Below are 112,094 nucleotides of genomic sequence, written 5' to 3' on the forward strand. Positions count from 1 at the left end.
CAAGAGCGGTCTGGGTCGGGCCGGGTTTCTTCAGCATACCCGAATGAATCAAAAACCCCCGGCTCGCGCCAGGGGTTTGTCAGCGGTCTGAGGCCGGGCCATCGCCCGGCCTTTTGCTTTTCCGGCTCCGGCATCAATTTGGGGCGAGACCTGCGGGCAGCAGGGCTCAGGGGCCGGCGAAGCGGCGGAATTCGCGGATCACGCGCTCGTAGATCGGCCGCTTGAACGGCACGACGAGGTCCGCCGTGCGGTCGAGCTGCTCCCAGCGCCAGGCGACGAACTCCGCCTTGTGCTTGCCGCCGCCGGGTTTGACGATGTCGATCTCGCTGTCCGACCCGGTGAAGGCGAAGGCGAACCAGCGCTGGGTCTGGCCGCGATATTTGCCGCGCCACGCTTCGCCGGCGATCCGCCCGGGCAGATCGTAGGACAGCCAATCGTCGATCTCGCCGATGAGCTTGACCGAGCGGATCGAGGTCTCCTCGTAGAGTTCGCGCAAAGCGGCATCGCGCGGGTCCTCGCCTTTGTCGATGCCGCCCTGCGGCATCTGCCAGGAATGCGTCATGTCGACATGTTCCGGCCCGCCGGACCGTTCGCCCATGAAGACGCGGCCGGCGGAATTGAACACGGCCATGCCCGCGCAGGGCCGGTAGGGGAGATCGTCCAGGTGGCGTGCCATCCAACACCTCATGGTGGGATCCGGCGGCTCGGCCGGATCCCGCAGGTTCACATGTGATGCGCGATTCGCGCCCGGTGCGGGCGGCGAAGGCGCGCGCGCCGCATCAGTTGGCGCGGCGCAGCGGCAAAGCGGTCGTGCCCCAGGCTCGGAGCGAGGCCCAGGTGCCCTTTTCGAGCTGGAAGCGGTCGACCGGCACCGAGGCGCCGATGGCGCGCACCCGCGTCAGGCCGGCGCCGCACCATTGGAAGCCGCATTTCTCCAGCACCCGGCGCGAGGCCGGATTGGCCACCCGGGCGGCGCCCATCAGGCGGTCGATCTCGGTGTCCGAGAAGGCATAGTCGATCACGGCGCGGGCGGCCTCGGTGGCGAGGCCGCGGCCCCAGAAGGCTTCGCCGAACCAATAGCCGAGCTCGGGCACGCTCTCGCCCGGCTTGCAGCCATAACCGCACATGCCGGCGAAGACCGGGCCTTCCGGCCGGTTCAGGAACACCGCGAACTGCGCGCCGTCCGGGCGCGTGGTGGCGTGTTCCACGAAGTTGCGGCCGTCGGCGGGGTGGTAGGGATAGGGCAGGTTCGCGGTCATTTCCGCGACTTTGCGATTGTTGGCATGCTCCGCGATGGCACCGGCGTCCTCGAATCGCGGGGCGCGGAGCAGCAGCCGCTTGGTCTCGAGGACGGGAATACAGCTGTCGGTGCGCGGGGCTCCGGTCGGCGGCTCGACGAGGGTCATGGCGGGCTCCAACGAATGTGGTGGGACGAACCACCTGGCGGACAAAGAAAAACCGGGGAGACGCTCGTCTCCCCGGCTGGTCCGGGAGCCCGGATATTCCGGATCAGGCTCCCACCGGGTCGACGAGACCGGCGGGATCCTGCATGTCAGGTCCTGCCGCTTATTCGGCCGCCTCGGCGGCGGCGGGGACGACCGATACATAGGTGCGGTCGTTGGCTTTGGAGCGGAACTCGACTTTGCCTTCGGTGAGGGCGAACAGGGTATGATCCTTGCCCATGCCGACATTAAGGCCGGGATGCCATTTGGTACCGCGTTGGCGGACAATGATGTTGCCGGCAATGACGTCCTGGCCGCCGAAGCGCTTCACGCCGAGGCGTCGGCCGTCGGAATCGCGGCCGTTGCGGGACGAGCCGCCTGCTTTTTTGTGAGCCATCTGTGCTCTCCGTTCCTATCAGGCGCCGGCGGCGATGCTGGTGATGCGCACGACCGTCAGGTCGGCGCGAAAACCGCGCTTGCGGCGCGAATTCTGGCGGCGGCGCTTCTTGAAGGCGATGACCTTGTCGCCGGGCGCCTGTTCCACGACTTCACCGGTGACGCTGGCACCCTCGACGAGGGGCGCGCCCACCGTGATGGTCTCGCCGCCGAGCATGAGGACGGGGAACGACACGCTCGCGCCGGCTTCGGCCTCGATGCGGTCCACTGTGATGACGTCGTCGGCGGCGACGCGGTACTGCTTGCCGCCTGCTTTGATGACCGCGAACATTCTTGTCTCGCTTTGTTCCGCCGCGCCTCGAAGGGCCGGCTTCTTTCGGTCGGGGGGAGATGCGGACGCAAGGCGTCCACGCGAAGCGGTCCCTTTACCCGCAACAGGGGCAAAATGTCAATCGCGGTGCGGTTCGGAGCGGGCTGCGGCCGGCTTCCGGCGCCCTTCCGAAACGCGGGTGCGGCTTGGTAAGCTCGTCCCGGAGCGCAGGGCCGGCCGGCGCGGCCGCCGCCGGCGCTCCGAGGAGGGGAAGGATGCACGACAAGAAGGCCGTGATGCCCGACGAGGCGCCCGCGATCCGCACCATCGCGATGCCGGCCGACACCAATCCCAATGGCGACATTTTCGGCGGCTGGCTGATGTCGCAGATGGATCTCGCCGCCGGAAACGTCGCGGCGCGGCGGGCCCGCGGACGCGCGGCGACGGTGGCGGTCGAGGCGATCACCTTTCTCAGCCCGGTCGCGGTCGGCGACGAGGTCAGCCTGTTCGCGCGGGTGCTCTCCGTGGGCCGCACCTCGATGCGGATCGAGGTCGAGGCGTGGCGGCGGGCGCGGGCGGGCGAGGAGACCCGCAAGGTGACGGAGGCGATCTTCACCTTCGTCGCGATCGACGAATCGGGCCGGTCGCGGCCCATCCCGCCCGAGCGGGAGCCGGCGATCGCGCCGGCGGTTGCGGTTTCCGAATAAGCGCGCCTCCCGCCGTCGGCGGGCGGGGGAGGGGAAGGCACGGGCCGGTTCCAGCACCTCCAGCCCCGCCGGTTTCCCGGCGGGGGGGAGGAATGCGGGAGCGGTCGGCACGCCGGCAAGGCATGCCTTGGGAACACAAGTGACGTCGGAGCCTGCGCTCCGTCCGCTCCCGCGCGGGGATTTATGGCGTGTCGGCTGCGCCGCGTGGGTGATCGGTTCTCCCATCGGGACCGGACGAACCACTCCCGGATCGGTGCGCAGTCCCCTTCGGCCTCCTTTCTAACTGAACGGGGTGCGTTGTCCCCGTCCCGTCGGACACCCGCTGCCCCGCACCACCCGTCAGGCCGCTCCGGACGCGCCCCTCCTTGGTGCGAGGTGAGCCCACCATAGCAGGATCGGGAGAGGAAAGGAATATAGTCTGTAGGATTTTTTTCATGGACTCCGTCGGAAGGCCGCCGGGTGGCCGGCCGATGCCGATTTTTCTCCGCCGGGGCCGAAGCCGTGCGCGACGGTCTTGCGGCCGGCGGGGCTCTCCGCTAGAAGCGCTCGACCATGCAACGGGCGCCCGCGCCCGGCCCCGGAGGAGAGGTGGCAGAGTGGTCGAATGCACCGCACTCGAAATGCGGCATACGGGCAACCGTATCGGGGGTTCAAATCCCTCCCTCTCCGCCAAAAGCCGCCGATTGCCCTCCATGGTGCGATATTGCCGATCACCGCACACCACTACGTGGTTCTGAGAACCGCTGACTCTACGCTACAGCCCGATATATCTTGAAGATCAGCGACGGCGGTAAACGACCCCATCTCAGAACTTCAATGGCCAACGTAAATTTCCGAAAGCTGCTGTTCGTGCGGTGGCTGCATGCGACGAGATAGAAGTCGGTTGGGACTAGCCGCTTGGAGCTAGCCGGACCCGCAATCCGTATCTTAAGAACCTTGACGGTGGCACATGCCCTGTCAAAGTCGAATGCACCTTTCGAATCTCGGCAAATATTTCCATCAGTGTCCGGCGATGGGCGAAGAACGAGCATCACTGAAGCCGACACGGCCGCGATTGAACCTTGCGCGCGGCCGGTACGAGTCATTCCTCGCCCGCTCTGCCGACGAACATGCGCTGCAAGCCATCTGGGCCGTCCATGCTATCCAGTCCGGCCGCGCTGATTCAGCCAAGCCGTTCCTCACTTTCCCGAACGATGCTGCCGTTGCCAGCATGGATGAACCCAAGGCCATCTATAAGTGGGAGTTGGAGACTTTCATCACGTCACTCCTGACGACAGCCAAGGACAAGCCGCGCGAAGGCCGTTACCACATCACGAACCTTTCCAAGTTCGACTCCATCCTCCAGCTGACACGGTTCCTGCGCGACATCGAGGAGTGCGAGTACGCCTTGATGTCCCGCCCCGAGGACATCCTTGAGGAGATGTACCGGATCGGGCAGCGGCAGTTTTCTTGGCAGCGTGGCACCAACCGCGAGCAGATATTCCGGTATGCCTACGTTTACGGGCAGGGCGACTGCGCAAAGTACTTTCAGGAGAGTCGCGGGCTGTCCGTGCAGGACTTCATGCTCATGGGCTTGATGATCTGCGGCCTGCTGTTCGACCAAGCTTGGACGAGAATGCCCGACCTAACCAAGTCCAACTTCAGCCAGGACCAGCTCAACAAGACCCTGTCCATACTCAGCGTAGACGTGGCGCAGGCGCGGTCACTAGCCACCGAACTTAACCGCGAGATGGCGCTGCGTATCAGGCGCCCCTTGAGAACCGCCTACATGCCGAGCCTGATGCGGCGGTTTCCCCTTTTCAGCCGCACCGACTCCCGCGAGACCGGCTATATCGCACCGCTGCCGCCTCTTGTGTTGGCTCGCGTCACCGCTGGCCTGTATTACGACTTCATGGCGGGCTCTCAGCAGATGTTGGAGCAGGCCAATCGCCGGTTCGAGGAATATATCCGCAAGCTACTGGTCGCTTATCACGGGCGCGTGCAGGCGTTCAGCGGCGAGCCCTACGGGCCGAAGGGTTTGAAGGTCGACCCACCTGACTGCCTCGTGATGGACGGCAAGGAGATCAATATTGCCGTAGAATGTAAGGCGACCAAGCTAACGTTTGAGGCCCAGTTCGCCGAAGACCCCATGAGTACTGCCAAGCAGGGGTTCGAGCAGATGGCTAAGGCAGTGTTCCAGCTTTGGCGCTTCTTCTCGCATGTCCGCCACGGCGTTTACACCGATCAAGCGGTGTCAGGGACAGCTATCGGGGTAGTCCTGACCATGGACGCTTGGATGCAGATGGCGGGCAAACTTCGTGACGCCGTCGTGCAGCGCGCGCGGGAGATGGCACAGGAAAATCCTGACATCACGGATGAGGATAGGCGCGACGTTGTGTTCTGCTCGGTGCAGGAATTGAACGACGTGTGCGCTGAGGTCGAGTTCGACGAGCTGATGGAGGTCATGAAGCACGCCGTCACCACGAAGTATCACGGCTGGAGCATGGTGGAGGTGATGAGGGATTGCGGCGTGAAGCGTACCAAGAAGGGGTTCCCCATGAAGGCCGGCGAATTGGTGCCGTGGTTGGACGCGATAGCAGACCCTACCGACCGTCCCTTCATGTAGAAACAGAAACATGGCTCATTCGAACCCGAGCGTGGGGTCGTCCGGGTCAGGACCATAGACGGGTCTCAGTAATTCGCGCAGCAAGTCCGATTGTCGAAATCGGGGGCGCGTTGAGGTCGAACGCAGCAGCCGCATGAATGGCTGTTTTTCCAACTCTGGTACCCAGAAGCGGTCGAACAGGAATCCACCCCAATTGTCGCCGTTAGCTCGTACCTCAATTTTTGGAGGGCTATAGCGTAGACGTAGTTCTCAGTTTCATCGTTCCCGCTCACCAGCCTCTGCACTCCCGACGATCGTCAGGCCCGCCGTTGGCCGCATTCGTAATGTTTAACTGAATTGTTCGCTGTTTTTGCTGAACCGGCGCACGAGGCCCCGCGAAGCGGCCCTGCGCACTTTCTCCCTTCCATCCCTCTTCCCTCACGCTCCGGTGAACCTTGCGCCTCGGAGGGAACGCTCTCGGCTTGGAGGCATTCTGAACTGAGGGCGGGCGGAGGAGCGGGCGGACGGCGGCCGGGTGCGGCCGGGCCGCCCGGTGGAGCAGAGCATGCAAGGTCCGAACGATGTCACGCGCCGCGACGTGCTGGCCGCCGGCGCGGCCACGGTCGCCGGGACCCTGGCGCCGACCGGCGCGCAGGCCCAGAGCGGCCAAGGGGCGCCCCCCGCCGCGCCGTCCGCCTCCGGGGCCGGGGCGTCCCCTCAGCCGGCCCGCGCCGCGGTCTCCCTGAAGGTCAATGGGACGGTGCGCGACCTCGATCTCGACACCCGCACCACCTTGCTCGACGCGCTGCGCGAGCATCTGCACCTGACCGGCACCAAGAAGGGCTGCGATCACGGCCAATGCGGCGCCTGCACGGTGATCGTCGAGGGGCGGCGGATCAATTCCTGCCTCAGCCTCGCGGTGATGCATGACGGCGACAGCGTCACCACGATCGAGGGCCTGGGCACGCCGGAGGCGCTGCATCCCATGCAGGCCGCCTTCGTGGCGCATGACGGCTATCAGTGCGGCTATTGCACGCCGGGGCAGATCTGTTCGGCGGTGGCGGTGCTGGACGAGATCAAGGCCGGCATTCCGAGCCATGTCAGCGCCGATCTCACCGCCGCGCCCGAGCCGAGCGCCGACGAGGTGCGCGAGCGGATGAGCGGTAATATCTGCCGCTGCGGCGCCTATTCCAACATTGTCGAGGCGATCACCGAGATCGCCGGGAGGCCGGCATGAAATCCTTCACCTATGAGAAGGCGGCCTCGCCCGCCGCCGCGGCGGACGCCGCCGCCCGCACCGAGGGGGCCAAATTCATCGCCGGCGGCACCAATCTGCTCGATCTGATGAAGCTGGAGATCGAGGCGCCGACCCATCTCGTCGACGTCAACGGCCTCGCGCTCGACACGATCGAAGAGACCCCCGCGGGCGGCCTGCGGATCGGCGCCTTGGTGCGCAACACCGATCTCGCGGCGGACAACCGGGTGCGGCGCGATTACGCCGTCCTGTCCCGCGCCCTGCTTTCGGGCGCCTCGGGGCAACTGCGCAACAAGGCGACGACCGCCGGCAATCTGCTCCAGCGCACGCGCTGCCCGTATTTCTACGACACCGACCAGCCGTGCAACAAACGCCGGCCCGGCAGCGGCTGCGGCGCGCTCGACGGTTACAGCCGCCAGCACGCGGTGGTCGGCGCCAGCGCGGCCTGCATCGCCACCCATCCCAGTGACATGGCGGTGGCGATGCGCCTGCTCGACGCGACCGTCGAGACGGTCCGCCCGGACGGCGAAACGCGCAGCCTGCCGGTCGCCGACCTCCACCGCCTGCCCGGCGACACGCCGGAGATCGAGACCGCCCTCGCGCCGGGCGAGCTGATCACGGCGGTGACGCTGCCGGCGCCGCTCGGCGGCACCCACTTCTATCGCAAGGTGCGGGACCGGGCGTCCTACGCCTTCGCTTTGGTGTCGGTCGCGGCGGTGGTGCAGGCGGACGGCACGGGCCGGGTCGCGCTGGGCGGCGTCGCCCATAAGCCGTGGCGGATCGCGGCGGCCGAGGCCGAGTTGCCGCGCGGCGCCAAGCCGGTCGCCGACGCTTTGCTCGCGCAGGCGCGGCCGACCAAAGACAATGACTTCAAGCTGCCGCTGGTCCAGCGCACGCTGGCTGCCGTGCTCGCCGAAGCGAGGGGCTGACGCCATGAAGTTCGACACCCCCGCAACCACCAATCCGATCGACGCGCTGCGCGTCGTCGGACAGCCCGTCTCCCGCATCGAAGGTCCGCTCAAGACCACCGGCACCGCGCCCTATGCCTATGAACGGCACGACATCGCCCCCGACGCCGCCTATGGGCACGTGATCGGTTCGGCGATCGCCAAGGGCCGGATCGCCGCGATCGATACGTCCGCCGCCGCGCGGGCGCCCGGCGTGCGCGCCATCGTCACGGCGCGGACCGCCGGGCCGCTCGGCAAGGCCAGCCGCAACACCGCCAAACTGCTCGCCGGCCCGGAGATCGCGCATTACCATCAGGCCGTCGCCCTGGTGGTCGCGGACACGTTCGAGCAGGCCCAGGCCGCGGCCCGTCTGGTGCGGATCGATTATGTCGCGGAGGCGGGGGCGTTCGACCTCGCCGCAGCGCGCGACGGCGCGGTGACGCCGGAGGACGAGCCGGACAGCACAATCGGCGATTTCCCGGGCGCCTTCGCCGCCGCCCCGGTCCAGCTCGACGCGACCTACACCACCCCCGATCAGGCGCATGCGATGATGGAGCCCCATGCCTCCATCGCGGTCTGGCGGGGTGACATGCTGACCCTCTGGACGTCGAACCAGATGATCGCCTGGGGCGCGGGCGATCTCGCCAAAACCCTGGGCATCCCGCGCGACAAGGTCCGTCTGGTGTCGCCTTATATCGGCGGCGGGTTCGGCGGCAAGCTGTTCATCCGCGCCGATGCGGTCCTGGCCGCCTTGGGGGCCAAAGCGGCGGGGCAGCCGGTGAAGGTCGCGTTGACGCGGCCTTTGATGTTCAACAACACGCCGCACCGACCCGCCACGATCCAGCGCATCCGCATCGGCGCCGAGCGGGACGGGACGATCACCGCGATCGGCCATGAGAGCTGGTCGGGGGACCTGCCGGACGGCAAGCCCGAGACGGCGGTGCAGCAGACCCGGCTGCTCTATGCCGGCGCCAATCGCTTGACCGCGCTGCGGCTCGCCACGCTCGACCTTCCCGAGGGCAACGCCATGCGCGCGCCGGGCGAGGCGTCCGGCCTGATGGCGCTCGAGATCGCGATGGACGAGATGGCGGAGAAATTGGGGCTCGACCCGGTGGAATTCCGCATCCGCAACGACACGCAGGAGGACCCCGAGACACCGGGCCGCCGGTTCTCGCAGCGCCCGTTCGTCCAGTGCCTGCGCACCGGGGCGGAGCGGTTCGGCTGGGCAAAGCGTGCGGCGCGCCCGGCGCAGGTCCGGGACGGGGTTTGGCTCATCGGCCTCGGCATGGCCTCCGCCTTCCGCAACAATCTGCTGACCAAGTCCGCGGCGCGGGTGCGGCTGGATGCGAAGGGCGTGGTGACGGTCGAGACCGACATGACGGATATCGGCACCGGCAGCTACACCATCATCGCCCAGACCGCGGCCGAGATGATGGGCGTGCCGCTCGACAAAGTGGGCGTGCGGCTCGGCGATTCGGATTTCCCCGTCTCCGCCGGATCGGGCGGACAATGGGGCGGCAACAATTCCACCGCCGGCGTCTATGCCGCCTGCACCAAGCTGCGCGCGGCCGTGGCCCGGAAGCTCGGCTTCAATTCGACCGATCTCGTCTTCGCCGATGGCGCGGTCCGCTCCGGCGACCGCAGCGTCCCGCTCGCGGCGGCGGCGGGCGCCGACGGGCTCGTCGCCGAAGACCGGATCGAATATGGCGATCTCGCTGAAAAATATCAGCAATCCACCTTCGGCGGGCATTTCGTCGAGGCGGCGGTTCATGCCCATACCGGCGAAATCCGCGTGCGGCGCATGCTGGCGGTGTGCGCCGCGGGCCGGATCCTCAACCCGAAATCGGCGCGCAGCCAGGTGATCGGGGCGATGACGATGGGCGTCGGCGCGGCGCTGATGGAGCATCTGGCGGTCGATACCGGGCGCGGCTTCTTCGTCAACCACGATCTGGCGGGCTACGAGGTGCCGGTCCATGCCGACATCCCGCACCAGGAGGTGGTCTTCCTCGACGAGACCGATCCCATGTCCTCGCCGATGAAGGCGAAAGGGGTCGGCGAATTGGGGATTTGCGGGGTCGCGGCGGCGGTCGCGAACGCCGTCTACAATGCCACCGGGGTGCGGGTGCGCGATTATCCGGTGACGCTCGACAAGCTTTTGGCCGGACTTCCGGAGGCGTGACGGCGGGGCGGGTCCGGCGCGGCCGTCCGTGGACCGCGGCGCACGTCGGCCGGCCCCCTCGTCGACGCCCGATCCGGGAGCTGCGTCGCCGGGAACCGACTGCGGACTGGCGGCGGCGCCGCGGACGCGCTAAAGATGCAACCTGACCTTGGGGGCCTACAACCCAATGGCAGGGGAGGCGAGCCATCGTGCGGATCATGCGTCAAGGCGACTGGCTCAGCGCCAGGATCGACAATGAACTGGTGATGATGAGCCCGGAACACGGCCGCTATCTCAACCTGTCGGAGGTCGGCGCCGAGATCTGGGAAATCCTCGCGGAGCCGCGGACGCTCGACGGTCTGGTCGAAGAGCTGGTCGGACGCTTCGAGGTCGACGAAGAGGTCTGCCGCGCCGAGACGCTGGCCTTTCTCAGCGAACTCGCGCGGGTCGACGCCGTGAGCCTCGATCCGCCGCCCGAGAGGTAAGGGGTCGGCCTTACATCGCGGCGAGCCCGGCATAGAGCGCCATCGAGAGCGCGTAGAGCGCGGCGATCAAAGCGAGGCCCAGCGCTTCGCGCCGCGGGCCGGGATCCGGCGCCAGCCACCAGTCGAAGACCCGGAAGATGGCCGGCACGGCCCACCAGCCGAGGATCTGCGTCGACGCCAGATTGGCGACGAACAGGCCGAGCCAAAACGGGACGTGGGCGGCATCAAACAGCGGCCCGACATACAGGCCCCAGAGATAGACGATGGGATAGAGGACCAGAAGGACCAGAAGATTGTTCTTCAGGATCGCCCAGCCGCTCGCCGCCGGCGCGTCCTTCTTTTGGAACCAGAAGTCGAATCCATAGCTGGCGCGGCTGACGCGGGATTCGACGTTCAGCCGTCCGCCGTCCGCGAGCAGTTTCTGGCGCTCCGGCGAGTCCAGCCACCGCGTCAGATTGGCGTCGCTGTCGAAGGTGAGGACGATGATCCATTGGTCCCGCATCCCCGGCACCGGGCGCTCGATCTTGTGGCGCAGAAAGCCCGGGTGCCGGGTCTCCTCGGCATAGATCACCTTCTGCCATTTCAGGAAGGCGTCCTGCTCCTCTGGCGGCACGTCATAGGCGATGAAGGCGGAGACGCCGGCCTGGGGCGCCGGGCCGGCATCTTCCAGGAGGTGGATGCTTTCCTCTTTCAGGAAAAGCGGCTGGATGTCCGCCACCGCTCGTTCGCGCTCCGGCCCGGCGAGCCAGTCCTGCGCCGCTGCGGCGGTCTCGAACCGCATGATCGTGACCCAATGGATCTGGCCCGGCGGGGCGGGAGGAATGACCTCGTGGGCGATGAAGCCGGGGCGTGTGCGCAGGTCCTCGACCAGGCGCGCGAGCCAGTGGATGTAGGCGGCATAGCCCGTCTCGGCGACCAGATGCTGCGCCACCAGCGCGACCTGGACCGCTTCCGGCTTTTGACCTGCGGTCATGACGGGCCTCAGCCTTTTTTGTAGAGCCGCTTGCCCATGACCCAGGTCTCGTCGACGGCGCGGTCGTCGCCGACCATCATGATGCCGAAAAGCAGATCGGCCGCCTCCTCGACGGTCTCCGGGCCCGCGCCCCGATACGAGAGGCTCTGGTGCCACGGCAGCGCCGCCGGGCCGCCGTTCCAATCCAGCGCGACGAAATCGGCCTCCTTGCCGGGCTCGAAATTGCCCAGCATGTCGTCGATATAGAGCCCCTCGGCGCCGCCGAGGGTGACCGACCAGAAGGCGCGGTAGGGCGAGAGCTTGTTGCGCTCGGCCTCGGCCGCGTCTTTGAGGCTCGGATTGACGCTGCCGTCGAGCAGGGTGTTGTTGCACATGCCGACCTTGTAGGCGTCGTCGAGCACATTGATCATCGAGAAGCGGTTGCCGCCGCCCATGTCGGTGCCGAACGACATGCGCACCCGCATGTCGGGATCGGTCGCCCGGCCGATCCGGAACAGGCCGGAGCCGAGGAACAGGTTGGAGCAGGGGCAGAACACCACGGCGGCGCCGCTCTGCGACATGCGGCGGAACTCGTCGTTCGAGAGCCACACGCCATGGCCGCCGGAGAATTTCGGGCCGACGAGGCCGTATTTCTCATACACGCCGAGATAGTCCGCGCAGTCCGGGTGCAGGTCGAGAAGCGCGCGGATTTCCGCCGGGTTCTCGGAAATATGGGTGTTGATCCAGCAGTCCGGGAAATCCTGTTTCAACTGCTCGCAGTGCCGCATCATGGCGTCCGAGGCGCCCATCGCGAAGCGCGGCGTGATCGCATAGAGGTTGCGGCCGTGGCGGTGATAGCGCTCGATCAGGGCGACGCTGTCGCGGTAGAAATTCTCGGCGGTGTCGACGTAATAGTCGGGCGCGTTGCGGTCGATCCCGGTCAGGCCGCCGATCACCCGCATATTGCGGCGCGACGCCTCCTCGAAGAATTCCTCCGTGGCGACGGGCGCGGTGGTGGTGAAGGCCTGGCAGGTGGTGGTGCCCGACGCGAGCAGGGCATCGAAGAAGCGGCGCGTGCCCTCGCGGGCATAATCGCGATCCTTGTACTTCACCTCTTCGGGGAAAACCCATTTCTGCAGCCAGGGCAGCAATTGCTCGCCATAGGCCCCGACCACCCGGGTCTGCGGCACATGGATGTGCCCGTCGATGAAGCCGGGCACGATCAGCCGGTTCTCGATATGGGTGATTTCCAAGCCGGCATGGCGCCCGGCGAGCGCGGCATAGGGGCCGCATTCGGCGATGATGCCGTCCTCGATGACCATCAGACCGTCGGCCACGAAACGGGCCGCCGCGCTCTCCTGGCCGAGATGCTTCCAGGGATCGTCGATGAAGTCGAAGAACGTGCCGCGGATGCCGACGATGCTCATGAGCCCCCCTGACCGGACGCGGGCGCCGGTTGATCGGCGTCCCTGCGCGACAGGCTTGCATTAAGTGGGAAATCCCCACGCGCGTTCCCGCGCACCGACCGCCGGCCGACGTTAGGCCGATTGCTCAACCGCCACAATGACCGCGCGGTGCGCCGGCGCGCGGCTGGCCCGAACGCGCCATCTGTGCCAAAAGCACGCGGCGCGCGGGACCGGTTCGCCGCGCCAGAGGTCCGGTTTTCTGCAAGTGGGGATGCCGCGATGGATATCGCTTCGTACAACGTCAAGATCTACGCCGATGGCGCCGACCTCGAAGGCATGATCGGGACGTATCGGAAATATCCGTTCGTGAAGGGCTTCACGACCAACCCGACGCTCATGCACAAAGCCGGCGTGACGGACTATGAGAGCTTCGCGCGCAAGGTGCTCGAGGCGATCCCGGACCGCCCGATCTCGTTCGAGGTGTTTTCCGACGATTTCGACGAGATGGAGCACCAGGCGCGGCATATCGCGACCTGGGGCGAACACGTTTATGTGAAAATGCCGGTGACCAATACGGCCGGCGAGAGCGCGGCGCCCTTGATCCGGCGGCTCGCCGATGCCGGGGTGAAGCAGAACGTCACCGCCATCATGACGGTGAAGCAGGTCTATGTGGTCGCCGAGGCGCTGGCCGGCGGGCCGCCCTCGAACATCTCGATCTTCGCCGGGCGCGTCGCCGATATCGGCATCGATCCGGTGCCCATGATGCATGCCGCCGCGGCGATCGTGGCGCCGGAACCGCAGATCGAGCTGATCTGGGCGAGCGCGCGCGAAGCCCTCAACATCGTGCACGCCCACCAGGTCGGCTGCCACATCATCACCGCGACCCCCGACCAGATCGCGAAGGCCGCCGCCTTCGGCAGGAAGACGCCGGAGGATCTGTCGCTCGAGGCGGTGCGCATCTTCCGCACCGATTCCCTCGCCGCGGGTTTCACCCTGAAGCTTTGAGCCGGCAGCGATCCTCCGACGAAGGGTGCACTTGCTTGCCGGTTGCACTTCCGTATGGTGCCGGCTCAATGGCACCCCAGCAAGGACGGTGCCGGCCTGGGAATGACCCGATCGAGGGGATCGTGATGAATGTGCTGATCGCGCTCAGCCGCGCCATCGACGCCGTGAACGCGCGCGTCGGGAAATCGGTCTCTTGGTTGATTGTCGTCGCGGTGCTGGTGTCGGCCATCAATGCGGTGGTGCGCAAGGTGTTCGACGCCTCGTCGAACTCCTGGCTCGAACTGCAATGGGTGCTGTTCGCCGTCGTGTTCCTGTGCTGTGCGCCCTGGACGCTGATCGACAACGAGCACATCCGCATCGACATCGTCAGTTCCCGGCTCTCCCGGCGGGTTCGCAATTCGATCGATCTCCTCGGCGGCGTGTTCTTCCTGCTGCCCTTCACCATCGTCATGCTGGTGACGTCCTGGCCGTTCGCGCTCAATTCCTACTCGATCAACGAGCAATCGCTGAATGCCGGCGGCCTCCCGCAATGGCCGGCGAAAATGCTGGTGCCGATCGGGTTCTTTCTTCTGTTCGTGCAGGCGATCTCGGAAATCATCAAGCGCGTCGCGATCATGACGGGTCGCATGGAGGACCCGCACGAGGGGGCAGGCGGGCATGCCGTCCTGGCTGCGGAGGTGGATCGGCTGCTGGCCGACGCGCCGCGCATCGATTCCGAACCCGGCCCCTCCCGCTGAGCGCCGCATCATGATCCGCACCGGCCTTCCGAAGGCGCTCGCCGCCGCCATCCTCGCCACCCTGATGCTCGTCGGGCTGCCCGACCTCGCCGTCGCCGCGCCGGCGGGGTTCGAGGCCTGGTTCATCCACAATATGGCGCCGATCATGTTCGCGGCGCTGGTCGTGTTCCTGCTGCTCGGCTACCCGGTCGCCTTCGCGCTCGCCGCGAACGGCCTGATCTTCGGCCTGATCGGCATCGAACTCGGCCTGTTCCGGGTCGATTTCCTCCAGGCGCTGCCCGAGCGCGTCTATGGCACCATGAACAACGAGGTGCTGCTGGCGGTCCCGTTCTTCACCTTCATGGGGCTGATCCTGGAGCGCTCCGGCATGGCGGAGGACCTGCTCGACACGATCGGGCAGGTGTTCGGCTCGATCCGCGGCGGACTGGCTTATGCGGTGATCTTCGTCGGCGCGCTGCTCGCCGCGACCACCGGCGTCGTCGCCGCCTCGGTGATCTCGATGGGTCTCATCTCGCTGCCCATCATGCTGCGCTACGGCTATGACCGGCGCGTCGCGACCGGCGTGATCGCCGCCTCCGGCACTCTGGCCCAGATCATCCCGCCCTCGCTGGTGCTGATCGTCATGGCCGACCAGCTCAACCGCTCGGTGGGTGACATGTATACCGGGGCCTTCCTTCCCGGCCTCATCCTGTCCTGCCTCTACGCTTCCTATATCTTCCTGGTCTCGACCTTCTTTCCGACCGCGACCCCGGGCCTGCCTCTGGACGCCCAGACGCTGCGCGATCCCAACGAGCGGGCGGCGCCGAGCCGCATCCTCGGCGCGATCGCCGCGGCCGGCCTCGCTTTCCTCATCGCCACCGGCAATATCGCCGCGACCACCGCCGACCTGCTTCCGGGCGCCGCCAATATGGCGGCGTGGGGGCTGGCCTCCTTCGTGCTGCTCTATTTCGTGCTCTCGGGGGCGGCGCGGCTGCTGACGCCCTCGCTGTTCATCGTGCTCGCGATCGCCATCGCCGCCTCGATCCTGCTGATGGCGGAGACGACGGTGAAGTTCGGCGCCGATTACGTCGTGCTCGCCATGTCGGCCACGGTCGGCCTCGCCTTCGTGGTCGCGGTGATCAACCGGGTGTTCCGCCTCGGCCTCCTCTCGCGCCTCGCCGAGCAGGTGGTGTTCGTGATGGTGCCGCCGCTGGCGCTGATCTTCCTCGTGCTCGGCACCATCTTCATCGGTGTCGCGACGCCGACCGAAGGCGGCGCGATGGGCTCGGTGGGGGCGCTGCTGCTCGCCATCGGCCGCGGGCGGCTGAAATTCGACCTGTTGCGGCAGGCGACCTATTCCACCGCCAAGCTCTCCGCCTTCGTGCTGTTCATCCTGATCGGCGCCCGCGTCTTCTCGCTGACCTTCTATGGTGTCGACGGCCATCGCTGGGTGGAGGAACTGCTCGTCTCCCTGCCGGGCGGGCAGACCGGCTTCCTCATCGCCGTCAATGCCTTGGTCTTCGTTCTGGCGTTCTTCCTCGATTATTTCGAGCTGGCCTTCATCATCATTCCGCTGCTCGGCCCGGCGGCCGACAAGCTCGGCATCGACCTGATCTGGTTCGGGGTGATCCTGGCGGTCAATATGCAGACCTCCTTCATGCATCCGCCCTTCGGCTTCGCGCTGTTCTTCCTGCGCTCGGTGGCGCCCAAGGTGCCCTATCTCGACCGTGTCACCGGGATTCGCATGGAGCCGGTCACGACCGGGCAGATCTATTGGGGGGCCGTGCCGTTCGTGTTCATCCAGTTGATCATGGTGGCGCTGGTGGTGATATTTCCCGGGCTGGTCACGCATTACAAATCGGGTGGCGTGCAGCTCGATTCCGGGGCGGTCCAGCAGCAATTCGACAATCTGTCCCCGCCGCCGAGCGATATGCCGCCGCCCGCTTTGAAGTTCTGAGGGGACGCCGCGGCTGGCCGATGCCGCGGGGTGCCGTCGCTGCTTCCGGAGGCGTGGCGCAGCGCGTCCGGCTTGCGGGCCGCCGCCTGGCGGTATGAACGTCCCGCGCAGCCGTGTTCGCATCTCCCGGAGCGGACCTGTTTCCGCCCGATGCGCGACCCCGCCATCGCTATCTGGGAACAGTTCGCATGATGCTGCACGTCTGCCTTCTGGTGACCGCGCTCGCTCTCGCTTTGGCCGGCTCCGCCGCCGCACAGGAGCGGCTGGTCTCTCTTCCTGCCCCCGAAGGCATCAGCCTGTTCGAGCGGGCGTCGGAGAAGGCGGGCTTCTGGCCCCTGATGGCGACCTTCGTGTCACAGAACACCCAGAGCTATTGCGGCATCGCCTCGAGCGTCATGGCGCTCAACGCGCTCGGGGTTTCCCCGCCACCAGCGCCGCTGTGGTATCCCTATCCCCATTGGGATCAGACCAATATCTTCACCCTCGCGGTGCTGCAGGTGAAGGCCGCCAACAGCGTCGAGGCCGAGGGCCTTACCGTTGCCGAGCTTGCGCGGGTCCTGGTCGCGAGCGGCGCCCGGGCCAAGCCGGTGTTCGCCGGTGACACCGATCTCGCCGCCTTCCGCGCGGCGGCGCGGCAGGTGCTGGCGAATCCCGCGGCAGTCCTGCTGGTGAACTATTTCCGCGCCACTCTGGGCCAGGGGGAGGGCGGCCACATTTCCCCCGCCGCCGCCTATAATGCGGAGGCCGACAGCTTCCTACTGCTCGACGTCGCGCGCTACAAATACAAGCCGACCTGGATTCCGGCCGACCTCCTGTTCGCGGCGATGAACACCGTCGACCCCTCGTCCCACAAGACGCGGGGCTATGTGGTGGTGCGCAAATAGCGTCCGGCGGATCTCGGCCTCAGGCCGCCTTCTGGGCTTCCCGGTCCACGATGGCGACGATGTCGGCCATGATGCGGTTCAGCTCGAAATTCTTCGGCGTGTAGACCGCGGCGACGCCGAACCCCTTCAATTGGACCTCGTCCTCGGGCGGGATGATGCCGCCGACCACGACCGGCACGTCGCCGAGCCCTTCCGCGCGCAGCCGGTCCATCACGTCGCGCACGAGGGGAACGTGCGAGCCGGAGAGGATGGACAGGCCGATGACATGGACGCCCTCCTCCAAAGCCGCATTGACGATCTCCGCCGGGGTGAGGCGGATGCCCTCATAGACCACCTCCATGCCGGCGTCGCGGGCGCGCACGGCGATCTGCTCGGCGCCGTTGGAATGGCCGTCGAGGCCGGGCTTGCCGACCAGGAATTTCAGCCGCCGGCCGATCCGCGCGGACACCGCCTCGACCTCGCGGCGGACCTCGTCGAGCCCCTGCGTGTCGGCGCGAGCAGAGCGGCCGACGCCTGTCGGCGCGCGATATTCGCCGAACACGCTGCGCAGGCAGGCGCCCCATTCGCCGGTCGTGACGCCGACTTTGGCGCACGCGATCGAGGGTTCCATGATGTTGCGGCCCTCTTGGGCGGCGCTGCGCAGGTCGGCCAGAGCCGCCTCGACGGCGGCGGCGTCGCGCTCGGCGCGCCAGGCCTGAAGTCGGGCGATCTGCTCGGCCTCGACATGCTCGGGCACGGTGAGGATCGAGCCTTCGCCGGTTGTGAGGGGGGAGGGCTCGGTCTCGGTCCAGCGGTTGACGCCGACGACGACCTGTTCGCCGCGCTCGATCGCCTCCAGCCGGCGCGTGTTGGACTCGACCAGCGCCTGCTTCATGTAGCTGTTCTCGACCGCCGCGACCGCGCCGCCCATGGCGCCGATGCGCTCCAGCTCGGCGCGCGCCTGCATTTTCAGTTCCTCGACCTTGCGGTCGATCTCCACCGAGCCGTCGAAAATGTCGCCATAGTCGAGCAGGTCGGTTTCATAGGCGACGACCTGCTGCATGCGCAGCGACCATTGCTGATCGAACGAGCGCGGCAGGCCCAGCGCCTCGTTCCAGGCCGGCAATTGCACGGCGCGCGCGCGCGCCTTCTTGGACAGCGTCACCGCCAGCATCTCGATCAGGATGCGGTAGACATTGTTCTCCGGCTGCTGCTCGGTCAGGCCGAGCGAATTCACCTGGACGCCGTAGCGGAAAAGCTTCTGCTTGGGATCGGTGATGCCATAGCGCTCGATGCAGATCTCGTCCCAGAGGTCGACGAACGCCCGCATCTTGCACATCTCGGTGATGAACTTCATGCCGGCATTCACGAAGAAGGAGATGCGGCCCACCACCTCGCCGAACACCGGACCCTCGGCCTCCCCGGAGGCTTTGACCGTGTCGAGGATGGCGATGGCGTTGGCGAGGGCGAAGGCGAGCTCCTGGACCGGCGTCGCGCCCGCTTCCTGCAGATGGTAGGAGCAGACATTCATCGGGTTCCAGCGCGGCAGGCTCTTGGTGGTGAACAGGATCACGTCCTTGGTGAGCCGCATCGACGGCGCCGGCGGGAAGACGTGGGTGCCGCGCGAGAGATATTCCTTGATGATGTCGTTCTGCGTCGTGCCGTTCAGCTTGGTGCGGTCGGCGCCCTGCTCGTCCGCGACCGCGATATAGAGGGCGAGCAGCCAGGCGGCGCAGGCATTGATCGTCATCGACGTGTTCATCTCGGCGAGCGGGATGGCGTCGAACAGCGTGCGCATGTCGCCGATATGGGAGATCGGCACGCCGACCTTGCCGACTTCGCCGCGCGCCAGAGGATGGTCGCTGTCATAGCCGGTCTGGGTCGGCAGATCGAAGGCGACCGAAAGGCCGGTCTGCCCCTTCGCCAGATTGCCGCGATAGAGCTTGTTGGACTCCGCGGCCGTCGAGTGCCCGGCATAGGTGCGGAACAGCCAGGGTTTGTCGCGGGTCGCCATCGTCAGCTCCTCGTCACACGCGTTCCGTGCAGTTTGCGCTGCAACCGGGCTTGCGTCGACGGGAAAATGAACGCGGGAGACACGGCCGCGCGCGTTGCCGCGTCAGGCGCCGCGGCCGCGCGACCTGCCCATAAAGAGGGGGCTCGCCAGTCGCGTTTTCTCTGCTACGCTGCAACGCGAAACCCTTGGGCAGTGCACGCGGGAGGCGGACGTCCCGCGCACATCCGGGGCGCGCGCCGAGACGATGGGCGAACGAAGATCCGCAGAGGAAGGAAGGAAAGACGCGATGGGCCAGACAGCGATTGCAACCGCGCCTGCCGGCTCCGAGCTGAAGGATCTCTACGAACTCGGCGAGATCCCCCCGCTGGGCCACGTCCCCTCGAAAATGTATGCCTGGGCGATCCGCCGCGAGCGCCATGGGCCGCCGGAAACCTCGTTCGAAGTCGAAGTGGTGCCGACCTGGCCGCTCGGCGAGACCGACGTGCTGGTCCTCGTGATGGCGGCGGGCGTCAATTATAACGGCATCTGGGCCGGCCTCGGCGAACCGATTTCGGTGTTCGACGTGCACAAGCAGCCGTTCCATGTCGCCGGTTCGGACGCCTCCGGCATCGTCTGGGCCGTCGGGCCGAAGGTGACGCGCTGGAAGGTCGGCGACGAGGTCGTGGTCCATTGCAACCAGGATGACGGCGACGACGAGGAGTGCAATGGCGGCGACCCGATGTTCTCGCCGTCCCAGCGCATCTGGGGCTACGAGACGCCGGACGGATCCTTCGCGCAATTCTGCCGCGTCCAGGCCCGTCAGCTCATGCCGCGGCCCAAGCACCTCACCTGGGAAGAGTGCGCCTGCTACACCCTCACCCTCGCGACCGCCTATCGCATGCTGTTCGGCCACCCGCCGCACGACGTGAAGCCGGGCGATTATGTGCTGGTGTGGGGCGCCTCGGGCGGGCTCGGCGTGTTCGGCGTCCAGCTCGCCGCCGCCTCCGGCGCCCATGTCATCGGCGTGATCTCGGACGAGACCAAGCGCGATTATGTGCTGGGTCTCGGCGCCCGGGGCGTGATCAACCGCAAGGATTTCAAGTGCTGGGGCCAACTGCCCAAGGTCAACTCGCCGGAATATGCCGAGTGGACCAAGGAAGCGCGGAAGTTCGGCAAGGCGATCTGGGACATTACCGGCAAGCGCGATGTCGACATCGTGTTCGAGCATCCCGGCGAGCAGACCTTCCCGGTCTCGACGCTGGTCGCCAAGCGCGGCGGCATGATCGTGTTCTGCGCCGGCACCACCGGCTTCAACCTCACCTTCGACGCGCGCTATGTCTGGATGCGCCAGAAGCGGATCCAGGGCTCGCATTTCGCCCATCTGAAGCAGGCGTCGGGTGCGAACCAATTCATCATCGACCGGCGCGTCGACCCGTGCATGTCGGAAGTCTTCCCGTGGGACCGCATCCCCCACGCCCACACCAAGATGTGGAAGAACCAGCACGCTCCCGGCAACATGGCCGTGCTGGTGAATGCGCCGCGCGCCGGCCTGCGGACCTTCGAGGACGTGCTGGAAGCCTGCGCCGGGGGCTGACCCCGGCGGGGTCCCGTCCTTCGTGACTTCGTCATGTGTCTTGGGCATACTGCACGTAAAGCGCGAGTCTATATGATGCCTCAGCCTGCCCGAGTTCCCCGGTTGGGCCTCGACGCACTGCTCGATGCGGCGAAGAGCGCGTCGATGCACGCTTATGCGCCCTATTCCCGGTTCAAAGTCGGAGCGGCGCTCCTGTCTGCGGGAGGCGGCGTCTATGTCGGCTGCAACGTCGAGAATGTCGCCTATCCCATCGGGACATGTGCCGAAGCGGCGGCGATCGCAGCCGCCCGCGTGGCCGAGGGAGAGACGCTCTCCGCCTTGGCGATCGCCATCTACGCCATCGGGAGCGACGGGCTCCAAGCGCCCTGCAGCCCCTGCGGGGCGTGCCGGCAGCGCATAATCGAATGTAACCCCGACATGACGGTTCATTTCTTCGCCGAGCGAGGGACGATGATGAGCCTCACGGCGCGGGAGCTTCTGCCTTATTCCTTCACGTTTTGAGATCGCGCGATGGAGGGGGTGAAATGTTCGGCATGATCGAGAAGCCGCGTCCGACCCTTGAAACGGATATTTTCCATTTTGAAGCGCTGAGCGCTCGAAAGGATCAGTGGGCGATAAAATACCTCTATGACAGGCTCGGTATAATAGACAGTAAAATGAGTTCTCTGCTCCGCGTTAATGGCATTATAATGGGTTTCGTGACGGTAGCGGTGTTTAAGGTCGTGGAAAAATCGGACATAATTAGCTGGCCGATTTTATTTCTGTCGGTATGCATTGCAATATTCATATTGCTCGCATGGGCTGAAATAATGGGCACCAGGATATTCTACCTCGCGTTTGATCGGATATCTCCGGATCGCCCGTTCGATGTATACCGGGACACCACTATCCAGATCACCTTGAAACGTGAACGCCAGTATCGCTTCGCGCTATGGACCTCCGCCGTGGGAATGGGCCTTTTCATTCTGCTGTTCATGGCGGTTGCGATGCTGGAGATCTATTCTCTCTCGGTCTGACGCGTCAGGACACCGGCTGGGCCAGAGCGGTCCGGTCGCGTCCGTCGCCCTTGGCGCTGTAGAGCGCGCCGTCGACGCGGCGCAGGGCCTCTTCGAGACCGCCGCTGCCGTCCCAGGTGGTCACGCCGGCACTCAGCGTGACGCCCTCCGCCGCCGCAAGCCGTCCGACCGCGCGGCGCAGCCGCTCCGCCAGCATTTGCGCTTCGCCGAGACCGGTGTTTTCGGCGAGCACCAGGAATTCGTCGCCGCCCCATCGCCCGAGCTGGTCCGCGCCGCGCAGCGTCTGGCGCAGCGCGCCGACGATCGCTTGGAGAACCTGATCGCCGTGGACATGGCCATACCGGTCGTTCACGCCCTTGAAATTGTCGAGGTCGAGCAGAATCAATGCCATGTCGTGCGCCGGCTGCGCCGCGTAGCGCTCCAGTATGCGCTCGAGGCCGCGCCGATTCGCCACCCCCGTCAGCGCATCCGAGAAGGCGACGCTCTCCAGCACCATGGCCTGCTCGCGCATGTCCTCGAACGCCTGATTGGTGAGGATGAACAGCGACAGCATGGCCAGCATCAGAAGATTGACGAGATAGGAATTCACGATCAGGGAGCCGTAGATCATGTCCCAAGTCTGCGTGCCGCCGGTTGCCACCATCCAGGCAAGGGCAAGCAAAGCGAGGGCGTAGACCGTCGCGGCTGCGGCGATCGCCTCCCATTTTCGGAAGAAGACGAATGCGGTCACATAGACCAGCGGCAGCCATTGCAGCGTATTGGCGATGGTATAGAGCCGCGCGGCGGGATCCAGCGTCCCGAACGACAGAATACCCAGGATGCAATAGAGCGCATAAGCCAGGAAGGCCAGCCATTCGGCGACACGGCGCCGCGCGGGGAGGGCGCAATGGATGCCGAGGCTCAGCACGAAAACGCCGATCAGAATGGGATAGGCATCGCGATCGTAAGTGGAAATGAGGCCGGTTCGGAATTCGAAAGCCCAGAGCCCGCCGCTGCAAACGATCCCGCTCGCCATCAAAAGCCGGGCGACCAGCCGACGCTGGGCGGATAATCTTCTATTCATTCATACACCAACCCTCGCCCCCCGGCGGCGATGGCATGGCAGAAAATCGCCGGCCGGTCCATAACGGGGCCTTACGGATCCCCGGGGACCGTCCTCTGGTCTGGACAGCGCGGGCGTGGCGGGGCATGTCGCTGGAATGGTCGAAGCGATCTCCCCTGTCTGCGTGATCGGTGCCGGGCCGGCGGGCCTCATGGCGGCCGATCGGCTGACACTGGCCGGCCTGCGCGTCACGCTGTTCGAGCGCATGCCGTCGCCCGCCCGCAAATTCTTGATGGCGGGGCGCGGCGGGCTCAATCTGACCCACAGCGAGCCGCTCGACGCGTTTCTCGCCCGCTACGGGCCGGCGGCACCGGCGCTCGCCGCCGCGGTGCGCGCCTTTCCGCCCGAGGCCTTGCGGGCGTTCGCCGCCGACCTCGGCGAGGAAACGTTCGTCGGCTCCAGCGGCCGGGTCTTCCCCAAGAGCTTCAAGGCCTCGCCTCTGTTGCGCGCCTGGCTGCGCCGGCTCGCCGCCCGCGGGGTGGATCTGCGCGTGCGCCATACGTTTCTCGGCTGGTCGCCATCCGGAGCGCTGCGTTTTGCGACGCCCGAGGGCGAGACGGAAATCGCGGCCGATGCGTGCGTGCTTGCGCTCGGCGGCGCGTCCTGGCCGCGGCTCGGCGGCGACGGGGCGTGGGCCGCGCCGCTTGCGGCACGCGGCGTGCCGGTCACCCCCCTCGCTCCCGCCAATATGGGCGTGCATATCCACTGGTCGGAGGCGTTCCGCGCGCGGTTCGCGCGCGCGCCGCTGAAGCGGCTGGCGGTCCGCGTCGGGGACAAGACGGCGCGCGGCGAGGCCGTTGTCACCGAGCAGGGCCTCGAGGGTGGCGCGATCTACGCCGTCTCCGCCGCCCTGCGCGCGGCGCTTGCGCGGGGGCCGGCGGAACTCGTCGTCGATCTGCGCCCGGATCTCTCGCGTGCGGATCTCGCCGGCCGCCTCGCATCGGTGCCGCCCAAGCACTCGCTGGCCAATCGGCTGCGCAAGGGCGGGGGATTGTCCCCGGCCGCCGCCGGCTTGCTGCGCGAAGCCTTGGATCGGCCCGGCACCGACCCCGACACCCTCGCTGGGACGATCAAGGCCGCGCGGTTCGCTGTGGCCGGCACCGGAGGACTCGAACGGGCGATCTCAAGCGCGGGAGGGCTCGCCTTCGAGGGCCTCGATGCGGATTTTCGTGTCCGCGGCTTGCCTGTGAGCTATCCCGTGACCTTCGCTTGCGGCGAGATGCTGGATTGGGAGGCGCCGACCGGCGGCTATCTCCTCCAGGCCTGTTTCGCCACCGGGCGGGCAGCCGCCGAGGGCGTCCTGCGCCGTCTCGCCGACGGATCAGCCGGCAAATCCGCCCTCTGACAGGAAGCGTGCTTCCTCGGGCGTCATGTCCCGGCCCAGGATCGGGTTGCGATGCGGGAAGCGGCCGAAGCGGGCGATGATGTCGCGGTGGATCTCGGCATATTCCAGCCCGTCCGGATCGTCGATCGCGGCATAGAGCGCGACGCAGCGCACCTGGTCCGCCAGAGCCTCCGAATGCATGAAGGGCACATAGAAGAAGCTGCGCAGATCCGGATCCGTCGCCGCGTCGAAGCCGCGGGCGAGTGCCCGATCGGCGACCTGCCGGGCGGCGGCGTCGGTCGCGAAGGCGTCGGGCGTGCCGCGGAAGACGTTGCGCGGGACCTGGTCGAGCAGCAGTACCAGAGCCAGCGCCCCCACGGCATCGCCTTCATAATCCGGCAGAGGCGCGGCGCCCGCGCCGCGCGCAACGGCGTCGCGATAGGCCGGCAGCAGCCGGTCCCGAATTGCGGCATCGAAGTCCGGGTCGGCGGTGAACCAGCGCGCGCGCCCGGCATCGCGCCAGAAGGCGAGGATCTCGGCAGGGGAGGGCAAACCCTTCATGTGCGCGCGCTCATGTTCGTTCTTTCGCCGGCGGCAGTCCCGCCGGCGCAAGGGGATTGTCGGTGAGCGCGGCGCGGTCGGGCGTGTCGATCTGGGGAATCCCCAGGAAGGCGGAAAACAGGCGGCGGACGACGGCCGGGTCGAGGTCGCGCACGATCATGACCAGGCGGCTGCGGTGATCGTCGTCGGGCCAGCCGTCCAGCCGCACCGGCGGGTGCATGAGATGCTGGACGCCGTGCAGGACGATGGGCCGCTCGGGATCCTCGGCGAGCTTCACGATTCCCTTCATGCGCAGCAGGTTGGCGCCGTAGGTGGCGCGCAGCAATTCCAGGAACATGTCGAGGGTGGAGGCGGAAATCGCGGCTTCCGTCGCCAAAGTGAAGGCCTGGATCCGGTCGTCGTGACGGTTGGGATCGTGCGCGTGCGCGGCCTGCGGGGCGGCGACCGCCTCCTCGGCCAGCCAGCGGGCGACGTCCGGGATCTTGCGGGCGGGGTCGTAGAGACCGGCGCGCAGCAGCGCTGGCGCGTCCGCCTCGCCCGCGGCGGCATCGAGGATGGGCGCGGCCGGCGCGAGCCGCTTCAACCGCGCGGTCACGGCGTCGCGTGCGGCGGCGTCGGTCAGAAGATCGGTCTTGGTGAGGACGATGCGGTCGGCGACGGCCGCCTGTTTTACGGCTTCCGGGTGGGCATCGAGGGTCGCCTGCGCATTCACGGCATCGATCACCGTCACGACGCCGTCGAGACGATAGCGCAGGACCAGGTAGGGATGGCTCATCAGGGTGAACAGGATGGGCGCGGGATCGGCGAGGCCGGTGGTCTCCACGATCACCCGGTTGAAGGGCGGCAGGCGGTTGTTGTCGCGCCCGCGCAGCAGATCTTCCAGCGCCGTCACGAGATCCCCCCGCACGGTGCAGCACAGGCAGCCGCTGGCGAGGAGGACAACGCCCTCCGTCACCTCGCGCACGAACAGATGGTCGAGACCGATCTCGCCGAATTCGTTGATGAGGACGGCGGTGTCGGCAAGCGCGGGGTCGCCGAGCAGCCGGTTGAGCAAAGTCGTCTTTCCGGCGCCGAGAAAGCCGGTCAGCACGGTGACCGGGATCGGGTCCGGCGGGCCCCGGCGCGCAGCGGGAGCGTCTGCGGCAGCGGCCATGGCGTCCGCCACCCTCAGGTGCCGGGTCGCGGCGGCGGCGGACCGAATGTGAGGGGATCGTTCTGCCCGGCCGCGCCGGACGCAGCCGCCGTCGTGTTCGCGGGCTTGGGCTTTGCGTCGGCAGCGGGCTTGGGCGAAGCCGCAGGCTTGGCCGGTTTGGCGGCTGCCGGCTTGGCGGCGGCGGGCATCGTGGTGGTGGCGACCGCCGGCTTGGCCGCCGGCTTCGGAGCGGGAATCGGCGCCGTCGAAATCGTCGCCTTGGCCGGGTCCTTCGACGCCGAGCCCGGCGTGACCGCGACGGTCTTCTGCTTGGGCTTGCCCGAATCCGGCTTGGCCGCGGATGTCTTCGCTTCGCCGAGGGCTTCGTCCTGCGTGGCGGGCGCCGTGCCCGCCGGGCCGACGAACACCCGAACCGGGGGCATGGACGGCGGCAGGTTCTGGAGCAGAGCCGCGCCTTCGCCTTTGCTGAAGCCGGCGGCGATGGCGGCAGAGACGGCGTAGGAGCTGGTCGAGGGCCCCTGATTGTAGAGGTTGTCGTCCTCATTCTCCGCGGCGGCCACGGCGCGCTTGCGGTTGCAGACGTTCATGTCGGTCGGGGTGCCGCCGACATTGACGATGCCTTCCAAGGTGGGGGAGGCGGCGCCGAAAATCGACCAGGACGGCTGGAAGCCCTTTTCGAACAGCAGGGCCGCCTGTTCCGTCCGCGCGACGGCCGAGGGCGCGCCGAGGATGACGGCGATCAGCCGCTTGTTGTCGCGCGTCGCGGTGGCGACGAGGTTGAAGCCCGAGGCGCAGATGAAGCCGGTCTTCATGCCGTCGGCGCCGGGATAGCGGTCGATCAGCCGGTTGTAATTGCGCATGACGACCTTGCCGAGCCGGATCGCCGGCAGGCGGAACAGCATTTCATGCTCGGGGAAATGGAAGATCAGCGCGCGCGCGAGAATCGCGAGGTCGCGGGCCGTCGTATATTGCTCCTTGTCGGGCAGGCCGTTCGGATTTTCGAAATGCGTGCCCGACATGCCGAGGGCTTCGGCGGTGTCGTTCATCTCCGCAATGAAATCCGGCAGATTGCCGCCGACGCCTTCGGCGATCACCACCGCCATGTCGTTGGCGGACTTGACCATCAGCATCTTCAGAGCGTTGTCGAGCGTGACCTTGGTGCCGACCCCGAAGCCCATCTTGGTGGGCGACTGGGAGGCGGCAAGCGCCGAGACCGTGAACAGGGAATCGCCGGTGACGCGGCCTTGGCGCATGGCGTTGAGCGAGACATAGACCGTCATCAGCTTGGTGACGGAGGCGGGATACCAGGGCTTGCCAGCGTCCTGCTGCTCCAGCACCTTGCCGGTATCGGCTTCGACCAGGAGCATGGGGGTGGCGCGTGCGCCGCCCAGGGCGACGCCGATGAGGACGGCCGCCAGGGCCAGTGTGTGCAACGCGCCGCATGCGCGCAGACGGGGGAGGCCCGGCAAAGCTCGCTCCGTTCAAGGAAAGGTCCGTTCCTTCCTTAACCCGTTTCGCCTCTGCGGAAAAGCCGAAAGGGCCTCACGCCGTCCGGGCGCCTGTCAGGTCTCGGCGATCGAGGCGGCGCGGGGGGGCGGCGCGATCAGGAACTGGGCCTGCGCCAAGGCGGCGAATCGTCCGCCCAGGGCGACCAGCGTGTCGAAATCGCCGGTCTCGACGATTCGCCCGTGATCGAACACCAGGATTCGGTCGGCGTTCCGGACGGTCGAGAGCCGGTGGGCGATCACGAAGGTGGTTCGGCCGGTCATCACCGCGTCCAGCGCGGCCTGGACCTTGGCCTCGGTCGTGGCGTCGAGCGCGCTGGTCGCCTCGTCGAGGATCAGGATCGGCGGGTTCTTCAGCAAAGCGCGAGCGATCGCCAGCCGCTGGCGCTCGCCGCCGGAGAGCGCGCGGCCGCGTTCTCCGACGCGCGCCTTGAGCCCGTCGGGGTGGCGCGCGACCAGGTCGAGCGCTTGCGCGCGCTGCAAGGCGAGGCGCATCTCGTCCTCCGTGGCATCCGGCTTGCCGACCCGGAGATTGTCCTCGATCGAGCGGTTGAACAGCAGCGCCTCCTGAAACACGACGCCGATCTGCCGCCGGAGCGAAGCCAGCGTGACGTCGCGAATGTCGGTGCCGTCGATTCTTATGCAGCCGGACAGCGGGTCGAAGGCGCGGTGCAGCAGAGCGAGGGCGGTGGATTTTCCCGCCCCGGTCGCGCCCACCAGCGCCACCGTCTCGCCCGGCGCGGCGTGGAACGAGACCGCGGCCAGGGCCGGGCGCCGCGCGTCATAGGAGAAGGAGACGTCCTCGAATGCGACAGCCCCCGCGGCCTGTCCGAGATCGACCGCGCCGGGGCGCTCGCGGACCTGGCCCACGGCATCCAGCACGTCGAAGAATTCCGCCAGTGTCGGCGTGCTCATGACGAGCCGGTTGACGAAGCCGACCGTGTGGTCGAGGCGGCCGATGAGCAAGGTCGCGAAAGCAACATAGGTCACGATCTCGCCGATCGAGGCGAGGCCGTCGAGGTGCAGCCAGGTGCCGACCACGAGGATGGCGAGGATGGTGAGGGTGGTTGCCGCCTTGGTCGCCATCGACACCAGCGCCCACCAGGAGAGGACCGGGATCTGCGCGGCGAGAAGCCGGCCCGCCGTGTCCCGCAGATGGGTCACCTCCGCCTCGATCCGGGCATAGCTCTGGATCAAAGCAACATTGCCGAGGGCGTCGGTGGCGTGTTCCGCGAGGCTCGATCGGTGGCCCTCGACGGCACGCTGCATCGCCTCCGTGCGCCGCAGCACATAGGCGGTGACGAAGGCGAAGACGAAGACCAGCGAGATCAGGACCAGGCCGAGCCGCCAATTGATCCAGATCCCCACCGGCACCAGCACCACCAGGGCGACGAGGGCTGCGCAATCCTCGCGGAAGAAGGACAGCCACAGGCCCCACAGCGCGTCGGTGCCCTGCAGCATGATCTTCAGAAGCCGGCCGGAATGGGTCTCGCCGTGAAAGGCGAGCGGAAGCTGAAGCACGTGCTCGAAATATTCTGTGAGAACGCCGAGGCGTCGGCGATGGGCGAGGCGGTCGGCGTGAAGCGAGACCGCGACGCCGGCCGCGATCGAGAACAGGCCGAACGCCGCCCAGGCGCCGAGCAGTGGCGCGATGTCCGCCAGCGACGGGGCCGCCGCGCCACCCGGAGGGTTCGCCAGCGCATTGACGATCCGGCCGAACAGGATCGGTTCGGCGAACTGCGCCAAAGCCAGAAGCAGATTGACGAAGGCGAGGATCGCGCCGAGCCGCGCCTGCGGTCCGAGCAGGCGCAGCGCGCGCCGGTAGACGTTGAACATTGCGGCCATGGCGCCTCACGCCACCTTGTCGGCGATCATGGCCCCGATCGGCAGAGCCGAGGTGGCGGCCGGGGAGGGGGCGTTGCAGACATGGAGCATGCGGGGGGTTTCGACGAACAGGAAATCGTGCACCAGCGTCCCATCCGGCATGACGGCCTGGGCGCGGATTCCCGCGCGGTGCGGCTTCAGGTCGTCCAATGCGAGGTCCGGGCAATATTTGCGGCACGCGGCGAGATAGCCGCGCGGGAACAGCGAGTTTCCAAGTTCTTTTACGCTCGCGCCGGGATGCCGGATCAAGGTGCGCCAGAAGCCCGGGAAGCCCAGCGTGTCGGCGAGATCGCGGACATCGAGGGAAAACTTGGCATATCCCTCCCGCGCCATCCCGAGCACCGCATTCGGGCCGACCGTGACCGAGCCGTCGATCATGCGCGTCAGATGGATGCCGAGGAATGGCAGGGTCGGGTCCGGGACCGGATAGATCAGCGTCTTCACCACATCGTTCAGATGCGGCGCGAGCCGGTAATATTCGCCGCGGAACGGGACGATGCGGTGGGCGATTTTCAGGCCGGCGAGACGCGCCAGCCGGTCCGATTGCAGTCCGGCGCAGGCCACCAGCCGGCGGGCGCGATAGGCCACCCCGCCCGCCACCACCTCGACGGCCTCCGGTCCTTCGGTGATGGCCGTGACGGTGGCGCCGAGCCGGACGGTTCCGCCCGCGCTCGCGAAGTCGTCGCCCATCGCCGCGCACACGTGGCGATAATCGACGATCCCCGTGGTGGGGGCGAACAAAGCGGCGACGCCTGAAATCCGCGGCTCGCGGCGCTTCAGCTCCGCTGCGTCGAGCCGCTCCAGCGCCACGCCGTTGGCCGTCGCCCGCTCGTAGAGCGCGTCCATGCGTGCCTGCTCGGCGGCATCGGTCGCGACGATGGTCTTGCCGCAGACCTCGAAAGGGATGCCGTGGGCCGCGCAGAAGGCTTTGGTGGCGGCCGCGCCGCGCCGGCACAGCTCGGCCTTGAAACTGCCGGGGGCGTAATAGATCCCGGCATGGATGACGCCGCTATTGTGGCCGGTCTGGTGCCGGGCGAGTCCGTCTTCCTTTTCCAGCAGGAGGATGCCGGCCCCCGGCCGGCGCTCGGCGATCTGCATCGCCGTTGCGAGGCCCACGATCCCTCCGCCGATGACGATATAATCGTACAGCATCCGCACCTCCCGCCCGCTTTTAGCGCGGCGCGCGGCGCGCGGCGAGACGCCCGTTCAGGCGATGAGGCCGCGCTTGCGGAGATCCGCCCTGATCGGCGCGATCACGAGGCGGTCGATCCAGTTCTTCTTCTTGATCCACCAGACGCCGCGCAGACCGAGATCGACATACCAGGGCGGCGCGAACGTCTTCAGCAGCTTGCGTTTGAGGAGATCGGCACGCGTCAGGACCTTGGCCTTCAGCGCCGCGAGATCGAGATCGGTCGGGTTTTCGGGCCAAGGCGGCATCTCGGTATAAGCGGGATCGCCGAGGCGGCCGAGGAGGGGAATGATGGGGAGATGGTCGACCAGGGGACCGGTTCCCCCGACCTGCTTCGCGCGCACATAGGCCGTCCGGGTCGCCGGATCGGTCCAGCCGGCGAGGAGGGGATTGACGACGCCCTTTTCCGGATCCGCCGGGAGCACGAAGATCCGCTCGAGAAAGCGCTGGCAGTTGCGGCGGCCGAGCATGAAATCGTGGTGGCGGAACGCTTCGGAGAGAAAGCCGCCGAAGCCGCCGAGCGCGCCGCTCGCAATCGCGTAACGCTCGGGCGTCTTGTCCCCCCGCCCGAGATAGCGCACCGGCAGAATGGCGAAGCGGCTCGCGACGCCGGGCTCCCGGGCAAGCGCGAGTTCCTCCGGCTTGAACCGCGCCTGGGCGATCAAAGCGGGCAGGAAGGCCTTCAGGACGCCGATGATGTCGCGATGCGCGTCCGGCTCGAAACCCGGATCGAAGGCGGCGAGATCGGGGAAGGGATCGATCAGGATGACCGCGCGATGCGCCTTCTCCGGTTCGCGCGGATTGCGGCCGCCGTCCGCGAGATGGGTGCGGGCGAGTTCCAGCGGTTCATTGTTGAACACGCCGCCGTCCACACTCACGAATCCGTAGCCGGTGGGAAACTGCGTGGCCGCGTCCAGCGGCGGCAGACGGCACGCGCCGCCGGAAGCCGTCGATGCGTCCGGCGGGGGCGTCGACGACGCGCTCGAAAAGTACCAGTCCCGGTCGACATAATCGCTGAAATCGCGCGTGATGACCCGCGCCGCCAAGCCGATGGGGAAGGCGCCGGAGGCGAGCGCGGCGTCCGCGAGGGTGGACCAATCGGCGCCGTCGCCCGGGGTCAGCGTGGTGCTGGCGGGGAGGCGAACATGGACGTCGCGGCTGTAGCAGAAGCGCAGATGGTCGGCATGCAGCGACATCTGGTGCTCGCTCGCGCCTGGCGCGCCGCTGTCGAGCGGCAGCGCATAGCGCACCCCGCGCAAATTTCCGAGACACAGGAAGATCGCCATCTTGTCGGCGAGATAGGTGCGGGTCCGGTCGGTCTGTCTGGCGTAGGCCAGCGCCTGCCTGGTGATGTCGTCGAGCACGTCGCAATTCAGCAAGGATCGCACCGGCGCCTCGCCCGCGAGGTCGGCGGGGTCGAGCAGCCTGTCGTGGGAGATCCGTCGCACCCACGCCTCGTAGAAGGGATTGCCGGTCTCGCGCAATTTATCGGCGGGCGTGGCGCTCGGTACCGGATCGAAGCGCGCGCCGAAGGCGGCGGCCGCGATCGCCGTCACCATTGCTCCGGCCGAGGCGCCAGCCATGGTTTCGATCGACACGCGGTGCGGCGGATCGAAGATCGGCTTTTCCTCCGCGCCCCCCGCCGACAGCCGCGACACGTCGCGCCCCGCCCGGACGTCGTCGATCGCGTCGAGGGCCTCGATGAGGAAATCCATCACGCCGGCGGTATAGGCGCCGGCCGAAATCGCGCCCGCCATGACGAGGCCGATCTCGAATTTCGACGGCGGCGGATCCACGCCGCGCGCCGCCGCTGGTGATGTCTCCGGCTCGTCCGGACTGCGCTCCGGCCGCGTTTCGCCTTCCATCTGCACGCCCCCCGCTGTCGCGGGAAGTGTGACTCACTTCATGGTTGTGTAAAGCGCAATTGCAGTGCGCATCAGACGTCGACGGTCGCCTTCAGCGCGTTCGCCTGGATGAATTCGCGGCGCGGCTCGACGAGATCGCCCATCAGGCGGTTGAACAGATCGTCCGCCGCGTCCAGTTCCTTGACCCGCACCTGAAGCAGAGAGCGGGCATTGACGTCGAGCGTGGTCTCCCAGAGCTGTCCGGGATTCATTTCGCCGAGGCCTTTGTAGCGCTGCAGGCTCAGCCCCTTGCGACCGGCATCGGTGACGGCGTCGAACAGATCGATCGGGCCGTAGACCCATGTCTCCTCGGCCTTGCGCTTCAGGCTGGCGCCCTGGTCGAACGCGCCGTCGAGATCGGCGGCGAGGCTGTCGAGCCGGCGCGCTTCCGGCGCGGAGAGGAAGGCCACGTCGAGCAGGGTGGTTTCCAGGACGCCGCGCACGGTGCGCGAGAAGCGCAGTCCGGTTTCGTCGGCGGTGCCGACCCAGCCGCGCTCGGTTTCCTCCGCGAGCGTGTCGAGACGCGCGGCGGTGCGCGCCGCCGCGTCCGCCGCGGTGCCGGGGTCGGACAGCAGCCCCGGCGCGAGCGCCCGGGCCAGCGCCGCCTGTTCGGCGACCGCCTTCTTGTAGCGCGGATGAAGGGCGTTCAGCGCGCCCCGGAACTGGCGGCTGACCTCGACCAAGGCCGCGAGGTCGGCCCCGGTGCGCACTTCGCCCGAGGCGAGATAGAGGCCGGCATCGTCGGTCCCGGCGGTGATGAGATAATCCTCCAGCGCCCGTTCGTCCTTGATGTAGCTCTCGGACTTGCCGCGCGCGACTTTGTAGAGCGGCGGTTGGGCGATGTAGAGGTGCCCGTGCTCGACGATCTCCGGCATCTGCCGGAAGAAGAAGGTGAGCAGCAAGGTGCGGATGTGGGAGCCGTCCACGTCCGCATCGGTCATGATGATGATCTTGTGGTAGCGCAGCTTGGCGATGTCGAAATCGTCACGGCCGATGCCGGTGCCGAGGGCGGTGATCAGCGTGCCGATCTGCTCGGAGGACAGCATCTTGTCGAAGCGGGCGCGCTCGACATTGAGGATCTTGCCGCGCAGCGGCAGCACCGCCTGAAACGCGCGGTCGCGGCCCTGCTTGGCCGAGCCGCCGGCGGAATCGCCCTCGACGATGAACAGTTCGGACTTCGCCGGATCGCGTTCCTGGCAGTCGGCGAGCTTGCCGGGCAGGGAGGCGATGTCGAGCGGGTTCTTGCGGCGCGTGAGTTCGCGGGCGCGGCGCGCGGCCTCGCGGGCGGCGGCGGCTTCCGTCACCTTGCCGATCACCGCCTTGGCCTCGGCGGGATTTTCCTCGAGCCAGGTGCTGAGCGCCTCGCCGACCAGGGATTCGACCACCGGGCGGACCTCGGAGGAAACCAGCTTGTCCTTCGTCTGCGACGAGAATTTCGGGTCCGGCACCTTCACGGACAGAACCGCGGTCAGACCTTCCCGGCAATCCTCGCCGGTGAGAGTGACCTTCTCCTTCTTGGCGATGCCGGAGGAATCCGCATAGCCCATGACCTGGCGCGTGAGGGCGGCGGCGAACCCCGTGAAATGGGTGCCGCGGTCACGCTGCGGGATGTTGTTGGTGAAGCACAGGACGTTCTCGTGATAGCCGTCGTTCCAGGACAGCGCGGCTTCCACGGTGATGCCGTCGCGCTCGGCGCGCATCACGACCGGCTTGGCCAGGACCGCCTGCTTGGAGCGGTCGAGATAGCGGACGAACGCTTCGACGCCGCCCTCATACATCAGATCCTCGACCCGGCTCTCGCCGGCCCGCGCATCGGTCAGGATGATGTGGACGCCGGAATTCAGGAAGGCCAGTTCCCGCAGCCGGTGCTCCAGCGTCGCATAGTCGAACTGGATGTGGGTGAAGGTTTCCGGGCTGGGGACGAAAGTGACCTTGGTGCCGCGCTTGCCGGGCGGGGCATCGCCCACCACGCGCAGCGGCGCCTCCGCATCGCCATGGCGGAAGCGCATGTAATGCTCTTTGCCGTCGCGCCAGATGGTGAGGTCCAGGGTGGTGGAGAGCGCATTCACCACCGAAACGCCGACGCCGTGCAGGCCGCCGGACACCTTGTAGGAATTCTGGTTGAACTTCCCGCCGGCGTGCAGCTGCGTCATGATGACTTCGGCGGCCGACACCCCTTCTTCGTGGTGGATGTCGGTGGGAATGCCGCGTCCATCGTCGGTCACCGTGACGGAGCCGTCCGCATTGAGCGTGACGGTCACTTCCTGGGCATAGCCGGCCAGGGCCTCGTCGATGGCGTTGTCCACCACCTCGTAGACCATGTGGTGCAGGCCGGAGCCGTCATCGGTGTCGCCGATATACATGCCCGGACGCTTGCGCACGGCGTCGAGGCCCTTCAGGACCTGGATCGACTGGGCGCCATAATCGTTGGGGGATGCCGCGGGCGCGGGCTCGGCCATGGTGATGTCTCGAATCGTTGGAAGCGTTGAACTCTTGTACCGCAAAGACGCGGTTATTTGGTGGCGACCGCAGCCGCCGCGCCGGCCATCGCGACGCCGCAGCTCCGGTTGAGCCAGCGCATGGCCCGCGACGAAGCGAAAAGGCGCCGCGCCCGGTCGGCGACCCGCACATAGCCGGCAAACACGACGGTGAGCACCACGGCGATGATCGCGCTCATCTCGACGAAGCCGAGCATGGTGAGGCGGGTGAGGTCGACCAAAGTGGGCAGCAGTGCGAGATAGAAGGCCATGGTCTTGGGATTGCCCATGGAGACGGCGAGGCCGGCGCCGAACAGGCCGAGCGGCCCGCGATCACGCACGGGCGCCTCCGCCCGCTGCGGGGCGGGGGGCGCCGTCCACAGGCGATAGGCGAGATACAGCAGATAAGCGGCGCCGGCGAGGCGCACGACGACGAAGAGGCTGCCCATCGTAGCGGCCAGCGCCGCGAGGCCGAGACAGGCGGCGGCCAGCCACAGAATGTCGCCGAAGGCGAGGGCGGCGATGAAGGCGCCGGACCCGGCGCGGCCGCGCGCCAGCGTGCGCGCAACGATCGCGACGACGGCCGGACCGGGGGAGGCCGCCGCGACCGTCAGAACGCCCGCGAACACGGCGAGGGTGGCGAAATCCATCCCTCACGTGTGCGCGCATGCACGCGCGCGGTCAACCCCCCGGCGCGCGCGGGTCCTCAGTCGACCTTTTCGGCCGAGGCGGAGGCGCCGTCCTGCTGGCCGATCGCCTGAAGGTGGCTGTGCAGCGAGAGGCGGTCGAGGCTCTTCAGCGGCAGCGCTGAAAAAGCGAGCAGGCGGTTCTTGAGGAAATGGAAGGCGGTCTCGAAGGCCCGCTCCTTGTCGATCGGCGAGCCGTCGATGGTCGAGGGATTCTCGATCCCCCAATGCGCCGTCGCCGGGTCACCCGGCCATTCCGGGGTTTCTTCGCCGGCCGCCTCGTCGCAGAGCGTGAAGATGAAGTCCATTTCCGGAGCATCGGGACCGAGGAATTCCTCGACCGACTTCGAGCGGAGCCCGATAATGGGATAGCCTTCCGCAACGAGGGTTTCGAGTGCGTAGGGATTGACTTCGCTCGCCGGCCTGGTCCCGGCGGAATAGGCGCGGAACCGCCCGTTGCCGTCGCGGTTCAAGATCGCCTCGGCCATGATCGAGCGGCCGCAATTGGTGTTGCACAGGAACAGCACTGTGTACGGCGCAACGTCGTCGGGAACGCTCATTCACCCCTCCATCCGGCCTCGCCCCGGCCGCCCGCCGACACTTCCCACGCGGTTCGTGAAGGTGATGTGACAAACGGGAGGAGGCGTTGCGCAGCGGCATGTCCGGGATGGCGAGGCCGGAGAGCAACGACGCGCCGCGCGCGTCCTCACATCACATAAACCCGGGTGCCGAGGGGAACGCGCTCGTAGAGATCGATGATATCCTGGTTGAGCAGCCGGATGCAGCCCGAGGAGACCTGCGTCCCGATGCTCCAGGGTTCGGTCGTGCCGTGCAGGCGGAAGAGGGTGTCGCGGTCGCCGTCATAGAGATAGAGGGCGCGCGGACCGAGTGGATTGTCCTCACCGCCGGGAAGGCCGCCGGCATAGGGGCCGTAGCGTGCCGGCTGAAGCCGGATCATGTTGGCGGTGGGGGTCCAGCTCGGCCATTTCTCCTTGCGCTTGATGGTCGCCCATCCGCGATAGGAATAGCCCTCCTTGCCGACGCCGACACCGTAGCGAACCGCCTTCCCGTCCTTCAGGACGAAATAGAGAAAGCGGTTCGACACATCCACCACGATCGTTCCGGGAGGATATTTGGCGCGATAATCGACGATGCGACGATAGAATTGCGGGTCGATCTCGCTGGTGTCCACCGCCGCCACCGGGAACGGCTCGCCGCCGACGGGCCCGTACATCGACAGGGGCGAGGTCATGCTGCCATCGGTCTGGCAGGCGGCGAGGGCGAGGGGCGCACCGAGGAGGAAGAGACGCCGGCTGATCTCGGCAGGCTTGTGTCTGTCGCTGGCCATGGGTCCCGTCTGAAAACGAATCACGTACATCTGCGTAGCATGCGGCGCGGCGGCGCGGGTTGCAGCCCCGCCACACTGCGGCAAAACCCTGGATCCAGAGCCGGCGACTCGCGCAAACGTGACGCTGGCTCACCCCTGCGCTTCCACCGTCCCGGGCTCGACGATGAAATGCTCGGCGCCGGTCAGGCCGGCAAAAGCGGTGGCGTCGGTCCCGGTCATGAAGACCTGGGCGCTCAGCCGAGCGAGCGCCTGGAACAGACCCTCCCGCCGGTCCCGGTCGAGATAGGCGACGACGTCGTCGAGCAGGACGATCGGCGCCTGGCCGTGCATCGCCGTCACCAGACGGGCATGGGAGAGGACGAGGCCGATGAGCAGCGATTTCTGTTCCCCGGTCGAGCAGCGCGCCGCAGCCACCGCCTTGGGGCCGTGGGAGACCAGGAGGTCCGACAGATGCGGGCCGTCGAGCGTGCGGCCTGCCGCGCGGTCGCGCGGCCGGGCGTCGCGCAGGTGCGCGCGGTAGCGCTCCTCGACTTCGAGCGCGGGCCGGGTGGCGAGCCAGCGTTCCACCGCGCCCTCGAGGGCCAGGTCGGCGAACGGGAAGGGGGAGGCGGCGTCGCGCGCCGCGGCGATCTCTCCGGCGAGGCGGCCGACGGTCTCGAGCCGGGCCGCCGCGACCGCGACGGCGAGCTCGGCGAGTTCGTGCTCGATCGCGTCGAGCAGGCGCGCATCGGCGCCGTCCTCCAGCGCCCGATTGCGGGTGCGCAGCGCCCGCTCCAACGCATTCACCCGCGCGCCATGCTCGCCATCCACCGCCAGAACCAGCCGATCGAGAAAGCGGCGGCGATCCGACGGCGGACCGAGAAACAGGCCGTCCATGTCGGGCGTCAGCCAGACCACCTTGACGAAAGCGAGGAAAGCGATGGGCGAGGAGACGGCCTCTCCGTCGATCCGGCACCGCCGCCCGGCCGGCGCGTCCGGGCGCGGCGGATCAATGCCCGTGCCGAGCCGCACGGTTCCACCGGCGCCGGTGATCTGCGCCGCAACGGCCCAGGAGCCGTCCCCCGCCGCATGGGCGACCTCCTCCAGCCGCGCCCGGCGCAGACCGCGCCCCGGCGACAGAAAGGAGACCGCTTCGAGGAGATTGGTCTTTCCCGCCCCGTTCGGCCCGGTGAGGATGACGGGTCCGGGGCCGAGGGTGACCTGCGCGGCGGGATAGGAGCGGAATCGCGTCAGGGTGAGGCGGGTCAGCACCGCGCGCTTCGCGGCCTCGGGCTCAGGCATGGGAGACCGTGCTCACACCCGCATGGGCATGAGCACGTACAGCGAATCCGTCTTGTTGCCGTCGCGCACCAAAGTCGGCGAACCGGGGTCGGCCAGCTTCAGCTCGGCGGTATCGCCTTCGAGTTGCGCCGCGATGTCGAGCAGATAGCGGCTGTTGAAGCCGATTTCGAGCGGCTCGGAGGCATAGTCCACCTCCAGTTCCTCGGTCGCACTGCCGGAATCGGGGTTGGTCACCGACAGAACCAGCCGGCCCTCCGACAGCGACAGCTTCACCGCGCGGCCGCGCTCGGACGAGACGGTCGAGACACGGTCCACGGCGGCGGCGAAATCGCCTTTGTCGACGCTCAGCGTCTTGTCGTTGCCGGTGGGGATCACCCGGCCATAATCCGGGAAGGTGCCGTCGATCAGCTTGGAGGTCAGCACGATGGCGCCGACACCGACGCGGATCTTGGTTGCGGACAGAGACACGGTGACGTCGGCATTGGCGTCGTCCAGGAGCTTCTGCACCTCGGCGACGGTCTTGCGTGGGACGATGACGCCCGGAAGGCCCGCCGCTCCCGCCGGCGCGGGCAATTCCGCCTGGGCGAGGCGGTGCCCGTCGGTCGCGACGGCGCGCAGCATCGTCTCGTCGCCCGCGCCGCGCGTGACGTGGAGATAGATGCCGTTGAGATAATAGCGCGTCTCTTCCGTGGAGATGGCGAACTGGGTCTTGTCGATCAGGTGGCGCAGCTGTGCGGCCTTCAGGGTGAAGGTGTGGCTGAACTCGCCGGCCGCGAGATCTGGGAAGTCCGCCTCGGGAAGGGTCTGAAGGGTGAAGCGGGCGCGCGAGGCGCGCACCGAAAGGTGGCCGCGCTCGCGGTCGACTTCGAGCAGGATCTGCGCGCCGTCGGGCAGCTTGCGCACGATGTCGTAGAGAACGTGCGCCGGCACGGTGGTCGCCCCCGGCTGCGCGACCTCGGCGGGCACCTCCTCGATCACTTCGAGATCGAGATCGGTCGCCTTCAGCGACAGACCGGTCTGGCCGGCTTTCACCAGCACGTTGGCGAGGATCGGAATGGTATTGCGGCGCTCGACGACGCGGTGAACATGGCTGAGCGACTTGAGCAGCTCGGCGCGTTCGACGGTGACCTTCATGGCCTGATCCGTGACCTTCGCTCAGGGAAACATGGCGGACCGACGGACGCCGATCCGGTCCGCGCTCGCATGCGCGAACGGCGGGGGTGCCGACATTGCCGTTGGTGCCCGCTCAAAGCAAGTGCGCGACGGCGATTTCCCCGGGTCCGCGCCGCGCTTCGCCGCACCGCGTGGGGCGTTAATTCGGCTGGGGGCGCCGTGCGCGGCCTTTGGAGCCGACCCTATTCGTTCACGAGGCGCTTCAGCACCTCGATCTCTTCCGCCAGCGCGCGGTCGGTGGCGATCAGCCCGTCGATCTTACGCACGGCGTGCAGCACCGTGGTGTGATCCCGTCCGCCGAAGCGCCGGCCGATTTCGGGCAGAGAGCGCAAGGTGAGGGTCTTGGCGAGATACATCGCGATCTGGCGCGGCTTCACCACATTGGCAGTGCGGCGCTGCGACAGGATGTCGGCGCGCGACACGTTGTAATGCTTCGCCACCACCCGCAGAATCTCGTCGACCCGCACCCGCTTGGGATCGGACGGGCGCACCAGATCGCGGATGGCGTTCTCGGCCATTTCCAGCGTGACCGGCTCGCCGGTCAGTTTGTTGAAGGCGAGCAGCTTGTTCAAGGCGCCGTCGAGGTCGCGCCCGCTCTGGCCGACATTGCGCGCGACGAGTTCGAGAACGGCGGGGGGGACGGCGAAGCCGCGATGCTGCTCCGACAAAGCCGCCGACCGCGCCTTCAGGATCTGGTGGCGCAATTCCTCCTCGAGCGGCGCGAGTTCCACCACGAGGCCGCCGGCGAGGCGCGAGCGCACCCGGTCGTCGAGCGCGTCGAGCTCGGCGGGACCGCGGTCCGCGGCCACCATCACCTGCCGTCCGGAATCCATCAAAGAATTGAGGGTGTGGCAGAATTCCTGCTGGATATTCTTGCCCGTCAGGAATTGCAGATCGTCGATCAGCAGCGTGTCGATGCTGCGCAGCGCATCCTTGAAGGCGATCGCGGCATGGCTCTTCAGCGCCGCGACGAAGCCGTACATGAAGCGCTCGGCGGTGAGATAGACGACGCGGCGGCCACGCGCCGCTCCGGCCCAGGCCACCGCCTGGAGCAGATGCGTCTTCCCGAGCCCGACCGCGGCATGAAGATAGAGCGGGTTGAAGACCGGGCCGGCGCCGGCCGCCGCCTCGGCGACCTGCCGGGCCGCCGCATGGGCGAGAGTGTTCGACTTGCCCAGGACATAGGTGTCGAAGGTGAGGCGCGGATCGAGCGGCGATCCCACCGCGACGTCGGCCGCATCGCGCGTCGGCCCGAGCGACGTGCGGGGCTCGACGGCCGGTTCTGCGACCACGACCCGCGGCTCGCGCGCCGCCTTGAGGGGCTGGCTGCGCATCACCGCCGAGCGCACGGCGACGTCGACCTTTTGGGGGCGTCCGGATTCTTCGCGCCACAGATCGGTGAGGCGCTCGGAATAATGCCCCTGGATCCAGGACTTCAAAAACCGCGTCGGAACCGAAAGACGGACGCAATCCCCCTCGACCTTGTCGAGTTCGAGGCGGGCGAACCAGGAGAGATAGGATTCTTCCCCGATCTCTGCGCGCAGCCGCGAACGGACGCGATCCCACTGCTCCGCCCCCAATTCGGCCGCAGCCCCCGCAAGCGCAGGTCCGAACTTGGCGACGTCAACGGCTTCTGGTTTCAACATCGATACGTCATCCGCGCGAGGCGGCTCCCTGGCTGGAACGCACCGGCGCCGGCGCCGGTCGGGCGCGCGCACATGTGCTTGGAAGGGTGAGGGGCCGGTTGGCCGGGGGAGGGGTCCTAGCGACCCCTGGGCGCTCGCTCGTCCTCGGACGAAGACCCGTCTGCCGCGCCATCGCAGGCGGCTGGATCGCGAAGGTGAGCGCCTGAATCCGCGCTGGTGCAAGAAGTCATAGCTGCCCCACCTGCCGCGGATCAAGTGTCCCGCGGACCGTAATTAGTAAGCTGTTGTGATTTTTGAGCGTGAAATTCTGAACGCTTACAAGTTCAAGAACAGAACACGACCCGCAACTGTCGGTTCACCGAAGTCTAGGTGACAGGTAAAATCGGAGGGGCATAGAACGAAGATAAACATACTGCGCCCTCCCTCTGCCACGAAGGTCCGTGAAATCTTCAGTCTGTTGATGAAGTCGGGGTCAGCCCCCGAGGTGAGATTGAACATACACAGGCGGTGCGGGGCGTGCAACGCCTTTCCCGGACGGGGAGGATTGCGGGGGAAACCGCGCCTCTCGGATCATCCGAAGGCGCTTTTACTTCAGCCGGCAAACCTCTGATGACGCAGTGAGAATCAAGGGGCTCTGGGCGCTTCGACAGAGCCGGGGGGATGCGGCACCATAAGGTTTTATATTACCACAGTCTATGGTGGTCTTTCGGTCGTCCTGGTGCTTGGTGCCTAACCTCTTAAAGCGGAAGCTGATTTCCTGCTCGGGTTGTAGCGGTTGAAAACCGGCATTTGCGGCGGCGTGGCCAAATTGTCGCCCTTGACCCCGCCGGGATCGCCCGTAACAGGCGGCGGCGACTCGACTTGCCGCCAGCGTTGCAAAACGGCAACATGTTGGATGCTGCAACGCAAAAGGCCCGGCGCGAGCCGGGCCTTTCCTCAAACCGCATCGGTCCGTTGGACCGGCGCGCCGCCTCAGGCGCTGAGCTTGCGCAGCTGGCTCGCGAGACGCGAGACCTTCCGGGACGCGGTGTTCTTGTGCAGCACACCCTTGGTGACGGCGCGCATGAGTTCCGGCTCCGCAGCCTTGAACGCTGCGGTCGCCGCGGCGGCATCGCCGGAGGCGAGGGCGTCGTCGAACTTGCGCAGATAGGTGCGCACCCGCGAGCGACGCGAACGGTTGATCTCCGTGCGGCGCTCGATTTTCCGCGCCGCCTTCTTGGCGGAGGGCGTATTGGCCATCGGCCGACCTCTGTTCAGTATGGCGCTCGGCGTCGTCCCGAAGGACCCCAGCCGCGCAGCAGTGAATGGCTATTGGTGCCGGCAACCTCAGCCGCCAGCGAAGTGACGGGCTTATAAGTGCGCGGCGGGTCCGCGTCAACTGTTCCCCTGCCTTGCGACGCCGTGGTCTCTGGACGGAACGGAAGGGGTTCGCGTATGTGCTGACACGCGACAGAATAGGAAACGCGCGAGCGCTCGCGCGATTCCTTATACCGAGGGAAGAGGCATGAGCGAAGTGGCGGTGGCCGACCGGCCCGTGACCGACAGCCTTGTGACCGTATTCGGCGGATCTGGCTTCCTCGGCCGATACGTGGTGCGGGCGCTGGCGAAGCGCGGCTACCGAATCCGTGTCCCGGTGCGCCGGCCCGATCTGGCAGGCTTCCTCCAGCCGCTCGGCTATGTCGGCCAGATTCAGGTGATGCAGGCGAATGTCCGCTTTCCCGCTTCGGTGCTGGCGGCGGCCGCCGGATCCGAATGCGTGATCAATCTGGTCGGCGTCCTCGCGCCGAGCGGGCGCCAGAGCTTCGATGCCGTCCATGCCTTCGGCGCCAAGGCGATTGCCATGGCGGCCACCGAGGCGGGTGCCGGCCTTGTGCACGTCTCGGCCATCGGCGCCGATGCCGAGTCCGAAGTCGCTTATGCCCGCACCAAGGGCGAGGGGGAGGCGGCGGCGCGCGCCGCCGTGCCGAACGCGACCATCGTGCGCCCCTCGATCGTATTCGGACCGGAGGATCAGTTCTTCAACCGCTTCGCCGCCCTCTCCCGCTTCACACCGGCGCTGCCGCTGATCGGCGGCGGCCATACCCGTTTCCAGCCTGTCTTCGTGGGCGACGTCGCCGCGGCGATCCAGCGTTTGGTCGAAGGCAAAGGCGTGCCGGGCGCGACCTATGAGCTCGGCGGTCCCGAAGTGCGCACCTTCCGGGAACTCATGGAACTGATGCTGCACGAGATCGGCAGCAAGCGGCTGCTGGTCGATCTGCCGTTCGGTGTGGCCGATTTTCAGGCGCGCTTCCTGGAAATGCTGCCGAAGCCGCTTCTCACCCGCGACCAGGTGGCGATGCTGCGATCGGACAATGTGGTCAGCGAGGCGGCGATCGCCGAGGGGCGCACCCTGACAGGGCTCGGCATCGCCCCCGCCTCGCTCGCGAGCGTTCTGCCGAGCTATCTGTGGCGGTTCCGCAAAGCCGGCCAATTCACCCGCGTCGAGACCTGACGCCCGGGTCGGCGGCGATGACGCCGCGCCCGCTTCGCGCCGGTCGTCTCGGCCCGTCTTCTCGCGATATGGGACGGCCGCCGCAGGCATTCTCAGGCTCGAGGCAGGGGGGTTCCGGGGCGCCGCAATCGGCCGTCAAGTCGCGCCGACACCAAGTATAGCGAGGCTGGAATATCCCGCGCCGGGGTCGATTCGCCGAGCGTGGGCGCGACGGTAATGTAATATCTGTTGATCGCATTTCGGATCCAAGGATGGAACGATGGCCTAGCTGCACCGTTTCGCAATCGGTTCTAAGACACAGGAGAAATCCGATGCGAAATCGTATTGTTGCGGCAGCCGCTGCTTTGGCCATGCTCACCCCGAGCCTCGCTTTCGCCCAGGCTTCGACCGCGACGGGCGCCGTGGGCGGCGCCGCGGTCGGGGCCGTGGTCGGCGGTCCGGTGGGCGCGGTGGTCGGCGGCGCGGTCGGCGCCACGATGGGTGCGGCGGCCGAGCCCCCGCAGGCCGTGCGGACTTATGTGGTGCAGGAGAGCCGCCCCTCGGTCCGCATGGATGGGCAGGTGGTGGTGGGAGAGCCGCTGCCGCGCACCGTGGAAGTCTATTCCGTGCCGAACTACAACCAGTATGGCTACACCGTCGTCAACGAACAGCGCGTGATCGTCGATCCGAACACGCGCCGGGTGATCCAGGTCGTTCCCTGATCCTGCGGGCGAGGCGGCCCTGCCGCCGCTGCCCGGCAGATTTCCCCGCCGCGGCGCTACGCCGCCGGCGGGGCGGTCTCGCGAAAGCCGGGGACCTGGGCGGCGAACGTGTCCAGCCAGGCGACCAGGTTGGGATGGGGGCCGCGCCAATCCGATCCCAGGCGCAGATCGACATAAGCCAGCGCACAGGCGAGGGCGATGGTTCCGGCAGTCGGGCCGGCCTCCAGCGAGGGGGGCGCAGGCTCCAGGGCGTCCAGCGCGCGGGCGATCTTCGCCTTCTGGCGCGCCACCCAGTCCGGGTGCTGCCGTTCGACGGGGCGGAAGCGCGTTTCGTAGAAACTGAGCAGCGCCGCATCCATGATGCCGTCCGCGAGCGCCTCGAGACGCAGGCAGGCAAAGCGCGCGGCGGGTTCAGCCGGGATCAGCCGTCCGCCGCCGGAAAGATGATCGAGATAGGCCAGGATGACCGGCGAATCGAACACCGGCGCCTCGCCCTCCACCAGCAGAACGGGCAGCTTGCCCAGCGGGTTTTGCTGGAGGAGCGTGTCGGTCTCGCTCAGCGTGTCCGCGAGTTCCAGGGTCAGAGGAAGGCCGAGATGGTGCGCGGCAACGCGCACCTTGCGCGCGAAGGGAGAGGTGAGGGAATAGCGCAGGCGCATGGAGGGCACTCACAAAAGGCGGGACGACAGGGGTAGAGCGGTTTTCCGCGGGACGGAAGGGCCCTTCCATGCTGCACCGCCCGCGCTCGGTCAGATCGCGCCGGGTTCTCCCACCAGCCACGCCACCCGCACGCGCCCCTTGCCGTCGCGCGCGAGCAGCGGCGCGATCGCCGTGAGAAGGGTTCGCATCTCCTCCTGCAGCGTGAAGGGCGGATTGACCACGATCAGCCCGGACCCCGACAAGGTGTCCTGCGCGCGCACTTCGGCGAAGTCGAACTCGATCTTCAAGGTTTTGGGCATGCGCAGGCGCGCCACATCGCGGCGGAACGCGTCGACCGCACGCAGATCCTTGATCGGATACCAGGCCATCGCCATGCCCTGCGCGAAGCGGGCATGAGCCTCTTCGAGGGCGCCGGTGAGGCGGGCGAACTCCCCCGGCTCCTCGAACGGCGGGTCGATGAGCACGAGGCCGCGCCGCTCGCGCGGCGGCAGGTGCGCCCGGACCGCTTGATAGCCGTCCTGGCTCAGGATCTTCGCCCGGCCGTCGGCGGCGTTGCGCTCCAGTTTGGCCTTTTCCTCGCGATTGAGTTCGCAGAACAGAAAGCGGTCCTGAGGACGCGAGAGCGCCAGAGCGAGCACCGGCGAACCGGGATAGAAGCGTGGCCCGCGCTCCGCCCGCAGCCGGCGCACCGCATCGAGATAGGGCGCGAGGAGGGCGGCGGCCGGGGCCGGCAGATCGGCGTCGAGCAGCCGCTCGATTCCGGCTTCCGCCTCCCCGGTGCGCTGCGCCGCCGCACCGCCGAGATCGTACAGGCCGGCGCCGGCATGGGTGTCCAACACCCGGAACGGCGTGTCCTTGCGGGCGAGATGCAGAAGGATGCGGGCGAGCGCCGCATGCTTCATCACGTCCGCCGCATTGCCGGCATGAAAGGCGTGGCGGTAATTCATCGAGATCCGGGCCGGCGCGGGTGTCGCAGGGGAGAGAGCTTGCGCCGTGTCTTCTCAAAATGCACTGATGCCGTCCGGTCAAGGCCCGTTGGTCCGTTCGAGGAAAACGTCCATGAAATATGCTGCTTTTATCGCCGCGCTGCTGATCGCCGCTCCCGCCGCGGCGCAGGAGATTCCGTCGCTCCTCGGCACCTGGAAGGGCGCGAGCGATGGGCTCGGAAAGCAGGACGGCTGGGTCACCGGCCCCGTGACGCTGGTGGTGACGGAGCAGCGCGGTCGCTCGTTCAAGGCCCGCATCACTTATGCCTCTCCCAAAGGCGGCGAACAGAACGAGGATCTGGTCGGCACGCTCGCGCCGGACGGCGCCTCGATCTATCTCGCCGGCGATGACGGCATCCATATCGCGGCGCTGAAGGGCGGCATCCTCGATGCCTGCTATCTGGAGCCCGGCGACAATGACGGCCTCGCCGTCTGCTCCCGGCTGCAGAAGCAGCCGTGACGGCCCGCGCCACGCAGGGGCGATGGTTCGAAGGCGCGGGGTTCAGCGGGGCGCGGGAACGCTGATTTGACGGCGGGCCGCGCAGCCGCGCCGGTCGACTTCGGGACAGGCGCGGAAGGCGAGGTCCCGGGTCAGACAGATCCGGACCTCGGACAGCCGGCCCTTGCCGCATTGCACGGCGATCATGTCGGCGCCGAGGCCGGGATTGGCGGCCCGGAAGGCGGCTTCGATGCGCTCGGGGCTGAGGGCGAGATCGGCCTGCGGGGCCTCGAGCGGCGGCGGGATCGCGATCCGGGCGCGGGCCTGCCGCAGCAGCGCAAAATATTCCACCGGGCCGAGGCCGGTACAGGTGCCGTGCTTGCGCCATTCATGGCGGATCAGGCCGGGGCTCGGCATCAGATCGAGCGTCCCGTCCGCCACGGCACGCGACACGGGCGGCGGCGGTAGCTGGCAATAGGCGGGATAGCCGGCCTCATATTGCGGCCAGAGCCCGTGAACGATGAAGCCGTAGGGATGGGCGGCGCGGCATTGCGGGTCGCCGGCCGCAGCCTCCCCGGCACAGAAGGTCGGGCTCCAGGACAGGCTCAGAACGTAGAAATCGAAGCGGCCCGGAATATCACGGTCGCGGTCACGCGGCGCGACGGTTTGGGCGACCGCCGGCGCGAGGAGGATGAGAAGGCCGGCGAGAACGCAGAAAAGGCCCGCGCGCGGGCCGCGGATCACGGACGGGCCATCTTGCAGTTCGGGGCGTAAGCGAGGCTCTTATCGAGCCCTTCGACGCACCATTCGACACCCCAAGTATATCCCTGGAAGCTCGAATCCGCGATGATCGAATAATAGATCGGGTGACGCCGCTGATCCGAAAGGGTGACGGTCGCGCTGCAATAGCGGCGCGGCTGGAAGCCCTCGCCCCAGGGGCGGAAGGCGATCTCGCGCACGTTGAAGAAGTCCTTGATGTTCAAGGCGGCGTTCCAATACATGCGCTCGGTTTCGGCAAAGCGCATGGAGATCGTGCCGAGCGCCAGCGGTTCGGTGCAGGCCGGCAGATCGCCGCTATAGCTGTCGTTGGGCAGCCAGAAATTGTCGAGCAGAATGTTCGCCGCGCGCACCGGGACCACCGCCGCCACAACCGCCATCACGGCCGCGATGCCGGCTCCGGCCCAACGCCTGTGCAACCCGCGCTCCATTCCGCTCTCCCCACCAAGACGCCTCAGCTCGAGGCGGGACGATGAGATGCTCACGGCGCGCGGTCAAGCGTAGCGGAGCAACACTTGGCCGCAAAACGCGCGAGAAAGTGAGGTCCGGTTGCCGCGCGGCGGCGGCACCCTCGGTTGGTCCAGGAAATTCGGCTGATGCCCCAGGGCATTGAAGGGCGTGCACGCGCCGTCCTCCCGTCGCCCCGCCGCCGCCATACGGCTGTCGCGAAACACATGCCTGATTGACCGAACACTAGAGACGGTGGCACCTGTGCCGCCAAAGTCCAGAAACCGAAAGAGCATCATGTCCAAATCCGGCTTCGTTCCCCATGTCGTGGCGGACAGCGCGGCAATCGGCGCACAGCGTTTCGCCACGGCCAGGGACGTCGCGCTGCAACTGCGTCCGGACCAGCCGATCTATTGCTTCCGTCCTGGCGTCCTCGCCGCGGACGCCCGCGCTTTCAAGGCGGTGTTCCCCGGCAAGACCGCCTATGCGGTCAAGACGAATGGCGAGCACGAGGTTCTGAAGACGCTCGCCGATGACGGGATGGCGGTGTTCGACGTCGCGAGCCCGGCCGAGTTCGCGGCTGCGCGGGCGGTCTCGCCGCGCTCCGAGCTGCTCTACATGCACCCGGTCAAGGCCCAGTCGGACATCCGCCTCGCCTTCGAGACCTACAAGATCCGCGTCACGGCAGTCGACCACGAGGACGAGGTGGCGAAGGTGCTGCGCATCGTGCGCGCGCTCGATCTCGATCCAGAAGATTTCACCCTGTTCGTGCGCATCGCCTCCAAGGGCGAGGCGGCCTACGAATTGTCGAAGAAGTTCGGCGCGGCTCCGGCCCATGCCGCCGAACTGCTGCAGCGCATCGACAATATAGGCTTCAAATGCGGCATCGCATTCCATGTCGGCAGCCAGGTCGAGGATCCGACCACGTATGAGCGGTCGATTGCGACCGCTGCCGAGGTCCGCGATGCCGCCCGCGTGCCGATCGCCGAACTGGACATCGGCGGCGGCTTTCCCGCGCTCTATGGCGCCGATCCGCGCAAGCGCCAAACGGCGATGCCGCCCCTGACCGAGCTGATGCGCTCGATCCTCGATGCCGTGGCGAAGCACGGGTTCGGCGATACGCCGCTGGTGGCCGAGCCGGGGCGCGTGGTGGTCGCCCGCGCCTATTCCTTGGTGGCGCGCGTGCTCCTGAAGAAGGGGCAGCGGCTCTACATCAATGACGGGATCTGGTCGTCACTGTCGGACAGCTGGACCGGAAAGCTGCTTTTGCCGGTCAATCACATTCCCGATCCCGCGCGCCGGCGCCGGTTCGGCGATCCCAACAAGATGGTGCCGTTCCGCATCTATGGCGCCACCTGCGACAGTGTCGACGTGCTCTCGCGGCCATTCTATCTGCCCGAAACCGTCGATACCGGGGACTGGATCGAAATCGGCCATATCGGCGCCTATTCGCTGTCCCTGCGCACCCGATTCAACGGCTTCTATCCCGATACGGTGGTCGAAGTGGACCAGCCGTTCGAGAGCGCCGATCTCGGCGCGAGCCTCCCCGAACCCGAGCGGCCGCAAGATGGCGTCGGGGGCGATTCGCGCGGCGAGCTTCACGAGCCGCCCGAAGAGGTCCGCTGATTTACGTGGTGCCGGCCTTCGGTCGACGCACTTTGCCGGGACTGCGTTCGGCTGGTAATGCCATCCGAACGCAGCATGACCGGCCGGGTCACAGGAACAGGCGTTCCTTTTCCATCCCGGCATAAAGGCCGGCGACGTATTCGCCATAGCCGTTATAGAGCAGGGTCGGCCGGCGTTCGCCGGTTGCGATGTCCTTTTCGGTCGCCTGGCTCCAGCGCGGGTGGGAGACCTGCGGGTTGACGTTGGCCCAGAAGCCGTATTCGGACCCCTGCACCACCTCCCAGAAGCCCTTCGGCCGCGTCTCGAGGAACGAGACCTTGACGATGGCTTTGATCGACTTGAATCCGTATTTCCAGGGCAGGGCGACGCGCAGGGGCGCGCCGAACTGGTTCTGCGCCGGCTTGCCATAGATCCCGGTCACCATGAAGGCGAGGTCGTTGGTGGCCTCGGCCATGGTGACGCCTTCGACATAGGGCCAGGGATAGAAGCGTCCGCTCTGGCCGGGGGCGACGCTCCGGTCCAGGAAAGTCTCGAAGCGCAGATATTTGGCGCTGCCGAGCGGCTTGGCATAGTCCACCAGCGCCTTCATCGGAAAGCCGGTCCACGGCACCGCCATGGACCAGGCCTCGACGCAGCGATGGCGATAAAGCCGCTCTTCCAGTGTCACCGCCTTCAGGAGATCGTCGATGCCGACCTGCCGCGGGGTTTCGACCAGACCGTCGATCGTGATGACCCACGGCCGCGTCTTGAGCTTGGCGGCGGCGCGGCCGACGTCGTAATTGCCGCCGAATTCGTAATAATTATTCACCGTCGAGGCCGAGGCCTCCGGGGTGACCGGCCGGTCCAGGACGTAGCGCGGATTGCGCGGCGCCGGGTAGAGCGCGGCGGAGGGATCGCCCTGCGCCTGCGCCTGTGCCGGGCCGACCAGGCCGGCCGCCGCGCCGATCATGCCGGCGCCGAGCAATGTGCGGCGCGAGAGATAGACATGCTCGGGGGTCGCTGCGCTCTCGGGAATTTCCCAGCCACGCCGTTTCAAAATATGCATCGCACACCCTCCGTTGCCCGTGAGCATTGCGAGGCCGGCGGGGCCGGGCAAGTCAAACACACGTGTTTCGCGCCCGCCTATCCCCGCGCATGTTCAAACGCGCGTGAGACGCGTCTCCTCCGACCGTTTCATCGCGTCGGGGAAGGCGCGGGGGCGAGGGTGAGGCTTGCGGCAGCAAGGGCGATGGCGAGGCCGCTATCGGCGGAGACGCTGACAGGCTGCAGCGCGAGGCCGTGCGCGGCGTCCTTCGCCACCAGGACGTTCGCCGCGAGGCCCGGTCCGAGCGCCACGCCGGCGGTGACACCGACATAAGTACCCGCCAAGGCACCGAGCCCGAGGTGCGGCGTCGTCGAAAGCACCATCCAGATCATGCTGCCCTGGTCGGACACGCCGAAATCGAGGCCGACGCGGTCGAAGGTGCCGGAATAATATTGGGTGCCCATTCTGGCGGACGGCCGGAATTCGCAAGTCAGGCGGCGCGACGAGCCGAAGCCGTAGGAGACGGACGCCGGGCTGCGGCATTCGAGCAGGCCCGATTCGATCGCCGTTCCGCCGGCGCCGCCCGCTTGCATATCCGGCTGCGCGAGGCCGGGCGTCGGCATGCTCTGCCCCGCCGCACCGGCGGCGGACGCGCACCAGGCGGCCGCCGTCACGCAGGCCGCTATGCCGGCGCGCCCGGTGCCCGGCCGCACCTCAGCGGGCCGGGGTCAATGTCAGATCCGACACGCCCGCCGCAATGGCGATCCCGGTCGTCCCTTCGAGCGAAAGCGGCTGAAGCGCGATCGTGCTGTTCGAGCCTCCGAGCAGAACATTCGCCCCCGCGCCGAGGCCCCAGGCGGCATCCGCGGAAACGCCGACATATTTGCCTGCGAGGTCCACGGGGGTCGGCGCATTGGTCGGGGCGAAGACGGCCCAACCGAGCACGCTCGGACCACCGGCGCCGATATCGATGCCGAATCGCGCCACCGATCCCTTGTACAGACCCGCGACCTTGGTCGCGCCCGGCATGCCGGTCCGCAGCTCGCAGGTCATCTCGCGCACCGAGCCCAGAACGAACCCGACATAAGGCGCAACGTTGCAGCGCAGGACGCCGACCTGCACCTTCGTGGGGGCCTGGGCAGCCGCGGGCAGAAGCGAGGCGGCGAAGGCCGCGACAGCTGCAAAGGCGGTGGAAAGGCGCATGGCAAACCTCGTTCAAAATGTCCGGGTGGGGCTTTCGACCCCACCCGGAAGCTATCAGCGGAGCGTCAGGTCGGCCACCCCGAGGGCGAGATTGATGCCCGTTTCGCCCTGCACCGAGACCGGCTGCAGCGCGATCGTGTTGTTCGAGCCGCCGACCAGAGCGTTCGCGCCGACGCCAACCCCGATCGCTGCGCCGGCGGAGACGCCGACATAGGTGCCGCGCAGGTCGGTCGGGTTGATCGAGCGGGTCGGAGCGAGGACGGTCCACACCATGACGCCGGTGCCGTTCATTCCGATATCGAGACCGAAACGCCGGATCGTGGCGGCGTAGGAGCCGGCGGCTGTGCGACGGGTGGCGGGCTTCAGGGTGCAGGTGGCTTCACGCACCGAACCGATGATGAAGGCGACGTTCGGCTTCATGTTGCAGACCAGGGTGCCAACCTGGACGCGGCTCTGGGCGGCGGCCGGCAGCGCGCCGAGCGTCAGGGCGGAAGCGGCGATCGCGGCGGCAAGGCCGGCTTTGGCAAACATCTTCATGGGTATCCTCCAAGGGAGCCCGCGCCTTCAGGCGCCGGACTCAGCCAAGCCTTAGCTCGGCATCGCCGTTCAGCCAACGCCCTGCATGGCCGCAAGTTCCCTTAAGGAGAAATGCGGATCGCGGCGTTCAGTCCAGCGCGCCGCAGAAGCGCTGGATGCGCCGGCAGGCCTCCTCCAATTCCTCCGTACTGGTCGCATAGGAAATGCGAAAAGCCGGGGCAAGGCCGAAGGCCGAACCGTGCACCACCGCCACGTTCTCGACCTCGAGCAGTTCGGTGGCGAAATCCTCGTCGGTTGCGATCGCCTTTCCGGTGGGCGAGGTCTTGCCGATCGCTCCGGCGCAGGACGGGAAGACGTAGAACGCGCCCTCCGGCTTCGGGCAGGTGAGGCCCTTCGCCTGGTTCAGCATGGCGACGACCAAGTCGCGCCGCTCCTTGAACACGGCATTGTTGCGCGGAATGAAGTCCTGCGGCCCGTTCAGCGCCTCGACCGCCGCCCATTGGGCGATCGAGGAGGGGTTGGAGGTCGATTGCGACTGCAACGTGCCCATCGCCTTGATCAGGGGTTCCGGGCCGCCGGCATAGCCGATGCGCCAGCCGGTCATGCAATAGGCCTTCGACACGCCGTTCATCGTGAGGGTGCGGTCGTAGAGGCTCGGTTCCACCTGGGCCGGGGTGGCGAACTTGAAGTCGTCATAGACGAGGTGTTCGTACATGTCGTCCGTCAGGATCCAGACTTGCGGATGGCGCACGAGGACGTCGGTGAGGCGCTTCAGCTCGTCGTGCGAATAAGCGGCGCCGGACGGGTTGGACGGCGAATTGAAGATCAGCCACTTGGTCTTGGGCGTGATGGCGCGTTCCAGCTGCTCGGGCTGGAGCTTGAAATTGTCCTCGATCCGCGTTTCGATCGGCACCGGCGTGCCGCCGCAGAATTCGACGATGTCCGGATAGCTCACCCAATACGGCGCGGGGACGATGACCTCGTCGCCGGGGCCGACGGTCGCGACCAGCGCGTTGAACAGCACCTGCTTGCCGCCGGTGCCGACGCTGATCTGGCTCGGCTTGTAATCGAGGCCATTGTCCCGCTTGAACTTCTTGACGATGGCCGCCTTCAGCTCGGGGATCCCGTCCACCGCGGTGTAGCGCGTTTCGCCCCGACGGATGGCGGCGATGGCCGCTTCCTTGATGTTGTCCGGGGTCTCGAAGTCCGGTTCGCCGGCGCTGAGCGCGATCACGTCGCGCCCGGCGGCCTTCAGCTCGCGGGCCTTGTTGGAGATGGAGATGGTGGGGGACGGCTTGATCCGCTTCAAAGCGGGCGACAGCAGGCTCATGGCCTTCGGATCTCCGGACAAATGCGCCGCGCGGGGCCGGGCTGGCGCAGGATACGTACCATGCTCCGGACACTTTACGTGATCCGCGGGACGGCGCGACCATTTAATCGCGCTGGACCGGGCCGACAAGCGATGCGGCACGCCCGGCTCAGGCAACCTTCCTGGCGAGGAGGAGAATCTGCCGGCCGAACAGATTGGGGAAATGTCGGGTCCCGGCCGCGTCGATCGCCGCAAGCAGCGGCTTGGCGCTGCGCAGACGACGCAGGGGCCAGAGCGGGACCGACCCTTCGGCCTTCTTCTCGATGATTTCGATCCTGCCGCGCAGGTCGGCATGATCGAAATGATGCTCGACCGTAGCGTAGGTGAAAAAACGCAGATGGGTTCGGTCGAGAATACCGGAATCGGCGTAGGTCCAGTCCCCCATGAGAAACCTCGCACGGGTACGCCATTCGAGGACATTGGGGACCGCGATTACGATCGCCCCCCCGGCCTCGAGCATCGGCAGAAAGGCCGAGAGCACCCTCGCCGGATCGCGCATGTGTTCGAGCACATGCGAAAAGAGCAGGCAATCGAACGGGGGCGCGATCCTCGCGGCGGCGTCCCGCTCGATGTCCGCCACATAGACCTTGTCCAGAACGTCGGACGCTGCGTCCGCCTCGACCTGATTGTGGGTGATGCCCTCGATTGTTACAGCGGGCCGGCGCTGCTTGATCAGTCGCGCGAGATCCCCGCTGCCGCATCCGATGTCGAGAATGCGTCGGCTCTCCGGCGGGATGTGCGCCGCGACGAAGGCGTTCCCCGTGTCGGAATAGACGTGCATCAGCCAATCCCCCGGTCGCGACGCGCACCGCGGCGATTTTAGCATGCAGCAAGGCCCCCTGCCGATTGCCGGCAAGAATCTGCGCCGATCGCATCGGACAGATCGGTGCATCGCGCGGTCCCCGTGGGGCATCTTGCGCTCCGCTTGGGTCAACGCCATCTGCGGGGAGATCGGGAGGACAATGCCGTGCTCAAGCTGTATTCGACCCGGTCTTCCGGGAACGCCTACAAGGTGCGGCTGGCCCTCGCGCATTTGCGCCTGGCCTTCACCGAAATCGAAATCGACATCTTTGCCGGGGAGAACCGAACCCCGGAATTCCTCGCCCTCAATCCCGAGGGGCGGGTCCCGCTCCTGCAGCTCGAGGACGGCACGATCCTCGCGGAATCCAACGCGATCCTGTTCTATCTCGCGGAGGATACAGGGCTCGTTCCGGCGGGACGGCGCGGGCGCGCGGAGGTTCTGCGCTGGATGTTCTTCGAGCAGAACAACCACGAGCCCGGCATCGCGCAGGCGCGCTTCTGGTTGCGGGAGGTTCGCGGCGGCCGCGAACTGCGCACGCACGATGTCGACCGCTGGATGGAAGAAGGCTATGGCGCCCTCGCCATCATGGAGCGGCACCTCGCCGGACGGGCGTTCTTCGTGGGCGAGAGCCTGACCGTGGCCGATCTCGCCCTCTATCCCCACACGCTGCTCGCGCCGGAGGGCGATTTCGATCTCGCGCCGTTCGACAATGTGCGCGCCTGGCTGAACCGGGTGGCTGCGCAACCCGGTCACATGCCGATGGATTGGCGGCCGCTGCGGTATGCGGCGTGACGAATCCCGCCGCCCGGACCCGGGGCGGGTTGCGGCCAGGGTCACGCTTGCGTGATCTAAGTCATGAAAGCGCCACGGTTTTTCCTGGGCCAGCCGCCGCTCCGCCACAATCGCATCGCGCTCTCGGAGCAACCATTGTTCATCAGGCTGGAACCGAATCCCCCTGATTCGGTTTTGAGTGCCAAGCCCTAGGGACGGCGCAGCCAAGGCAATTCCGCCGCGGCGGCATCACCGGCCTCTAGCAATGTGAACGAGATCGCTCCAGTCGGAATGCCGGCGTGGCGGTACAAGCGGATCGGGTGCTTTCCATGTCCGAGTTTCGCGAGTTCGGAATGTTGCGGGTCGGGGCCTCGGCGGCGGACCCGGAAGCCCTTGCGCGGGCCGTCCGCAAGCACAAGACGGGCGATGCCATGGCCCAGGCGGCGCTGACGGTGGCTCTGATGATGGCGATCTGCGCCGTCACTTTTGTCCTGTCGGTAGATGGTGCGGCCGCTTTCACCCTTGGCGGGGAGAATTCGTCGGTCGCATCGCATCTCCTTTTCGGCGCGTCGCTCGCCGCCACCGGCGCCGTGGCAGTGGGCATTCTCCTGTGGACCAATGTGCGCACGCGGGCAGTTCCCGTGCGGGTTCGCCGGAGCCGGCGCGACTGATGGTGCGGCTGGCTCTCGCCACCGCACTCGCCGCCGTCTGTCTTCACTTTTCGGCCGAGGCGGTTCGTGCCCAAAGCGCCCCCGTGCGGACGTTCGGCGGGGAGCAGGTGCGCGTGACGCGCGTGGCTGCCGGGCTCGACCATCCCTGGTCGATCGCCTTCCTTCCCGAGGGGCGCCTCCTCGTCACAGAGCGCGAAGGACACCTGCGCGTCATTTCGCGCAACGGATCGGTTTCTCCGCCGATCGAAGGACTCCCCGCCGTGCGGGCGGTCGGGCAGGGTGGCTTGCTCGACGTCGCACTCGATCCTGATTTTCCGCGCAATCGTCGGGTCTATGTCAGCTATGCGGAGCCGCGGGCCGATGGCGCCGGCACGGCCGTCGCGCGCGGTCGCCTGTCGCAGGATGCGACGCGGCTCGACGATGTCGAGGTGATCTTCCGTCAGAGGCCATCTGGAAGCGGCGGCAACCATTTCGGCTCGCGCCTGGTGTTTGGACGGGATGGCACCTTGTTCGTGACGCTGGGCGACCGATTTTCCATGCGCGACATGGCGCAGGATCTTTCCACCACGATCGGCAAAGTGGTGCGGATCAATCCGGATGGCTCGGTGCCCGCCGACAATCCGTTTCGCGGCCGAGCGGACGCGCTGCCGGAAATCTGGAGCTACGGGCATCGCAACGTGCAGGCGGCCGCGCTCGATCCGCGCACCGGCCGTCTCTGGGCGGTGGAACACGGCGCGCGCGGTGGCGACGAGGCGAACATTCCGGCAGCCGGGAAGAATTACGGCTGGCCGGTCATCAGCTATGGCCGCGACTATTCCGGCGCGAAGATCGGCGAGGGGACGGCGAAGCCAGGACTGGAGCAGCCTGTCTTCTATTGGGATCCCTCGATCGCACCCTCCGGCGCGGCCTTCTATGATGCTGCCCTCATGCCGCGCTGGAAGGGGAGCCTGTTCGTCGGCGCGCTCGCCGGCATGTCCTTGGTGCGCCTCACGCTCGACGGCGACAGCGTCACGGGGGAGGAGCGGCTGTCGCTCGGCAAGCGCGTGCGCGACGTGCGGCAGGGACCGGACGGCGCATTGTGGCTCGCCATCGACGATGCCGACGGCGAGATCCTGCGGATCGCACCCGCGCGATAGGCGCGGTGCTGCAGGGGGCGCGTCAGAATTTCTGGAAGATGAAATAGGCGCCGGCGGCGATGAAGGCAAAGCCGACCAGGTGGTTCCAGCCGAGCGGCTCTTTCAGATAAAGCACCGAAAATGCCGCGAAGACGACCAGGGTGATCACCTCCTGCATGGTCTTGAGCTGTGCGGTCGAATAGGTCTCGGACCCGATCCGGTTGGCCGGGACCGCGAGGCAATATTCGAACAAAGCGATGCCCCAGCTCGCCAGAATGGCGAAGAGCAGGGGCGAGGATTTGTATTTGAGGTGCCCGTACCAGGCGAACGTCATGAAGACGTTGGAGGCGACCAGCATCAGGATCGGGAGATAGGCGGACGACGTCAGGACGGGCATGGCCACCTCGGCGGGATGATCCGCCGAAGGCAGCATCGCCTCGTGCACCTGTCAAATGCCGGACGCCCCGCCGCTATTGAAACGAGCCGGGCGGCCGCGGCGTGGTGATGACGCGCACCGGCCGCTGGCCGGGCTGTTCGGTGGCCGGGGCGAGCGGCGCCGCCGCCGTCGAAGAGGCGGCATCGAGCGCATTCGGCTGTGGCTTTGCGGCGGCGGCGCGCGATTTCGCCTGTTGCGGCACCTCGACCGGACGGGGCTGGGACATTTCCCGCGCCTGCTCCTCGGTGACGAGAATGTCGCCCTTCTGCATCGTGGTGGCGTCCTCGAGGCCGGAGAGCGCCTGCGCCCAGGACTGGCCCGGCGCACGGCAGGAGCAGGACGGCACCAATTGCTTGCGGTAGAGCAGGGCGGTCGGCAGCGACATATAGGGCCGGCCGCCGACCGAGGTCGCTTGCTGGATGTCTTCGCCGGGATTGCGATAGGCGAAGAGCTGGGCCTCGGTTGCCGGGCACAGGCGGCGGCAGAGTGCGTCGTCCGTGGCGAAGCGGGCGGGAACGGTGGCGTAGGAGATCGGGAAATAATACCCGTCGCAGGTCCGCACGCAGACGGTACGGAAGGTGGACGATTTCGGCAGGTCCATCGGTGCTACGTCGAGGCCGGGGGATTCCTCCGGCTCGCTGTTCACCGCGCCCCCGAACAGGGCTTCGAAGAAGTTGCGTGGCCGCGGCGGGCGCTGCGCCGAATTGGCGGTGATCTGCTGCGCGGCGGCGCGGTATTGCGGCCCGCAATTGTTCTGCGCCAGCGCGACGATGATCTGCCGGCGCTGGGCCTGCGGATCGACGCTGTTGCGTTCGACGCCTGCCAAGGCGGAGCGCAGGCGTGAAATCTGGTCGTCGATCTGGTCACATTGCGGCGGCCGCGGCGGCCCCTGGAAGATGAAGAAGCCGCGCGGGGCGTCGCATTGCATGGCTCGCGCCTGCTGGCTCAACTGGTCGAGGTCGGCCCGCATGCGCGCCGCCTGCTGGATGCGCGTGTCGTTGGGATCCGGGCCGCGGTCGAGGGTCGCGAGCGCGCCTTCGAGCTGCATGCAGCTGGGGCCCGGTGCCTGGGCGGCGGCCGGCCCGGCGATCAAGGCGAGACACAGGCCGAGATAACGAACCGACTTCATGCTGACCCTTGCGCCCGATGCCCCGATTTGCGGGGCGTTATAGCGCCATGCGCGCGCGGAATGGTGACCAAAGTATGGTTCGGGCCGAAAAGCCCGCCTCAGCTCTTGCCGCGCATCCGGATGTTGAAGCTGTCGAAGGCATATTCGCCGATCTGCCACCAAACGAGCTGTTCGGCGCGAATCGCGTTCATGCTGTCGAGCGCCTGCTTGAAGCTCGGATTGGTGGCGGCGATCTCGTTGTAAAGCTCGAACGACGCCTTGTAGCCGGCTTCGAGGATCGCGTTCGGGAAGGCCCGCAGCTCGCAGCCCTGCTGCACCAGCCGGCGCAAGGCGGGCGGGTTCACCATGTCGTATTTGGCGAGCATCCAATTGTTGGCGGCTTCGCAGGCATTGGAGAAGATCGCCTGGTAATGCTTCGGCAGCCGGTTCCACTGGTCGATATTGACCACGTTGTGGAGCATCGCCCCACCTTCCCACCAGCCGGGATAGTAATAATATTTCGCGACCTTCACGAGGCCGAACTTCTCGTCGTCATAGGGACCGACGAACTCCGCCGCGTCGATGGTGCCGCGCTCCAAGGCGGGATAGACATCGCCCGGCGCGATCTGCTGCGGCACGACGCCGAGCTTGGCGAGGACCTGCCCGCCGATGCCGCCGATGCGGAATTTCAGCCCCTTCAGATCCTCGACCGTGTTCAATTCCTTACGGAAGAAGCCGCCCATCTGGCAGCCCGAATTGCCGGCCGGGATGGCGAAGGCGTTGTACTTCGCCAGGACGCCATTAATGATCTTGTCGCCGCCGCCGAAGAACCACCAGGAATGCTGCTGGCGCGAATTGAAGCCGAACGGCACGCCGGTTCCGAAGGCGAGCGTCGGATCCTTGCCGATATAGAAATAGGTCGCGGTCTGCGCGCACTCGACCGTTCCCGCGGTCACGGCGTCGAGCGCCTGCAAGCCGGGGACGATTTCGCCGGCCGGGAAGGTCTGGATCTGGAATTTCCCGTCGGTCGCTTCGGCGACATATTTCGACAGCGTCTGCGCGGTGCCGAAAATGGTGTCGAGCTGGCGGGGAAAGGAGGAGGTGAGCCGCCACTTGATCTCGGGGCTGCTCTGGGCAAGGGCCGGCATTGCCACCGCGCTCGAGGCGAGCGTTGCGGCGGATGCGCCGAGGAAGCGGCGGCGGTTGGGGGTCATTGGGCTCTCCTGGCGTCTTGATCTTGTTTGCGTGAACTCGTGTCATGCGGGAACTTAGGCGTCAATGCCGCCTTTCCGGCAGGACGTCCGGCCCCCATATGAGCCGGGAAGTCCAACCGGAAAGCCCCCATGATCGCCCTGTTCCGCCGTATCTCCGTCCTTCTGCCGTGCGCGGTCCTGTCCTGCCTCGCCGCCCTCCCGGCGCAGGCCCAGGAGCCGGATCTGATCATGCGGCGCTCGACGGTCTGGAAGTTTCTCACCCCGGACGACAAGCTCGCCGTCTACGGCATCGACGATCCCGTCGTTTCCGGCGTCGCCTGCCACTATACGGTGCCGGAGAAGGGCGGGGTTTCCGGCATGTTCGGGGTCGCCGAGGAAGTGTCGGACATTTCGCTCGCCTGCCGGCAGGTGGGACCGATCTCCTTCACCGGGAAGTTCGAACAGGGCGACATCGTGTTCCGCCAGAGCCGCTCGCTGTTCTTCAAGCGCATGCAGATCGTGCGGGGCTGCGACACCAAGCGCAATGTCCTGGTCTATCTCGTCTATTCCGACAAGCTGATCGAAGGCAGCCCGAAGAACTCGACCTCCACCGTTCCGATCATGCCGTGGGGCAGCAACGGCGAGGTGCCCAAATGCGCGGACTTCCTGAAATGAGCGTTCGCGGCAGGGGCGGGCGGGCTCACCGGTGGCAGCTGATCGCCACGGTCGCGGGACACGCGCGCCCGGTACAGGCCGGCGCGCTCGGGGTGCCGCTCGCGACCGGGCGGATGGAGCCGGTCGTCTCGGGGGAGACTTGGCCGAAATCCAGGGCGATCGCATAGCCGTGCGCCCGGCACCAGGACGACGCCAATTGCTCGCCGCAGGGCAGGCCCTTCGCAAGACAGGCATCGACGCCGTACCCGTCCCAGTTTTCCAGCAGAAAGATGCGCGTCTCGGCAGCGGCCGCCCCGGACAGCAGCAACAAAGCGGATGCGCAAAGCAGGCTGGCTTTTTTTCTCATGGACGGGCGTCGGGTCCTTCGCGGCCCCGGGCGGCGGGGCGATCCGCCGTCACGATGCGAATCGCGCGACGTCTCGCGAGCCATAGAATGCAGCGTCGCGTCTGGTCAAGCCCGACGGAGGGCGCGCTTCCGCGCGGCGCATGCCGGCCGGTCCGGCCATTGAAATGGCTTGACGGCGCAGTGTTCCGCTCGCATTGTCCGCCGCCATGAACGGATCGGTCATCAGCCTCGACCACGGGCGCCTCGGCGCCGCTGTGGCGATTATTTGCGGTTAGCCCATAGCGCTGGCCGCGGCCGTCCCTTGCTGCCCCCTTCCTGAAGGAGACTGGACGCCCCGGCCGGCGGAAGCTGGTGTGCGCGACTGCGCCTTAGAGGGAGCGGACGAACCATGGAGCTGCGGCTCTACAATACGCTGACGCGCGCGAAGGACGCCTTTCGTCCGCTCGATGCCGCGAATGTGCGCCTCTATGTCTGCGGGCCGACGGTCTACGACCTCGCCCATATCGGCAATGCGCGGCCCGTCATCGTCTTCGACGTCCTGTTCCGGCTGCTGCGCCGCACCTATGGGGCGGGCGCGGTGACCTATGTCCGCAACATCACGGACGTGGACGACAAGATCAATGCGCGGGCCGCCGAGCGCGGGATCGCGATCCGCGCCCTGACCGAGGAGACGCACGACTGGTTTCGGGCCGATGTCGCCGCTTTGGGGTGCCTGCCGCCCACCATCGAGCCGCGCGCGACCGACCATATTGCGGAGATGCGCCAACTGATCGAACGCCTCGTCGCCTCCGGCCATGCCTATGTCGCCGAGGAGCATGTGCTGTTCCACGTGCCGGCCATGGCGGATTACGGGCGCCTCTCCAAGCGCCCGCTCGACGAGATGATCGCGGGGGCGCGGGTCGACGTCGCGCCCTATAAGCGGGACGCCATGGATTTCGTGCTCTGGAAGCCGAGCGCGCAGGGCGTGCCCGGATGGCCGTCGCCCTGCGGGATCGCGACGCCCGGCCGCCCCGGCTGGCATATCGAGTGCTCGGCCATGTCGTGGCGCCATCTCGGCGAGACCTTCGACATCCATGGCGGCGGCATCGACCTGGTCTTCCCCCACCACGAGAACGAGATCGCGCAGTCGCGCTGCGCCTTCGGCACCGCGCTGATGGCGCAGGTGTGGATGCACAACGGCTTCCTCACGCTGGAAGGCGAGAAGATGTCGAAGTCGCTCGGCAATTTCGTCACCATCCGCGACTTGCTCGCGGAATGGCCCGGCGAGGTGCTGCGCTTCGCCATGCTGGCGACCCATTACCGCCAGCCGATTAATTGGACCCGGCAGGGTCTCGGCTTCGCCGCCAAGACGCTCGACAAATGGTATCGGATCGTCGGCGACGAACCGGCCGAGGCGGGGGAGGGCAATCCGTTCGAAGCGGAGATCGCCGGCCGCCTCGGCGACGATCTCAATTCGCCCTCCGCCATCACGCATCTGCATCATCTCGCCGACGTCGCGGAGGATGTCGACGCCTCCTCCGCCTTGAAGCGCCGGTTCAAGGGCGCGGCCAACCTGCTCGGCCTCCTACCGGAGACCGAGACCGCCTGGCGCGCCAGGCAGGCGATCGCGGTCGCGGTCGACAGCGCGGAAGTGGAGCGCCTCATCGCTGCGCGGATCGCGGCGCGCAAGGCACGCGACTTCGCGACCGCCGATCAAATCCGCGAGCAACTCGTCGCGCAGGGGGTGGTCCTGATGGACAATAAGGACGGAACCACGAGCTGGGAGGTGTCGCGATGAGGGCCGCCAATTCCAACGCGCCCGCCACGCCGGCGGCGCTGCGTCCGTTCCTGCCGTCGGATACCGCGCGTCTCGCGGCGATCTTCCGCGCCGCCGTGCACGAACTGACCGGCGAAGATTACGACACCGACCAGCAGGAGGCCTGGGCCGCCGCGGCGGACGACGAGGCGGCGTTCGGCGCGCGCCTGTCGCAGCATCTGACGCTGGTCGCCGTCCGCGACGGCGAGACGGTCGGTTTTCTCACGCTCAAGGACAACAGCGTGATCGATCTGTTCTACGTGGCGCCGGCCGTCGCCGGCAGCGGGGTCGGCGCGGTGCTCTGCGGGGCCGCCGAGACCCTGGCGAAGGCGCGGGGCACCAAGGCGCTCGGCGTCGATGCCAGCGACACCGCCCTCGGCTTCTTCCAGAAGCGCGGCTATGTCCCGCAGCGTCGCAACACCGTGCCGCGCGGCGATGTCTGGCTGGCGAACACGACCTTGACCAAGCCGCTCGACGCCGCGCCGGAGATCGTGTCGTGAACGCCGCGCTGGATGTGTCGCCCGGCGGTGCCGGGGGCGCGGGGGCGACGATGCCGCAGAAAGAACGACTCTATCTCTTCGACACCACGCTGCGCGACGGCGCGCAGACCCATGGCGTCGATTTCACGCTGCCCGACAAGCTCAGGGTCATGGCCCTGCTCGACGCGGTCGGAGTCGATTATATCGAGGCGGGCTATCCCGGCGCCAATCCGCAGGATTCCGCCCTGTTCGCGCAGACGCACCCGGCCAAGGCCAAAATCACGGCCTTCGGCATGACCAAGCGTGCGGGTCGCTCGGCAGCGAACGATCCCGGGGTCGCCGCGCTGCTGGCGGCCAAGGCGGATGCGATCTGCTTCGTGGCCAAGGCCTCGGCCTATCAGGTGCGGGTCGCGCTCGAGATCAGCGAAGAGGAGAACATCGCCTCGATCCGCGAGAGTGTCGCCGCCGCCTGCGCCGCCGGTCGGGAGGCGATGGTCGATTGCGAGCATTTCTTCGACGGCTATAAGGAAAAGCGCACCTTCGCCTTGGCCTGCGCCCGCGCCGCCTACGAGGCAGGGGCACGCTGGGTGGTCCTGTGCGACACCAATGGCGGGACGCTGCCGCACGAGATCGAGGCGATCATCGCCGATGTGCTGACGGTCGTGCCGGGCGATCATCTCGGCATCCACGCCCATAACGATACCGAGCAGGCCGTGGCGAACTCGCTCGCCGCCGTGCGGGCCGGCGTGCGTCAGATCCAGGGCACCTTGAACGGGCTCGGTGAGCGCTGCGGCAATGCCAATCTCTGTTCTCTGATCCCGACCTTGCTGTTGAAGCCGGATTTCGCCGCGCGCTTCGATCTCGGCGTGGGGCCGGAGCAGCTCGCCGATCTCACCCATGTCTCGCGCACGCTCGACGAAATGCTGAACCGCGCGCCGAACCGTCACGCCCCCTATGTCGGGGAGAGTGCGTTCGCCACAAAAGCCGGCATCCACGCATCGGCCATCCTGAAGGATCCCGCCACCTACGAGCACGTCGCGCCCGAGCAGGTGGGCAATCGGCGGCGGGTGATGGTGTCGGATCAGGCGGGCCGCTCGAACGTGATCGCCGAGCTCGAACGCCTGGGGGTCGATATCGACCGCAAGGATCCGCGCCTCGCCCGCCTGCTGGACGAGGTCAAGCAGCGCGAGGCGCTGGGCTATTCCTACGAAGCTGCGGATGCTTCCTTCGCTTTGCTCGCGCGCCGGATGCTCGGCACCGTACCGGACTATTTCCAGGTCGAGCGGTTCAGCGTGAACGTGGAGCGCCGCTTCAATGCGCGCGGGGAGATGACCACGGTGGCCGAAGCCATCGTCAAGGTGAACGTCCATGGCGAGGTGCTGATTTCCGCCGCCGAGGGCAACGGGCCAGTGAATGCGCTCGATGTCGCCTTGCGCAAGGATCTCGGCCGCTATCAGCCGTTCATTTCTGGACTGCGCCTGACCGACTACCGGGTGCGCATCCTCGACGGGGGCACCGAGGCGATCACCCGGGTGCTGATCGAGAGCGCGGATGAGACCGGGGCGCGCTGGTCGACGGTCGGGGTGTCGCCCAACATCATCGACGCGTCGTTCGAGGCGCTGATCGATTCGATCACCTGGAAGCTGCTGACGGCGGGCGCTCCGAAATAGGGGCGTCGCTCACATTTTCTCGATCGCGACCTGCGGCGCGGGACCGCGAATCTGGGTCTCGGCCATGCCGGCGACGGCAGCCTGCAGCATGGGCAGGATGTCCGCGACGGCGTCGGCCACCAGGACGTCGACGGGCGTCGTCTCGCGGATGAAGCCGCTGTCGCGCATGTGATCGATCAAGGCGAGGAGCGGATTCCAGAAGCCGTCGATATTGGCGACCAGGATCGGCTTGCGGTGACGGCCGAGTTGCGCCCAGGTCATCTGCTCGACCAGTTCCTCCAGGGTGCCGACCCCGCCCGGAAGGGCCACGAAAGCGTCCGCGCGCTCGAACATCAGCTTTTTGCGCGCGTGCATGTCCTCGGTCACGATCATCTCTGCGGCGTAGCCGAAGGCGCGCTCGCGCGACATCAGGAAGTGCGGGATGATTCCCGTGACCTGTCCGCCATTCTGAGCGACGGCCGCGGCCACTTCACCCATCAGGCCGATCCCGCCGCCGCCATAGACGAGCCGCACGCCGCTTGCGGCCAGGATCTGTCCGAATTGCCGTGCGGCAGCGGTGAATTGCGGGTCGGCTCCTCGCGAGGAGCCGCAATAGACGCAGATGCTCTCGATGCGGGCCATGGGCGCAAGTCTATCAGTTTTGTGCATCGCGTCACGAGCCACCTTCGGGTTTCCCCACCTCGGCAATTGGCCTTGGAGTCGGCGACGTCGGAATGACGCGCCTCGACGACAACGCGGGAGACTTGTTCGCGATCCAACCATCGTCTATCGTCGATAGACGATGAATATCCTGCCCATGGACCCGTCCGCCTCTGCGCGCCTCGCCGTGCAACTGAAAGCGCTCGCCCATCCGGCGCGGCTCAAGGTGCTTGCGCATCTGGCGCGTAGCCGGACCTGCCAGTGCGGTGCGATCGTCGCCGGGCTGCCCCTGGCGCAATCGACCGTGTCCCAACATATAAGGATCCTGTGCGACGCGGGCTTGGTGCGGGGGAGCGAGAGCCCGCGCGCGTGCTATTGCATCGACCGCGACGCGCTGGCTGCGCTGCGACGGGATCTCGATGCGCTGTTCGAGGCCTTCGCCCAAGAGTGTTCGGCGGGGCCTGAGATTTAAGGGTCGCATGTCCAATCCTCTTCTCCCCGGTGCCGAGACCGGCGCGTCGCGCGCGCCTGCGCGGCACACTTTCCGGGCTGTCGCCTCCGCGCGCGGCGCCCTTGTCGGCACCATCGCCGCGCTGTGGCCCTATCTCTGGCCGCTTGGGCGGGAAGATCTGCGGCGGCGCGTCGTCGCGACCCTGCTGCTGCTGTTCCTCGCCAAATTCGCCACCCTCTCCGTGCCCTTTTTCTTCAAATGGGCGACCGACGCGCTCGCCAGCATGCCGGACGGGCAGGCCGACCCGGAGTTTGCGTGGCTTCTGGCGGCGCCGGTTCTGCTTACCCTCGCTTATGGCGGGACGCGCATCCTGATGGCGGCCGTCACGCAATTGCGCGACGGGATGTTCGCCAAGGTGGCGCTGCACGCGGTCCGCAAGCTCGCTCTGGAAACCTTCGACCACATGCACGCCCTCTCGCTGCGCTTCCACCTGGAGCGCAAGACCGGCGGGCTGACGCGCGTGCTGGAGCGGGCCCGGGAGGGCATCGAGACGATCGTGCGCATGCTGGTGCTCCAGCTCGCCCCGACCATCGTGGAACTCGTCCTGGTGATGGGGGTGCTCGCCTTCGCCTTCGACTGGCGCTACGTGGCGGCGGTTGGCGCGACGGTGGTGCTCTATACCTGGTTCACCTATGTCGCGAGCGAGTGGCGCATTTCGATCCGCCGCGACATGAACGAGAGCGATACCGAGGCGACGACCAAGGCGGTCGACAGCCTGCTGAATTACGAGACGGTGAAATATTTCGGCGCCGATCGGTGGGAGAGCGCGCGCTACGACTCATCCATTGCGCGCTACGAGGCCGCCACGGTGCGGACCTTCACCTCGCTCGCCTGGCTGAATGCGGGTCAGGCGGTGATCTTCACGCTCGGCCTGACGGCCGTGATGGTGCTCGCCGCCTTCGACGTGCGCGCGGGGCGGCAGAGCGTCGGCGCCTTCGTCATGGTCAATGCCATGATGATCCAGCTTTACCAGCCGCTGAACTTCCTCGGCATGATCTATCGCGAGATCAAGCAGGCGATCGTCGACATCGAGGCCATGTTCGCCGTGCTCTCCCGCGATCCCGAGATCGAGGATCGGCCCGGTGCGCCTGCATTGGTCGTGCACGGTGGAACGGTCCGCTTCGAGAACGTGCACTTCTCCTATGAAAGCGCGCGGGAAATCCTGAAGGGGATTTCGTTCGAGGTCCCCGCCGGGCGCACCGTCGCGATCGTCGGCCCTTCGGGCGCGGGCAAGAGCACGATTTCGCGTCTGCTGTTCCGCTTCTACGACGTTTCGTCCGGCCGCATCACGATCGACGGACAGGACATTCGCGGCGTCACCCAGGAGAGCCTGCGGGCCGCCATCGGCATGGTTCCCCAGGACACGGTGCTGTTCAACGATACCATCGGCTACAATATCCGCTATGGCCGGCCGGCGGCGAGCGAGGCGGAGGTGGAGGCCGCGGCCAGCCTCGCCCAGATCGACGGCTTCATCCGCGCCACGCCAAACGGCTTCAAGACGCAGGTCGGCGAGCGCGGCCTCAAGCTATCCGGTGGCGAGAAGCAGCGGATCGCCATCGCTCGGACCATTCTGAAGGCGCCGCCGGTGCTGATCCTCGACGAGGCGACATCCGCGCTGGACAGCCATACCGAAAAGGAAATCCAGGACGCGCTGGACCGTGTCTCGCGCGGGCGGACCACCCTGGTGATCGCGCACCGCCTGTCGACCGTGGTCGGGGCGGATGAAATCCTGGTTCTGGCCAAGGGCGAGATCGCAGAGCGCGGAACCCATGCCGAACTCATCGGGCGGGGCGGGCTCTATGCCGCCCTCTGGCACCGCCAGCGCGAGGCGGATGACGCTAGGGAAAAGCTCCGCGCAGAGGCCGAGGACGCCCAACTGTCGGAGGCACCAGACAATTTGCCGCTGGGCACGGCGTCGACTTCGTTGCCGGAGCCTTCCGCGGCGTGGTAGCGGTTCGGTACTCTTCGATGCTGGATCCAAAGGCCACGCTGCGTGCTCGGCGACCTTTATTTGACCTCCGAGTCTCAGGCCCCGAAGCTCAAGCTCGCGCTGCTCGTCGACGACCTGCATTTGCAGGCTGTCTTCGCGGAAGCGATCGATCACATTCGGGCGAGTTCCTTCGCCGAGATCGTTCTGGTGGTCCGGAACGGGGCGCCGGCGTCTGGCAAAAGCGGGTCGGCCTCTCTGGCGTCCCGCGCGGCGAAATTCGTGCGCAGTCCGAAACTGCGCCACGCCATCGTCTATGCGCTTTACGTGAAGTTCGACGCCTGGCGCACCTATAAAGCGGACCTCGATCCGACCCGCTTGGTCGATTGCAGCCAGAGGCTCGCGGGTGTGGAGGAGATCCGCGTCGTGCCGGAGCAAAACGGCGCGGTGCACCGTTTTCCGCAGGCCGCCATCGACGCGATCCGTGCGCGCGACATCGACGTGATCGTACGCTTCGGATTCAACATCCTGAAGGGCGACATCCTGACCGCGGCGCGCTACGGCATCTGGTCGTTTCATCACGGTGACAACGACTTCTATCGCGGCCTGCCGCCTTATATGTGGGAACTGCTCGAGGACAATCCGCGCTGCGGCGCCATCCTCCAGATCCTCGGCGACGATCTCGACAACGGCCTGGTGCTCGCCAAGGGGCAATATGCCAGCGAGGGCGGGCTGTCCTTGTTTCGCAATCGCATCGCGCCCTATTGGGGGTCGGTCCATTTCCTGATCTGGAAGCTCAAGGAGCTGCATGAACGGGGCTTCGCCTTCCTCCAGGCGCGTGCGGTTCCGCCGGCGCCCTATCGCGGCCTGAGGCGACTTTACGGCAAGCCGCGAAACCGCGAGATGCTGGGCTGGCTCTGGCGAATGCTGAAGCGCAAGGTGCCGGACCGGTTTCCGCGCCGGGCGCTGCATTGGATGACCGCGATCCGCAGGCGGACGGCCGAGCCCGCGCTGCGGCCGGCCGCCCGCACCGCCGACCTTTCGGGCTTCCGGTTCATCATGGCGCCGAACGGACATTTCTATGCCGATCCGTTTCTGTTCGCCCACGAAGGCCGCACATTCCTGTTCCTCGAAGATTTCTCCTATGCCGAGTCGCGCGGCGACATCGCCGTGATGGATGTGACGGATGAGGTGCCGGACACGGCGCGGATCTGCCTCTCCACCGGATCGCATTTGTCCTATCCCTTCGTCTTCAGCCATGACGGCGCGATCTACATGATCCCGGAAAGCCTCGCGGCCGGTGAGGTCGCGCTCTACCGCGCCGAGGTCTTTCCGGACCGCTGGGTCAAGACGCACGTCCTGTTCCGCGGAGCCGTCGTCGACACGACGCCCTGGTTCGAGAACGGCGTCTGGTATTTTTTCGTCACCTTCATCGTGCCCGGCACCGAGGCGGTGGCGCTTCATCTGTTCATCGCGGACGGACTGACCGAACCCTGGCGGCCGCACCCGGCAAGTCCCCTCTCGCACGATGTGCGCGATGCGCGGGGAGCCGGCCGCCTGTTCCGCCAAAACGGGGGGCTGTTCCGGCCTGCGCAGGACTGCTCGGGCACCTATGGGCGGGCGATCCGGGTGTTCCAGGTGGATGCGCTGACGCCGGACACCTATGCGGAGCATTTCGTGCTCGAGGTGGGGCCGGACGCGGTGCCCGATTTCGCCGATCGCCCAGCCGAAGGCATCCATACCTATGACGATGCGGGCGGCTTCGAGGTGATCGACGCCAAGTTCAAGTTGCCGGTGGGAAGCTTCTGACGGCTGGCAGGTGCGTGATTTGACGCCCCGGCGGGCGGGCTCTACCTATGCGACCGACGGGAGCTCGTCTCGATCGGATCGCCTGCATCCGGCCGGACCGGCTCCGAAGGCGGAGCAGCGCGTGTCGGTCCTTGCCAGCATCAAAAAGAGCATCGTTCCCATCCACCGCGAAGGGTACCGGTTCATCGCGATCGCGGCGGCCGTCACGATCGGGCTTTTCCTGGTTTCGACCTTCTTCGGCATGATCGCACTCGGCCTGACGATCTGGACGGCCTTGTTCTTCCGCGATCCGCCCCGTGTCACGCCGCTGCGCGAGGGGCTGGTGGTCTCGCCGGCCGACGGTACGATCTCCCAGATCGCCCTGGTGACGCCGCCGCGCGAGCTCGACCTGTCCGACGTCCCGCTGCTGCGGGTTTCGATCTTCATGAACGTGTTCAACGTCCATGTGAACCGCGCGCCGGTGTCCGGCCGGATCGAGCGCATCGCCTACAAGCCCGGCATCTTCCTCAATGCCGATCTCGACAAAGCGAGCGAGGACAATGAGCGCAACGGCCTGGTCTTCCGCACCGCCGCGGCCCGGATCGGCTGCGTCCAGATTGCGGGGCTGATCGCGCGGCGCATCGTGTGCTTCGTGCGGGAGGGCGAGGAGATCGGGGCCGGGGAGCGGTTCGGCCTGATCCGCTTCGGCTCGCGCGTCGACGTCTATTTGCCGACCGGCACGCATCTTCAGGTCGCCGAGGGGCAGATCGCGACCGCCGGGGAAACCGTGATCGCCGATTTGTCCATGCCCGGCGGGCGGGACACCGCCTTTCGGGTGAACTGAACCGCCATGGCGCCGATGTTCCAACAATTCGATCCGGATGGCGAACCGCCGCGCGGTCTCGCCCGCTTCCGGCGGATTCCGATGCGCTTGCTTCTGCCCAATCTCGTCACGCTGATCGCCCTGTGTTCCGGCCTGACGGCCGTGCGCATGGCGATCGAGGGTCGCTTCGAGCTGGCGCTCGCCGCCATCGTCTTCGCCGCCCTTCTCGACGGGATCGACGGGCGTCTCGCGCGGGCGCTGAAGGGCACGTCGCGTTTCGGCGCCGAGCTCGACAGCCTGGCGGACTTCGTCAATTTCGGTTGCGCTCCCGCCCTCATCCTCTATCTCTGGGGCCTCGACCAAGTGGGGTCGATGGGCTGGATCGCGGCCTTGATCTTCGCCATCTGCGCGGCGCTGCGCCTCGCGCGCTTCAACGTGATGCTGGACGACCCCGACCGCCCCGCCTTCACGGCGGACTTCTTCACCGGCGTGCCGGCGCCGGCCGGGGCGATCACGGTTCTGCTCCCCGTCTATCTCGAACTGCTCGGGGTCCCGCACGGCGCCGCCAATGCCCCGCTGGCTCTGATCTATTGCCTGGCGATCGGGGTCCTCATGATCTCGAAGGTGCCCGCCTGGTCCGGCAAGACGCTCGGCAAGCGCGTCCGCCGCGACATGGTGCTGCCCTTGTTTGTCCTGGTGGCGCTGTTCGCCGGCCTGCTCGCCAGCTATCCCTGGCTGGTCCTGACGGTGTGCAGCCTGATCTATCTGGCGGTCCTGCCGCTCTCCACCCTGCGTTATCGCCGCCTGATGGTCGCCTATCAGGCCGAGCGGGGCGCCGCTGTTTCCAATCCGCCGGACGCCGCCACGCCGTCGCAGTGAACCGCAAAGGCGTCGCTGCGTTGTTCAGCGATGCCTGCCCTCCCTTCCGCCCCCCCGCCTCCCTTCCGCTCCGACGGTGCCGCGGCGCCGCAAGCGTCGCCGCAGGCGACGGCTCGGCTGCGGATCGTCACCTATAATGTGCGCCGCTGCTATGGCCTCGACGGGCGCTATGCGCCGGGGCGGATCGCGGAGATCCTGGCTGAAAGTGCGGCCGACGTGGTCGCCCTCCAGGAACTCGACGTCCGCCGCGCGCGCAGCGGCGGCATCGACCAAGCCGTCGCCATCGCCTCCGAGCTGCGGATGAACCTGCACTTCCATCCGGCGATGCGGGTGGTGGAGGAATTGTACGGCGACGCCATCCTCTCTCTGCTGCCGCTCGAATTGAAGAAGGCCGGGCCGCTGCCGGGGACGGGCGGCGCGCTGCGCACGGAACCGCGGGGCGCGCTCTGGGTGGAAGCCAGGCTCGCCGGCACGCCGGTCCAGATCATCAACACGCATTTCGGCCTTCTCGCCCGCGAACGCCTGCTGCAGGCCGAGGCGATCGCCGGGCCGGACTGGCTCGGGCATTCCGCCTGCCGGGGGCCGACGGTCCTGGTCGGCGACCTCAATTCCGGCCCGGGCTCGCGCGCCTATCGCAGGATCGCCGCCAAGTTGACCGATGCCCAGCGGGCGAACGGCCGCCGGCCGGTGCCGACCTTTCCGACGCGCTGGCCGATCCTGCGCATCGACCACGTCTTCGTCGGCGGCGGCATCGGCGTCGAGCGGGTGGCGACGCTGCGCGGCGGCGCCGCCCGCCTGGCTTCGGACCATGTGCCGCTGTGCGTGGATCTCACGGTCCCCGCCGCGGCCACGTCGGGGCCGGAGCGGAGCCCGGAAAATTCGGAGGGGGCGGGATGACGTCCATGTCCGTTCCCGATCGAGCCGGCGGTAAGGGCAGGGCTGCATTGCGCCGGGGCCGGGCAGTGGCCGCCTCGAAGCCCTTCCAGATCGCCGTCGCGCTCGCCGCCATCGCGCTCGGCGCTCTCCTCATCTATCGCGCGCTGAAGGATTACAGTTTCGACGAACTGGTGGCCGCTGTGGGTCGGGTGCCGACGGGGCGGGTCGCCGCCAGTGCGGGGTTTGCCGCCGCGAGCTATGTCTGCCTGACCCTCTTCGATTATCTGGCGCTGCGCTATGCCGGCAAGCCGCTGGCCTATCGCAGGGCCGCGCTCGCTTCCTTCGTCGGCCTCTCGCTTGGTCACACCATCGGCCTCGCGGCCTTGTCTTCGGGGGCGATCCGCTATCGCTTCTATTCGCGGTGGGGTCTCGATGCGGGCGAGGTCGCCAAGGTGATCCTGTTCTGCGGCCTGACGGTGGGGCTCGGCCTTTCCGGGCTGGCCGGCGCCGCCCTTCTTTTTGAACCCGGGATCGCTTGGGACATGGCGGGGCTTTCCCCGGCCGCCACCTATGGGCTCGCGATCGCCTGCCTGGCAGCGCCTGTGCTTTATGTTTTGCTCGCCGCCTGTCTGCGTGCGCCGCTCGTGGTCCGCGGCTGGTCGATCGCATTGCCCGGACCGAAGCTGGCGGTGGCGCAGGTGGCGGTGGGGGTCGCCAATTTTCTCTGCGTCGCGGCCTGCCTGCACCAGGCGCTCGCCGGGGTGCGCGAAGTCGGTTTCGCCGCCGTCGCTTCGGCTTATGTGGTCGCTAATACCGCGACGATCCTCTCCCATGTGCCCGGTGGCCTCGGGGTGATCGAGACCGTGGTGCAGCATCTGCTGCCGGGTGTCGGGCTTGTGGGGCCGCTTCTCGTCTTCCGCTTCACCTATTTCCTGGTCCCGCTCGCTCTGGGAACGCTCGGGCTCGCCGCCAGCGAGGCGTTTTACGCCCGCGGAAAAGGATCTCGTTAGAGCGTTTTCCGATCGGCTTCGCCGCGGGACCCTGCCGCGTGGTCTACCGCCGACGCTTGCGCTGCTTCAGCATCCAGATCGGCTCGAACGGCCGGGCGGGATCGAGCAGCCAGGTCGCGATGACCGGCTGTGTCGGACCGTGCGTGTCGATCGCATCGAACTGGCGCAGCCCGCGCGGCTGCCGGTTCAGCCGCTCGATGGTCTTCACCAGAGATCCGGTCTCCTCCATCGCCGCGCGCACCTGCGCCGGCGCCGTTCCCAGATGTTCGCCGATCAGGCGGTCGCGGATGGCTGCGATTGCTTCGCGCTCCCGAGAGGTGCCGGCTTCTACGGCGATATCGAGTTCGGTATCGAGCCCGATGGACCGGTTGTTGAGGTTGGACGAGCCGACCCGCAAGAAGCGGTCATCCACAAGGATCAGCTTGGAGTGGATCAGGATCGCACACTCGTCCTCGGGGGCGGGGACGACGGGATGGTAGATCCGGAACCGGTCGTGGCGGTCGGCGCGGGTCAAGCGGCGGATCAGCCGGTCGCGGTTCTCGCCCATGATGAGGCGTTCCGGCAGTGTGTGGGCGGCCCGGCTCACCACAGCCACGACGTCCGGTCCGTCGGGCTCCCGCAGCCGCTGCTCCAGGATTTCGGCGACGAAGCCGGCGGTGAGATACTGCGCTTCAATGAAGATGGTGCGGCGTGCGGCCCGCAGAGCATCTCCCGTCAGGCGCGGGGATTCCTCGATCGCGGTGCGTCCGCCCCATTCCGGCATCACCCGGGAAATGCCGAGATCGACCTCGGCGAAATCCGGCGACAGATCATGCGGCCAGAGATCGACGGGCTCCGGGGTAAAGGGCACATCCTCGCCGGTTGCCTCGGCCCAGCGGGTGTGCGCCAGCGCACAAATGCTGCGGGCGGCATCGCCGTCCAGCATGAGATGGGTGTCGTGGACCGGACCATAGGCGGCGCCACCCGGGGTGACGCGGTGGGGATCGGCGTGCAGATGTTCGGACGTGTCCCAGCGGTCCACGGTGAGGTCCATGCCGCCGACAAAGGCGAGCGCGCCGTCGATGCAGACGATCTTCTGGTGGTGTGCGGCATAGAAGGGATGGGTGGTGTCCAGGCGGAGCTGGATCCGCGGATGCTCCAGGCTCTCGTCGCCGATCAGCAGCTCGCTCGGCGCGCTCGGCGCGTGCACGACGGCGCTGCTCCAGACCAGGATCCGTACGGACAGGTCGGGTTCCGCCTCGACCCGGCGGCGCAGCAAGGTGCCGATCAGTGTGTCGTCCGTGTCCGGGCGAAGTTTGACCCGGCTGTCGAAGTCCCACCCGACGATGACGATGGAGTGCCGCGCGCGCCGAAGCGCCGCTTCGAGACGCGCGAAATAGGCGGCTCCATCGACCAGCAAGGCGGCGCGGTCGGCCCGCGCGCGTTTCCAGCAATTCCAGCCGGGGACCAGGATCGCGTCGTCGCCGCCGGCGGGGCGGACGGCTGGCGCACGGCGCCACCAGGCCGGCAGGCGCAGCCGGACCCTGCGCGGGCCGCTGGCGGCCGCTTCGGTGCGTGGCAGGGGTGACGTCAGGGTCGTCGTTCGCGCCAAGGTCGGTCTCCTTTTCCGGCAGACGGCGGCGGGGACGCCTTCGGCGATCCGCCGCCGGGGCGACATTCGGATCGCGCTCTGTGGACGAAAGTTCTGAGCCGCGGCTTCGTTCCAGCTCGGCGTGGCGCTCGCTTCGGGAAGGAACCCGATGGGGGGATCGCGCATTTCTGATCGCCATGCCGCGTCCCAGATCCCCCTCGTCCGCCAAGTTCCCCGATCGAGCGATCCGCATGCCGAGCAAGGCCGCTCTGGCGCGACGGGCGGGGCTGATGCCGGTGACGGTGAGCGACCTCGTTCTGGCGCGGCGCCGGAGCGGGCGGGGCTTCCGCTACCTCGATGCCGACGGCGCCACGATCCGCGATCCTTCCGTGGTGCAGCGGCTCGCATCGCTCGCAGTGCCGCCGGCTTATTCGGAGGTGCGCTATGCTTCCGATCCGCGCGCCCACCTCCAGGCGATCGGCCGCGACGCCGCGGGGCGGCTGCAATATCGCTACCATTCCGGCTGGGAGACGGTGCGCGAATGGCTGAAGGCCAAGCGCCTCGCGCAGTTCGCCGCCGTCCTGCCGAAGGTGCGGCGGGCGATCGGGCGCGACCTCGCCGCGCCCGCGCCGGGCCGGCGGTTCGCGCTGGCCGCCGTCGTGGAGCTCGTCGCGCTGACCGCGATCCGTGCGGGCGGAGAGGCCTATGCCAAGGAGCGGGGCACACGCGGCGCCGCCACGCTCGCCAAATCCAACGTCACCATTGACGGCGAACGGGTCACGCTCCGCTTCAAGGCGAAGGGCGGAAAGGTACAGGTCCGCGAGGTCTGCATGCCCCGGTTCGCACAGGTGATGACGCAGCTGAAGGCGCTGCCCGGTCGCCGCCTGTTCCAATATCGCGACGCGGAGGGGGGCGTTCGGGCGGTGCGGGCCGCCGATGTCAACGCCTATCTGAAAGAGGTGTCGGGAGCGTCGATTTCTCTCAAGGATTTTCGCACCCTCGTGGCCTCGGCGGGCGTTCTCGAGACGCTGGCCGCAACCGTTCCGGCCAGCAGCGCCCGTCAGCGACGCGCGCAGATTCTCGATGCGGTGCGGGCGGCGGCGCAGGACCTCGCCAATACCCCGACCGTCTGCCGCAAGAGCTATGTCCACGGCACGATCGTGACCGCCTTCGAGGACGGTGCCCTGGAGCGCTTTGCCAAGACCTTGCGCGGCTGCCGCTCGGAGCTGAAGCGTGCGCAGGTGCTCGCGGACATTCTGGCTCAGGCGCGGATCCGGCCCGCCGAGGGGGCGGCCATCGCCTGATCGGATCGGGTTCTAAGGAGGTTAGTTCGGCGCCCGGCTCGCTTTCCGCGCGGGGCGTTCACGTGGGCGTCAGGTTCGGGGATGATAGTGGGCCAACCAAGGGAGAGCGCGCCATGGCCGATCATCGCGGAAAATTCGTCTGGTACGAACTGATGACCACGGACATGCCGGCGGCACAGGCGTTCTACACGCACGTCGTCGGCTGGGAGGCGCGCGATGCCGGCATGCCGGACATGGCCTATTCCCTGTTTTCCAGCCAAGGCACCGAGATCGCCGGCCTGATGGTTCTGCCGGATCAGGCACGCGAAATGGGCGCGCCGCCCTCCTGGATCGGCTATGTCGCGGTCGACGACGTCGATATTGGCGCGGCGAGCTTCGCGGCGGCGGGCGGCAAGGTCTATCGGGCGCCCAGCGACATTCCCGGCATCGGCCGGTTCGCGATCGTCGCCGACCCCCAGGGGGTGGTCCTGGCGCTCTTCCGGGGCGAGGGCGACATGCCGCCCATGCCGGATCCGTCCCAAACACCGGGCGTGGTGGGCTGGCACGAATTGCTGACCGGTGACGGCGCGGCGGCCTTCGACTTCTATTCCGGCCAGTTCGGCTGGGAGAAGGACCAGGGCATGGATATGGGCGCCCTCGGTCTCTACCAATTATGGCGTTATGCCGGAGCCACGGAAGCGGCGGGCGGCATGATGACCCGGCCCCCCATGGTCCCGGCGTCGTTCTGGATGTTCTATTTCACCTGCGACGACATCGACGCGGCCATGGCGCGCGTCGGGGCCGGCGGCGGGCAGGTCGTAAACGGCCCGATGGAGGTGCCCGGCGGGGCCCACATCTTCCAGGCGATGGATCCGCAGGGCGGCGTGTTTGCGATGGTCGGCCCGAAAAAGGCATAGTTTCTGGGGCCGGCGCGGTGCGGTCCGCGCGGCGCTCTATACCGGGCGTCCGGATCCATCCCGAGCGACCAGCGCCGCATGGAGCCGGTCCGGCGTAAAAGGCGGCGCGTGGAGACGCAGGCCCGTCGCGTCGCGGATCGCATTGGCGAGGGCGGGAGTGACCGGATTGTACGGGCTCTCGCTCATCGACTTGGCACCAGCGGGGCCCAAAGCGTCGTAAGTCTTGGCGAAGAGGATCTCGGTCGGCGGGATGTCGGCGAAGCGCGGCATCAGATACGATCGGAAGGTCGGATTGACGACGTGTCCATCCGGACCGATTTGCAGATCCTCCATCAGTGCGACGCCCAGGGCCTGGGCGATCCCGCCCTCGATCTGGCCGCGGCATTGCAGGGGGTTCATCACCCGCCCTGCATCTGCCGCGTGCACGCTCCTCAATATGCGCAGCGCCCCTGTGGCGGGATCCACCGCGACGCGAAACCCTTGGACATTGAACGCCACCGAGCGCGGCGAGCCGGTCGCCCGTCCCCTTTCCTCGATCGGCGCGCCGGCCTGCGCGGCGAGGTCGGCGAGCGGGATGCGGGTGTCTCCTGCGACGACCGCGTCCGGCGCGAGCCGGGCTGGCGCACCGGTCGCGTTCGGCTCGCTCGCAGCTTCGCCGCGCGCGATCCGGCCGAGCGCGATCAAGCGTGCCGCCAGCGCGGTCGCCGCGCGCTCGGTGGCGAGGCCGGCCACCACCGTCCCGGTCGAGCCGAAAGCCCCCGTGTCGTAGCCCCCCAGAGCGGTGTCGGACTGATGGAGGCGGACCCGGGACGGCAGGGTGCCGAGAATGGTGGCGGCGATCTGCCGATGCACGGTGCTGGTCCCGTTGCCGAATTCCGCGGTCCCGACCGTCAGGTCGAACATCCCATCGGCGGCGAGGCGGATCCGGCATTCGGCGAAATGCCCGCGCGGCGGGATGGTGTCGATCATCGCCGCCGCCATGCCCGTTCCGGTCAGCCAGCCCGGCGGGGCGTCCGGGCTCGGCGCCGCGAGCGCTTGCTCCACCAGGCCGAGGCATTGGTCGAGCCCGTAGGAGCCGAAGGCGACGTCGTGCGGGTGGTCGCTGTGCGCGATCATCGCATCCCCGGGGCGGATCATGTTACGCCGCCTGAAGTCGAACGGATCGAGGCCGAGCCCGCGTGCGACCTCGTCCATGGCGGATTCGACGGCGAAAATGGTCTGGCTCAGCCCATAGCCGCGAAACGCGCCGCTCGGCATCGTGTTGGTATAGACGGCGCGGCCCTCGGCCTTCTTGTTCGGGCAGCGATAGAGGATCAGCGCCTCGTTGCAGCCGTGGAACAGGGTGCCCGGCCCGTGATTGCCGTAGGCGCCGGTGTTCGAGAGCACCGAGAGCGCGATGGCGGTGAGCGTCCCGTCGGCGCGCGCGCCGATCTTCACCGTCACCTTCATGGGATGGCGGCAGGTCGATGCGGTGAACTGCTCGTGCCGGGTGAATTCGAACTTCACCGGCCGGCCGGTCTTCAGCACGGCCAGGGCGACGATATCCTCGGTCAGCATCTCCTGCTTGCCGCCGAAGCCGCCGCCGACCCGCGCGCAAACGACCCGCACCTTGTCCGGCGCGAGGCCGAACAGGCCTGCGAGCGCGTCGCGGGTGAGGAAGGGGGTCTGCGAGGAGGTGCGCAGGGTCAGCCGCCCGTCGGCGTCGAGCCAGCCGATCGTCCCGTGGGTTTCGAGATGACCGTGCTGGACGCGCTGGGAGGCATAGGTCCCCTCATGGATGAAATCGGCTTCGGCGAAGCCGGCCGCCACGTCGCCCACCGCGCCGTGAAGCGCGCCCACCACGTTGCGCTCCGGCGCGGCGATGCGGCTCGTCCCGGGGGCCTTGGGATGCAGGACCGGGGCCCCCGGCGCCAGCGCCGCCTCGGGCTCGAACACCGCAGGCAGAAGCGCATAAGTGACCTTGATGCGCCGGCAGGCCTCTTCCGCCGCGCCCTCGGTCTCGGCGACCACCGCGGCGACGCGCTGGCCGACGAAGCGCACCACATCGTCGAGGACGCGCGTGTCGTCGACATCATCCGTGGCGATCTCATGCCGCGCGGTCGAGAAATGGGCGGCGGGCGCATCCGCGTGGGTGAGGATCGCGACGACGCCGGGGACGGACAGGGCCTCGGCGGTCTCGATGGCGACGATCCGCGCATGGGGATGAGGCGAGGCCAGCAGCTTGAGATGCGTCAGCCCCGGAGGGGCGACATCCATGGTGAAACAGGCGGCGCCGGTCACGAGATCCGGGCCGGCCGGGGCGGGGAGGCTCCGGCCGATGCCGCCGCCGGCCTCTTCCGTCTCGACATGGCACACGCCGTGAACCGCATCCGCGATGGCGCGGTAGCCGGTGCAGCGGCAGAGATTGCCCTTCAACGCAGCCGGCAGATCGCGCATCTGCGCCTGATCGAGGGCGACGGCGGTCATGATCATGCCGGCGGTGCAGAACCCGCACTGAAACCCCTGTGCGGCCAGGAATCGCGCCTGGACCGGATGCAGCGCGCCGTCTTGCGCCAGCCCCTCGATGGTGGTGACGGCGCGGCCTTCGGCACGAAAAGCGGGATAGAGGCAAGAATGCACGGGCGCGCCGTCGACATGGACCGTGCAGGCGCCGCAATCGCCGGTGTCGCAGCCCTTTTTCACGCCGAAGCGGCCGAGGTCGCGCAGCAAAGTCCGCAAGCACTGTCCGGGCCGCGGCGCGGCTTCGGTCGCCGCCCCGTTCAGGTCGAATTTCATGCGGCATCTCCCGCCGCGAGTTCGGCGCGCACCTGTTCGCTCAGATGAAGCGTCATGGCGCGGCGCCAGTCGCGCGCGCCATGGACGTCCTCGAAATACGCATCCGCGGGCAGGGCCGCGGCGAGCGCGGCCGCGCATTCGGCCGCGTCCGGGTCCTGCGAAAATTCCAGCCGCAGCGGGCGCGGGACGGCGGCGGTGACGGTGAGGCTCAGCCCGCCCTCGGGTGGGCGCGTGCCGATCACCAGCACCGCCGAGCGGCCGAGCGCGGAGAGCGAGGCCTGCCGCATCGCCGCCCGCCGGGTGAGGGCGGTGGCGGGCAGATGAATCGCGCGCAGGATTTCGCCCGGCCGCAGGTCCGTCCGGCTCGCCCCCGTGATGAAATCGAGTGCCCGAATCCGCCGCTCGGTGCCGTCCGGCGCCCACAGGAGACAGGTGCCGTCGAGGCCGCAGACCAGGGAAATCATCGCGCCGGCCGGCAGAGCGAGGCAGAGATTGCCCCCCACCGTCGCCATGTTCCACACTTTGAAGGACGCCATCAGGCAGCGGGCGCAGGCCTCGATCAGCGGCGCGGCCGCCCAGGCCGGCGGCAAGTCGGCGTGGCACAGCTGGGCGATCGTGCAGGTCGCGGCGATCTCGAGACCGTCTTGGCCGATCGTGAGCGCTGGCCAGTCCAAGGCAGAGAGGTCGATGAGCCGTCGCACGTCCGGCTGGGGCTCGGAGAAAAGCCAGGTGCCGCCCGCCAGGAAAGCGTCGCCCTCTGTCCAGCCAGAAAGCGCCGCCCGGTCGCGAGGCCGGCTGACGGCGGTAACCGTGTTGAGATCCATGCCCATTCCCCGGTCGACCGGCCACCGTCAGCCTGATCGGATCCCGCTGTCGATGCAAGCGCGGGCCCGTTTGTCGGGAGGGTCGGACGCCGCCGCTCAGACCGGACGCAACAAAACGTGGCGTTTCTTGCCGAGGGACAGCTTGATCACCCCTTCGGGGGTGAGCGCGCGCGGGCTGAGCACCAGTTTCTCGTCGGTTACGGTGATGTCGTTCACCTTCAGGCCGCCGCCTTTGATCTGGCGGCGCGCCTCGCCATTGGAGGCGACGAGCTGGGCCTTTTCGCAGAAGGCGGTGAGCACACCGAGGCCGGCCTCCAGCTCCGCCATGGCGATCTCGACGGTCGGCAGGCTCGCGGCGAGCGCGCCGTCCTCGAACGTGGTGCGGGCCGTCGCCTCCGCCGCCTCGGCCGCGGCGCGGCCGTGCAGCAAGGCGGTCGCCTCCGTTGCCAGGACCTTCTTCGCCTCGTTGATCTCCTGACCTTCGAGTGCGGCGAGGCGGGCGATCTCGTCGAGAGGCAGTTCCGTGAAGAGTTTGAGGAACCGCGCGACGTCGGCATCGCCGGTGTTGCGCCAATATTGCCAATAATCGTACGGGCTCAGCAACGCCGCATCGAGCCAGACGGCGCCGCCGGCGGTCTTGCCCATCTTGGCGCCGGAGGAGGTGGTCAGCAGCGGCGTGGTCAAAGCATGAAGCTCCGTCCCGCGCATCCGCCGGCCGAGTTCGATGCCGTTGATGATGTTGCCCCACTGGTCGGAGCCGCCCATCTGCAGGATGCAGCCGTGGCGGGCGTTCAGCTCGACGAAGTCGTAGGCTTGCAAGATCATATAGTTGAATTCGAGAAAGGTGAGTGGCTGCTCGCGCTCCAGCCGAAGCTTCACCGAATCGAACGTGAGCATGCGGTTGATCGTGAAATGGGGGCCCACCTCGCGCAGCAGCGGGATATATTTCAGCTCGTCCAGCCAGGCTGCGTTGTTCTCCAGGATCGCGCCGGCAGAGAAGTCCAGGAATTGCGCGAAGACGCGGCGGATCGAGGCGATATTGTCGTCGATCTGCGCGTCGGTCAGCATCCGGCGCGCCTCGTCCTTGCCGGACGGGTCGCCGATCTTGGTCGTGCCCCCGCCCATCAGGGCGATCGGGCGGTGACCGGTGCGCTGCAGCGTCCGCAGCATCATGATGGACAAAAGGTGTCCCGCATGTAGGCTGGATGCGGTGGCATCAAATCCGATATAGGCCGTGATCGGCCCTGCTGCAGCCTTGGCGTCCAGCCCCTCCGGGTCGGAGCATTGGTGGATGTAGCCGCGCGCTTCGAGGGTGCGCAGAAGATCGGAACGGTAGGAACTCATCGTCGGGCTCGGATGTGACAGCTTGGGGAGGGCGCTTGCTGACTAAGCCATTCGAGGAGGTCCCGCCACGTTTATGTGCGTGGCGCATCGCCGTCTTCGCCCGCAACGAACGCCCGACCCTGGTTTCCTGCCTGCAGCATATCGCCCGCGCCGCCGCCGGGCGCGATGCCCATGTGACGGTGATTCTGAACGGCAGCAGCGACGGCTCGGCCCACGCGCTCGCCGATGCCGCGCCCGAGATCGGCATCCCGTTCGACGTCTACGAGATCGACTATGCCGACAAGTCGAACGCCATCAATCAGTTCGTGCATCGGCTGCGGGCGGATGCGGAGATCTACTTCTTCGTCGACGCTTATGCGATGATCGGTGAGAGCGCCTTGCGCGATCTGGCGGCGGCATTGGCGGCCAACCCCCGCGCCCTGGCAGCCGCCGCGGTGCCGAGCGTGGGCCGCAGCGCTGACGCGATCCGCGCCCAGATGATGGTCGAACCCGGCCTGCACGGGTCGCTGTTCGCTCTGCGCGGAGAATTCGTGGCGCGCATGGCGGAGACCCGTTTCCGTCTGCCGGTCGGGCTCTATCGCGGGGACGGGCTGATCGGCTCGGCGGTGATGCACGATCTCGACGCGTTGCGCGTGCCATGGACCTGGGAGCATATCGCCGTCGCGCCGGGGGCGACCTGGCGCTTCCGGCCGCTTTCGCCCTGGAGCGCCGCCGACCGCCGCCGGCAATGGAACCGCCTGCTGCGCCAGGGGCGCGGCGAGATCGAGGACATGGCGATCAAGCGCATCATCTATGAGGGCAATTACGCCGCGCTGCCGGACTTCGCGAGCGCCCTGGTGCGCAGCCTGGTGCGGGAAGACCGGGGCGAAGTGCTGCGCTGCTTGCGGCGCCGGCCGGCCGGCATCCTCGCTGTCCGGGAGGCGTTCGCCGCGCCGGACCCCGCACCGGCCGCGCTCGCACCACGGCGCATCCTCACCGCCGGGGCCTGATATGCGCGCCTTGGGCTTGATGAGCGGCACCTCCATGGACGGGATCGACGCTGCCCTGATCGACACCGACGGGGAGCGCATCGCCTGGCTCGGTGCCGCCGCAACTTTCCCTTTCGACGTCGCGACGCGCCGCCTGCTGGCGCAGGCTGTCGAGGATGCCCGGGGGCTCAACGACCGGGAGGCGCGGCCCGGTGCGCTCGCGGCGGCCGAACGGCGCATCACCGATCTGCACGCCGATGCGGTGCGTGCGCTTCTCGTGCCGCTGCGTCTGTCGACCGGGGATATCGACGTCGTCGGGTTTCACGGCCAGACCGTCATTCACCGGCCCGAGGCAAGGCTCACCGTGCAGATCGGGCTGGGCGCAGCTCTGGCGCAGGCGCTTGGCGTCGCCGTGGTGGCGGATTTCCGGGCCGCCGACGTCGCCGCGGGCGGCGAGGGGGCCCCGCTCGTTCCGGTGTTTCATGCCGCGCTTGCGCAAAGGCTCGCTTTGCCGCGTCCCCTCGCCATCCTGAATATCGGCGGCGTCTCCAACGTCACGGTGCTGGCGGAGGCGGCAGATCCGGTCGCCTGCGACACGGGTCCCGGCAACGCCCTGATCGACGATTTCGTCCTTGCGCGCACGGGTCGCCCGTTCGATGCCGACGGCGCGCTCGCCGCCTCCGGTACGGTCGACGAGGTCGCGGTCGCCGCAGCGCTCGACCATCCCTTCTTCCGCCTGCCGCCGCCGAAATCGCTCGACAGAAACGCCTTCCGCGACCATGTCGCGGCGCGCCTGCGGCCCGAGCGATTCTCGCTCGCGGACGGCGCGGCGACATTGACCGCCGTGACGGCCGCTTCCATCGCCCAAATCGTCCGGCACCTGCCGGCTGTTCCGGAAAGCTGGATCGTGGCCGGCGGCGGCGCCCGCAACGCGACCCTGCTGCGCATGCTCGCCGGCCGCCTCGGCCGGCCGGTGGTCGCGGCGGAGGCGGTCGGCTGGTCGTCCGATGCGCTGGAAGCTTACGCGTTCGGCTTTCTGGCGGTGCGCGCCCTGCGTGGCCTGCCGCTGACCTTTCCCTCGACCACACGGGCGCCGCGGCCGCTCACCGGCGGGGTCGTGTTTCCGCCAGGTGGCGTCGGCTGACGGCCGAACGGCAACACGTTCGCGAATCTCGCATTTTTCGGGGATTGACGGGTTGGACCGATTCCAACGGCCCCGATCCAGTTCTAAAGTCGCCCGAGCCGCGTCGACGGCGGGGGGATTCCATGCACAACAAGTTGCATCGCGACATCGGGCTCGTGGGCCTGACCTTCGTCGCCGTGAGCGGCATCATCGGGTCGGGATGGCTGTTTGCTCCGCTCCTCGCGGTCCAGCATGCCGGGCCGGCGGCGCTGATCGCTTGGGTGATCGGTGGCGTCGCCATGCTGTTGCTGGCGCTCACCTTCGCCGAGATTTCCGCGATGCTGCCGGTGCCCGGCGGTGTCGCGCGGGTGCCGCTGTTCAGCCACGGCAATCTGGTCTGCACCATGATGGGGTGGAGCGGCTGGATCGGCTACACCACCCAGGCGCCGATCGAGGTCGAGGCCATGCTGCGCTATCTCGCGCCCCATGCCGACTGGCTCTACCGAAGCGGTCCGGGGTCGGACCTTTCGCTCGCCGGAATCGGCGTTGCGATGGGCTTCCTCGCGCTGTTCGTGGTGATCAACGCCTTCGGGGTGAAGTTCTTCGCTTATGTGAACAGCGCCATCACCTGGGCCAAGATCGCCATCCCGATGGTGCTCGTCGTGACCCTTCTGGCGACGCGCCTCGAAGTGTCGAACTTCACGGACCATGGCGGCTTCGCCCCGTTCGGATGGGCCGGGGTCCTGAGCGCGGTGTCCTCGGGCGGGGTGATCTTCTCCTTTATCGGCTTCCGTCACGCCGTCGATATGGCGGGCGAGGTGCGCAATCCGGGTTTCAATATTCCGGCCGCCCTGATCCTCTCGGTCTTCATCTGCTTCATCATCTATGGCGGGCTGCAATTCGCCTTCATCGGGGCGCTGGAGCCGTCCGCGCTGGTCAATGGCTGGGGCCGGCTGACGCTCTCAAGCGAATTCGGACCGCTCGGCGCGGTGGCGAGCGCGCTCGGCCTGCTCTGGCTCGTGAGCCTGCTCAATGTCGGGGCGGTGGCGGGGCCGATGGGCGGCGCGCTGGTGGCGACCGGCTCCTGCGCCCGCATCGGCTTCGCGTTGGCGGAAAACGGGCTGTTCCCGAAGATCATCGCGACCTTATCGGCGCGCGGCGTGCCGCTGTCGGCCCTGCTCATGAATCTCGCCATTGCGGTGCTGACCTTCGTCCTTCTGCCCTTCGAAGAGGTGGTGAAGCTCAACGAATCCGCGATCATGCTGTCTTTCGTGGTGGGCCCGGTGGCGGTGGTCGCGCTGCGCTACATCCTGCCGGGCGCGCGGCGGCCGATCACCTTGCCGGCGGTGCATGTGATCGCCTGCGCCGCCTTCGTCATCGCGACCCTCATCATCCACTGGTCGGGCTGGGAGACGGTGTGGCGGCTGGGCCTGTGCCTGATCCTCGGCGGGATTTTGTTCGCGACCTATGCCCGCAAGCGCATCACGGGCACGCCGGACTATCGCGAGGCGGCGTGGCTATGGCCGTATTTCGGCGGCGTCGGGCTGATTTCCGCGCTCGGCAGCTTCGGCGGCGCGGGCATCCTCCAGGGCGGCGTCGACACCCTCTTGATGGCCGTCCTGTCGATCGGCGTGTTCGTCCATGCCATCTCCTGCCGGCTCACGCCGGAGAAGTTCCGCATCTACATGTCGGACGAAATCATGCTGGAACACGACATCGGGGGGCGCGGCGTCACGCGCATCGCGCAGAGCACGCGGCACGAACATTGATGCCGCGGCTCCCGGTGTCGGCGCGGCCTAGGCCGCGCTGTCCTTGCGGCTGCCCGGCAGGCGCTTGTCGAGATAGGTGCCGATCACCCCCATCAGATCCTCGATCTTGCCGTCGAAGAAATGATTGGCACCCGGCACGATCTGCTGCTCGATCACGATGCCCTTCTGGGTCTTGAGCTTCTCGACCAGCGTCGCGACCGCCGTCGTGGGCACCACCGCGTCCTTGTCGCCATGGACGAACAGGCCAGACGAGGGGCAGGGCGCCAGGAAGGAGAAGTCGTAGAGGCTGGCCGGTGCCGCCACCGAGATGAAGCCTTCCACCTCCGGCCGGCGCATCAGGAGCTGCATCCCGATCCAGGCGCCGAACGAGACGCCCGCGATCCAGCAGGCCCGCGCGTCCGGATTGACCGATTGCGCCCAATCGAGCGCCGCGGCGGCGTCGGAGAGTTCGCCGGTGCCGTGGTCGAACGAGCCCTGGCTGCGGCCGACGCCACGGAAATTGAACCGCAGCACCGAGAAGCCTCGGTTCACGAACTGATAATAGAGATTGTAGACCACCGGATTGTTCATCGTCCCGCCGAACTGCGGGTGCGGATGAAGGATGATGGCAATGGGAGAATTGCGCGTCTTGGCAGGCTGGTAGCGGCCTTCGAGCCGCCCCCGTTCGCCGGTGAAGATGACCTCGGGCATGGACGTCCGCAACCTCTTGCGCGGCCCGGTGAAATCTCGGCGGTGCGCGGCCCGGCCGGAGCCGAAGGACAAGCACCGGGGCGACGCCCACCCGGAGACGTCTTGACTTCGCCGGAAGGTCCGCTATCTATTTAGAATAATTCTAATTTTCCTCGGCAGGGCGCACTTGGCCAGTGTCGCTTCATGACAAGGAACGGGTGAAGTCTGACGTATGACGGAGATCGGCCGCAATTGCAAGTCTTGCCTCGGAGCGGCGGCGTGCCGTTCGGTCCGCAGGAGGCCTGCGCCATGAATGGGGCGGCCCTGGACCGGCCGGCTCGGCGGGTTTTTCTCGACCATAACGCCACCACGCCGCTGCGCCCCGCCGCGCGTGCGGCCATGCTCGACGTGCTTGCCGCATCCGGCAACGCCTCTTCGGTCCATGCCGACGGGCGCGCCGCGCGCGGCGTCGTTGAGGCGGCCCGAACGGCGGTGGCCCGCCTCGTCGGCGCCCCCTCCGCCGCCATCGTCTTCACGTCGGGCGCGACGGAGGCGAACGCGCTCGTGCTTCATCCGGACCTCGAAATCGCCGGCCAGAACCAGGCCTGCGATGTCCTCGTGACGAGCGCGGTCGAGCATCCCTCGGTGCTGCGCGGCCACCGATTTCCCATCGCACAGGTGGAGAGCATCCCGGTCGATGCGGACGGACGGCTTGTCCTCGACGCCTTGGAGCAGGTGCTGGCGGGCCACGCCGCGGCGGGACGGCGCGCCTTGGTCTCGCTGATGCTGGCGAACAACGAGACCGGCGTGATCCAGCCGGTGACCGCCGCGTCGGCGCTGGCCCACGCCCACGGTGCGGTCATGCATTGCGACGCGGTCCAGGCTCCCGGCCGGATGTCTCTCGATATGGCGACGCTCGGGGTAGATTTCCTCACAATCTCGTCGCACAAGATCGGCGGCCCGCAGGGCGCGGGCGCTCTCGTCGCGGCGCATCCGCACTCCCGGCCACGCGTCCCCCTGATCGCGGGGGGCGGGCAGGAGCGGGGGCTGCGGGCCGGAACGGAGAATGTCGCCGCGATCGCCGGTTTCGGCGCCGCGGCCGTGATCTGCGCCGCCCAAGGTGGAGAGGAAGCCGGGCGGTTGCGGGGGTTGCGCGACCGTCTGGAAAAGGAGATTGTGGAACGCTTCCAGGGCTCGCAGGTGGCGGGGGCGGGCGTCGAGCGCCTGCCGAACACCACCAGCGTGATTTTCGCCGGTTTGAAGGCCGAAACCCTGGTGATCGCGCTCGATCTTGCCCATGTATCCGTCAGCGCGGGGTCCGCCTGCTCGTCTGGCAAGGTCGGACCGTCGCATGTTCTTGCGGCCATGGGAGTGGGGGACGCGGCGGCGGGGGGGGCGATCCGGCTCTCGCTCGGCTGGTCGAGTTGTGACGAGGATGTGGATGTCGCGATCGCGGCGCTTGGTCGCGTCGTTCCGCGACTTCTGAACCGCCCGGTACGGGCGGCGTAAATGCTGACGGACTTGACCCGCGGGCCTTGACCCCGCGCGGGAGAGGAGAGGAAAAATGCCTGCTGTTCAGGAGACGGTCGAACGCGTGCGTTCGATCGATGTCGACCAGTACAAATACGGTTTCGTGACCGACATCGAAAGCGAGAAGGCTCCGAAAGGCCTCTCGGAAGATACGGTCCGCTACATCTCGGCGAAGAAGAACGAGCCGGAATGGATGCTGGAATGGCGCCTCGACGCCTACCGGCGGTGGCTCACCATGGAAGAGCCGACTTGGGCGCGGGTGAGCTATCCGAAAATCGATTTCCAGGATTATTATTACTATTCCCAGCCCAAATCGACGCCGGGGCCGCAATCGCTGGACGACATCGATCCGGAGATTCTCGCCACGTACGAGAAGCTGGGCATCCCGCTGCGCGAGCGCGAGATCCTGCTCGGCATCCAGAATCCGACGTCGCGGGTCGCGGTCGACGCGGTGTTCGACAGCGTGTCGGTCGCCACCACCTTCAAGGCGGAGCTGGCCAAGGCCGGCGTGATCTTCTGCTCGATCTCGGAGGCGATCCGCGAGCACCCCGATCTGGTGCGCCAGTATCTCGGCTCCGTGGTGCCGGTCTCGGACAATTTCTATGCGACGCTGAACACCGCGGTCTTCTCCGACGGGTCGTTCGTCTACATCCCCAAGGGGGTGCGCTGCCCGATGGAATTGTCGACCTATTTCCGCATCAACGAGCGCAATACCGGCCAGTTCGAGCGTACCCTCATCATCGCCGACGAGGGCGCCTATGTCAGCTATCTCGAAGGCTGCACGGCGCCGCAGCGCGACGAGAACCAGCTCCATGCCGCCGTGGTCGAGCTGGTGGCGCTGAAGGATGCCGAGATCAAATATTCCACCGTCCAGAACTGGTATCCCGGCGACAAAGACGGCAAGGGCGGCATCTATAATTTCGTCACCAAGCGCGGCGATTGCCGGGGCGACAATTCCAAGATCTCCTGGACCCAGGTGGAAACCGGCTCGGCGATCACCTGGAAATATCCGAGCTGCATCCTGCGCGGCGACGGCAGCCAGGGCGAATTCTATTCCATCGCCATTTCCAACGGCTACCAGCAGGTGGACAGCGGCACCAAGATGATCCATCTCGGCAAGAATACGTCGAGCCGGATCATCTCCAAGGGCATCGCCGCCGGCCGCTCGGAAAACACCTATCGCGGCCAGGTGACGGCGCACCGGCGCGCCACCAACGCCCGGAACTTCACCAATTGCGATTCGCTGCTGATCGGCGACCGGTGCGGGGCGCACACCGTGCCCTATATCGAGGCCAAAAACTCGAGCGCGGTCTTCGAACACGAGGCCACGACCTCGAAGATTTCCGAGGACCAGATGTTCTACTGCCTTCAGCGCGGCCTGACGCAAGAGGAGGCGGTCGCTCTGATCGTCAACGGCTTCGTCAAGGACGTGCTGCAGCAGCTCCCGATGGAGTTCGCCGTGGAGGCCCAGAAGCTGATCTCGGTCAGCCTGGAAGGCTCGGTGGGCTGATCGCCCGGTCAGGACAGGACGGCCGGACGCGATCCGGCCACGCACATCACGCGCGGTCCCTCACGTCGTCATGCCCGGGCCGGACCCGGGCATCCGTGCAGGCCAGCCGCCGAACCGAACGGACACGACTATGGCTCTGCTCGAAATCAAGAACCTGCACGCCCAGATCGAGGACAACCAGATCCTGCGCGGGCTCGACCTCGTGGTGAATCCCGGCGAGGTCCATGCCATCATGGGACCGAACGGCTCCGGCAAGTCGACCCTCTCGTACGTCCTTGCCGGCAAGCCGGATTACGAGGTCACCGCCGGCGAAGCGCTGCTCGACGGTCAGAACCTGCTGGAGATGGATCCGGACGCGCGCGCCGCCGCCGGCCTGTTCCTCGCCTTCCAGTATCCGATCGAAATCCCAGGCGTCGCCACCATGACCTTCCTGCGCACCGCCATCAACGCGCAGCGCAAGGCGCGTGGTGAAGCGGAACTCTCCACGCCAGATTTCCTGCGCCTGGTAAAGGAGAAGGCCGGCGATCTCGGCATCACCCAGGACATGCTCCGGCGGGGCGTCAATGTCGGCTTTTCCGGCGGCGAGAAGAAGCGCAACGAGATCCTGCAGATGACGCTGCTCCAGCCGAAGCTGTGCATCCTCGACGAGACTGATTCCGGCCTCGACATCGACGCCCTGAAAGTGGTGTCCGAAGGGGTGAATGCCCTGCGCGCTCCGGACCGGGGCATGGTGGTGATCACCCATTACCAGCGCTTGCTGAACCATATCGTGCCAGACGTGGTGCATGTGATGAACAAGGGCCGGATCGTTCGGTCCGGCGGAAAGGAACTGGCGCTGGAGCTGGAAGCGTCCGGCTATGCCGGCTACAGCCAGGACGCGGCGTGAGGACGAACCGATGAACGTTCAACCCCAGCCCATCCGCACCGCCGCAGAGCAGGCGCTTCTCGCTTTGCTCGAACGCCGGCTGGCCGGGCCCGCCGTCGACGGCCCGCTCGCCGGTCGGATCGGCGAATTGCGCCGCGCCGCGCATGCCGCCTTCGCCGCCAACGGTCTGCCGCACCGGCGGGTCGAGGAGTGGAAATACACCGATCTGCGCGGCTTCCTGCGCGAGGCCGCACCGGCTGCGACGGCGCTCGGAATTTCCGACGGCGCAAGCGCGCCGTCGGCCGTGGCCTTTCCGGGAGCGAGGCGCATCCTGTTCGTCGACGGGCAGCTCAGTCCTGCCGGGTCCGATCTCGCCGATCTCGAACCGGGTCTCACGGTCGTCCCGCTCGCGCAGGCGATGGCTGTCGGCCGTGGAACGGTCGAGAAGTTCGGCACGCTCGCCCCGCAGCGCTATGATGGCGTGCTGGCGCTGAACACGGCGTTTTTCGGCGACGGTCTGGTCATCCAGATTGCCGACGGCGCGAAGATCGAGCGGCCGCTGCACGTCGCCCATCTGGTGACGCACGATCACCCGGTCGCCACCTATACCCGCCGCCTCGTCGAAGTCGGGGAGGGTGCTGCCTTCACGCTCGTCGAAAGCTTCGAGGGCCGGTCCGGCGTGCCCTATCAGGTCAATGACGCGCTGGAACTGTTCGTCGGCGATACCGGTCACATGGATTATGTGCGCCTCCAGGACGACAGCGAGACCGCGCTGCATCTGTCGACCGTGATGGTCGATATCGGCCGCGATGCGAAGTTTCATGCCTTCGGCCTGACCACCGGGGCGATCGCCTCGCGCGTCAGCCTGTATGGCCGCTTTTCGGGCACGCATTCCCATGCCGGCATCCGCGGTGTGACCCTTCTGAAGGATCGCCAGCATGCCGACGTGACACTTCTGCTCGACCATGCGGTCGCCCATTGCGAGAGCCGGGAATTGTTCAAGACCGTGCTGTTCGACGAAACCCGCGGCGTGTTCCAGGGCAAGATCGTGGTGCGCCCCGATGCCCAGAAGACCGACGGGCGGATGATGAGCCAGGCGCTTCTGATCGGCGAGACCGCCGAGATGGACAACAAGCCCGAACTCGAAATCTTCGCCGACGATGTCCAATGCGGCCACGGCGCGACCGCCGGCGCCCTGGACGAGGACCTGCTCTTCTATCTCAAGGCCCGCGGCCTCCCCGCCAAGGAGGCGGAGGCGCTGTTGATCCAGGCCTTCGTCGGCGAGGCGTTGGAATTCGTCGAGGAGGAGGGTCTGCGCGAGGCGCTCATCGCACGCGCCGAACGCTGGCTGAACGCGCGGACGGGGTGATTTTGGCCGACCGTCGGGCCGGGCTCGTCCCGGCCGTGACCGTCACTCGGATTGAACGGACGATCGCCGCATGACCCAGGCCCATCTCCCCCTCGCCGAGGGCGCCTTTGACCTCGAAGCGGTCCGCGCGGATTTTCCGGCGCTGGCGCTGACCGTCAACGGCCATCCTCTGACCTATCTCGACAATGCCGCCTCGGCGCAGAAGCCGCGCCAGGTGCTGGACCGCATGCGGCAGGCCTACGAGAGCGAATATTCCAATGTCCATCGCGGCCTGCATTATCTCGCCAATGCCGCGACCGAGGGCTTCGAGCAGGCGCGCGAGACGGTGCGGGCCTTCCTCAATGCCGCGAGCGTGGATGAGATCATCTTCACCCGCTCGGGCACCGGCGCGATCAATCTCGTCGCGGGATCGCTCGGACAGTCGATCGGCGCGGGCGACGAGATCGTCCTCTCGATCATGGAGCATCATTCCAACATCGTGCCGTGGCATTTCCTGCGCGAGCGCAAGGGGGCGGTGATCAAATGGGCGCCGGTGCGCGAGGACGGGTCATTCGACCTCGAGGCCTTCGCCGCTCTGCTCACGCCGCGCACCCGGATCGTCGCGCTCACCCAGATGTCCAACGTGCTCGGCACCGTGACCCCGGTGAAAGAAATCGCGCGCCTCGCCCATCATGTGGGAGCGAAGGTGCTGATCGACGGCTGCCAGAGCGCCGTGCACATGCCGGTCGACGTGCGCGACCTCGATGTCGATTTCTTCGCCGTGACCGGCCACAAGCTCTATGGCCCGACCGGCATCGGGGTGCTTTACGGCAAGCGCGATCTGCTCGCCCAGATGCCGCCCTACGAGGGCGGCGGCGAAATGATCCGCGAGGTCGGCGAGGAGCGGGTCACCTATGCCGCGCCGCCCCACCGGTTCGAGGCGGGCACGCCGCCCATCGTCCAGGCGATCGGGCTCGGCGCGGCCCTCGATTACATGACCGCGATCGGCCGCGACCGCATCGCGGCGCACGAAGCGGCGCTCTCGCGCTATGCCCACGATCGGCTCGGCGCCATGAACAGCCTCCGGATCATCGGCACGGCCGAAGGCAAGGGCGCGATCATCTCGTTCGAGATGAAGGGCGCGCATCCCCACGACGTTGCGACTGTCCTCGACCGGTACGGCGTTGCGGTCCGCGCCGGCACCCATTGCGCCCAGCCGCTGCTTGCCCGATATGGATCGACAGCGACCTGCCGGGCCTCGCTCGGCCTCTATAACGGACCCGAGGATGTGGACCGCCTTGCGCGGGCCCTGCTGAAGGCGCAGGATTTGTTCTCATGACCGACATCGCCACCGAAAATCCCAACGCTCCGGCGATTACCGCCCAGATTCCGGAAGCGGAACTCACGCGGCTCACCGACGACATCGTCGGCGCGCTCAAGTCCGTCTACGATCCGGAAATCCCCGTCGACATCTACGAACTCGGCCTGATCTACAAGGTCGACATCGCCGACGACCGGTCCGTGGCGGTGGAGATGACGCTGACCACGCCGAACTGCCCCGCGGCGGCCGAACTGCCCGGCATGGTCGAGAATGCGGTCGCTTCGGTCGAGGGCGTCGGCGCGGTGAGCGTCGACGTCACCTTCGATCCGCCCTGGGACCAGGGCCGGATGTCGGAAGAAGCGCGCGCGACCCTCAATCTCTGGTGACCGCACAGGACATCAGGCGGCGTCCGACCAGGCTCTGAGCAGGGCACGGGCTTCGGCCTCCGGGTCCGGCGCGCGCATGAGGCCGCCCATAACGGCGATCCCCTGGGCCCCAGCCGCCTTGCACCGGGCGGCGTTCGCCGCATCGATGCCGCCGAGCGCCAGAAGCGGCACCCGGCAGACGCCGACCAGGTGGCGCAGTCCATCAGCCTCCAGTGCCGGCCCATAGCCCGGCTTCGAGGCGGTGGCGAAGGCCGGGCCAGCCACGACATAATCCAGCACCCCGGGCTCCGCCTCGGCCGCCTCGGCTGCGGCGTGGACCGACTGGCCGATCAGGGCGCCGGCGCCCAGCCGGGCGCGCGCGTCTGCGGCATCGGCCCCGGCCGCGAGATGCACGCCGTCGAGACCTGCGCGCGCGGCGAGGTCGGCGGTGCCGTGCAAGGTCACCCGGGCACCGAACCGCGCCCCGAGAGCCGCGACCTCGCCCGCGAGCGCGATCTGGGCAAGATCCGCCAGATCCTTCTCCCGGACGCTGATCCACCGCACTCCGCCGGCCAGCGCCGCGGCGACCACGTCCAGCAGCGCGATCCGGGACTGGCCACGATCGGTGATCAGGAGGAGAGGCGGGAAGGGTAGCATGTCCGCACCGTGCCGGCAGGGCGAGGGGAGGCGCGCACAATGCCGAGCGCCCGTCGGTGCTTCAACCGCGTTCGCCTCTCTCGTCCGAAGATCCGCCCGGCGGCCTATTCGTCCCATGGCGCCCTGATGGAAGATCGTTAGTGTGGATCGCTGCAAAGCTTAGCGATCCGAGGAGCGGTCATCGTGGTGAATTTAGCTTCGTCCACCGGAGCCTCCGGCCCGGCTCCGGCAGGCAACCTGAAAGAGATGATCCGCCAGTTTACGCCCAATTGGTTCGGGGCGACCATGGGAACCGGCGTCCTCGCGCTCGCGCTCAATCAGTTTCCGATCGAGATCCCGATCCTGCACGATATCGGCCGGATCCTCTGGTTGTTCAACATCGCCCTCTTCACTTTGTTCGCCGCCATGTATGCCGCGCGGTGGATCTTCTTCTTCGACGAGGCGAAGCGCATCTTCCACCATCCCGTGGTCTCGATGTTCTTCGGCACGATCCCGATGGGGCTTGCGACCATCATCAACGGCTTCCTTGCCTTCGGTGTGCCGCTCTGGGGCGCGACCGCGATCTCCATCGCCCATGCCCTGTGGTGGATCGACGTCGCGATGGCAGTCGCCTGCGGCCTGCTGATCCCGTTTTTGATGTTCACCCGACAGGATCACAGCCTTGAAAAGATGACTGCCGTCTGGCTCTTGCCGATCGTGGCGGCGGAGGTCGCGGCCGCCAGCGGGGCGCTTCTGGTCCCCAGTCTGCCGCCCGGCGAAGCCTATGACGTCCACATCATCAGCTATGTGTTGTGGGCCTATTCCGTGCCGCTCGCCATGAGCATCCTGGTGATCCTGTTGCTGCGGCTCATTCTCTACAAGCTGCCGACGCGCGACATGGCCGCCTCCGGCTGGCTCGCGCTCGGCCCGATCGGCACCGGATCGCTCGGTCTGCTGCTCCTGGGAACCAATGCCCCGACGATCTATGCGGCGAGCGGACTGCCCGGCGTCGGCGAGGTCGGCTTCGGCATCGGCGTCATCGGCGGCGCCATTCTGTGGGGCTACGGGGCGTGGTGGCTGATGCTCGCCATGTTGAAAACCGTGCGCTATCTCAACGAGGGCATGCCGTTCAATATCGGCTGGTGGGCCTTCACCTTCCCGCTCGGCGTCTATTCGCTGGCGACCCTCGCTCTGGCGCGGATCACCCATTTCTGGTTTTTCTCCGCCGTCGGCGGTGCGCTGATCGTCTTGCTCGCGGTGTTCTGGACGATCGTGATGGCGCGCACCCTGCATGGGGCCTGGCGCGGCCACCTGTTCTTCGCCCCCTGCCTGGTCTCCGGGGTCGCGCCCATCGAGCCGCGCACGAAGCTGTAAAGCGGACGGGTCTCAGCTGCCGACCAGCCCGAATTCCGGGCTGGACGCTTCCGCGTGCAGCTTTTTCGGGATGCGGCCGGAGAGCCGGGCCAGACGGCCGCCTTCGACCGCATGACGGAAGGCGGCCGCCATCCGAACCGGATCGTGGGCACGGGAGACCGCGGTATTGAGCAGGACCGCGGCGCAGCCGAGTTCCATCGCGAGGGCGGCGTCGGACGCGGTCCCGATCCCGGCATCCAGCACCACCGGCACCGGCGAGCGGGCGCAGATCAATTCGATCATGTGCGGATTGGCGATGCCGAGGCCAGAGCCGATCATCGAACCGAGCGGCATCACGGTCGCCGCGCCGAGATCGGCGAGCTTCTGGCACGTCACCGGATCGTCGTTGCAATACGGCAGCACGACGAAGCCGCGGCCGACCAGATCCTCCGTCGCCTTCAAAAGCTCCTCGACATTGGGATAGAGAAGCTCGCGATCGCCGATCACCTCGAGCTTCACCCAGTCCGTCTCCAGCGCCTCGCGCGCCAGTTCGGCGGTCAGCACCGCATCCTTGGCGGTTTGGCAGCCGGCCGTGTTGGGCAAAATATGGACCCGGCCGGAGAGCAGATCGGCGAGGCTCTCCTCGTAGCTCGCAAGGCTCATCCGGCGGATCGAGGCGGTCGCCATCTCCGCGCCGGAGGCTTCGAGCGCGTCCAGGAACACCTTCTGGCTGGGATAGCCGGCGGTGCCGAGGAACAGGCGCGAAGCGAAGCTGCGGCCGGCAATGACGAGGGGATCTGACATGAGGGGCATAATGGGTCTCTCGGCAGGGCTCAGCCGCCCTGCCTCGCCTGGATGATTTCAAGGGTGTCGCCGGAGGCGAGGGTCTGCTCGGCCCAGCGCGCCCGCGGCACGACGGTGCCGTTCAGCGCGACGGCAATGCCCTTGCGGGCCGCATCGACGCCCTTGGCGTCGAGCAGATCGGCGATCGTCGCAACCGCAAGGGTCTCGCTGGCGCCGTTGACGTGCAAATCGAGGGGCTCGGCCATGGTCACTCCGCCGCCGCGCGGGGCCGAAACCGGTCCGCCCCGAACGGTGCCGCGAACGGATCGGTCCGGCCCGCCAGAATGAGATCGGTGATCGCCCGCACCGTGACCGGCAGCAGCAGGATGCCGTTGCGGTGGTGGCCGGTGGCGAAGACCAGACCCTCCAGAGCGCCGGGCCCGAGGATCGGGGCATCGTCCCGGCTACCGGGCCGGAAACCGACCCATTGCTCGATCACGGGCAGTTCCTCGATGGTCGGCAGCGCCCGCCAGGCATGGGTGAGGAGGGCGAGCTGACCGCCCGCCGTCAGGCTTGTGTCGAAGCCCTTTTCCTCCACCGTCGCGCCGATGATCAGCCGCCCATCCTTTCGCGGAACGAGATAGGTGCCCGGCCCCCACAGCACGTGGGAGAGAATCGGGGCGGCCGGATCCATCTGCAGCGCCAGCATCTGGCCTTTGATTGGACGCACCGGGAGCGGTGGTGCCGGGGCGATGTCCACCCCGCGCGACCACGCGCCCGCGGCCAGCACGACGATGTCCGCCGGATGCAGGTCGTCGCCGACCATCACGCCGCGCACCCGCCCGGCGGTGCTCGCGACTTTGGCGACTGAAGCGTCTTCGTGCAGTGAGAGTCCGGTGGTCAGCGCCGCCGCCTTGAGCGCCGCCGCCACTTTGCGGTTGTCGGCCTGATGGTCCTGCGGGCACCAGAGCGCCCCGGAAATCTTGGTCGCGAGATGCGGCTCGCGCCGCCGGACCTCGGCGCCCGTCAGCCATTCGACCGGCAGGCCGAGTTGCTGCTGAAAGGCGTGCTGGTGGCGCAGGCGTGCCGCATCGTCGGCGGTGAGCGCGACCACAAGCGTTCCACTTTCCCGGTACTCCACCTCCAACCCGGACGCCGCCTCCAGCGCGGCGGCGAAGCCCGGCCACAGGCGCTGGCTCTCGCGGTTGAGGCCAAGCAGGGCTTCCTCCCCGGGCTCGGCTTCGGCGCAGGCGGCAAGCATGCCCGCGGCGGCGTGACTCGCCCCCGCGCCGGCCTTGCCGGCGTCGAAGATGTCGACGCGGCAGCCGGCCTCCGCCAGCTTCCAGCCGATGGCGAGGCCGATCACCCCGGCGCCGACGATGGCGATTCGGGGACGGGACGTTGCAACAAATGGGGGCGACAAGCTCTCGCTCATCGGCTCCTCCCTACGCTGGCATGATCCAGACAGGTTCGATGGGTATGATCTCAGCCGCACATGATGTGCGGCACCCCAGGCCGGTGTTTCATTATCACCGCTCTTTGCTGAGACGGCAAGGAAAACCACCCGCCGGCCGGCTCGACACCGCCATTTGTTCGCGTTATGTTCTATTTTTCACCGGAGATGCAGACATGAAGCTCTATTGGGCGCCCCAGACCCGCGCCTTCCGCACCCTCTGGCTGATGGAGGAGGCTGGCCTGCCCTATGAGCGCCAGCTCATGAGCCTGGGGGACGGATCGCTCCAGAGCGCGGCCTATCGCGCCATCAATCCGATGATGAAGGTCCCGGCTTTGGAGGATGGGCCGACCACGGTCGCGGAGAGCGGCGCCATCTGCGCCTATGTCGCCGACTTGGCGCCGGACGGAAAGCTCGCTCCGCCCATCGGCGATCCGGCACGCGGCCGCTATCTGCAAGGCCTGTTCTTCGACGCCGCCTGCGTGGAGGCGGCCTTCGTGGAGAAGCTCGCCAAGCTCGAGATCCCGGCGCGGTCCGCCGGCTGGGGCTCCTTCGACCGGGTCATGGATGTGGCGGAGACCCTGATCACGCCCGGCCCCTGGGTGCTCGGCGCGCGTTTCTCGGCCGCCGACGTGATGCTCGGCTGCGACCTCTGGTACGGCATGAATCTGCTGAAGGTGATCACCGACCGGCCGGTGCTCGAAGCCTATGTCGCGCGCTGCGTCGCGCGGCCGGCCTTCCAGCGCGCCGAGGCGATCGAGGCGGAGGCGCTCCCCGCATGAGGCGGTGAACAGGCGCGGCGCGAGGCTGCGCGTCGCGGCCCGGCCCGTTATAAGACAGCATGCTGCCGTTTCGCCCCTTGCTTCGCCGCGTCACCCACGGGGTCACTCTCGGGGTCCGCGTCCTCGTCCTGACCCCCGACGAAAGGGTGTTGATGGTGCGTCACGGTTATGGTCCCGGATGGCACCTGCCGGGCGGCGGGGTGGATGTCGGCGAGACCGCCGAGGACGCGGCGCGGCGGGAATTGCTGGAGGAGACCAATGTCGCCGCCGAAGGGCCGCTCGCGCTTCTCGGCCTGTTCTTCAATGCCGGATTCGGTGGCCGCGACCATGTCGCCTGCTATCGCGCGCCGATTTATACCTGCGGGCCACTTCCCAAGCCGCGATTCGAAATCGCCGAAATCGGCTATTTCCCGTTGCGCGCGCCGCCGCCCGACGTGTCTGGGGGAACCGCGCGGCGGCTGGCCGAAGTGCGGGGCGAGGCCCCGGTGTCGCCGCTCTGGTGAGGCGCAATGCCGCCCGCGGCGCGCCGTGCGGGCCGCGGCTTGTGCATTTGCCGGGCGCGACGAAAATCGTAATGTGCGCCGGACGATGACGGCCGCTTTCCGCAGGGCGAGGCGGCCGGCCAGGACGATCGCGGCCGCGGCCGCAGCCGCTCGGGTGCGCTGCGCCCCGGGATGCGGCGAGATGGGAGAGAAGACGATGGCCGAACCCGCGAAGCTCGATGACGTCCGCGCCGCCAAGGCCGGTTTCGACTGGCAGGACCCTTTCGATCTCGAGGGGCAGCTCACCGAGGAAGAGCGGCTGGTGCGCGACACGGCCCGGGACTATGCCCAGGAGAAGCTCCTGCCGCGCGTCACCAGCGCCTATCTGGAAGAGCGGTTCGACCGGGAGGTGTTCAACGAGATGGGCGCGCTCGGCCTGCTCGGGCCGACCATCCCCGAGGAATATGGTGGCGCCGGGCTCGGCTATGTCGCCTATGGCCTCGCCGCGCGCGAGGTGGAGCGGGTCGATTCCGGCTATCGTTCGAGCATGAGCGTCCAGTCCTCGCTCGTGATGCACCCGATCTTCGCCTATGGCAGCGAGGAGCAGCGCCGGAAATATCTGCCGAAGCTCGCCTCCGGCGAATGGATCGGCTGCTTCGGCCTCACCGAGCCGGATGCCGGCTCGGATCCCGGCGGCATGCGCACGCGGGCCGAGAAGATCGAGGGCGGCTACCGCCTCAACGGCTCCAAAATGTGGATCTCCAACGCACCGGTCGCCGACGTCGCGGTGATCTGGGCCAAGTCCTCGGCGCATGGCGACCAGATCCGCGGCTTCCTGGTCGAGCGCGGCGCGAAGGGTCTCTCCACCCCGAAGATCGAGCGCAAGCTCTCGCTCCGGGCCTCGGTCACCGGAGAGGTGGTCTTGGAGAATGTCGAGGTGCCGGAGGACAGCCTCCTGCCCAACGTGTCGGGCCTGAAGGGGCCGTTCGGTTGCCTCAACCGGGCCCGCTATGGCATCGGCTGGGGCGCCATGGGCGCGGCCGAGGCCTGCCTCCATGCGGCGCGCCAATATACGCTCGACCGCAGGCAGTTCGGCCGGCCGCTCGCCGCCACCCAATTGGTGCAGAAGAAGCTGGCGGACATGTCGACCGATATCGCCTTCGGGCTTCAGGCGTGCCTGCGGGCGGGCCGGCTGTTCGACGAGGGCCGGCTCTCCCCGGAGGCCATCTCCTATTTGAAGCGCAACAATTGCCAGAAGGCGCTCGACATCGCCCGGGTCGCGCGCGATATGCACGGCGGCAACGGCATATCGGCCGATTTCCACGTGATGCGCCACGCCGCCAACCTCGAGACGGTGAACACCTATGAGGGCACGAGCGACATTCACGCGCTGATCATCGGCCGCGCCATTACGGGGATTCAGGCGTTCTTCTGAGCACGGGCCGATCCGACCGGGTCGGTCGACCCGATCGGCGGATCGGCCTCCGACGCCGCGTCGTCGCCCTGCCGAATTGGCGGGCGCCGCGCGGCGCCCGCCTTCCGATTGATCCGACGCGACGAATTGCAGAGACCTCTTCATGGCCGCACCCCTCGCCGGCATTCGCGTGCTGGAACTCGCCCGCATCCTGGCCGGTCCCTGGGCGGGCCAATTGCTCGCCGATCTCGGGGCCGAGGTGATCAAGGTCGAACGGGCGGGGGCCGGCGACGACACCCGCGGCTGGGGGCCGCCTTTCGCGACCGGGGCGGACGGCGCGCCGATCGGCGCGGCCTATTTCCACGCCACCAACCGCGGCAAGAAATCGATCGCACTGGATTTCGAGAGTCCGGAAGGGCAGGCGACGGTGCGGGCTCTGGCGGCCGAGAGCGATGTGCTGATCGAGAATTTCAAGGTCGGCGGACTGTCCCGCTTCGGCCTCGATCATGAGACGCTGAGCGCGCTCAATCCGCGCCTGATCTATTGCTCGGTCACCGGTTTCGGCCAGACCGGTCCCTATGCGCCGCGCGCCGGCTACGATTATCTCGTCCAGGGCATGGGCGGCCTGATGGATCTCAACGGAGAGGCGGCCGGCGAGCCGCAGAAGGTCGGGGTGGCGGTCGCCGACATCTTCACCGGCCTCTATGCGACGGCCGGCATTCTCGCGGCGCTGCACCGGCGCGGCGAGACCGGCAAGGGCGCCCGGATCGACATGGCGCTGCTCGACACCCAGGTCAGCGTTCTCGCCAACCAGGCGCTCAATTTCCTCGTCTCCGGCGAGGTGCCGCACCGCATGGGCAATGCCCATCCCAACATCGTGCCCTACCAGGTGTTTCCCGCGGCGGACGGCCATCTCATCGTCGCGGTCGGCAATGACGGCCAGTTCGCGCGCTTCTGCGCCGTGCTCGGCGCCGCCGAGATCGCGCTCGACCCGAACCATCTGCACAATGCCGACCGGGTGCGCCACCGCGACACGCTCTGTGCGACGCTCGCGGCGCTGACGGCGAAATTTGCCCGGGACGATCTGCTCGCTCGGCTCGAGACCGTCGGCGTTCCCGCCGCGCCCATCAATGCGATCGATCAGGTTTTCGCGGATCCCCAGGTGATCCATCGCGGCCTGAAGGTGATGCTGCCGGAGGCGGGGGGCGGCACCGTGCCCAGCGTCGCCTGTCCGATCGTCATGGACGGCCAGCGCCTCGTCGCCTCGTCCGCCAGCCCGCGCCTCGGCGCCGACACCGCTTCCATTCTCGCTGCCCTTGCGGAGCACGCTGCGTCATGACCTCCCCCCATGCGCCCCGCACCGGCGGGCAGCTCATCGTCGACCAATTGATCGCCCAGAAGGTGGAGCGCCTCACCTGCGTCCCCGGCGAGAGCTATCTCGCGGTCCTCGACGCGCTCCACGATGCGGCGATCGATGTTCTGGTCTGCCGCAACGAGGGCGGCGCGGCGATGATGGCGGACGCCTATGGCAAGATGACCGGGCGGCCGGGCATCTGTTTCGTGACGCGCGGGCCGGGCGCGACCAATGCCAGTCCCGGGATCCATATCGCCGCTCAGGATTCGACGCCGCTCATTCTGTTCGTCGGCCAGGTCGAGCGCGGCATGCGTGGGCGCGAAGCCTTCCAGGAACTCGATTACCGCGCCGTGTTCGGCTCGATCGCAAAATGGGTGGTGGAGATCGAGGACGCCGCGCGCATCCCGGAACTGGTGGCCCGCGCGTTCCGCGTCGCGCTTCAGGGCCGCCCCGGCCCGGTGGTGGTGGCGCTGCCGGAGGACGTGCTCACCGATACCGCCAGCGTCGCCGATGCGCCTTATGTGGAGCCCGCCGCGCCCGCGCCCGCGCCCGCCGATGTGGCGCGCCTGGGCGAGATGCTGCGGGCGGCGGAGCGGCCGCTGATGATCCTCGGCGGCACCCGCTGGACCGACGCGGCGCGCGCCGATCTCGCGGCCGTCGCGGCCCGCTGCGCCCTGCCGATTGCGACCTCGTTCCGCCGGGCGGACCGCTTCCCCTCCGACCATCCCTGCTATGTCGGCGATGTCGGCATCGGCCCCAACCCGAAGCTCGCGGCCCGGGTGAAGACGGCGGATCTCCTGATCCTGCTCGGCGCGCGCATGTCGGAAATGCCGTCCTCGGCCTATACGCTGATCGACATTCCCAATCCGCGCCAGCGTCTGGTTCATGTTCATTCCGGCGCGGAGGAACTGGGCCGGGTCTATCAGCCGGAACTCGCCATCGAGGCGACGCCCGGGACCTTCGCCGCGGCGCTCGCCGCCGTGCCGGATCTGCCGCAGGGCCGGTGGGAGGAGACGACCGGCGCGGGCCATGCCGATTTCCTCGCCTGGACCGAGAGCCCCGCAGATCTGCCGGGCGACTTCCAATATGGCGCGGCGATCGCGGCGCTGCGCGATCGGCTGCCCGCGGACTGCATCATCTGTAATGGCGCGGGCAATTACGCGACCTGGATCCACCGCTATTTCCGCTTCCGCACCGGCGGGATCCAACTGGCGCCGACCTCCGGCTCGATGGGCTACGGCATTCCGGCCGGCGTCATGGCCAAGCGCCAGTTCCCCGACCGCACCGTCGTCGCCTTCGCCGGGGACGGCTGCTACCTCATGAACGGGCAGGAATTCGCCACCGCGGTCCAATATGGCGTGCCGGTCATCAACATCGTGGTCGATAACGGCATGTACGGCACGATCCGGATGCACCAGGAGCGCGAATATCCCGGCCGGGTGTCGGCGAGCACGCTGCGCAATCCCGACTTCGCCGCTTATGCGCGCGCTTTCGGCGGACATGGCGAAACGGTGCTGCGGACGGAGGATTTCCTGCCCGCCTTTGCCCGTGCACAGGCCAGCGGCCTGCCGGCGATCCTGCATTGCAAGCTCGACCCGGAGGCGCTGACCCCCATGCGCACGCTCTCGGCGATCCGGCAGGAGGCGTTGGATCGTCACGGCGGGTGAGGCAGTGCGATTTCTCTTGAGGAAGGCATGTTTCTTGCGTGTTAATTCAGGTCCGTGACCTGCGCAGAGGCGGTCCATGTCCTTCACCCATCGCATCGGCCCCAAGAGCTACGTCTTTTCGGATCTGAAGGATCTGATGGCCAAGGCGACGCCACCCCGCTCGGGCGACATGCTCGCCGGCCTTTCGGCGACGAGCGCGCAGGAGAATGTCGCGGCGCGGATGTGCCTCGCCGATCTGCCGCTCAAGCATTTCCTGTCCGAGGCGCTGATCCCCTACGAGGCGGACGAGGTCACCCGCCTCATCCTCGACACCCATGACGGGACCGCCTTCGCTCCGGTTTCGGCGATGACGGTGGGCGATTTTCGCGACTTCCTGCTGTCGGATGCGGCGACCCCAGCCGCTCTGGCCGCTCTGGCGCCGGGGCTGATGCCGGAAATGGCGGCGGCCGTGTCGAAGATCATGCGCAACCAGGACCTCGTTCTGGCCGCGCGCAAGTGCCGGGTTGTGACGCGCTTCCGCAATACGATCGGCCTGCCCGGCACGATGGCCGTCCGGCTCCAGCCGAACCACCCCACCGACGATCCGGCCGGCGTCTCCGCCACCATCCTGGACGGCCTGCTCTATGGCAGCGGCGACGCGGTGATCGGCATCAATCCCGCCTCCGACAGTCTCCCCGTCATCGAGCGGCTGCTGAACCTGATGGATGCGGTCATTTCCCGGTTCGAGATCCCGACGCAACACTGCGTTCTTACCCACATCACCACGTCCATCGACCTGATGAACCGGGGTGCGCCGGTCGATCTGGTGTTCCAGTCGATCGCCGGGACGGAGGGGGCGAACCACTCGTTCGGCGTCAGCCTCTCCGTGCTGAAGGAGGGCTACGAGGCGGCCAAGGCGCTGAAGCGCGGCACAATCGGCCAGAACGCCATGTATTTCGAGACCGGGCAGGGCTCGGCTCTGTCCGCCGGGGCACATCACGGCGTCGACCAGCAGACCTGCGAGGCGCGCGCTTATGCCGTGGCCCGCGCGTTCGAGCCACTCTTGGTCAATACTGTGGTCGGCTTTATCGGGCCGGAATATCTCTATGACGGCAAGCAGATCATCCGGGCCGGGCTGGAGGACCATTTCTGCGGCAAACTGCTCGGCGTGCCGCTCGGCTGCGACGTCTGCTACACCAACCATGCCGAGGCCGACCAGGACGACATGGACACCCTGCTCACCATGCTTGCGGCGGCGGGCGTGACCTATGTGATGGGAATTCCCGGCGCCGACGACGTGATGCTGAACTATCAGTCGACCTCGTTCCACGACGCGCTCTATGTGCGCGAAGTGTTCGGCCTGCGCCGGGCGCCGGAATTCGAAGCGTGGCTCGCGCGCATGGGGATCACCGGCGCCGACGGACGGCTGCTCACACCGAGCGCCAACCATCCGCTGCTCGGCTTCGTCGCGGAGCGGGCGGCATGATCGCGCGCGATCCCTGGCTCGCTTTCGCCCGCCATACCCCGGCGCGCATCGCGCTGGGCCGCACCGGCGCCAGCCTGCCGACCGCCGAGGTGCTGCGCTTCGCCTTGGCGCATGCGCAGGCGCGCGACGCCGTCCACATGCCGTTCGACGCCGATGCGGTGGCACGCGGCATTGCGGATCTCGGCTTTTCCGTCCTGCGCGCGGCGAGCGCGGCCCCGGCCCGCGATGTCTATCTGCGCCGCCCCGATCTCGGCCGCCGGCTCGGCGATGCGAGCCGCGTCGCACTCGCCGGCGGGTCGGGCGCGCCCGCCGATCTGGCGATCGTCGTCGCCGACGGGCTCTCCTCGGCTGCCGTCCATGCCCAGGCGGTGCCGTTCCTCGCCGCCTTCAAACCCTGGATCGCCGCGCAGGGATGGCGGTGCGCGCCGGTCGTGGTGGCCGAACAGGCCCGCGTCGCCTTAGGCGACGAGGTCGGTGTGCTCTTGAAGGCGCGGGCGGTGGCGGTGCTGATCGGCGAGCGGCCCGGCCTGTCCTCGCCCGACAGCCTCGGCCTCTATCTCACGCTCGCCCCGGCGCAGGGGCGCTCGGACGCCGAGCGCAACTGCATCTCGAACGTGCGCGGCGCCGGCCTGTCCCATGCCGCCGCCGCCTTCAAGCTCGCTTGGCTGCTGAAGGAGGCGTTCCGGCGCGGTGTCACCGGCATCGCGCTCAAAGACGAGAGCGACCTGCTGCTCGAGGGGGCGACGCCGCCGGGGCGGCTTCCCGCCTGATCAGACCGGTTCGACCGAGACGATGCGGAAGGTGTGGACGTCGTCGTCCTCGCGGACCGAGACATATTCGCCGACCTCGAACCGCTCGTCGCCGAAGCGGAAGCCGGCCTCGTCGTCGTCGGTGCCGGAAATGTCGTACCGGAACGCCCAGCTTCCGCCGGGGCGGCGCACCAGATGGCCGATCTCGTCCATTTCATCGGGCCGGAAGCGCACCACCCGGCACTGGTCGCGATGCGCGGCCCAGAGGTCGGGGAGGATATGGCCGCGTGCGTCCAGCGGGGCGACGAAGGTGTAGCCAAAGTCCCGCGCGCCGGCGGGATGCGCCTTCTCGCGCGCCAGCTCCATGCGGATTTCGCGGAAGTCGCGGGGCAGATGGGCCATGAGCATGTTCTCCTTGGGCGCTCTTGCACGGCCGGCGTCGGAACTCTCCGCCGCGCGATTCTCCGCCGCGCGCGCACCGGGCCTTATCGCCACGCGCGCCGCGAGACCGCCCCTTACTTGACCTGCCGCCCGCGCTTTGCCAGCCGGCGCGCCCCTTAAGGGATCATACGGGGGCGAAATCGCGGACGCGCCCGGGACGGACCCGGCGCGGACATGGTAGATTATGTCTTCTTTGAAGGGAGATTGCACCATGCCTGACAATCCCGCATTCCAGGCTTGGGCGCAGGCGTGGCAGGGGGCAACCCCTCCCGCAGCTTGGCCCATGACCGCCGCCCGCACCCTCTGGGTCGATCTGCCGATGGAGGCCGCCACCCGTCTTCAGCGGCTCGGCGCCACCCAGATGCAGGAGCAGATGCGCCTTTTCGCCCAGCTCTCGACGCTGGAGGGCGGCGAAGGCAACCCCATGATGAAGGAGATTGCCTTCCTGCAGCAGTCGAGCCTCGCCTGGGGCAGTGAACTTTTGCAGATCATGGAACTCTACCATGAGCGGCTGCTCAACCCGACCCGGCAGGATCCGGACGCGCCCATCGCCTATCCCAAGGCGGCGTAGTCCAAGGCCGGATCGCGGCCCGGTCGATCCGGCGGCCCTGACCTGCGGCGGCCCGCGCCGCCTCAGGTGAGAATTTCCGGGCTCGCCTTCCGCTGCGCCGACAGGCTGGACCCGGCCGAGGCGGCGACGACGAGCCCGATGGCCAGCCATTGGCTGACCGTCAGGTGCTCGCCGAGGATGATCAGTCCCGACAGGGCGCCGAGCGCCGGCTCGCCACTCATGAGAATGCTGAAGGTCTGCGTCGGCAGGCGCTTCAGCGCGAGCATCTCCAGCGAATAGGGCAGGGCGCTCGACAGCACCGCGACGGCGAGCGCCACCGGCACCAGGGACCAGGATAAGAGATCCGCGCCGGCCTGGGCGATCCCCACCGGCAGGGCAACGCAGCTCGCGATGATCATGCCGAGCGCCGCCGCCGCTCCGCCATGCACCTGCGCGCCGCTCTTCTGCCCGAACAGGATATAGACCGCCCAGCAGGCGCCGGCGGCCAGCGCGTAGCCCGCGCCGATTAGGTCGAGATCCTCGGCCGCGCCGTGGAACGGCAGGAGGAGCGCCACGCCCACCACGGCCATGGCGACGAACAGCCAGTCCAGAAGCCGCCGCGACCCCGCCACCGCGACCGCCAGCGGCCCGGTGAATTCGAGCGCCACGGCAACCCCGAGCGGGATGCGCGCGAGCGACATGTAGAACAGCAGGTTCATGCCCCCGAGCGCAGCGCCGTAGAGCAGGATCGCGCGCCAGGCACCGCGCGGCGGCAGATGGCGCCACGGCCGCCACACCACGGCGAGGATCAGGCTCGCGAACACCAGGCGGAGCGTGGTCGCCCCCGCCGGTCCCACCGCGGGGAACAAGCTCTTGCCGATTGCCGCCCCGGTCTGGATCGAGGCCATGGCGACGACGACGCCGACGAGGGCCAGCGACATTCCGGCGGCCGGCGGCACCTTTGTCGCATGAGAAGAGAGCATGGTGGAAACCGAGAAGGGCGGGGCACCGGGATGCCGGCGCGGACCTGTCTTTACGCCAAGAGGAAGCGCACGCACATCCATCAGTTTCTGCGCGGGAGGTCTGCGTTCACTGCGGGGAAGGCGAAAACAACCCGTCGGTCGCGGCGTGTCCCGGCCGTCGGCTGTTGCCCAGAGTTTAAGAACGCGCTTTCCTTAACGAGAGGGCGGCGGGGCGGGAAATCGGGCACGGAATCGTCCAAAAGGGAGGGGCAGCGTTGCGGGACAGGGTCGGAGGACTTGCCGACGCTCGGAGGGCCGTGCCACGCCGCGTGCCGGCTTCGACGCGCGAAGACAGCTTAAGACGACTGCGCGCGCGCTTCCTGGCGGGCACGGCCGCGACGGTGCTCCTCTGGGCGGCCCCCGCGAGGGCGGACAGCTTTCCGCTCCAATATGCCGTCGATTCGGATTCCTCTCTCCGGCTGCTCGTCTATGTCGGGATCGGCGACGGGGCGCCGAAACCCTATCTGTTCGATACCGGATCCTCTTCTTTCAATTTCGCTTATGATCCGAGCTGGGTTCCCCCGGCGACGTCGACCCTCGTCGGCAGCATTCCCTATCTCTACGGCGACGGCACCTACGGCTTCCTGCTAAATCAGGTGACCTATCCTTCGCTCACCTTCTACACTCCGGCAGGCGCTCCGGTGCAGACGCTCACCGCGCCGGGGGCGGGATTCCAGGTCGCGCAGGGCACCTATATCGTCACGACCGGCGGCACCGGGCCGGTCCTCTACACCAATGCCGACAATGTGCCGTACTCCGAGTCGCTGGCCTGGGCGCAGGCTCTGGCGGCCGGGCAGGCGCCCATGGCTGGCACCTTCTACGGCGTCTTCGGCGCCGGGGCCTTCGTCTCGCATCAAGGCGGCGCGACGCTCGGGGGCGTGCTGGGTCAGGCGACGACGTCCGGCTATGTGGTGGCCGCGAACGGCCCCGCCGGCCTGCCGTGCAGCCCCTGCGTCACGCTCGGGCTGACACCCGAGCTGCGCGCGCAGTTCACGACCCTGGTGCCCTGGAGCGAGAGCGGATCGAACTTCCCGGTTTCCGGCGCGAATGGCGGCACCGAATTCAATCTGGTCTTCACCTATGCCCTCAGCGCGCCGGGTCTCGCCACCGTCACCTGGGCCTCCCCCACTTTGCTCGACACCGGCACGGAGTTGATCGAAATTTCGACCTCCGCGGACATTGCGAGCTATGTCACCCCGAGCACGGGCGCGGTGATCGCCGGCAGCACGCTCACGGTCGCCGCGGCGGTGCCGGGCGCCGCCGCGACGGCGATCGTCTCGGCGCCCGACGCGCCGCTTCCCACCGATCTCATTCAGACCATAGGGAACGGTGTAGGAATCCTCGGGATCGCTTTCTTCACGCAGAATTCGGTGCTGTTCGACCTCGAAAACATGGTGATCGGCTACACCTCCAGCTTCGTCACCGACATGCCGATGACGACACCCGTCACGATCGGTCCGGAGATCGGACCGATCGGGTTGGCGGGCGTCGTTTCGGGCAGCGGCGGGCTCGGCGTCGCGGCCGGCGGCGTGCTCACCTTGAGCGCGGCGAACACCTATACTGGCGGCACCGGGGTCGCCGCTGGCGGCTGGCTCGCGCTCGCCGGCCCCGGCAGCATCGCCGCCTCGGCCGGCCTCCAGCTGGACGGCACGCTGGATATCTCCCGCACCGCCTCGGGTGCCGCCGTCGCAATGCTTTCCGGAAATGGCGTCGTCGATCTCGGCGCCCAGACCCTAACCATCACCGCTGGGACAGGCCTGTTCTCCGGCAGCCTCCGTGACGGCGGCATCGGCGGTGGCACGGGCGGCGGGCTGATCATTGCCGGCGGCATCCAGCAATTGAGCGGCACCAGCACCTATACCGGTGGGACTGCGATCGCCGCCGGCGCCGGTCTGGTCCTGAGCGGGGCGCTCCAGGGCCTGGTGGTGAACAACGGATCGCTCGACAATTCCGGCGCCATCGACGGACCGGTCCTCAATGCCGGGCTTTTCGTAAATAACGGGCGCGTCACCGGGTCGGTGCTGGACACGGGGCTTTTGACCGGTACCGGCTATATCGGCGGCGCCCTGGTGGTGAACGGCCGGGTCGCACCGGGCAATTCGATCGGCGCTATGGCGGTCAACGGCAATGTCGCGTTTCAGCCGGGCTCCGCTTTTATCGCGGAGCTCGGAGCTTCGGGCACGAGCGATCTTCTCGCCGTGGATGGCAGCGTATCGGTCGAAGGCGGAACGCTGGCGCTCGTGCCGGGCACCGGCTTCAGCCCCACGCTCGGCGCCCGCTACGTCGTGCTGACCGCAGCAGGAGGAATCGCCGGCAGCTTTGCGCTCGATCCGACCTATTTCGGCACGGCGGGCTCGGTCCTCCCCTTCCTCGCGCCCGATGTCGTTTCGGACGGGACGGCGATGGGGCTGACGCTGGTCCGCAGCCTTGTGCCGTTCACCGCCCTCGCGCGGACCCCCAACGAAATCGGCGCGGCGACCGGAGCCGCCGGCCTCGGAGATCGAACGCTGCTGAACCGCGCGCTGGTCGGCGTGACGCGGGATCAGGCGCCGGCCGCCTTCGACGCGCTGTCGGGCGAGGTCTATCCCTCCGCGCTGTCGGTGCTGCAAAGCGAGAGCCTGATCCTGCGGCGGGCGGTGCTCGATCGTGCGGCCGCGCCGCTGCGGGATCCCAAGCCCGGCGCGTTCGCAGGCGTTTCGCCCCCGGGCGTACCCGGCGATCCCGACGCCTTTTGGGCGCAAGGGTTCGGCGCATGGAGCCGGATCGACGGAAACGGCAATGCGGCCACCGTGTCGGGCGATACCGGCGGCGTCCTGGTCGGCTATGATCGCGGCTTCACGCTCGGCGAGGGCGACGTGCGGGCGGGCTTCGCCGCCGGCTATTCCGCCGGCTCCTATCAGGTCGATGCGCGGTCCTCGGGCTTTTCGACCGACACCGCCCATGTCGCGCTTTATGGCGGCGCGGCCGTCGGCGCGCTCGGCGTGCGCCTCGGCGGCGCCTATAGCTGGACCGATCTCGCCGCCAGCCGGACCGTCGCCTTTCCCGGATTTGCCGATGCCGTGACAGCCGACACGTCGGCTCGCACCGCTCAGGTGTTCGGGGAGATCGGCTATGCATTCGCCTTGGCCGGGCAGGCAGTTCCAGGGCAAAGGCCCGCAGCCTCCGGCACTGCGGGGCTGGAAGTGGAGCCGTTCGTCGGCCTCGCTTATGTCGATGTGGCAATGGACGGCTTCACCGAGACCGGCGGCGTGGCGGCGCTGACGGGGCGCGGATCACAGGCCGGCGTGACCTATTCCACCCTCGGCGCGCGGCTGAGCGCCCCGCTCGCCTTCGGCGTGGCGGCGGCACGGTTTCGCGGCACACTCGCCTGGCAGCACGCCTTCGGCGATACGGCGCCCGAGACCCTGATCGCCTTCGGAGCCGCCGCCACGTTGCCGTTTGCGATTTCCGGCGTTCCCGTCGCGGCCGACTCGGCGCTGGTGGAAGCGGGCCTCGACATCGCCTTCACCCCCGCGGCGACGCTTTCGGTTTTCTATGCCGGCCAGTTGGCGCAAGCTGAGACCAGCAATCTGGTCAAGGGGACTTTCTCCCTGCGGTTCTAAGCCGCGATCGGCGCGTTCGCACGCCGAGGCCCGCATACGCCCACCACCGAACGGAAGCGACATCATGCGCAAACGCACGGCCAAATTCTCGACCAAGGTTTCGGTCGCCAGTCTCCTCATCGGCCTGAGTCTCGCGAGCGGGGTCGGCGCGCAGACCACGCCGCATGCCGGGCATGGCGATGCCGGCTCCGGGCCGGCGGAGGCGCCTTCCACCCGAGCCTTCAAGGCCGCCGATGCCGCCATGATGACGGCCATGGCCGTGCCCTATACCGGCGATGCGGACGTCGATTTCCGCACTCACATGATCCCGCATCATCAAGGGGCGATCGACATGGCCAAGGTCGCTCTGGCCTACGCCACGGACCCGGGAACCAAGGAGATGGCTCTGAAGATCATCGCCGATCAGGAAAAGGAGATCGCCGAGATGCGGGCCTGGCTGGCCGCGCGCCAGAAGTAGCACGCAAGCCTTGGTGCGGACGGCGGGACTCGAACCCGCACGCCTAACGGCGCAAGATTTTAAGTCTCGTGCGTCTACCGATTCCGCCACGTCCGCTGCGGCGGCGACCTTAAGCGGGGGGCGGGGGGAGGGGAACCCCCCTGACGGCCGGGAGCGCCCGCCGCGCAGGCTTGTCCCCGGCCCGCCGCTTCAGGGCGTCGCGGGGCCAGGCGAGAGCGAGCGGGGCGCTTTGGCGGCGCGGGTGCGGTGGGAGAGGATCGCGCCGGTCATCAGGCCGCCGATCAGGCTCACATGCTCGACAGCGACGCGGAAATGCATCACGGCCTCGTCGCCGCTGGCCGCCCAGAAGGGATGGGCGAGCGGGATGGTGAGGACCAGGAACACGCCAAGCGCGCCATAGCCCAGCCAGGCCGCGACATTGGCGATGATCAGCACCGAACTGACCAGCAAAGTCGCGATCGTGAGAATGGCGAAGACGGCCGGCGGATTGAGCCCGACATGCGCCATCTCGGCGACCGCAGCGTCGAAATGGTTGAGCTTGTCGAGCCCGGCGCCCCAGAAGACGAAGGTCAGGACGATGCGGGCGAAGATCGCGAAGGCGCGCGAGTCGAGAAGACCGGCGATGAGGGATGGCGTCATGTCCGCCTCTTGTGCGTGAAAGCCTTGCTGTGACGCGGGGACGGCGCGCCGTCAAGGCCCGGCCGCCGCTTGTCGCCGCCCGTCAGACGATGAACAAGCCGTCGGCATTGGTGCCGATGCTGATGACGACGTCCTGGAAATCGTTGTCGCCGGTCGCGGTCGGCAGGTCCTCGAAGCCGATCCACAGGGCTTCGCCGCCGGGGGCGACGCCGGACAGGACTTGGGTGGCGTCGTCGGGATTGAGCGTCGCGAAGGAGTGGAAGATGTCGGT

General features: G+C 67.6%; 104 protein-coding genes, 2 tRNA genes and 1 riboswitch (1 of these 107 running past the window's edge). Of the genes, 55 read left to right on the top strand and 51 right to left on the bottom strand.

The annotated features are described in order from the left end of the window. Window positions 1-166: 166 nt before the first annotated feature. The 4 genes from EDC64_RS15170 to rplU all read right to left on the bottom strand — a co-directional run bounded on the left by EDC64_RS15170 (window position 167) and on the right by rplU (window position 2,169). Entirely contained in the window at window positions 167-676 is a 510-nt protein-coding gene (locus tag EDC64_RS15170) for an RNA pyrophosphohydrolase (protein WP_132032850.1), read from the bottom strand. A gap of 103 nt (window positions 677-779) precedes the next feature. Continuing rightward, window positions 780-1,406, bottom strand: a complete 627-nt coding sequence (locus EDC64_RS15175) for a GNAT family N-acetyltransferase (protein WP_132032852.1) — start codon at window positions 1,404-1,406, stop codon at window positions 780-782. Window positions 1,407-1,566: 160 nt separating this feature from the next. Next, window positions 1,567-1,839: a 50S ribosomal protein L27 gene (gene rpmA / locus EDC64_RS15180; protein ID WP_132032854.1), complete on the bottom strand. Its 273-nt coding sequence runs from the start codon at window positions 1,837-1,839 to the stop codon at window positions 1,567-1,569. A gap of 18 nt (window positions 1,840-1,857) precedes the next feature. Next, entirely contained in the window at window positions 1,858-2,169 is a 312-nt protein-coding gene (gene rplU / locus EDC64_RS15185; protein WP_132032856.1) for a 50S ribosomal protein L21, read from the bottom strand. 254 nt (window positions 2,170-2,423) lie between these two features. Between rplU and EDC64_RS15190 the strand changes: the two genes are divergently transcribed. The 7 genes from EDC64_RS15190 (at window position 2,424) to EDC64_RS15220 (ending at window position 10,284) form a co-directional block, all read left to right on the top strand. Further along, entirely contained in the window at window positions 2,424-2,855 is a 432-nt protein-coding gene (locus EDC64_RS15190; protein WP_132032858.1) for an acyl-CoA thioesterase, read from the top strand. 582 nt (window positions 2,856-3,437) lie between these two features. Further along, window positions 3,438-3,527: transfer RNA gene (locus tag EDC64_RS15195), tRNA-Ser, on the top strand. Window positions 3,528-3,822: 295 nt separating this feature from the next. Beyond that, on the top strand, window positions 3,823-5,460 hold the full coding sequence (locus EDC64_RS15200) for a hypothetical protein (protein ID WP_132032860.1): 1,638 nt from the start codon (window positions 3,823-3,825) through the stop codon (window positions 5,458-5,460). Between the two features lie 544 nt (window positions 5,461-6,004). Next, window positions 6,005-6,676 (top strand): aldehyde dehydrogenase iron-sulfur subunit PaoA, encoded by a 672-nt coding sequence (gene paoA / locus EDC64_RS15205; RefSeq protein ID WP_132032862.1) that lies wholly within the window; start codon window positions 6,005-6,007, stop codon window positions 6,674-6,676. After that, window positions 6,673-7,623: an FAD binding domain-containing protein gene (locus EDC64_RS15210; RefSeq protein WP_132032864.1), complete on the top strand. Its 951-nt coding sequence runs from the start codon at window positions 6,673-6,675 to the stop codon at window positions 7,621-7,623. Before paoA ends, EDC64_RS15210 begins: the two co-directional genes overlap by 4 nt. 4 nt (window positions 7,624-7,627) lie before the next feature. Then, a complete protein-coding gene (gene paoC / locus EDC64_RS15215) occupies window positions 7,628-9,820 on the top strand; it encodes an aldehyde oxidoreductase molybdenum-binding subunit PaoC (RefSeq protein ID WP_132032866.1) in 2,193 nt (730 codons plus the stop codon). A gap of 197 nt (window positions 9,821-10,017) precedes the next feature. Continuing rightward, window positions 10,018-10,284: a PqqD family peptide modification chaperone gene (locus EDC64_RS15220; protein WP_245504738.1), complete on the top strand. Its 267-nt coding sequence runs from the start codon at window positions 10,018-10,020 to the stop codon at window positions 10,282-10,284. A 10-nt stretch (window positions 10,285-10,294) separates the two neighbouring features. Here the strand turns inward: EDC64_RS15220 and EDC64_RS15225 are convergent, their stop codons facing one another. Both EDC64_RS15225 and guaD read right to left on the bottom strand, forming a co-directional pair. Beyond that, window positions 10,295-11,257: an antibiotic biosynthesis monooxygenase gene (locus EDC64_RS15225; protein ID WP_132032870.1), complete on the bottom strand. Its 963-nt coding sequence runs from the start codon at window positions 11,255-11,257 to the stop codon at window positions 10,295-10,297. An 8-nt stretch (window positions 11,258-11,265) separates the two neighbouring features. Beyond that, the gene (guaD, locus tag EDC64_RS15230; protein WP_132032872.1) at window positions 11,266-12,663 is read right to left on the bottom strand and encodes a guanine deaminase; all 1,398 of its coding nucleotides are present in this window, start codon (window positions 12,661-12,663) and stop codon (window positions 11,266-11,268) included. Between the two features lie 258 nt (window positions 12,664-12,921). On the opposite strand from guaD, the gene EDC64_RS15235 reads away from it, so the two are divergent. The 4 genes from EDC64_RS15235 (at window position 12,922) to EDC64_RS15250 (ending at window position 17,204) form a co-directional block, all read left to right on the top strand. After that, window positions 12,922-13,647: a transaldolase gene (locus EDC64_RS15235; RefSeq protein WP_132032874.1), complete on the top strand. Its 726-nt coding sequence runs from the start codon at window positions 12,922-12,924 to the stop codon at window positions 13,645-13,647. 125 nt (window positions 13,648-13,772) lie between these two features. Then, the gene (locus EDC64_RS15240) at window positions 13,773-14,384 is read left to right on the top strand and encodes a TRAP transporter small permease subunit (protein WP_132032876.1); all 612 of its coding nucleotides are present in this window, start codon (window positions 13,773-13,775) and stop codon (window positions 14,382-14,384) included. Between the two features lie 64 nt (window positions 14,385-14,448). Then, window positions 14,449-16,320: a TRAP transporter large permease gene (locus EDC64_RS15245; RefSeq protein ID WP_132033186.1), complete on the top strand. Its 1,872-nt coding sequence runs from the start codon at window positions 14,449-14,451 to the stop codon at window positions 16,318-16,320. A gap of 188 nt (window positions 16,321-16,508) precedes the next feature. Further along, window positions 16,509-17,204, top strand: coding sequence for a phytochelatin synthase family protein (locus EDC64_RS15250; RefSeq protein WP_132032878.1), 696 nt, complete (start codon window positions 16,509-16,511; stop codon window positions 17,202-17,204). Between the two features lie 19 nt (window positions 17,205-17,223). Here the strand turns inward: EDC64_RS15250 and EDC64_RS15255 are convergent, their stop codons facing one another. Further along, entirely contained in the window at window positions 17,224-19,197 is a 1,974-nt protein-coding gene (locus EDC64_RS15255) for a protein meaA (RefSeq protein ID WP_132032880.1), read from the bottom strand. A gap of 286 nt (window positions 19,198-19,483) precedes the next feature. Between EDC64_RS15255 and ccrA the strand changes: the two genes are divergently transcribed. The 3 genes from ccrA (at window position 19,484) to EDC64_RS15270 (ending at window position 21,786) form a co-directional block, all read left to right on the top strand. Further along, a complete protein-coding gene (ccrA, locus tag EDC64_RS15260; protein WP_132032882.1) occupies window positions 19,484-20,770 on the top strand; it encodes a crotonyl-CoA carboxylase/reductase in 1,287 nt (428 codons plus the stop codon). A gap of 102 nt (window positions 20,771-20,872) precedes the next feature. Further along, window positions 20,873-21,271, top strand: a complete 399-nt coding sequence (cdd, locus tag EDC64_RS15265) for a cytidine deaminase (RefSeq protein WP_245504724.1) — start codon at window positions 20,873-20,875, stop codon at window positions 21,269-21,271. A gap of 23 nt (window positions 21,272-21,294) precedes the next feature. Next, window positions 21,295-21,786 (top strand): hypothetical protein, encoded by a 492-nt coding sequence (locus EDC64_RS15270; protein WP_132032884.1) that lies wholly within the window; start codon window positions 21,295-21,297, stop codon window positions 21,784-21,786. A 4-nt stretch (window positions 21,787-21,790) separates the two neighbouring features. On the opposite strand, the gene EDC64_RS15275 is transcribed toward EDC64_RS15270, so the two are convergent. Further along, window positions 21,791-22,849, bottom strand: coding sequence for a GGDEF domain-containing protein (locus tag EDC64_RS15275; protein WP_132032887.1), 1,059 nt, complete (start codon window positions 22,847-22,849; stop codon window positions 21,791-21,793). 136 nt (window positions 22,850-22,985) lie between these two features. Here EDC64_RS15275 and EDC64_RS15280 point away from each other — a divergent pair, with 136 nt between their 5' ends. After that, on the top strand, window positions 22,986-24,233 hold the full coding sequence (locus EDC64_RS15280; RefSeq protein ID WP_132033190.1) for a BaiN/RdsA family NAD(P)/FAD-dependent oxidoreductase: 1,248 nt from the start codon (window positions 22,986-22,988) through the stop codon (window positions 24,231-24,233). On the opposite strand, the gene EDC64_RS15285 is transcribed toward EDC64_RS15280, so the two are convergent. The 14 genes from EDC64_RS15285 to rpsT all read right to left on the bottom strand — a co-directional run bounded on the left by EDC64_RS15285 (window position 24,210) and on the right by rpsT (window position 42,258). Continuing rightward, window positions 24,210-24,773: a DUF924 family protein gene (locus tag EDC64_RS15285; RefSeq protein WP_132032889.1), complete on the bottom strand. Its 564-nt coding sequence runs from the start codon at window positions 24,771-24,773 to the stop codon at window positions 24,210-24,212. The genes EDC64_RS15280 and EDC64_RS15285 overlap by 24 nt on opposite strands. A gap of 10 nt (window positions 24,774-24,783) precedes the next feature. Further along, complete coding sequence (locus EDC64_RS15290) at window positions 24,784-25,926, bottom strand: CobW family GTP-binding protein (RefSeq protein ID WP_132032891.1); 1,143 nt, start codon at window positions 25,924-25,926, stop codon at window positions 24,784-24,786. Between the two features lie 14 nt (window positions 25,927-25,940). Then, the gene (locus EDC64_RS15295) at window positions 25,941-27,359 is read right to left on the bottom strand and encodes a D-alanyl-D-alanine carboxypeptidase family protein (RefSeq protein WP_338023409.1); all 1,419 of its coding nucleotides are present in this window, start codon (window positions 27,357-27,359) and stop codon (window positions 25,941-25,943) included. Window positions 27,360-27,488: 129 nt separating this feature from the next. Beyond that, entirely contained in the window at window positions 27,489-29,276 is a 1,788-nt protein-coding gene (locus tag EDC64_RS15300) for a glucan ABC transporter ATP-binding protein/ permease (RefSeq protein ID WP_245504725.1), read from the bottom strand. A 6-nt stretch (window positions 29,277-29,282) separates the two neighbouring features. Then, window positions 29,283-30,467 (bottom strand): L-2-hydroxyglutarate oxidase, encoded by a 1,185-nt coding sequence (gene lhgO, locus EDC64_RS15305; protein ID WP_132032893.1) that lies wholly within the window; start codon window positions 30,465-30,467, stop codon window positions 29,283-29,285. 54 nt (window positions 30,468-30,521) lie between these two features. Next, window positions 30,522-32,369, bottom strand: coding sequence for a patatin-like phospholipase family protein (locus EDC64_RS15310; RefSeq protein ID WP_132032895.1), 1,848 nt, complete (start codon window positions 32,367-32,369; stop codon window positions 30,522-30,524). A 71-nt stretch (window positions 32,370-32,440) separates the two neighbouring features. Further along, window positions 32,441-34,867, bottom strand: a complete 2,427-nt coding sequence (gene gyrB, locus EDC64_RS15315; protein ID WP_132032897.1) for a DNA topoisomerase (ATP-hydrolyzing) subunit B — start codon at window positions 34,865-34,867, stop codon at window positions 32,441-32,443. Window positions 34,868-34,920: 53 nt separating this feature from the next. After that, window positions 34,921-35,535 (bottom strand): LysE family translocator, encoded by a 615-nt coding sequence (locus EDC64_RS15320; RefSeq protein ID WP_132032899.1) that lies wholly within the window; start codon window positions 35,533-35,535, stop codon window positions 34,921-34,923. A 56-nt stretch (window positions 35,536-35,591) separates the two neighbouring features. Beyond that, complete coding sequence (locus EDC64_RS15325; protein WP_132032901.1) at window positions 35,592-36,131, bottom strand: arsenate reductase ArsC; 540 nt, start codon at window positions 36,129-36,131, stop codon at window positions 35,592-35,594. 146 nt (window positions 36,132-36,277) lie between these two features. Then, entirely contained in the window at window positions 36,278-36,919 is a 642-nt protein-coding gene (locus EDC64_RS15330) for a L,D-transpeptidase (RefSeq protein WP_132032904.1), read from the bottom strand. Between the two features lie 129 nt (window positions 36,920-37,048). Continuing rightward, the gene (gene recF / locus EDC64_RS15335) at window positions 37,049-38,200 is read right to left on the bottom strand and encodes a DNA replication/repair protein RecF (RefSeq protein ID WP_132032906.1); all 1,152 of its coding nucleotides are present in this window, start codon (window positions 38,198-38,200) and stop codon (window positions 37,049-37,051) included. Between the two features lie 12 nt (window positions 38,201-38,212). Continuing rightward, complete coding sequence (dnaN, locus tag EDC64_RS15340) at window positions 38,213-39,334, bottom strand: DNA polymerase III subunit beta (RefSeq protein WP_132032908.1); 1,122 nt, start codon at window positions 39,332-39,334, stop codon at window positions 38,213-38,215. 221 nt (window positions 39,335-39,555) lie between these two features. Next, window positions 39,556-41,019 (bottom strand): chromosomal replication initiator protein DnaA, encoded by a 1,464-nt coding sequence (gene dnaA, locus EDC64_RS15345; RefSeq protein WP_132032910.1) that lies wholly within the window; start codon window positions 41,017-41,019, stop codon window positions 39,556-39,558. A gap of 972 nt (window positions 41,020-41,991) precedes the next feature. Then, complete coding sequence (gene rpsT / locus EDC64_RS15350) at window positions 41,992-42,258, bottom strand: 30S ribosomal protein S20 (protein ID WP_132032912.1); 267 nt, start codon at window positions 42,256-42,258, stop codon at window positions 41,992-41,994. Between the two features lie 265 nt (window positions 42,259-42,523). Here rpsT and EDC64_RS15355 point away from each other — a divergent pair, with 265 nt between their 5' ends. Further along, complete coding sequence (locus EDC64_RS15355) at window positions 42,524-43,510, top strand: complex I NDUFA9 subunit family protein (RefSeq protein WP_132032914.1); 987 nt, start codon at window positions 42,524-42,526, stop codon at window positions 43,508-43,510. 311 nt (window positions 43,511-43,821) lie between these two features. After that, window positions 43,822-44,211, top strand: coding sequence for a DUF1236 domain-containing protein (locus EDC64_RS15360; protein WP_132032916.1), 390 nt, complete (start codon window positions 43,822-43,824; stop codon window positions 44,209-44,211). Between the two features lie 56 nt (window positions 44,212-44,267). Here EDC64_RS15360 and EDC64_RS15365 read toward each other — a convergent pair whose 3' ends face one another. Further along, window positions 44,268-44,870: a glutathione S-transferase N-terminal domain-containing protein gene (locus EDC64_RS15365; RefSeq protein WP_132032918.1), complete on the bottom strand. Its 603-nt coding sequence runs from the start codon at window positions 44,868-44,870 to the stop codon at window positions 44,268-44,270. Between the two features lie 90 nt (window positions 44,871-44,960). After that, on the bottom strand, window positions 44,961-45,818 hold the full coding sequence (locus EDC64_RS15370) for a 23S rRNA (adenine(2030)-N(6))-methyltransferase RlmJ (RefSeq protein WP_132032920.1): 858 nt from the start codon (window positions 45,816-45,818) through the stop codon (window positions 44,961-44,963). A 112-nt stretch (window positions 45,819-45,930) separates the two neighbouring features. Here EDC64_RS15370 and EDC64_RS15375 point away from each other — a divergent pair, with 112 nt between their 5' ends. After that, complete coding sequence (locus EDC64_RS15375; protein WP_132032922.1) at window positions 45,931-46,317, top strand: hypothetical protein; 387 nt, start codon at window positions 45,931-45,933, stop codon at window positions 46,315-46,317. 42 nt (window positions 46,318-46,359) lie between these two features. Here EDC64_RS15375 and EDC64_RS15380 read toward each other — a convergent pair whose 3' ends face one another. Beyond that, window positions 46,360-47,040, bottom strand: coding sequence for a ribonuclease T2 family protein (locus EDC64_RS15380; protein WP_245504726.1), 681 nt, complete (start codon window positions 47,038-47,040; stop codon window positions 46,360-46,362). Beyond that, entirely contained in the window at window positions 47,037-47,504 is a 468-nt protein-coding gene (locus tag EDC64_RS15385) for a hypothetical protein (RefSeq protein ID WP_132032924.1), read from the bottom strand. The genes EDC64_RS15380 and EDC64_RS15385 overlap by 4 nt, the downstream gene beginning before the upstream one ends. 313 nt (window positions 47,505-47,817) lie before the next feature. Between EDC64_RS15385 and EDC64_RS15390 the strand changes: the two genes are divergently transcribed. Next, window positions 47,818-49,146, top strand: coding sequence for a type III PLP-dependent enzyme domain-containing protein (locus tag EDC64_RS15390; RefSeq protein WP_132032927.1), 1,329 nt, complete (start codon window positions 47,818-47,820; stop codon window positions 49,144-49,146). A gap of 88 nt (window positions 49,147-49,234) precedes the next feature. Here EDC64_RS15390 and msrP read toward each other — a convergent pair whose 3' ends face one another. The 6 genes from msrP to EDC64_RS15420 all read right to left on the bottom strand — a co-directional run bounded on the left by msrP (window position 49,235) and on the right by EDC64_RS15420 (window position 54,060). Beyond that, on the bottom strand, window positions 49,235-50,191 hold the full coding sequence (msrP, locus tag EDC64_RS15395; RefSeq protein ID WP_132032929.1) for a protein-methionine-sulfoxide reductase catalytic subunit MsrP: 957 nt from the start codon (window positions 50,189-50,191) through the stop codon (window positions 49,235-49,237). A gap of 128 nt (window positions 50,192-50,319) precedes the next feature. Further along, window positions 50,320-50,793 (bottom strand): DUF992 domain-containing protein, encoded by a 474-nt coding sequence (locus tag EDC64_RS15400; protein WP_132032931.1) that lies wholly within the window; start codon window positions 50,791-50,793, stop codon window positions 50,320-50,322. 91 nt (window positions 50,794-50,884) lie between these two features. Continuing rightward, window positions 50,885-51,373: a DUF992 domain-containing protein gene (locus EDC64_RS15405; protein WP_132032933.1), complete on the bottom strand. Its 489-nt coding sequence runs from the start codon at window positions 51,371-51,373 to the stop codon at window positions 50,885-50,887. Window positions 51,374-51,427: 54 nt separating this feature from the next. Further along, window positions 51,428-51,910, bottom strand: a complete 483-nt coding sequence (locus EDC64_RS15410; RefSeq protein ID WP_132032935.1) for a DUF992 domain-containing protein — start codon at window positions 51,908-51,910, stop codon at window positions 51,428-51,430. A 127-nt stretch (window positions 51,911-52,037) separates the two neighbouring features. Next, on the bottom strand, window positions 52,038-53,240 hold the full coding sequence (locus tag EDC64_RS15415; protein ID WP_132032937.1) for a pyridoxal phosphate-dependent aminotransferase: 1,203 nt from the start codon (window positions 53,238-53,240) through the stop codon (window positions 52,038-52,040). A 148-nt stretch (window positions 53,241-53,388) separates the two neighbouring features. Further along, window positions 53,389-54,060 (bottom strand): class I SAM-dependent methyltransferase, encoded by a 672-nt coding sequence (locus EDC64_RS15420; RefSeq protein WP_165933791.1) that lies wholly within the window; start codon window positions 54,058-54,060, stop codon window positions 53,389-53,391. A 186-nt stretch (window positions 54,061-54,246) separates the two neighbouring features. Here EDC64_RS15420 and EDC64_RS15425 point away from each other — a divergent pair, with 186 nt between their 5' ends. The 3 genes from EDC64_RS15425 (at window position 54,247) to EDC64_RS15435 (ending at window position 56,659) form a co-directional block, all read left to right on the top strand. Continuing rightward, on the top strand, window positions 54,247-54,873 hold the full coding sequence (locus EDC64_RS15425) for a glutathione S-transferase family protein (RefSeq protein ID WP_132032941.1): 627 nt from the start codon (window positions 54,247-54,249) through the stop codon (window positions 54,871-54,873). Between the two features lie 308 nt (window positions 54,874-55,181). Next, window positions 55,182-55,523, top strand: a complete 342-nt coding sequence (locus EDC64_RS15430) for a hypothetical protein (protein WP_132032943.1) — start codon at window positions 55,182-55,184, stop codon at window positions 55,521-55,523. Beyond that, on the top strand, window positions 55,523-56,659 hold the full coding sequence (locus EDC64_RS15435; RefSeq protein WP_132032945.1) for a PQQ-dependent sugar dehydrogenase: 1,137 nt from the start codon (window positions 55,523-55,525) through the stop codon (window positions 56,657-56,659). The genes EDC64_RS15430 and EDC64_RS15435 overlap by 1 nt, the downstream gene beginning before the upstream one ends. Window positions 56,660-56,681: 22 nt before the next feature. Here the strand turns inward: EDC64_RS15435 and EDC64_RS15440 are convergent, their stop codons facing one another. The 3 genes from EDC64_RS15440 to EDC64_RS15450 all read right to left on the bottom strand — a co-directional run bounded on the left by EDC64_RS15440 (window position 56,682) and on the right by EDC64_RS15450 (window position 59,396). Beyond that, window positions 56,682-57,035 carry a DMT family protein gene (locus EDC64_RS15440; RefSeq protein WP_132033198.1) on the bottom strand — a complete coding sequence of 118 codons (354 nt, stop codon included), beginning with the start codon at window positions 57,033-57,035 and terminating at the stop codon, window positions 56,682-56,684. 73 nt (window positions 57,036-57,108) lie between these two features. Further along, window positions 57,109-58,203 carry a DUF2865 domain-containing protein gene (locus tag EDC64_RS15445; RefSeq protein WP_132032947.1) on the bottom strand — a complete coding sequence of 365 codons (1,095 nt, stop codon included), beginning with the start codon at window positions 58,201-58,203 and terminating at the stop codon, window positions 57,109-57,111. 98 nt (window positions 58,204-58,301) lie between these two features. After that, a complete protein-coding gene (locus EDC64_RS15450) occupies window positions 58,302-59,396 on the bottom strand; it encodes a TRAP transporter substrate-binding protein (protein ID WP_132032949.1) in 1,095 nt (364 codons plus the stop codon). A 129-nt stretch (window positions 59,397-59,525) separates the two neighbouring features. On the opposite strand from EDC64_RS15450, the gene EDC64_RS15455 reads away from it, so the two are divergent. Then, the gene (locus EDC64_RS15455) at window positions 59,526-60,050 is read left to right on the top strand and encodes a CreA family protein (protein ID WP_132032951.1); all 525 of its coding nucleotides are present in this window, start codon (window positions 59,526-59,528) and stop codon (window positions 60,048-60,050) included. Window positions 60,051-60,075: 25 nt separating this feature from the next. On the opposite strand, the gene EDC64_RS15460 is transcribed toward EDC64_RS15455, so the two are convergent. Then, window positions 60,076-60,396 carry a hypothetical protein gene (locus EDC64_RS15460; protein ID WP_132032953.1) on the bottom strand — a complete coding sequence of 107 codons (321 nt, stop codon included), beginning with the start codon at window positions 60,394-60,396 and terminating at the stop codon, window positions 60,076-60,078. 388 nt (window positions 60,397-60,784) lie between these two features. Between EDC64_RS15460 and cysS the strand changes: the two genes are divergently transcribed. From cysS to cimA, 3 genes are read left to right on the top strand one after another with little or no spacing between them, the layout of a single operon-like run. Continuing rightward, window positions 60,785-62,173, top strand: coding sequence for a cysteine--tRNA ligase (gene cysS / locus EDC64_RS15465; RefSeq protein WP_132032955.1), 1,389 nt, complete (start codon window positions 60,785-60,787; stop codon window positions 62,171-62,173). After that, window positions 62,170-62,691 (top strand): GNAT family N-acetyltransferase, encoded by a 522-nt coding sequence (locus EDC64_RS15470; protein ID WP_132032957.1) that lies wholly within the window; start codon window positions 62,170-62,172, stop codon window positions 62,689-62,691. The genes cysS and EDC64_RS15470 overlap by 4 nt, the downstream gene beginning before the upstream one ends. Window positions 62,692-62,741: 50 nt before the next feature. Next, the gene (gene cimA / locus EDC64_RS15475) at window positions 62,742-64,340 is read left to right on the top strand and encodes a citramalate synthase (protein ID WP_132033200.1); all 1,599 of its coding nucleotides are present in this window, start codon (window positions 62,742-62,744) and stop codon (window positions 64,338-64,340) included. 9 nt (window positions 64,341-64,349) lie between these two features. Here the strand turns inward: cimA and EDC64_RS15480 are convergent, their stop codons facing one another. Next, complete coding sequence (locus tag EDC64_RS15480) at window positions 64,350-64,961, bottom strand: LOG family protein (protein ID WP_132032959.1); 612 nt, start codon at window positions 64,959-64,961, stop codon at window positions 64,350-64,352. 175 nt (window positions 64,962-65,136) lie between these two features. On the opposite strand from EDC64_RS15480, the gene EDC64_RS15485 reads away from it, so the two are divergent. The 7 genes from EDC64_RS15485 (at window position 65,137) to EDC64_RS15515 (ending at window position 72,793) form a co-directional block, all read left to right on the top strand. Next, a complete protein-coding gene (locus EDC64_RS15485; protein ID WP_132032962.1) occupies window positions 65,137-65,451 on the top strand; it encodes an ArsR/SmtB family transcription factor in 315 nt (104 codons plus the stop codon). A 7-nt stretch (window positions 65,452-65,458) separates the two neighbouring features. Then, window positions 65,459-67,441, top strand: a complete 1,983-nt coding sequence (locus EDC64_RS15490; RefSeq protein WP_132032964.1) for an ABCB family ABC transporter ATP-binding protein/permease — start codon at window positions 65,459-65,461, stop codon at window positions 67,439-67,441. Window positions 67,442-67,501: 60 nt separating this feature from the next. Continuing rightward, complete coding sequence (locus EDC64_RS15495; protein ID WP_132032966.1) at window positions 67,502-69,226, top strand: glucosamine inositolphosphorylceramide transferase family protein; 1,725 nt, start codon at window positions 67,502-67,504, stop codon at window positions 69,224-69,226. A gap of 121 nt (window positions 69,227-69,347) precedes the next feature. After that, window positions 69,348-70,049 (top strand): phosphatidylserine decarboxylase, encoded by a 702-nt coding sequence (locus EDC64_RS15500; RefSeq protein WP_132032968.1) that lies wholly within the window; start codon window positions 69,348-69,350, stop codon window positions 70,047-70,049. Between the two features lie 6 nt (window positions 70,050-70,055). Next, a complete protein-coding gene (gene pssA, locus EDC64_RS15505; RefSeq protein WP_132032970.1) occupies window positions 70,056-70,907 on the top strand; it encodes a CDP-diacylglycerol--serine O-phosphatidyltransferase in 852 nt (283 codons plus the stop codon). Between the two features lie 30 nt (window positions 70,908-70,937). Next, the gene (locus EDC64_RS15510; protein WP_132032972.1) at window positions 70,938-71,804 is read left to right on the top strand and encodes an endonuclease/exonuclease/phosphatase family protein; all 867 of its coding nucleotides are present in this window, start codon (window positions 70,938-70,940) and stop codon (window positions 71,802-71,804) included. A 5-nt stretch (window positions 71,805-71,809) separates the two neighbouring features. Next, window positions 71,810-72,793 carry a putative bifunctional lysylphosphatidylglycerol flippase/synthetase gene (locus EDC64_RS15515; protein ID WP_132032974.1) on the top strand — a complete coding sequence of 328 codons (984 nt, stop codon included), beginning with the start codon at window positions 71,810-71,812 and terminating at the stop codon, window positions 72,791-72,793. Window positions 72,794-72,836: 43 nt separating this feature from the next. Here the strand turns inward: EDC64_RS15515 and EDC64_RS15520 are convergent, their stop codons facing one another. Then, on the bottom strand, window positions 72,837-74,384 hold the full coding sequence (locus EDC64_RS15520) for a phospholipase D-like domain-containing protein (RefSeq protein ID WP_245504727.1): 1,548 nt from the start codon (window positions 74,382-74,384) through the stop codon (window positions 72,837-72,839). Window positions 74,385-74,614: 230 nt separating this feature from the next. On the opposite strand from EDC64_RS15520, the gene EDC64_RS15525 reads away from it, so the two are divergent. Together EDC64_RS15525 and EDC64_RS15530 are read left to right on the top strand one after the other, a co-directional pair. Further along, window positions 74,615-75,667 carry a DNA topoisomerase IB gene (locus EDC64_RS15525; protein WP_165933792.1) on the top strand — a complete coding sequence of 351 codons (1,053 nt, stop codon included), beginning with the start codon at window positions 74,615-74,617 and terminating at the stop codon, window positions 75,665-75,667. A 113-nt stretch (window positions 75,668-75,780) separates the two neighbouring features. Further along, a complete protein-coding gene (locus tag EDC64_RS15530) occupies window positions 75,781-76,563 on the top strand; it encodes a VOC family protein (RefSeq protein WP_132032978.1) in 783 nt (260 codons plus the stop codon). Window positions 76,564-76,599: 36 nt separating this feature from the next. Here EDC64_RS15530 and EDC64_RS15535 read toward each other — a convergent pair whose 3' ends face one another. From EDC64_RS15535 to tyrS, 3 genes are all read right to left on the bottom strand, one after another. Then, window positions 76,600-79,338 (bottom strand): molybdopterin-dependent oxidoreductase, encoded by a 2,739-nt coding sequence (locus EDC64_RS15535; RefSeq protein WP_132032980.1) that lies wholly within the window; start codon window positions 79,336-79,338, stop codon window positions 76,600-76,602. Then, window positions 79,335-80,162, bottom strand: a complete 828-nt coding sequence (locus tag EDC64_RS15540) for an FAD binding domain-containing protein (RefSeq protein WP_132032982.1) — start codon at window positions 80,160-80,162, stop codon at window positions 79,335-79,337. The genes EDC64_RS15535 and EDC64_RS15540 overlap by 4 nt, the downstream gene beginning before the upstream one ends. Before the next feature lie 96 nt (window positions 80,163-80,258). Then, window positions 80,259-81,506: a tyrosine--tRNA ligase gene (gene tyrS / locus EDC64_RS15545; protein ID WP_132032984.1), complete on the bottom strand. Its 1,248-nt coding sequence runs from the start codon at window positions 81,504-81,506 to the stop codon at window positions 80,259-80,261. Window positions 81,507-81,541: 35 nt separating this feature from the next. On the opposite strand from tyrS, the gene EDC64_RS15550 reads away from it, so the two are divergent. The 3 genes from EDC64_RS15550 to EDC64_RS15560 all read left to right on the top strand — a co-directional run bounded on the left by EDC64_RS15550 (window position 81,542) and on the right by EDC64_RS15560 (window position 85,366). Further along, entirely contained in the window at window positions 81,542-82,495 is a 954-nt protein-coding gene (locus tag EDC64_RS15550; RefSeq protein ID WP_165933793.1) for a glycosyltransferase, read from the top strand. 1 nt (window position 82,496) lies between these two features. Further along, the gene (locus EDC64_RS15555) at window positions 82,497-83,618 is read left to right on the top strand and encodes an anhydro-N-acetylmuramic acid kinase (RefSeq protein ID WP_132032988.1); all 1,122 of its coding nucleotides are present in this window, start codon (window positions 82,497-82,499) and stop codon (window positions 83,616-83,618) included. Between the two features lie 122 nt (window positions 83,619-83,740). Next, window positions 83,741-85,366 carry an APC family permease gene (locus EDC64_RS15560; protein WP_132032990.1) on the top strand — a complete coding sequence of 542 codons (1,626 nt, stop codon included), beginning with the start codon at window positions 83,741-83,743 and terminating at the stop codon, window positions 85,364-85,366. A 27-nt stretch (window positions 85,367-85,393) separates the two neighbouring features. Here the strand turns inward: EDC64_RS15560 and EDC64_RS15565 are convergent, their stop codons facing one another. Further along, window positions 85,394-86,056, bottom strand: a complete 663-nt coding sequence (locus tag EDC64_RS15565) for an alpha/beta hydrolase (protein ID WP_132032992.1) — start codon at window positions 86,054-86,056, stop codon at window positions 85,394-85,396. A 288-nt stretch (window positions 86,057-86,344) separates the two neighbouring features. On the opposite strand from EDC64_RS15565, the gene EDC64_RS15570 reads away from it, so the two are divergent. From EDC64_RS15570 to EDC64_RS15595, 6 genes are all read left to right on the top strand, one after another. Then, the gene (locus tag EDC64_RS15570; RefSeq protein ID WP_132032994.1) at window positions 86,345-87,544 is read left to right on the top strand and encodes a cysteine desulfurase family protein; all 1,200 of its coding nucleotides are present in this window, start codon (window positions 86,345-86,347) and stop codon (window positions 87,542-87,544) included. A 55-nt stretch (window positions 87,545-87,599) separates the two neighbouring features. Continuing rightward, window positions 87,600-89,075 (top strand): Fe-S cluster assembly protein SufB, encoded by a 1,476-nt coding sequence (gene sufB / locus EDC64_RS15575; RefSeq protein ID WP_132032996.1) that lies wholly within the window; start codon window positions 87,600-87,602, stop codon window positions 89,073-89,075. 130 nt (window positions 89,076-89,205) lie between these two features. After that, the gene (gene sufC, locus EDC64_RS15580; RefSeq protein WP_132032998.1) at window positions 89,206-89,961 is read left to right on the top strand and encodes a Fe-S cluster assembly ATPase SufC; all 756 of its coding nucleotides are present in this window, start codon (window positions 89,206-89,208) and stop codon (window positions 89,959-89,961) included. Between the two features lie 10 nt (window positions 89,962-89,971). Next, entirely contained in the window at window positions 89,972-91,309 is a 1,338-nt protein-coding gene (gene sufD / locus EDC64_RS15585; RefSeq protein ID WP_132033000.1) for a Fe-S cluster assembly protein SufD, read from the top strand. A 70-nt stretch (window positions 91,310-91,379) separates the two neighbouring features. Beyond that, the gene (locus EDC64_RS15590) at window positions 91,380-92,627 is read left to right on the top strand and encodes a cysteine desulfurase (RefSeq protein ID WP_132033002.1); all 1,248 of its coding nucleotides are present in this window, start codon (window positions 91,380-91,382) and stop codon (window positions 92,625-92,627) included. Further along, window positions 92,624-92,995 carry an SUF system Fe-S cluster assembly protein gene (locus EDC64_RS15595; protein ID WP_132033004.1) on the top strand — a complete coding sequence of 124 codons (372 nt, stop codon included), beginning with the start codon at window positions 92,624-92,626 and terminating at the stop codon, window positions 92,993-92,995. Before EDC64_RS15590 ends, EDC64_RS15595 begins: the two co-directional genes overlap by 4 nt. A 12-nt stretch (window positions 92,996-93,007) precedes the next feature. Here EDC64_RS15595 and EDC64_RS15600 read toward each other — a convergent pair whose 3' ends face one another. After that, window positions 93,008-93,631, bottom strand: a complete 624-nt coding sequence (locus EDC64_RS15600; protein ID WP_132033006.1) for a thiamine phosphate synthase — start codon at window positions 93,629-93,631, stop codon at window positions 93,008-93,010. A gap of 183 nt (window positions 93,632-93,814) precedes the next feature. On the opposite strand from EDC64_RS15600, the gene EDC64_RS15605 reads away from it, so the two are divergent. Then, entirely contained in the window at window positions 93,815-94,984 is a 1,170-nt protein-coding gene (locus EDC64_RS15605; protein WP_476692422.1) for a TDT family transporter, read from the top strand. 12 nt (window positions 94,985-94,996) lie between these two features. Here the strand turns inward: EDC64_RS15605 and thiG are convergent, their stop codons facing one another. The 3 genes from thiG to thiO form a co-directional block, all read right to left on the bottom strand. Further along, window positions 94,997-95,776, bottom strand: coding sequence for a thiazole synthase (gene thiG / locus EDC64_RS15610; RefSeq protein WP_245504728.1), 780 nt, complete (start codon window positions 95,774-95,776; stop codon window positions 94,997-94,999). Between the two features lie 20 nt (window positions 95,777-95,796). Then, window positions 95,797-96,012, bottom strand: coding sequence for a sulfur carrier protein ThiS (gene thiS, locus EDC64_RS15615; protein ID WP_132033008.1), 216 nt, complete (start codon window positions 96,010-96,012; stop codon window positions 95,797-95,799). A gap of 2 nt (window positions 96,013-96,014) precedes the next feature. Continuing rightward, window positions 96,015-97,181 (bottom strand): glycine oxidase ThiO, encoded by a 1,167-nt coding sequence (thiO, locus tag EDC64_RS15620; RefSeq protein ID WP_132033010.1) that lies wholly within the window; start codon window positions 97,179-97,181, stop codon window positions 96,015-96,017. Beyond that, window positions 97,170-97,269, bottom strand: a riboswitch (TPP riboswitch). It overlaps the preceding gene by 12 nt. A gap of 106 nt (window positions 97,270-97,375) precedes the next feature. Here thiO and EDC64_RS15625 point away from each other — a divergent pair. The 7 genes from EDC64_RS15625 to eutC all read left to right on the top strand — a co-directional run bounded on the left by EDC64_RS15625 (window position 97,376) and on the right by eutC (window position 105,133). After that, window positions 97,376-97,981 carry a glutathione S-transferase family protein gene (locus tag EDC64_RS15625; RefSeq protein ID WP_132033012.1) on the top strand — a complete coding sequence of 202 codons (606 nt, stop codon included), beginning with the start codon at window positions 97,376-97,378 and terminating at the stop codon, window positions 97,979-97,981. 59 nt (window positions 97,982-98,040) lie between these two features. After that, the gene (locus EDC64_RS15630; RefSeq protein ID WP_132033014.1) at window positions 98,041-98,484 is read left to right on the top strand and encodes an NUDIX domain-containing protein; all 444 of its coding nucleotides are present in this window, start codon (window positions 98,041-98,043) and stop codon (window positions 98,482-98,484) included. Window positions 98,485-98,680: 196 nt separating this feature from the next. Further along, the gene (locus EDC64_RS15635; protein WP_132033016.1) at window positions 98,681-99,898 is read left to right on the top strand and encodes an acyl-CoA dehydrogenase; all 1,218 of its coding nucleotides are present in this window, start codon (window positions 98,681-98,683) and stop codon (window positions 99,896-99,898) included. Window positions 99,899-100,040: 142 nt separating this feature from the next. Next, window positions 100,041-101,216, top strand: a complete 1,176-nt coding sequence (locus EDC64_RS15640; protein WP_132033018.1) for a CaiB/BaiF CoA transferase family protein — start codon at window positions 100,041-100,043, stop codon at window positions 101,214-101,216. Continuing rightward, a complete protein-coding gene (locus EDC64_RS15645; protein ID WP_132033020.1) occupies window positions 101,213-102,898 on the top strand; it encodes a thiamine pyrophosphate-binding protein in 1,686 nt (561 codons plus the stop codon). Before EDC64_RS15640 ends, EDC64_RS15645 begins: the two co-directional genes overlap by 4 nt. Before the next feature lie 76 nt (window positions 102,899-102,974). Beyond that, window positions 102,975-104,363, top strand: a complete 1,389-nt coding sequence (locus EDC64_RS15650) for an ethanolamine ammonia-lyase subunit EutB (RefSeq protein WP_132033022.1) — start codon at window positions 102,975-102,977, stop codon at window positions 104,361-104,363. After that, the gene (gene eutC / locus EDC64_RS15655) at window positions 104,360-105,133 is read left to right on the top strand and encodes an ethanolamine ammonia-lyase subunit EutC (protein ID WP_132033024.1); all 774 of its coding nucleotides are present in this window, start codon (window positions 104,360-104,362) and stop codon (window positions 105,131-105,133) included. Before EDC64_RS15650 ends, eutC begins: the two co-directional genes overlap by 4 nt. Here eutC and EDC64_RS15660 read toward each other — a convergent pair whose 3' ends face one another. Beyond that, window positions 105,134-105,514 (bottom strand): hypothetical protein, encoded by a 381-nt coding sequence (locus EDC64_RS15660; protein WP_132033026.1) that lies wholly within the window; start codon window positions 105,512-105,514, stop codon window positions 105,134-105,136. A 250-nt stretch (window positions 105,515-105,764) separates the two neighbouring features. Between EDC64_RS15660 and EDC64_RS15665 the strand changes: the two genes are divergently transcribed. Further along, the gene (locus EDC64_RS15665; RefSeq protein WP_132033028.1) at window positions 105,765-106,124 is read left to right on the top strand and encodes a hypothetical protein; all 360 of its coding nucleotides are present in this window, start codon (window positions 105,765-105,767) and stop codon (window positions 106,122-106,124) included. 62 nt (window positions 106,125-106,186) lie between these two features. Here EDC64_RS15665 and EDC64_RS15670 read toward each other — a convergent pair whose 3' ends face one another. Beyond that, complete coding sequence (locus EDC64_RS15670) at window positions 106,187-107,044, bottom strand: EamA family transporter (protein WP_245504729.1); 858 nt, start codon at window positions 107,042-107,044, stop codon at window positions 106,187-106,189. A gap of 338 nt (window positions 107,045-107,382) precedes the next feature. Between EDC64_RS15670 and EDC64_RS15675 the strand changes: the two genes are divergently transcribed. Beyond that, the gene (locus EDC64_RS15675; RefSeq protein ID WP_132033032.1) at window positions 107,383-110,727 is read left to right on the top strand and encodes an autotransporter family protein; all 3,345 of its coding nucleotides are present in this window, start codon (window positions 107,383-107,385) and stop codon (window positions 110,725-110,727) included. Between the two features lie 64 nt (window positions 110,728-110,791). Beyond that, on the top strand, window positions 110,792-111,184 hold the full coding sequence (gene copM, locus EDC64_RS15680; protein ID WP_132033034.1) for a CopM family metallochaperone: 393 nt from the start codon (window positions 110,792-110,794) through the stop codon (window positions 111,182-111,184). 11 nt (window positions 111,185-111,195) lie between these two features. On the opposite strand, the gene EDC64_RS15685 is transcribed toward copM, so the two are convergent. The 3 genes from EDC64_RS15685 to EDC64_RS15695 form a co-directional block, all read right to left on the bottom strand. Then, window positions 111,196-111,280: transfer RNA gene (locus tag EDC64_RS15685), tRNA-Leu, on the bottom strand. 93 nt (window positions 111,281-111,373) lie between these two features. After that, the gene (locus tag EDC64_RS15690; protein WP_132033036.1) at window positions 111,374-111,823 is read right to left on the bottom strand and encodes a DoxX family protein; all 450 of its coding nucleotides are present in this window, start codon (window positions 111,821-111,823) and stop codon (window positions 111,374-111,376) included. 82 nt (window positions 111,824-111,905) lie between these two features. Continuing rightward, on the bottom strand, window positions 111,906-112,094 hold the final stretch of the coding sequence (locus EDC64_RS15695) for a DUF4114 domain-containing protein (protein WP_165933794.1). Its footprint extends 1,920 nt past the window's final position; only the last 189 of its 2,109 coding nucleotides appear in the window; its start codon lies beyond the right edge, outside the window — the gene reads right to left on this strand; the stop codon is at window positions 111,906-111,908.

Source organism: Aquabacter spiritensis (genome assembly GCF_004346185.1).
Classification (GTDB): domain Bacteria; phylum Pseudomonadota; class Alphaproteobacteria; order Rhizobiales; family Xanthobacteraceae; genus Aquabacter; species Aquabacter spiritensis.

Bases quoted from the DNA above. Each gene is read 5' to 3' on its own strand.
- lhgO (WP_132032893.1), bottom strand. From the start codon at position 30,467: ATGCTGTACGATTATATCGTCATCGGCGGAGGGATCGTGGGCCTCGCA.
- EDC64_RS15640 (WP_132033018.1), top strand. From the start codon at position 100,041: ATGGCCGCACCCCTCGCCGGCATTCGCGTGCTGGAACTCGCCCGCATC.
- EDC64_RS15665 (WP_132033028.1), top strand. From the start codon at position 105,765: ATGCCTGACAATCCCGCATTCCAGGCTTGGGCGCAGGCGTGGCAGGGG.
- EDC64_RS15525 (WP_165933792.1), top strand. From the start codon at position 74,615: ATGCCGAGCAAGGCCGCTCTGGCGCGACGGGCGGGGCTGATGCCGGTG.
- EDC64_RS15600 (WP_132033006.1), bottom strand. From the start codon at position 93,631: ATGCTACCCTTCCCGCCTCTCCTCCTGATCACCGATCGTGGCCAGTCC.
- EDC64_RS15515 (WP_132032974.1), top strand. From the start codon at position 71,810: ATGTCCGTTCCCGATCGAGCCGGCGGTAAGGGCAGGGCTGCATTGCGC.
- EDC64_RS15480 (WP_132032959.1), bottom strand. From the start codon at position 64,961: ATGGCCCGCATCGAGAGCATCTGCGTCTATTGCGGCTCCTCGCGAGGA.
- guaD (WP_132032872.1), bottom strand. From the start codon at position 12,663: ATGAGCATCGTCGGCATCCGCGGCACGTTCTTCGACTTCATCGACGAT.
- EDC64_RS15285 (WP_132032889.1), bottom strand. From the start codon at position 24,773: ATGAAGGGTTTGCCCTCCCCTGCCGAGATCCTCGCCTTCTGGCGCGAT.
- EDC64_RS15250 (WP_132032878.1), top strand. From the start codon at position 16,509: ATGATGCTGCACGTCTGCCTTCTGGTGACCGCGCTCGCTCTCGCTTTG.
- EDC64_RS15590 (WP_132033002.1), top strand. From the start codon at position 91,380: ATGACCCAGGCCCATCTCCCCCTCGCCGAGGGCGCCTTTGACCTCGAA.
- ccrA (WP_132032882.1), top strand. From the start codon at position 19,484: ATGGGCCAGACAGCGATTGCAACCGCGCCTGCCGGCTCCGAGCTGAAG.
- EDC64_RS15190 (WP_132032858.1), top strand. From the start codon at position 2,424: ATGCACGACAAGAAGGCCGTGATGCCCGACGAGGCGCCCGCGATCCGC.
- EDC64_RS15690 (WP_132033036.1), bottom strand. From the start codon at position 111,823: ATGACGCCATCCCTCATCGCCGGTCTTCTCGACTCGCGCGCCTTCGCG.
- EDC64_RS15530 (WP_132032978.1), top strand. From the start codon at position 75,781: ATGGCCGATCATCGCGGAAAATTCGTCTGGTACGAACTGATGACCACG.
- EDC64_RS15595 (WP_132033004.1), top strand. From the start codon at position 92,624: ATGACCGACATCGCCACCGAAAATCCCAACGCTCCGGCGATTACCGCC.
- EDC64_RS15510 (WP_132032972.1), top strand. From the start codon at position 70,938: ATGCCTGCCCTCCCTTCCGCCCCCCCGCCTCCCTTCCGCTCCGACGGT.
- EDC64_RS15235 (WP_132032874.1), top strand. From the start codon at position 12,922: ATGGATATCGCTTCGTACAACGTCAAGATCTACGCCGATGGCGCCGAC.
- paoC (WP_132032866.1), top strand. From the start codon at position 7,628: ATGAAGTTCGACACCCCCGCAACCACCAATCCGATCGACGCGCTGCGC.
- EDC64_RS15365 (WP_132032918.1), bottom strand. From the start codon at position 44,870: ATGCGCCTGCGCTATTCCCTCACCTCTCCCTTCGCGCGCAAGGTGCGC.
- recF (WP_132032906.1), bottom strand. From the start codon at position 38,200: ATGCCTGAGCCCGAGGCCGCGAAGCGCGCGGTGCTGACCCGCCTCACC.
- EDC64_RS15175 (WP_132032852.1), bottom strand. From the start codon at position 1,406: ATGACCCTCGTCGAGCCGCCGACCGGAGCCCCGCGCACCGACAGCTGT.
- EDC64_RS15535 (WP_132032980.1), bottom strand. From the start codon at position 79,338: ATGAAATTCGACCTGAACGGGGCGGCGACCGAAGCCGCGCCGCGGCCC.
- copM (WP_132033034.1), top strand. From the start codon at position 110,792: ATGCGCAAACGCACGGCCAAATTCTCGACCAAGGTTTCGGTCGCCAGT.
- EDC64_RS15220 (WP_245504738.1), top strand. From the start codon at position 10,018: ATGCGTCAAGGCGACTGGCTCAGCGCCAGGATCGACAATGAACTGGTG.
- dnaA (WP_132032910.1), bottom strand. From the start codon at position 41,019: ATGTTGAAACCAGAAGCCGTTGACGTCGCCAAGTTCGGACCTGCGCTT.
- EDC64_RS15485 (WP_132032962.1), top strand. From the start codon at position 65,137: ATGGACCCGTCCGCCTCTGCGCGCCTCGCCGTGCAACTGAAAGCGCTC.
- EDC64_RS15410 (WP_132032935.1), bottom strand. From the start codon at position 51,910: ATGAAGATGTTTGCCAAAGCCGGCCTTGCCGCCGCGATCGCCGCTTCC.
- EDC64_RS15445 (WP_132032947.1), bottom strand. From the start codon at position 58,203: ATGAAGTCGGTTCGTTATCTCGGCCTGTGTCTCGCCTTGATCGCCGGG.
- EDC64_RS15270 (WP_132032884.1), top strand. From the start codon at position 21,295: ATGTTCGGCATGATCGAGAAGCCGCGTCCGACCCTTGAAACGGATATT.
- EDC64_RS15385 (WP_132032924.1), bottom strand. From the start codon at position 47,504: ATGGAGCGCGGGTTGCACAGGCGTTGGGCCGGAGCCGGCATCGCGGCC.
- EDC64_RS15625 (WP_132033012.1), top strand. From the start codon at position 97,376: ATGAAGCTCTATTGGGCGCCCCAGACCCGCGCCTTCCGCACCCTCTGG.
- EDC64_RS15645 (WP_132033020.1), top strand. From the start codon at position 101,213: ATGACCTCCCCCCATGCGCCCCGCACCGGCGGGCAGCTCATCGTCGAC.
- EDC64_RS15245 (WP_132033186.1), top strand. From the start codon at position 14,449: ATGCTCGTCGGGCTGCCCGACCTCGCCGTCGCCGCGCCGGCGGGGTTC.
- EDC64_RS15225 (WP_132032870.1), bottom strand. From the start codon at position 11,257: ATGACCGCAGGTCAAAAGCCGGAAGCGGTCCAGGTCGCGCTGGTGGCG.
- EDC64_RS15320 (WP_132032899.1), bottom strand. From the start codon at position 35,535: ATGGATTTCGCCACCCTCGCCGTGTTCGCGGGCGTTCTGACGGTCGCG.
- EDC64_RS15170 (WP_132032850.1), bottom strand. From the start codon at position 676: ATGGCACGCCACCTGGACGATCTCCCCTACCGGCCCTGCGCGGGCATG.
- EDC64_RS15440 (WP_132033198.1), bottom strand. From the start codon at position 57,035: ATGCCCGTCCTGACGTCGTCCGCCTATCTCCCGATCCTGATGCTGGTC.
- EDC64_RS15255 (WP_132032880.1), bottom strand. From the start codon at position 19,197: ATGGCGACCCGCGACAAACCCTGGCTGTTCCGCACCTATGCCGGGCAC.
- EDC64_RS15355 (WP_132032914.1), top strand. From the start codon at position 42,524: ATGAGCGAAGTGGCGGTGGCCGACCGGCCCGTGACCGACAGCCTTGTG.
- EDC64_RS15325 (WP_132032901.1), bottom strand. From the start codon at position 36,131: ATGAGCGTTCCCGACGACGTTGCGCCGTACACAGTGCTGTTCCTGTGC.
- EDC64_RS15660 (WP_132033026.1), bottom strand. From the start codon at position 105,514: ATGGCCCATCTGCCCCGCGACTTCCGCGAAATCCGCATGGAGCTGGCG.
- EDC64_RS15300 (WP_245504725.1), bottom strand. From the start codon at position 29,276: ATGGCCGCAATGTTCAACGTCTACCGGCGCGCGCTGCGCCTGCTCGGA.
- EDC64_RS15560 (WP_132032990.1), top strand. From the start codon at position 83,741: ATGCACAACAAGTTGCATCGCGACATCGGGCTCGTGGGCCTGACCTTC.
- EDC64_RS15570 (WP_132032994.1), top strand. From the start codon at position 86,345: ATGAATGGGGCGGCCCTGGACCGGCCGGCTCGGCGGGTTTTTCTCGAC.
- EDC64_RS15275 (WP_132032887.1), bottom strand. From the start codon at position 22,849: ATGAATAGAAGATTATCCGCCCAGCGTCGGCTGGTCGCCCGGCTTTTG.
- rpsT (WP_132032912.1), bottom strand. From the start codon at position 42,258: ATGGCCAATACGCCCTCCGCCAAGAAGGCGGCGCGGAAAATCGAGCGC.
- EDC64_RS15240 (WP_132032876.1), top strand. From the start codon at position 13,773: ATGAATGTGCTGATCGCGCTCAGCCGCGCCATCGACGCCGTGAACGCG.
- rpmA (WP_132032854.1), bottom strand. From the start codon at position 1,839: ATGGCTCACAAAAAAGCAGGCGGCTCGTCCCGCAACGGCCGCGATTCC.
- EDC64_RS15370 (WP_132032920.1), bottom strand. From the start codon at position 45,818: ATGAATTACCGCCACGCCTTTCATGCCGGCAATGCGGCGGACGTGATG.
- sufB (WP_132032996.1), top strand. From the start codon at position 87,600: ATGCCTGCTGTTCAGGAGACGGTCGAACGCGTGCGTTCGATCGATGTC.
- EDC64_RS15455 (WP_132032951.1), top strand. From the start codon at position 59,526: ATGATCGCCCTGTTCCGCCGTATCTCCGTCCTTCTGCCGTGCGCGGTC.
- EDC64_RS15375 (WP_132032922.1), top strand. From the start codon at position 45,931: ATGAAATATGCTGCTTTTATCGCCGCGCTGCTGATCGCCGCTCCCGCC.
- EDC64_RS15435 (WP_132032945.1), top strand. From the start codon at position 55,523: ATGGTGCGGCTGGCTCTCGCCACCGCACTCGCCGCCGTCTGTCTTCAC.
- EDC64_RS15490 (WP_132032964.1), top strand. From the start codon at position 65,459: ATGTCCAATCCTCTTCTCCCCGGTGCCGAGACCGGCGCGTCGCGCGCG.
- EDC64_RS15470 (WP_132032957.1), top strand. From the start codon at position 62,170: ATGAGGGCCGCCAATTCCAACGCGCCCGCCACGCCGGCGGCGCTGCGT.
- EDC64_RS15210 (WP_132032864.1), top strand. From the start codon at position 6,673: ATGAAATCCTTCACCTATGAGAAGGCGGCCTCGCCCGCCGCCGCGGCG.
- EDC64_RS15330 (WP_132032904.1), bottom strand. From the start codon at position 36,919: ATGGCCAGCGACAGACACAAGCCTGCCGAGATCAGCCGGCGTCTCTTC.
- paoA (WP_132032862.1), top strand. From the start codon at position 6,005: ATGCAAGGTCCGAACGATGTCACGCGCCGCGACGTGCTGGCCGCCGGC.
- EDC64_RS15630 (WP_132033014.1), top strand. From the start codon at position 98,041: ATGCTGCCGTTTCGCCCCTTGCTTCGCCGCGTCACCCACGGGGTCACT.
- EDC64_RS15635 (WP_132033016.1), top strand. From the start codon at position 98,681: ATGGCCGAACCCGCGAAGCTCGATGACGTCCGCGCCGCCAAGGCCGGT.
- EDC64_RS15565 (WP_132032992.1), bottom strand. From the start codon at position 86,056: ATGCCCGAGGTCATCTTCACCGGCGAACGGGGGCGGCTCGAAGGCCGC.
- thiG (WP_245504728.1), bottom strand. From the start codon at position 95,776: ATGCCCCTCATGTCAGATCCCCTCGTCATTGCCGGCCGCAGCTTCGCT.
- EDC64_RS15415 (WP_132032937.1), bottom strand. From the start codon at position 53,240: ATGAGCCTGCTGTCGCCCGCTTTGAAGCGGATCAAGCCGTCCCCCACC.
- EDC64_RS15670 (WP_245504729.1), bottom strand. From the start codon at position 107,044: ATGTCGCTGGCCCTCGTCGGCGTCGTCGTCGCCATGGCCTCGATCCAG.
- EDC64_RS15200 (WP_132032860.1), top strand. From the start codon at position 3,823: ATGCACCTTTCGAATCTCGGCAAATATTTCCATCAGTGTCCGGCGATG.
- EDC64_RS15555 (WP_132032988.1), top strand. From the start codon at position 82,497: ATGCGCGCCTTGGGCTTGATGAGCGGCACCTCCATGGACGGGATCGAC.
- pssA (WP_132032970.1), top strand. From the start codon at position 70,056: ATGGCGCCGATGTTCCAACAATTCGATCCGGATGGCGAACCGCCGCGC.
- EDC64_RS15290 (WP_132032891.1), bottom strand. From the start codon at position 25,926: ATGGCCGCTGCCGCAGACGCTCCCGCTGCGCGCCGGGGCCCGCCGGAC.
- gyrB (WP_132032897.1), bottom strand. From the start codon at position 34,867: ATGGCCGAGCCCGCGCCCGCGGCATCCCCCAACGATTATGGCGCCCAG.
- sufD (WP_132033000.1), top strand. From the start codon at position 89,972: ATGAACGTTCAACCCCAGCCCATCCGCACCGCCGCAGAGCAGGCGCTT.
- EDC64_RS15430 (WP_132032943.1), top strand. From the start codon at position 55,182: ATGTCCGAGTTTCGCGAGTTCGGAATGTTGCGGGTCGGGGCCTCGGCG.
- sufC (WP_132032998.1), top strand. From the start codon at position 89,206: ATGGCTCTGCTCGAAATCAAGAACCTGCACGCCCAGATCGAGGACAAC.
- EDC64_RS15360 (WP_132032916.1), top strand. From the start codon at position 43,822: ATGCGAAATCGTATTGTTGCGGCAGCCGCTGCTTTGGCCATGCTCACC.
- EDC64_RS15390 (WP_132032927.1), top strand. From the start codon at position 47,818: ATGTCCAAATCCGGCTTCGTTCCCCATGTCGTGGCGGACAGCGCGGCA.
- tyrS (WP_132032984.1), bottom strand. From the start codon at position 81,506: ATGAGTTCCTACCGTTCCGATCTTCTGCGCACCCTCGAAGCGCGCGGC.
- EDC64_RS15405 (WP_132032933.1), bottom strand. From the start codon at position 51,373: ATGCGCCTTTCCACCGCCTTTGCAGCTGTCGCGGCCTTCGCCGCCTCG.
- EDC64_RS15540 (WP_132032982.1), bottom strand. From the start codon at position 80,162: ATGGATCTCAACACGGTTACCGCCGTCAGCCGGCCTCGCGACCGGGCG.
- EDC64_RS15310 (WP_132032895.1), bottom strand. From the start codon at position 32,369: ATGGAAGGCGAAACGCGGCCGGAGCGCAGTCCGGACGAGCCGGAGACA.
- EDC64_RS15650 (WP_132033022.1), top strand. From the start codon at position 102,975: ATGTCCTTCACCCATCGCATCGGCCCCAAGAGCTACGTCTTTTCGGAT.
- EDC64_RS15420 (WP_165933791.1), bottom strand. From the start codon at position 54,060: ATGCACGTCTATTCCGACACGGGGAACGCCTTCGTCGCGGCGCACATC.
- cysS (WP_132032955.1), top strand. From the start codon at position 60,785: ATGGAGCTGCGGCTCTACAATACGCTGACGCGCGCGAAGGACGCCTTT.
- EDC64_RS15280 (WP_132033190.1), top strand. From the start codon at position 22,986: ATGGTCGAAGCGATCTCCCCTGTCTGCGTGATCGGTGCCGGGCCGGCG.
- EDC64_RS15450 (WP_132032949.1), bottom strand. From the start codon at position 59,396: ATGACCCCCAACCGCCGCCGCTTCCTCGGCGCATCCGCCGCAACGCTC.
- cimA (WP_132033200.1), top strand. From the start codon at position 62,742: ATGCCGCAGAAAGAACGACTCTATCTCTTCGACACCACGCTGCGCGAC.
- eutC (WP_132033024.1), top strand. From the start codon at position 104,360: ATGATCGCGCGCGATCCCTGGCTCGCTTTCGCCCGCCATACCCCGGCG.
- thiO (WP_132033010.1), bottom strand. From the start codon at position 97,181: ATGAGCGAGAGCTTGTCGCCCCCATTTGTTGCAACGTCCCGTCCCCGA.
- thiS (WP_132033008.1), bottom strand. From the start codon at position 96,012: ATGGCCGAGCCCCTCGATTTGCACGTCAACGGCGCCAGCGAGACCCTT.
- msrP (WP_132032929.1), bottom strand. From the start codon at position 50,191: ATGCATATTTTGAAACGGCGTGGCTGGGAAATTCCCGAGAGCGCAGCG.
- dnaN (WP_132032908.1), bottom strand. From the start codon at position 39,334: ATGAAGGTCACCGTCGAACGCGCCGAGCTGCTCAAGTCGCTCAGCCAT.
- EDC64_RS15460 (WP_132032953.1), bottom strand. From the start codon at position 60,396: ATGAGAAAAAAAGCCAGCCTGCTTTGCGCATCCGCTTTGTTGCTGCTG.
- EDC64_RS15400 (WP_132032931.1), bottom strand. From the start codon at position 50,793: ATGCCGACGCCCGGCCTCGCGCAGCCGGATATGCAAGCGGGCGGCGCC.
- rplU (WP_132032856.1), bottom strand. From the start codon at position 2,169: ATGTTCGCGGTCATCAAAGCAGGCGGCAAGCAGTACCGCGTCGCCGCC.